This window comes from Variovorax paradoxus (assembly GCF_009498455.1).
Taxonomy (GTDB): domain Bacteria; phylum Pseudomonadota; class Gammaproteobacteria; order Burkholderiales; family Burkholderiaceae_C; genus Variovorax; species Variovorax paradoxus_H.
Window position 1 is genome coordinate 7076339 of the sequence record NZ_CP045644.1, and the last position, 110479, is coordinate 7186817.

The 110479-nt window shown below is 68.4% G+C and carries 111 protein-coding genes, 1 tRNA gene and 1 pseudogene (2 of these 113 cut by a window edge); 48 read left to right on the forward strand and 65 right to left on the reverse strand.

Annotated elements, in window-relative coordinates:
- From GFK26_RS32870 to GFK26_RS32880, 3 genes are all read right to left on the reverse strand, one after another.
- Window positions 1-243, reverse strand: partial view of a cyclophilin-like fold protein gene (locus GFK26_RS32870; RefSeq protein ID WP_153285662.1) — the 5' portion only. 99 nt of this gene lie to the left of the window's left edge; the window shows 243 of its 342 coding nt (coding positions 1-243); the start codon lies at window positions 241-243; its stop codon lies beyond the left edge, outside the window.
- A gap of 95 nt (window positions 244-338) precedes the next feature.
- A complete protein-coding gene (locus tag GFK26_RS32875; protein ID WP_153286189.1) occupies window positions 339-1469 on the reverse strand; it encodes an MFS transporter in 1131 nt (376 codons plus the stop codon).
- An 80-nt stretch (window positions 1470-1549) separates the two neighbouring features.
- Window positions 1550-2581, reverse strand: a complete 1032-nt coding sequence (locus GFK26_RS32880; protein ID WP_153286190.1) for an alpha/beta hydrolase — start codon at window positions 2579-2581, stop codon at window positions 1550-1552.
- A gap of 273 nt (window positions 2582-2854) precedes the next feature.
- On the opposite strand from GFK26_RS32880, the gene GFK26_RS32885 reads away from it, so the two are divergent.
- Window positions 2855-3763: a LysR family transcriptional regulator gene (locus tag GFK26_RS32885; RefSeq protein WP_153285663.1), complete on the forward strand. Its 909-nt coding sequence runs from the start codon at window positions 2855-2857 to the stop codon at window positions 3761-3763.
- On the opposite strand, the gene GFK26_RS34625 is transcribed toward GFK26_RS32885, so the two are convergent.
- From GFK26_RS34625 to flgB, 19 genes are all read right to left on the reverse strand, one after another.
- Entirely contained in the window at window positions 3760-4074 is a 315-nt protein-coding gene (locus GFK26_RS34625; RefSeq protein WP_322745824.1) for a hypothetical protein, read from the reverse strand. The two genes, GFK26_RS32885 and GFK26_RS34625, sit on opposite strands and share 4 nt — an antisense overlap.
- Before the next feature lie 121 nt (window positions 4075-4195).
- Window positions 4196-5407, reverse strand: coding sequence for a flagellar hook-associated protein FlgL (flgL, locus tag GFK26_RS32895; RefSeq protein ID WP_153285664.1), 1212 nt, complete (start codon window positions 5405-5407; stop codon window positions 4196-4198).
- 35 nt (window positions 5408-5442) lie between these two features.
- Window positions 5443-7395 (reverse strand): flagellar hook-associated protein FlgK, encoded by a 1953-nt coding sequence (gene flgK / locus GFK26_RS32900; protein ID WP_322745825.1) that lies wholly within the window; start codon window positions 7393-7395, stop codon window positions 5443-5445.
- A 125-nt stretch (window positions 7396-7520) separates the two neighbouring features.
- Window positions 7521-9239, reverse strand: a complete 1719-nt coding sequence (locus GFK26_RS32905) for a methyl-accepting chemotaxis protein (protein ID WP_153285666.1) — start codon at window positions 9237-9239, stop codon at window positions 7521-7523.
- A gap of 10 nt (window positions 9240-9249) precedes the next feature.
- Entirely contained in the window at window positions 9250-9756 is a 507-nt protein-coding gene (locus GFK26_RS32910) for a chemotaxis protein CheW (protein WP_153285667.1), read from the reverse strand.
- A 16-nt stretch (window positions 9757-9772) separates the two neighbouring features.
- Entirely contained in the window at window positions 9773-11395 is a 1623-nt protein-coding gene (locus tag GFK26_RS32915) for a methyl-accepting chemotaxis protein (protein ID WP_153285668.1), read from the reverse strand.
- A gap of 15 nt (window positions 11396-11410) precedes the next feature.
- Complete coding sequence (locus GFK26_RS32920) at window positions 11411-12994, reverse strand: methyl-accepting chemotaxis protein (protein ID WP_153285669.1); 1584 nt, start codon at window positions 12992-12994, stop codon at window positions 11411-11413.
- Between the two features lie 102 nt (window positions 12995-13096).
- On the reverse strand, window positions 13097-14800 hold the full coding sequence (locus GFK26_RS32925) for a methyl-accepting chemotaxis protein (RefSeq protein ID WP_153285670.1): 1704 nt from the start codon (window positions 14798-14800) through the stop codon (window positions 13097-13099).
- 7 nt (window positions 14801-14807) lie between these two features.
- Complete coding sequence (locus GFK26_RS32930; protein ID WP_153285671.1) at window positions 14808-15089, reverse strand: hypothetical protein; 282 nt, start codon at window positions 15087-15089, stop codon at window positions 14808-14810.
- 7 nt (window positions 15090-15096) lie between these two features.
- A complete protein-coding gene (locus tag GFK26_RS32935) occupies window positions 15097-16662 on the reverse strand; it encodes a methyl-accepting chemotaxis protein (RefSeq protein WP_153285672.1) in 1566 nt (521 codons plus the stop codon).
- Window positions 16663-16737: 75 nt separating this feature from the next.
- On the reverse strand, window positions 16738-17730 hold the full coding sequence (gene flgJ / locus GFK26_RS32940; RefSeq protein ID WP_153285673.1) for a flagellar assembly peptidoglycan hydrolase FlgJ: 993 nt from the start codon (window positions 17728-17730) through the stop codon (window positions 16738-16740).
- A gap of 10 nt (window positions 17731-17740) precedes the next feature.
- The gene (locus tag GFK26_RS32945; protein WP_153285674.1) at window positions 17741-18862 is read right to left on the reverse strand and encodes a flagellar basal body P-ring protein FlgI; all 1122 of its coding nucleotides are present in this window, start codon (window positions 18860-18862) and stop codon (window positions 17741-17743) included.
- Window positions 18862-19557: a flagellar basal body L-ring protein FlgH gene (locus GFK26_RS32950; protein WP_153285675.1), complete on the reverse strand. Its 696-nt coding sequence runs from the start codon at window positions 19555-19557 to the stop codon at window positions 18862-18864. Before GFK26_RS32950 ends, GFK26_RS32945 begins: the two co-directional genes overlap by 1 nt.
- Window positions 19557-20339 carry a flagellar basal-body rod protein FlgG gene (flgG, locus tag GFK26_RS32955; protein ID WP_153285676.1) on the reverse strand — a complete coding sequence of 261 codons (783 nt, stop codon included), beginning with the start codon at window positions 20337-20339 and terminating at the stop codon, window positions 19557-19559. The genes GFK26_RS32950 and flgG overlap by 1 nt, the downstream gene beginning before the upstream one ends.
- A gap of 22 nt (window positions 20340-20361) precedes the next feature.
- Window positions 20362-21108 carry a flagellar basal body rod protein FlgF gene (locus GFK26_RS32960; protein ID WP_153285677.1) on the reverse strand — a complete coding sequence of 249 codons (747 nt, stop codon included), beginning with the start codon at window positions 21106-21108 and terminating at the stop codon, window positions 20362-20364.
- 13 nt (window positions 21109-21121) lie between these two features.
- On the reverse strand, window positions 21122-22336 hold the full coding sequence (flgE, locus tag GFK26_RS32965) for a flagellar hook protein FlgE (RefSeq protein ID WP_153285678.1): 1215 nt from the start codon (window positions 22334-22336) through the stop codon (window positions 21122-21124).
- Window positions 22337-22421: 85 nt separating this feature from the next.
- Window positions 22422-23111 carry a flagellar hook assembly protein FlgD gene (locus GFK26_RS32970; protein WP_153285679.1) on the reverse strand — a complete coding sequence of 230 codons (690 nt, stop codon included), beginning with the start codon at window positions 23109-23111 and terminating at the stop codon, window positions 22422-22424.
- A gap of 44 nt (window positions 23112-23155) precedes the next feature.
- Window positions 23156-23551 (reverse strand): flagellar basal body rod protein FlgC, encoded by a 396-nt coding sequence (gene flgC, locus GFK26_RS32975; RefSeq protein ID WP_153285680.1) that lies wholly within the window; start codon window positions 23549-23551, stop codon window positions 23156-23158.
- Window positions 23548-23955, reverse strand: a complete 408-nt coding sequence (flgB, locus tag GFK26_RS32980; protein WP_101489165.1) for a flagellar basal body rod protein FlgB — start codon at window positions 23953-23955, stop codon at window positions 23548-23550. Before flgB ends, flgC begins: the two co-directional genes overlap by 4 nt.
- Before the next feature lie 220 nt (window positions 23956-24175).
- Between flgB and flgA the strand changes: the two genes are divergently transcribed.
- The 5 genes from flgA (at window position 24176) to GFK26_RS33005 (ending at window position 27107) form a co-directional block, all read left to right on the forward strand.
- A complete protein-coding gene (flgA, locus tag GFK26_RS32985) occupies window positions 24176-24874 on the forward strand; it encodes a flagellar basal body P-ring formation chaperone FlgA (protein WP_153285681.1) in 699 nt (232 codons plus the stop codon).
- Window positions 24875-24970: 96 nt separating this feature from the next.
- Window positions 24971-25252, forward strand: a complete 282-nt coding sequence (gene flgM, locus GFK26_RS32990) for a flagellar biosynthesis anti-sigma factor FlgM (RefSeq protein ID WP_153285682.1) — start codon at window positions 24971-24973, stop codon at window positions 25250-25252.
- Window positions 25249-25704 carry a flagella synthesis protein FlgN gene (locus tag GFK26_RS32995; RefSeq protein WP_228121841.1) on the forward strand — a complete coding sequence of 152 codons (456 nt, stop codon included), beginning with the start codon at window positions 25249-25251 and terminating at the stop codon, window positions 25702-25704. Before flgM ends, GFK26_RS32995 begins: the two co-directional genes overlap by 4 nt.
- Window positions 25705-25712: 8 nt before the next feature.
- A complete protein-coding gene (locus GFK26_RS33000) occupies window positions 25713-26144 on the forward strand; it encodes a YadA-like family protein (protein ID WP_153285683.1) in 432 nt (143 codons plus the stop codon).
- A gap of 117 nt (window positions 26145-26261) precedes the next feature.
- The gene (locus GFK26_RS33005) at window positions 26262-27107 is read left to right on the forward strand and encodes a response regulator transcription factor (RefSeq protein WP_153285684.1); all 846 of its coding nucleotides are present in this window, start codon (window positions 26262-26264) and stop codon (window positions 27105-27107) included.
- Between the two features lie 325 nt (window positions 27108-27432).
- On the opposite strand, the gene GFK26_RS33010 is transcribed toward GFK26_RS33005, so the two are convergent.
- Window positions 27433-28338: a LysR family transcriptional regulator gene (locus GFK26_RS33010; RefSeq protein ID WP_153285685.1), complete on the reverse strand. Its 906-nt coding sequence runs from the start codon at window positions 28336-28338 to the stop codon at window positions 27433-27435.
- Window positions 28339-28466: 128 nt separating this feature from the next.
- Between GFK26_RS33010 and GFK26_RS33015 the strand changes: the two genes are divergently transcribed.
- Complete coding sequence (locus GFK26_RS33015; RefSeq protein WP_228121842.1) at window positions 28467-29468, forward strand: Bug family tripartite tricarboxylate transporter substrate binding protein; 1002 nt, start codon at window positions 28467-28469, stop codon at window positions 29466-29468.
- 13 nt (window positions 29469-29481) lie between these two features.
- Here GFK26_RS33015 and GFK26_RS33020 read toward each other — a convergent pair whose 3' ends face one another.
- Window positions 29482-30384 carry a LysR family transcriptional regulator gene (locus GFK26_RS33020; protein ID WP_153285686.1) on the reverse strand — a complete coding sequence of 301 codons (903 nt, stop codon included), beginning with the start codon at window positions 30382-30384 and terminating at the stop codon, window positions 29482-29484.
- 106 nt (window positions 30385-30490) lie between these two features.
- Here GFK26_RS33020 and GFK26_RS33025 point away from each other — a divergent pair, with 106 nt between their 5' ends.
- Both GFK26_RS33025 and GFK26_RS33030 read left to right on the forward strand, forming a co-directional pair.
- Window positions 30491-31408, forward strand: coding sequence for a dihydrodipicolinate synthase family protein (locus GFK26_RS33025; RefSeq protein ID WP_153285687.1), 918 nt, complete (start codon window positions 30491-30493; stop codon window positions 31406-31408).
- A 68-nt stretch (window positions 31409-31476) separates the two neighbouring features.
- Window positions 31477-32436 carry a Bug family tripartite tricarboxylate transporter substrate binding protein gene (locus tag GFK26_RS33030; RefSeq protein ID WP_153285688.1) on the forward strand — a complete coding sequence of 320 codons (960 nt, stop codon included), beginning with the start codon at window positions 31477-31479 and terminating at the stop codon, window positions 32434-32436.
- Window positions 32437-32572: 136 nt separating this feature from the next.
- On the opposite strand, the gene GFK26_RS33035 is transcribed toward GFK26_RS33030, so the two are convergent.
- The 5 genes from GFK26_RS33035 to GFK26_RS33055 all read right to left on the reverse strand — a co-directional run bounded on the left by GFK26_RS33035 (window position 32573) and on the right by GFK26_RS33055 (window position 36485).
- Window positions 32573-32662, reverse strand: a tRNA-Ser gene (locus GFK26_RS33035).
- A 57-nt stretch (window positions 32663-32719) separates the two neighbouring features.
- Window positions 32720-34051 (reverse strand): serine--tRNA ligase, encoded by a 1332-nt coding sequence (serS, locus tag GFK26_RS33040; protein ID WP_153285689.1) that lies wholly within the window; start codon window positions 34049-34051, stop codon window positions 32720-32722.
- A gap of 63 nt (window positions 34052-34114) precedes the next feature.
- The gene (locus tag GFK26_RS33045; protein WP_416222528.1) at window positions 34115-35071 is read right to left on the reverse strand and encodes a threonine/serine dehydratase; all 957 of its coding nucleotides are present in this window, start codon (window positions 35069-35071) and stop codon (window positions 34115-34117) included.
- Between the two features lie 5 nt (window positions 35072-35076).
- Complete coding sequence (ispH, locus tag GFK26_RS33050) at window positions 35077-36045, reverse strand: 4-hydroxy-3-methylbut-2-enyl diphosphate reductase (protein ID WP_153285690.1); 969 nt, start codon at window positions 36043-36045, stop codon at window positions 35077-35079.
- Window positions 36042-36485 (reverse strand): FKBP-type peptidyl-prolyl cis-trans isomerase, encoded by a 444-nt coding sequence (locus GFK26_RS33055; protein WP_062469447.1) that lies wholly within the window; start codon window positions 36483-36485, stop codon window positions 36042-36044. Before GFK26_RS33055 ends, ispH begins: the two co-directional genes overlap by 4 nt.
- Before the next feature lie 107 nt (window positions 36486-36592).
- Here GFK26_RS33055 and radC point away from each other — a divergent pair, with 107 nt between their 5' ends.
- On the forward strand, window positions 36593-37270 hold the full coding sequence (gene radC, locus GFK26_RS33060; protein ID WP_153285691.1) for a RadC family protein: 678 nt from the start codon (window positions 36593-36595) through the stop codon (window positions 37268-37270).
- Window positions 37270-37932 (forward strand): Smr/MutS family protein, encoded by a 663-nt coding sequence (locus tag GFK26_RS33065; RefSeq protein ID WP_153285692.1) that lies wholly within the window; start codon window positions 37270-37272, stop codon window positions 37930-37932. The genes radC and GFK26_RS33065 overlap by 1 nt, the downstream gene beginning before the upstream one ends.
- Window positions 37933-38064: 132 nt before the next feature.
- On the opposite strand, the gene GFK26_RS33070 is transcribed toward GFK26_RS33065, so the two are convergent.
- From GFK26_RS33070 to fabV, 4 genes are all read right to left on the reverse strand, one after another.
- Complete coding sequence (locus GFK26_RS33070; protein ID WP_228121843.1) at window positions 38065-40170, reverse strand: bifunctional 2',3'-cyclic-nucleotide 2'-phosphodiesterase/3'-nucleotidase; 2106 nt, start codon at window positions 40168-40170, stop codon at window positions 38065-38067.
- Between the two features lie 110 nt (window positions 40171-40280).
- Window positions 40281-41504: an NAD(P)/FAD-dependent oxidoreductase gene (locus GFK26_RS33075; RefSeq protein WP_153285693.1), complete on the reverse strand. Its 1224-nt coding sequence runs from the start codon at window positions 41502-41504 to the stop codon at window positions 40281-40283.
- A gap of 31 nt (window positions 41505-41535) precedes the next feature.
- A complete protein-coding gene (locus GFK26_RS33080) occupies window positions 41536-41955 on the reverse strand; it encodes a group II truncated hemoglobin (RefSeq protein WP_153285694.1) in 420 nt (139 codons plus the stop codon).
- A gap of 27 nt (window positions 41956-41982) precedes the next feature.
- On the reverse strand, window positions 41983-43179 hold the full coding sequence (gene fabV, locus GFK26_RS33085; RefSeq protein WP_153285695.1) for an enoyl-ACP reductase FabV: 1197 nt from the start codon (window positions 43177-43179) through the stop codon (window positions 41983-41985).
- Between the two features lie 190 nt (window positions 43180-43369).
- Between fabV and GFK26_RS33090 the strand changes: the two genes are divergently transcribed.
- From GFK26_RS33090 to GFK26_RS33110, 5 genes are all read left to right on the forward strand, one after another.
- On the forward strand, window positions 43370-44197 hold the full coding sequence (locus GFK26_RS33090) for an ABC transporter substrate-binding protein (protein ID WP_099792087.1): 828 nt from the start codon (window positions 43370-43372) through the stop codon (window positions 44195-44197).
- A gap of 162 nt (window positions 44198-44359) precedes the next feature.
- Window positions 44360-45055 carry an amino acid ABC transporter permease gene (locus GFK26_RS33095; RefSeq protein ID WP_099792089.1) on the forward strand — a complete coding sequence of 232 codons (696 nt, stop codon included), beginning with the start codon at window positions 44360-44362 and terminating at the stop codon, window positions 45053-45055.
- A gap of 94 nt (window positions 45056-45149) precedes the next feature.
- Entirely contained in the window at window positions 45150-45860 is a 711-nt protein-coding gene (locus GFK26_RS33100; protein ID WP_056578437.1) for an amino acid ABC transporter permease, read from the forward strand.
- Window positions 45857-46600, forward strand: a complete 744-nt coding sequence (locus tag GFK26_RS33105; protein WP_099792091.1) for an amino acid ABC transporter ATP-binding protein — start codon at window positions 45857-45859, stop codon at window positions 46598-46600. The genes GFK26_RS33100 and GFK26_RS33105 overlap by 4 nt, the downstream gene beginning before the upstream one ends.
- Window positions 46597-47598, forward strand: coding sequence for an isopenicillin N synthase family dioxygenase (locus tag GFK26_RS33110; RefSeq protein ID WP_153285696.1), 1002 nt, complete (start codon window positions 46597-46599; stop codon window positions 47596-47598). Before GFK26_RS33105 ends, GFK26_RS33110 begins: the two co-directional genes overlap by 4 nt.
- A 23-nt stretch (window positions 47599-47621) precedes the next feature.
- Here the strand turns inward: GFK26_RS33110 and GFK26_RS33115 are convergent, their stop codons facing one another.
- Together GFK26_RS33115 and GFK26_RS33120 are read right to left on the reverse strand one after the other, a co-directional pair.
- A complete protein-coding gene (locus GFK26_RS33115; protein ID WP_153285697.1) occupies window positions 47622-48290 on the reverse strand; it encodes an HAD family hydrolase in 669 nt (222 codons plus the stop codon).
- Between the two features lie 83 nt (window positions 48291-48373).
- Window positions 48374-49714 carry an MFS transporter gene (locus GFK26_RS33120; RefSeq protein WP_153285698.1) on the reverse strand — a complete coding sequence of 447 codons (1341 nt, stop codon included), beginning with the start codon at window positions 49712-49714 and terminating at the stop codon, window positions 48374-48376.
- A 187-nt stretch (window positions 49715-49901) separates the two neighbouring features.
- Between GFK26_RS33120 and cyoA the strand changes: the two genes are divergently transcribed.
- The 8 genes from cyoA to trhA all read left to right on the forward strand — a co-directional run bounded on the left by cyoA (window position 49902) and on the right by trhA (window position 57541).
- On the forward strand, window positions 49902-50927 hold the full coding sequence (cyoA, locus tag GFK26_RS33125) for a ubiquinol oxidase subunit II (protein ID WP_153285699.1): 1026 nt from the start codon (window positions 49902-49904) through the stop codon (window positions 50925-50927).
- A gap of 4 nt (window positions 50928-50931) precedes the next feature.
- Window positions 50932-52938, forward strand: a complete 2007-nt coding sequence (gene cyoB, locus GFK26_RS33130) for a cytochrome o ubiquinol oxidase subunit I (RefSeq protein ID WP_153285700.1) — start codon at window positions 50932-50934, stop codon at window positions 52936-52938.
- Window positions 52931-53605, forward strand: a complete 675-nt coding sequence (cyoC, locus tag GFK26_RS33135; protein ID WP_101489072.1) for a cytochrome o ubiquinol oxidase subunit III — start codon at window positions 52931-52933, stop codon at window positions 53603-53605. Before cyoB ends, cyoC begins: the two co-directional genes overlap by 8 nt.
- On the forward strand, window positions 53602-54012 hold the full coding sequence (gene cyoD / locus GFK26_RS33140; RefSeq protein ID WP_099792119.1) for a cytochrome o ubiquinol oxidase subunit IV: 411 nt from the start codon (window positions 53602-53604) through the stop codon (window positions 54010-54012). The genes cyoC and cyoD overlap by 4 nt, the downstream gene beginning before the upstream one ends.
- Complete coding sequence (locus GFK26_RS33145) at window positions 54012-54836, forward strand: SURF1 family protein (protein WP_153285701.1); 825 nt, start codon at window positions 54012-54014, stop codon at window positions 54834-54836. The genes cyoD and GFK26_RS33145 overlap by 1 nt, the downstream gene beginning before the upstream one ends.
- Complete coding sequence (locus GFK26_RS33150) at window positions 54820-56250, forward strand: ATP-binding protein (protein ID WP_228121844.1); 1431 nt, start codon at window positions 54820-54822, stop codon at window positions 56248-56250. Before GFK26_RS33145 ends, GFK26_RS33150 begins: the two co-directional genes overlap by 17 nt.
- Entirely contained in the window at window positions 56244-56771 is a 528-nt protein-coding gene (locus GFK26_RS33155; protein WP_153286195.1) for a response regulator transcription factor, read from the forward strand. The genes GFK26_RS33150 and GFK26_RS33155 overlap by 7 nt, the downstream gene beginning before the upstream one ends.
- Before the next feature lie 62 nt (window positions 56772-56833).
- A complete protein-coding gene (trhA, locus tag GFK26_RS33160) occupies window positions 56834-57541 on the forward strand; it encodes a PAQR family membrane homeostasis protein TrhA (protein WP_153285702.1) in 708 nt (235 codons plus the stop codon).
- A 10-nt stretch (window positions 57542-57551) separates the two neighbouring features.
- Here trhA and GFK26_RS33165 read toward each other — a convergent pair whose 3' ends face one another.
- Complete coding sequence (locus tag GFK26_RS33165) at window positions 57552-57776, reverse strand: SlyX family protein (protein WP_062469081.1); 225 nt, start codon at window positions 57774-57776, stop codon at window positions 57552-57554.
- Window positions 57777-57872: 96 nt separating this feature from the next.
- Complete coding sequence (locus GFK26_RS33170) at window positions 57873-59393, reverse strand: MFS transporter (protein ID WP_153285703.1); 1521 nt, start codon at window positions 59391-59393, stop codon at window positions 57873-57875.
- A 127-nt stretch (window positions 59394-59520) separates the two neighbouring features.
- Between GFK26_RS33170 and GFK26_RS33175 the strand changes: the two genes are divergently transcribed.
- Both GFK26_RS33175 and GFK26_RS33180 read left to right on the forward strand, forming a co-directional pair.
- Entirely contained in the window at window positions 59521-60423 is a 903-nt protein-coding gene (locus tag GFK26_RS33175; RefSeq protein ID WP_153285704.1) for a LysR family transcriptional regulator, read from the forward strand.
- Between the two features lie 63 nt (window positions 60424-60486).
- On the forward strand, window positions 60487-60699 hold the full coding sequence (locus GFK26_RS33180; RefSeq protein ID WP_228121845.1) for a prevent-host-death protein: 213 nt from the start codon (window positions 60487-60489) through the stop codon (window positions 60697-60699).
- Between the two features lie 119 nt (window positions 60700-60818).
- Here GFK26_RS33180 and GFK26_RS33185 read toward each other — a convergent pair whose 3' ends face one another.
- The 3 genes from GFK26_RS33185 to selD all read right to left on the reverse strand — a co-directional run bounded on the left by GFK26_RS33185 (window position 60819) and on the right by selD (window position 66352).
- Window positions 60819-62300: an AAA family ATPase gene (locus GFK26_RS33185; RefSeq protein WP_153285706.1), complete on the reverse strand. Its 1482-nt coding sequence runs from the start codon at window positions 62298-62300 to the stop codon at window positions 60819-60821.
- Window positions 62301-62412: 112 nt separating this feature from the next.
- A complete protein-coding gene (locus GFK26_RS33190) occupies window positions 62413-64929 on the reverse strand; it encodes an ABC transporter permease (protein WP_153285707.1) in 2517 nt (838 codons plus the stop codon).
- 343 nt (window positions 64930-65272) lie between these two features.
- Complete coding sequence (gene selD, locus GFK26_RS33195) at window positions 65273-66352, reverse strand: selenide, water dikinase SelD (protein WP_153285708.1); 1080 nt, start codon at window positions 66350-66352, stop codon at window positions 65273-65275.
- 115 nt (window positions 66353-66467) lie between these two features.
- On the opposite strand from selD, the gene GFK26_RS33200 reads away from it, so the two are divergent.
- From GFK26_RS33200 to mnmH, 5 genes are all read left to right on the forward strand, one after another.
- On the forward strand, window positions 66468-67331 hold the full coding sequence (locus tag GFK26_RS33200; protein ID WP_099792163.1) for a putative selenate ABC transporter substrate-binding protein: 864 nt from the start codon (window positions 66468-66470) through the stop codon (window positions 67329-67331).
- Between the two features lie 142 nt (window positions 67332-67473).
- Window positions 67474-68298 (forward strand): phosphonate ABC transporter ATP-binding protein, encoded by an 825-nt coding sequence (locus tag GFK26_RS33205; RefSeq protein ID WP_153285709.1) that lies wholly within the window; start codon window positions 67474-67476, stop codon window positions 68296-68298.
- Complete coding sequence (locus GFK26_RS33210; protein ID WP_416222529.1) at window positions 68295-69137, forward strand: PhnE/PtxC family ABC transporter permease; 843 nt, start codon at window positions 68295-68297, stop codon at window positions 69135-69137. The genes GFK26_RS33205 and GFK26_RS33210 overlap by 4 nt, the downstream gene beginning before the upstream one ends.
- Entirely contained in the window at window positions 69134-69931 is a 798-nt protein-coding gene (gene phnE, locus GFK26_RS33215; protein ID WP_153285710.1) for a phosphonate ABC transporter, permease protein PhnE, read from the forward strand. The genes GFK26_RS33210 and phnE overlap by 4 nt, the downstream gene beginning before the upstream one ends.
- Window positions 69932-69970: 39 nt before the next feature.
- Window positions 69971-71050, forward strand: a complete 1080-nt coding sequence (gene mnmH, locus GFK26_RS33220) for a tRNA 2-selenouridine(34) synthase MnmH (RefSeq protein WP_153285711.1) — start codon at window positions 69971-69973, stop codon at window positions 71048-71050.
- On the opposite strand, the gene fdhD is transcribed toward mnmH, so the two are convergent.
- The 9 genes from fdhD to apbC form a co-directional block, all read right to left on the reverse strand.
- Window positions 70975-71892: a formate dehydrogenase accessory sulfurtransferase FdhD gene (fdhD, locus tag GFK26_RS33225; RefSeq protein ID WP_228121846.1), complete on the reverse strand. Its 918-nt coding sequence runs from the start codon at window positions 71890-71892 to the stop codon at window positions 70975-70977. The two genes, mnmH and fdhD, sit on opposite strands and share 76 nt — an antisense overlap.
- Before the next feature lie 19 nt (window positions 71893-71911).
- Complete coding sequence (locus GFK26_RS33230) at window positions 71912-72202, reverse strand: hypothetical protein (RefSeq protein ID WP_153285713.1); 291 nt, start codon at window positions 72200-72202, stop codon at window positions 71912-71914.
- Window positions 72199-74628: an FdhF/YdeP family oxidoreductase gene (locus GFK26_RS33235; protein WP_153285714.1), complete on the reverse strand. Its 2430-nt coding sequence runs from the start codon at window positions 74626-74628 to the stop codon at window positions 72199-72201. Before GFK26_RS33235 ends, GFK26_RS33230 begins: the two co-directional genes overlap by 4 nt.
- 92 nt (window positions 74629-74720) lie before the next feature.
- On the reverse strand, window positions 74721-75512 hold the full coding sequence (locus tag GFK26_RS33240) for an ABC transporter ATP-binding protein (protein WP_153285715.1): 792 nt from the start codon (window positions 75510-75512) through the stop codon (window positions 74721-74723).
- Complete coding sequence (gene modA, locus GFK26_RS33245) at window positions 75509-76258, reverse strand: molybdate ABC transporter substrate-binding protein (RefSeq protein WP_153285716.1); 750 nt, start codon at window positions 76256-76258, stop codon at window positions 75509-75511. Before modA ends, GFK26_RS33240 begins: the two co-directional genes overlap by 4 nt.
- Before the next feature lie 28 nt (window positions 76259-76286).
- Window positions 76287-76973 (reverse strand): molybdate ABC transporter permease subunit, encoded by a 687-nt coding sequence (gene modB, locus GFK26_RS33250; RefSeq protein ID WP_153285717.1) that lies wholly within the window; start codon window positions 76971-76973, stop codon window positions 76287-76289.
- Between the two features lie 214 nt (window positions 76974-77187).
- Window positions 77188-77535, reverse strand: coding sequence for a winged helix-turn-helix domain-containing protein (locus GFK26_RS33255; RefSeq protein WP_056578386.1), 348 nt, complete (start codon window positions 77533-77535; stop codon window positions 77188-77190).
- A 50-nt stretch (window positions 77536-77585) separates the two neighbouring features.
- On the reverse strand, window positions 77586-78536 hold the full coding sequence (locus GFK26_RS33260) for a LysR family transcriptional regulator (RefSeq protein WP_153285718.1): 951 nt from the start codon (window positions 78534-78536) through the stop codon (window positions 77586-77588).
- A gap of 294 nt (window positions 78537-78830) precedes the next feature.
- Entirely contained in the window at window positions 78831-79922 is a 1092-nt protein-coding gene (apbC, locus tag GFK26_RS33265; RefSeq protein ID WP_153285719.1) for an iron-sulfur cluster carrier protein ApbC, read from the reverse strand.
- Window positions 79923-80015: 93 nt separating this feature from the next.
- Here apbC and GFK26_RS33270 point away from each other — a divergent pair, with 93 nt between their 5' ends.
- A complete protein-coding gene (locus GFK26_RS33270; RefSeq protein WP_153285720.1) occupies window positions 80016-81221 on the forward strand; it encodes a patatin-like phospholipase family protein in 1206 nt (401 codons plus the stop codon).
- Between the two features lie 31 nt (window positions 81222-81252).
- Here the strand turns inward: GFK26_RS33270 and GFK26_RS34415 are convergent, their stop codons facing one another.
- The 3 genes and pseudogenes from GFK26_RS34415 to GFK26_RS33280 all read right to left on the reverse strand — a co-directional run bounded on the left by GFK26_RS34415 (window position 81253) and on the right by GFK26_RS33280 (window position 84907).
- Window positions 81253-82458 (reverse strand): M20 family metallo-hydrolase, encoded by a 1206-nt coding sequence (locus GFK26_RS34415; RefSeq protein ID WP_416222580.1) that lies wholly within the window; start codon window positions 82456-82458, stop codon window positions 81253-81255.
- Between the two features lie 42 nt (window positions 82459-82500).
- A pseudogene (locus tag GFK26_RS34420) lies at window positions 82501-83697 on the reverse strand (diaminopropionate ammonia-lyase); the annotation flags it as partial.
- A 28-nt stretch (window positions 83698-83725) separates the two neighbouring features.
- Window positions 83726-84907: a M20 aminoacylase family protein gene (locus GFK26_RS33280; RefSeq protein ID WP_153285722.1), complete on the reverse strand. Its 1182-nt coding sequence runs from the start codon at window positions 84905-84907 to the stop codon at window positions 83726-83728.
- A gap of 88 nt (window positions 84908-84995) precedes the next feature.
- On the opposite strand from GFK26_RS33280, the gene GFK26_RS33285 reads away from it, so the two are divergent.
- Complete coding sequence (locus GFK26_RS33285; RefSeq protein WP_101489038.1) at window positions 84996-85469, forward strand: Lrp/AsnC family transcriptional regulator; 474 nt, start codon at window positions 84996-84998, stop codon at window positions 85467-85469.
- A 10-nt stretch (window positions 85470-85479) separates the two neighbouring features.
- Here GFK26_RS33285 and GFK26_RS33290 read toward each other — a convergent pair whose 3' ends face one another.
- From GFK26_RS33290 to GFK26_RS33305, 4 genes are all read right to left on the reverse strand, one after another.
- Entirely contained in the window at window positions 85480-85644 is a 165-nt protein-coding gene (locus GFK26_RS33290) for a hypothetical protein (protein ID WP_153285723.1), read from the reverse strand.
- 377 nt (window positions 85645-86021) lie between these two features.
- Window positions 86022-86732 carry a YceH family protein gene (locus GFK26_RS33295; RefSeq protein WP_153285724.1) on the reverse strand — a complete coding sequence of 237 codons (711 nt, stop codon included), beginning with the start codon at window positions 86730-86732 and terminating at the stop codon, window positions 86022-86024.
- A 41-nt stretch (window positions 86733-86773) separates the two neighbouring features.
- Entirely contained in the window at window positions 86774-87496 is a 723-nt protein-coding gene (locus GFK26_RS33300) for a phosphodiester glycosidase family protein (RefSeq protein ID WP_153285725.1), read from the reverse strand.
- A 36-nt stretch (window positions 87497-87532) separates the two neighbouring features.
- A complete protein-coding gene (locus tag GFK26_RS33305) occupies window positions 87533-88564 on the reverse strand; it encodes an isocitrate/isopropylmalate dehydrogenase family protein (protein WP_153285726.1) in 1032 nt (343 codons plus the stop codon).
- Window positions 88565-88741: 177 nt separating this feature from the next.
- On the opposite strand from GFK26_RS33305, the gene metG reads away from it, so the two are divergent.
- Window positions 88742-90841 (forward strand): methionine--tRNA ligase, encoded by a 2100-nt coding sequence (metG, locus tag GFK26_RS33310; protein ID WP_153285727.1) that lies wholly within the window; start codon window positions 88742-88744, stop codon window positions 90839-90841.
- A gap of 22 nt (window positions 90842-90863) precedes the next feature.
- On the opposite strand, the gene GFK26_RS33315 is transcribed toward metG, so the two are convergent.
- Complete coding sequence (locus GFK26_RS33315) at window positions 90864-91535, reverse strand: GntR family transcriptional regulator (protein WP_153285728.1); 672 nt, start codon at window positions 91533-91535, stop codon at window positions 90864-90866.
- A gap of 58 nt (window positions 91536-91593) precedes the next feature.
- Between GFK26_RS33315 and GFK26_RS33320 the strand changes: the two genes are divergently transcribed.
- From GFK26_RS33320 to GFK26_RS33335, 4 genes are read left to right on the forward strand one after another with little or no spacing between them, the layout of a single operon-like run.
- Window positions 91594-92349, forward strand: a complete 756-nt coding sequence (locus GFK26_RS33320; protein ID WP_153285729.1) for an enoyl-CoA hydratase/isomerase family protein — start codon at window positions 91594-91596, stop codon at window positions 92347-92349.
- 42 nt (window positions 92350-92391) lie between these two features.
- Window positions 92392-93366 (forward strand): Bug family tripartite tricarboxylate transporter substrate binding protein, encoded by a 975-nt coding sequence (locus GFK26_RS33325; RefSeq protein WP_153285730.1) that lies wholly within the window; start codon window positions 92392-92394, stop codon window positions 93364-93366.
- Window positions 93363-94562 (forward strand): CaiB/BaiF CoA transferase family protein, encoded by a 1200-nt coding sequence (locus GFK26_RS33330; protein WP_153285731.1) that lies wholly within the window; start codon window positions 93363-93365, stop codon window positions 94560-94562. The genes GFK26_RS33325 and GFK26_RS33330 overlap by 4 nt, the downstream gene beginning before the upstream one ends.
- On the forward strand, window positions 94549-94773 hold the full coding sequence (locus tag GFK26_RS33335; RefSeq protein WP_153285732.1) for a hypothetical protein: 225 nt from the start codon (window positions 94549-94551) through the stop codon (window positions 94771-94773). Before GFK26_RS33330 ends, GFK26_RS33335 begins: the two co-directional genes overlap by 14 nt.
- A gap of 7 nt (window positions 94774-94780) precedes the next feature.
- Here GFK26_RS33335 and GFK26_RS33340 read toward each other — a convergent pair whose 3' ends face one another.
- The gene (locus tag GFK26_RS33340; RefSeq protein ID WP_153285733.1) at window positions 94781-96493 is read right to left on the reverse strand and encodes a hydrogenase maturation protein; all 1713 of its coding nucleotides are present in this window, start codon (window positions 96491-96493) and stop codon (window positions 94781-94783) included.
- Between the two features lie 135 nt (window positions 96494-96628).
- Between GFK26_RS33340 and GFK26_RS33345 the strand changes: the two genes are divergently transcribed.
- Window positions 96629-98308, forward strand: coding sequence for a SulP family inorganic anion transporter (locus tag GFK26_RS33345; protein ID WP_153285734.1), 1680 nt, complete (start codon window positions 96629-96631; stop codon window positions 98306-98308).
- An 8-nt stretch (window positions 98309-98316) separates the two neighbouring features.
- Here GFK26_RS33345 and GFK26_RS33350 read toward each other — a convergent pair whose 3' ends face one another.
- The gene (locus GFK26_RS33350) at window positions 98317-98820 is read right to left on the reverse strand and encodes an outer membrane protein assembly factor BamE (protein ID WP_153285735.1); all 504 of its coding nucleotides are present in this window, start codon (window positions 98818-98820) and stop codon (window positions 98317-98319) included.
- Window positions 98821-98859: 39 nt separating this feature from the next.
- Between GFK26_RS33350 and GFK26_RS33355 the strand changes: the two genes are divergently transcribed.
- The 7 genes from GFK26_RS33355 to GFK26_RS33385 all read left to right on the forward strand — a co-directional run bounded on the left by GFK26_RS33355 (window position 98860) and on the right by GFK26_RS33385 (window position 104469).
- Window positions 98860-99066: a DUF3460 family protein gene (locus GFK26_RS33355; RefSeq protein WP_056578352.1), complete on the forward strand. Its 207-nt coding sequence runs from the start codon at window positions 98860-98862 to the stop codon at window positions 99064-99066.
- Window positions 99067-99134: 68 nt separating this feature from the next.
- Entirely contained in the window at window positions 99135-99971 is an 837-nt protein-coding gene (locus GFK26_RS33360) for a segregation and condensation protein A (protein ID WP_056578351.1), read from the forward strand.
- A gap of 20 nt (window positions 99972-99991) precedes the next feature.
- Window positions 99992-101575, forward strand: coding sequence for an L-aspartate oxidase (nadB, locus tag GFK26_RS33365; RefSeq protein WP_153285736.1), 1584 nt, complete (start codon window positions 99992-99994; stop codon window positions 101573-101575).
- Between the two features lie 72 nt (window positions 101576-101647).
- Complete coding sequence (panB, locus tag GFK26_RS33370; RefSeq protein WP_153285737.1) at window positions 101648-102553, forward strand: 3-methyl-2-oxobutanoate hydroxymethyltransferase; 906 nt, start codon at window positions 101648-101650, stop codon at window positions 102551-102553.
- 19 nt (window positions 102554-102572) lie between these two features.
- Window positions 102573-103415: a pantoate--beta-alanine ligase gene (panC, locus tag GFK26_RS33375; protein WP_153285738.1), complete on the forward strand. Its 843-nt coding sequence runs from the start codon at window positions 102573-102575 to the stop codon at window positions 103413-103415.
- Window positions 103412-104050 (forward strand): 7-carboxy-7-deazaguanine synthase, encoded by a 639-nt coding sequence (queE, locus tag GFK26_RS33380; protein WP_101489022.1) that lies wholly within the window; start codon window positions 103412-103414, stop codon window positions 104048-104050. The genes panC and queE overlap by 4 nt, the downstream gene beginning before the upstream one ends.
- 56 nt (window positions 104051-104106) lie before the next feature.
- Window positions 104107-104469 (forward strand): 6-pyruvoyl trahydropterin synthase family protein, encoded by a 363-nt coding sequence (locus GFK26_RS33385; protein ID WP_153285739.1) that lies wholly within the window; start codon window positions 104107-104109, stop codon window positions 104467-104469.
- A gap of 126 nt (window positions 104470-104595) precedes the next feature.
- Here GFK26_RS33385 and nadA read toward each other — a convergent pair whose 3' ends face one another.
- From nadA to GFK26_RS33415, 6 genes are all read right to left on the reverse strand, one after another.
- Window positions 104596-105723, reverse strand: coding sequence for a quinolinate synthase NadA (gene nadA / locus GFK26_RS33390; protein ID WP_153285740.1), 1128 nt, complete (start codon window positions 105721-105723; stop codon window positions 104596-104598).
- A gap of 6 nt (window positions 105724-105729) precedes the next feature.
- Window positions 105730-106608: a carboxylating nicotinate-nucleotide diphosphorylase gene (nadC, locus tag GFK26_RS33395; protein WP_153285741.1), complete on the reverse strand. Its 879-nt coding sequence runs from the start codon at window positions 106606-106608 to the stop codon at window positions 105730-105732.
- 20 nt (window positions 106609-106628) lie between these two features.
- The gene (locus GFK26_RS33400) at window positions 106629-107666 is read right to left on the reverse strand and encodes an NAD(P)H-dependent glycerol-3-phosphate dehydrogenase (protein WP_153285742.1); all 1038 of its coding nucleotides are present in this window, start codon (window positions 107664-107666) and stop codon (window positions 106629-106631) included.
- 28 nt (window positions 107667-107694) lie between these two features.
- Window positions 107695-108159 carry a protein-export chaperone SecB gene (gene secB / locus GFK26_RS33405; RefSeq protein WP_056578332.1) on the reverse strand — a complete coding sequence of 155 codons (465 nt, stop codon included), beginning with the start codon at window positions 108157-108159 and terminating at the stop codon, window positions 107695-107697.
- Between the two features lie 128 nt (window positions 108160-108287).
- Entirely contained in the window at window positions 108288-108548 is a 261-nt protein-coding gene (gene grxC / locus GFK26_RS33410; RefSeq protein ID WP_153285743.1) for a glutaredoxin 3, read from the reverse strand.
- Between the two features lie 21 nt (window positions 108549-108569).
- Window positions 108570-108953, reverse strand: a complete 384-nt coding sequence (locus tag GFK26_RS33415; RefSeq protein ID WP_373696565.1) for a rhodanese-like domain-containing protein — start codon at window positions 108951-108953, stop codon at window positions 108570-108572.
- 105 nt (window positions 108954-109058) lie between these two features.
- On the opposite strand from GFK26_RS33415, the gene gpmA reads away from it, so the two are divergent.
- Complete coding sequence (gene gpmA / locus GFK26_RS33420) at window positions 109059-109802, forward strand: 2,3-diphosphoglycerate-dependent phosphoglycerate mutase (RefSeq protein ID WP_013543140.1); 744 nt, start codon at window positions 109059-109061, stop codon at window positions 109800-109802.
- A 123-nt stretch (window positions 109803-109925) separates the two neighbouring features.
- Window positions 109926-110479 carry the beginning of a S41 family peptidase gene (locus GFK26_RS33425; RefSeq protein ID WP_153286197.1) on the forward strand. The gene runs 889 nt beyond the window's last position, so 554 of the gene's 1443 nt are visible here — the first part of the coding sequence; its start codon is at window positions 109926-109928; its stop codon lies off the right edge, out of view.

Sequence of the window (110479 nt, forward strand, 5' to 3'; positions counted from 1 at the left end):
CGAGTCGAAGGTCTTGTAGAAGACGACCAGGGTTCGCGGCCCGTACAGCATCAGGTCGCCGCTTCTGATCGTGCCAGGACGGATCTCGCTCGTCGGCAGCGATCGCGGCAACGCCGCATGCTTCTCGTTGTTGTGGAGGTCCGGCATGTCGATCGAGAGCGGCAGCATCGCGGCGAAGGCGCGGGCTGCCTCGGTGTCGGCCAGGGTGATGGCGAAGCGGCGTTCGCCGACGGTCATCCACATGCGTGATTCCTCCGTTTGAACAGGGGCCGCGGGAGCGGCGTCGCACGCCCCGAGCACGAACAGGCCGCACCACAGGGCGATCCCATGCCATCGGCTCATGCCGGTTGCCGCGCTTGCGAACGCGCAGTCAGCCAGGCGAGGAAGGCCCCCAGCAGCAGCACGGCGGCGCTCGCGACGAAGGTGCTCCGGTAGCCTGTCGCATCGAACAGCAGACCTCCCACGGTCGACCCCATCGCGATGGCCAACTGGATCACCGCCACCATCAGCCCACCGCCGGCTTCGGCGTTGTGCGGCATGGCATCGGCGATCCAGCTCCACCAGCCGACTGGAGCGGCCGTCGCCAGCAGGCCCCACACGCCCAGCAGCGCCACGATGGCCGGGACCCGCGCGCCGAAGGCAATGAGCGTCACCGCGATCACCGCCATCAGGATCGGGATGGTGATCAGCGTCTTGTACAGGCCGCGCTTGAGCACGGCGCCGATCAGTGCCGTGCCGACAAACCCCGCCGCGCCGATCACGAGCAGGATGAGCGACAGCGTCGACACGTTCGCGTGCGTCACCGTTTCGAGGAACGGCCGCACGTAAGTGAACAACGCGAACTGGCCCATGAAGAAGGCGCCGCATGCCGCCATGCCCAAGGCGACGGAGCGGCGCTTCAGCACCTTGAACACATGGCCCGAACCCGGAGCGCCGCCCTGAACCCTCATGGCCGGCAGGCTGATCCACTGCCAGACCCCGGCGATCACCGCCACCGGAACCAGGCAGAAGAAGGCACCACGCCAGCCCATGACCGAACCGAGATAGCTGCCCAGTGGCGCGGCGATCACCGTGGCCAGCGCATTGCCGCCGTTGAAGATGGCCAGGGCGCGCGGCACCTCGCGGGGCGGCACCAGTCGCATCGCCGTGGCGGCCGACATGGACCAGAAGCCACCGATGACCACGCCAATGAGCGCACGCCCCCCCATGTAGACCGGATAGCTCGGCGCCCACGCGACCACCGCACCGGAGACAGCCATCAGGGCGGTCAATCCCAGCAGCAAGGTCTTGCGGTTCATGCCACCTGCGAGTGTCGATATCGAGAGACTGGTCAGCACTGCGAATGCACCGGAGATCGCGATGCCCTGCCCGGCCATGCCCTGGCTGACATGGAGATCGGCCGCGATCGGCGTCAGCAGGCTGACGGGCATGAACTCGGAGGCGATCAATGCGAACACGCACAGCGACATCGCGAACACGCCGCTCCAGTTCGCGACCGTCGCGCCCTTAGCGAGACTTTTCCCGTCCACGGCCTCGGACAGCTGTACGGTCACAACGCCACCGTCTGCGCCAGATGCCGGCCGAAGAACGCGGTCAGCTTGTCCCATGGAATGAGGTTCACGCGGTCGTAGAGATCGACGTGGCCGGCGCCCCGCACCCACACCAGCTCCTTCGGTTCGGCGGCGCGCCGGTAAGCGTCCTCGCTGAACTCCTTGGAATGCGCTTGGTCGCCGCTGATGAACAGCAGCGGACGCGGCGAAATCGTCTCGATGTCATTGAACGGATAGAAGTTCATGAACTTGACGTTGCTGGCGACCGTCGGCTTCGTGGTCCTTTGGGGCGATGCGCCAGCAGGCGTGAACTCGCCGCGCGGCGTGCGGTAGAAATCGTAGAACTCGCGCTGTATCGGATGCGTGTCTGCCGTCAGCGCCAGATCGGTGCCGCCCGCGACAGCGATTTCGCCGCCCTGGAACTCCACATAGCGCTGCTCGGCGGCCGCGGCGATGCCGGCCTTGCGCTGCGCCAGCGTCTGTGATTTCTGGAGCGCATGGCGGTTGACGGCGCCCATGTCGTACATGCTCACCGTGGCAATCGCCTTCATGCGCGGATCGATCTTGGCCGCACTGATCACGAAGCTGCCACTGCCGCAGATGCCGATCGCGCCGATGCGGTGCCGGTCCACGAAGGACTGTGTCCCCAAAAAATCGACCGCCGCGCTGAACGCTTCGGCATACATCTCCGGCGACACGAGGTTGCGAGGCCCGTCGCTCTCGCCCCAGCCCGGCAGATCGATGGCGAGCGTGACGAAGCCCTGTTCGGCCATCTTGGTCGCGTAGAGGTTCGCGCTTTGCTCCTTCACGGCCCCCATCGGATGGCTCACAACGAGCGCCGGGTGGGCCTTGCTGCGGTCGAAGGTCTTGGGAACGAAGAGGTTGCCCACCACGTTCATCTGGTACTGGTTCTTGAAGGTGACCTTCTGCAGCGTCACCTTGTCGCTCTTGTAGAAGTTGTCTGCGCCGTTGGACACACTGGGGCTCGCTTTCATGTTCGCCGCAAACGCGGCATGGCCGGTGACCGACATGAGGCCCAGCGCCGCGGCGCCAGTGCCCGCTTGCCTCAGGAATTCGCGCCGCTCGAACGCAGGGCTGCGCGTGGTTTCTGCGGCGTGTTCCGGGTTGAAGGCGTTGCTCATTGCTCGATCTGCTTTGGTGAGGGGGCGGAATCGGCGGCCAGGGAGGCCGCCGGCGGGATCTCTTGCCCTGAATGTTCGGCCCCGGCAGTCGATCTGACTAGCTAATGAATTCTTAAAAGCTATATAAGTCAGGCTAATCAATCCAGATGGGAGACTGCCCCCATGGTCAAACGCAATCTGAACGATCTCCTGTACTTCGTGACGGTGGCGCGCGAAGGCAGCTTCACGCGCGCCGCCTCGCTGCTGGGCGTCACGCAATCGGCCCTCAGCCAAGCCATCAGCGGCCTGGAGGCGCGGCTGGAGATCCGGCTGCTCACGCGCACTACGCGCAGCGTGTCGCCCACGGCCGCCGGAGAACGGCTGCTGAACGCCATCGGCCATCGCTTCGACGAGATCGACGCCGAACTGGACGAGCTGACGCAAATGCGCGACAAGCCGGCGGGCACGGTGCGCATCACGTGCGGCGAACACATCCTTCGCACCACGCTGCTTCCCAAGCTCACGCCCCTGTTGCGCGACTACCCCGACATCAAGGTCGAGTTCGACGTCAACTACGGATTCCGCGACATCGTGGCCGACCGCTTCGACGCGGGCGTGCGTCTGGGCGACACCATCGACAAGGACATGATCGCGGTGCCGATCGGGCCGCAATTGCGCATGGCGGTGGCGGCCTCCCCTGCCTACTTCAAGGCCCATGCGCCGCCGAAGACGCCACGCGATCTGCTCACGCACAACTGCATCAACATGCGCATGCAGACCGCGGGAGGACTGTGGGTCTGGGACTTCGAGCGACGCGGCAAACCGTTGAACGTGCGGGTCGATGGGCAGCTCACCTTCAACACCTCGCCCAGCATGGTGGATGCCGCGTTGGCCGGGCTGGGCATCGCCTTCCTGCCCGAAGAGGAGTTCGCACCGCACCTCGACAAGGGTCAACTGGTGCGCGTGCTGGAAGAGTGGTGCCCTCCATTCCCTGGCTACTACCTGTACTACCCGAGCCGGCGACAGCCCTCGCACGCGTTCTCGCTGGTGCTCAACGCGCTGCGCTTCTCGCCTCCACGCGCAGGCGGCTAGTCAACGGCAAGGGTGGGTGGAGAGGTTGACCTGGAGCGCCTGAACAAGACGCTGCGGCTCAGGCGGCCTTCTGCTTTTTCTGCGCAGGCCTGGGCGCCTCGCTGCGCGCCAGCCACAGTCCGCTCGCGATGATCAACGCGCCGCCGCCCAGCGTCCCCGCGCACGAAGAGCACGAGCATCGTCATGTTCAGCGCGGTGCGCAGCAGGTGCAAAGGCCAACGCAGCCGACGGTTGAAAACGCCGGCGGCCTCGATGTACAGGCACACCAACGGCAGCGCCGTGAGGCCGCGCAGGGTTCCGGTCGGGTGCATGGTGACGTTGTCTCGCGGCAGTGGCCGGCAGAGACGGGGCTTGTTCCTGACCGCCAAGCATAGGCCTTGCGAACGCCTGGTTCTGCAGGGGCCACCGTCACCACGGTCGCCCCTTCCACGCTCACAGGTAGTTGAACAACGAAATACTGTTCAACCGCGCAAACGTCATCTGCGTCGCCTGCAGCGACGTCTGCCGCTGATAGAAATCAGAAATCGCGGCGTACGGGTCGAGGTCCTCGATCGACGACAGGTAGCTCTCCTCCTGCAGTTTGTTCATCGCACCGGCGCTGTCGAGCGCCTCCAGTTCGACCTGGCGCGAGCCCACCGACGACAGCACGGTGAGCACGTTGTCGTGCGCGTTCGTGACCTTCACGTTGGCGGTGCTCAACGCGTTGCGCAGCTGCGCCTGGGCCGCGGCGCCGCCGCCGTTGAGCGGTGCGCGCAGCGCGGTCACCAGCTCGCCCAGGGCCGCGAAGATGTCGGTGCCGGCGTTCTGCGCGGTCGACACATCGAAGCTGTCGCCGTTGGCGGGCGTGCCGCTGATGGCGATCTGCACGCCGCCGAACGAGATCGGGGTTCCGGCGGTGAAGGTGCCGCTCGCGGCCACCACCGGCGGCGTGTCCTTGGTCATCACCGTGTAGTCGGTGCCGGTGAAGCGGATGGTGAAATCCTTGCCGTAGTTGGGTGCGGTGGCATCGGTGGTGCTCACCGCGCCGAACACGCCCGAGCCGGTGTTGCCGGGTGCGCCCGACGCCACGTAGCCCGCGCCGCCCTGCACCGTCTGGAAGATGCTGCGGCCGTCGTCCGAGGTCGACATCTGGCGCGCCACGTCGATCTGCATCAGCCGCTCGCCCTGGTCGCCCACGTACTGCACGCCGCCGCCGTCGGCCATCACGAAGGGCGGGCTGCCGCTCTTGAAGCCGGCGAACAGGTACTGCCCGCTGCCGTTGTCGCTGTTGGCCACGCCCACGAGCTGCTCCAGGCTGCTCTGGATGGCGGTGGCGAGCGAGCCGCGGTCGGCGTCCGACAGGCTGCCGCCGCCGGCCTGCACGACCAGCGTCTTCACGTGCTGCAGGATCGACGTCACCGAGTCGAGCGCGTTCTCTTCGGCCGACAGCGCCAGCGCCGCGCGCTGGCGGCTGGTGGTGAACTGGGCGCCCTCCGCCAGCGTCTGGCTCACGCCGAGCGCGCGCGCCGCGCCCACGGGATCGTCGCCGGCCGACAAAAACTTGGAATTCGTCGCCAGCTGCTGCTGGACCCTGAACAGCTTCTGCTGCTGCAGGCCCATCGACTGCAGGCTCTGTTCGAAGAAGGATTGGGTGCTGATGCGCATCGCGGGTCCTGAAATCTGTGCGTGGGGTGTGGAGCTCAGTTGCTGATGCCGAGGATGGCATCGAACATCGCCGAGGCGGTCTGGATCACCTTGGCGTTGGCCTGGTACATCTGCTGGAACATCAGCAGGTTGCCGGTTTCCTCGTCCTGGTTGACGCCGGAAATCGCGCGCTGGCTGGCCTTGATCTGGCCGGTCACGCTGTCCTGCGTGGTGGCGGCGACCTTGATCGACATGGCGCGGTTGCCGACGTCGCTCACCAGCTGCGAATAGGCGCCGTTGAAGGTCGCGGTGCCGTTCGACATGGTGGTCTTGCGCTGCAGCGCGCCCAGCAGCAGCGCGTTGCCGCCGTCGGAGACGCCGCCGGTGTTCTTGCCGATGGTGAAGGTGTCGCCCTGCGCGGGCGCGCCCGTCATGCCCACGGTGATGCCGTCGAAGCTCATCTTCGCGCCCGCCGTGTACGGCACGGGTGTGCCGGCCGGGTAGCTGGTGGCGGTGCCGTCGGCGCGCGTGACGGTCACGGCCGAGCCGGCCGGAAAGCCCGACAGCGTGCCGGTTCCCGCGTTGAAGCTCAGCGTGACGGTGCCGGCCAGCGGCGAGCCCGGGTACGCGGCATCGACCGTGGCCGCACCCAGTGCGCCGCTGCCCTTGTTGCCCGCGGTGTTGCCGGTGATCACGGGCGACGCGGCGGCCACCTTCGCCGGGTCGCGCACCTGCACGTCGAGGTCGCGCGCGCCGGTGCGCGTGGGCTGCACCAGGAACGAATCGCCGGCCTGCGCCGTGCCGCTCGCGGCCGTGAGGCTCACGCCGTCGAAGCTGATCGGGAAGGTCGTGAAGCTGCCCATCGGCGTCTTGTCCGACAGCCGCGTGACCGTGTAGGTGAGCGTGCCCGCCACGTCGGTGACGCTGACGTTGTAGTCGCTGGTCGTGAGCTTCGATGCATCGGTCAGCGTGGCGCCGAATTCGAGGTTGCCCGTGTTGCCGGCGTTGGCGATCGTGCCCGGCACGGCCTGCGAGAAGAAGTTCTGGCCCAGCACGCCGTTCAGGTCCACGCCCAGCTTGTGCTGCGCATTCACCGCGTCGGCCACCGACATGGCGAGCCGGCCGATGGCGTTCTGCGTGGGAATCAGCGTGTCCTTGCGAAAGGCCATGAGGCCGCCGAGCACGCCGCCGGTGAAGGCGCTGTCGTCGAGCTCGACGGTGTTGCCGGCAAAGCCCGACAGCGCCACCACCTGGCGCGTCGGGTCCGACGACGACGCCACCGCCGCCATCTTCGACGCATGGTCGCCCACCACCAGCGACTGGCCGGTGGCGATGAACACGTTGTACTTGCCGTTGTCCTGCTGCAGCACGCGCACGTCGACCACCTGGCTCAGCTCGCTCACGAGCTGATCGCGCTGGTCGAGCAGGTCGTTCGGCGCCTGGCCGCCGGCCACTGCGCTCATCTGGCTGATCTGCTGGTTCAGGCTGGCGATCTTGGCGGCGTAGGTGTTGATCTGGCTCACGCTGCCCACGATCTGCTCGTTGACCGAAGTGTTCAGGTCCGACAGGTACTGGTCGGTTGCGCGGAACTTGCTGGCCAGCGACTGCGCCGCGCTGATCATCTGCTGGCGCGCCGCCGGGTCGGCCGGCGTGTTGGCCACGCCCTGCACGCTGGTGAAGAAGCTCTGCATCAGCGGCGCAATGCCCGAGGTCTTGTCGGCCAGCAGCGTGTCGATGCGGTTGACCTGCACGCCGTTGGTGGCCAGCGCAGCCGACTGCGACTGCGCGGTGGCCAGTTGCGCCGTGAGGTAGCGGTCGTAGCTGCGCGCCACGGTCGTCACGTTGGCGCCCGAACCGATGAAGCCCGAGCCGCTGGCAATGCCGCCGGCCGTGGCGATCTGCGCGATCTGGCGGCTGTAGCCGGCCGTGTACACGTTGGCGGTGTTGTGGGCCGTGGTCATCAGCGCGGTGCGGGCGACCGCGAGGCCGCTCAGACCTGTGTAGAACATGCTTCCGGACATAAGGCTTTACCTGTCAAAGGGGTGTGGGGGAGCGGCATCGCGCGCGATGCCTCCCCGTAGTTATCGGCAGCGCGCGCCCGAAGTTGAGGGCGCACACATTCATGCCGTCTTTCTCAGAACTCCGACCAGTCGCCCTTGGCGTCGCCGGCCATCGCGAGCTGTGGTGTGCCAGTCGGTTCCCGGCGCGTGGGCAGCGCCTTGGCGCGCGGCTTGGGCGTCGGCTTCGGTGCTTTCGGAATCGGCGTGATGCGCGTGAAGCCGGCGCGCGTCGTCGCGACCGCGTTCGCATCGAGCTTGAAGACGCTCACGGCCTGCACGAGGCTGCCCGCCTGTTCCTGCAGCGACTGCGCCGCGGCCGAAGCCTCTTCGACCAGTGCCGCGTTCTGCTGCGTGACCTGGTCCATCTGCGTGATCGCCTGGTTGATCTGCTCGATGCCCGAGGTCTGCTCCTGGCTCGCTGCGGTGATCTCGCCCATGATGTCCGTCACGCGCTTCACGCTGCCCACGATCTCTTCCATCGTGCGGCCGGCTTCTGCGACCTGCTTGCTGCCCTCTTCGACTTTTTCCACCGAGTCGCCGATCAGGGTCTTGATTTCCTTGGCGGCTGCGGCGGAGCGTTGGGCCAAGCTGCGGACTTCGGACGCCACGACGGCAAAGCCGCGGCCTTGCTCACCCGCGCGAGCAGCTTCGACAGCCGCATTCAACGCAAGGATGTTGGTCTGGAACGCGATGCCATCGATCACGCCGATGATGTCGACGATCTTCTTGGACGACGCGTTGATCGAGCCCATCGTGTCCACGACTTGCGACACGACCGCGCCGCCCTTGACTGCCACTTCAGAAGCGGAGACAGCCAGCTGGTTCGCCTGCCGCGCGTTGTCCGCGTTCTGCTTCACCGTCGAGGTCAGCTCTTCCATCGACGCCGCCGTCTGCTCCAGCGAACTCGCTTGCTCTTCCGTGCGCGACGACAGATCCTGGTTGCCCGAAGCGATCTGCCCCGACGCCGTGGCGATCGTCTCCGTGCCCGTGCGCACCTCGCCCACCACCTTCGCCAGGTTGGCGTTCATGTCCTTCAGCGCCTGCATCAGCTGGCCCGTCTCGTCCCGGCTGTCCACGCGGATGTTCGCGCTCAGGTCGCCGGCGGCCACCGTCTCGGCCACACCGACCGCCTTCGCCAGCGGGCGCACGATGCTGCGCGAGATGAAGAAGGCGAACAGGCCGCCCAGCAGCACCGTGAGCGCCGTCAGCAGCAGCCGCAGGTTGAAGCTCTTCGCATTCGCCGCGTCGATGGCGTGGCTCATGTCGTCGATGGCGCGGCGCTCGATGGCCAGCAGTTCGAGCACGCGGTTTTCGTAGGCCTTGGCCGCCGGCTGGAACGACAGCTGGTAGGCGCGCACGGTCTCGACCGTGTTGCCGCTGGCCTTGGCGCGGGTCACGTCGTCCTTGGCGGCCTGGTACTTGGCGCGCAGCTCGACGATGGACTTGTAGGTCGCTTTTTCTTCGTCCGTGACCAGCAGCGCCTCGACCTTGGCCATGGTCTCGCTGCCCTTCTTCACGCTGTCGGTGATCACGTCGGCGAACAGCATCGGCAGCGCCTCGTCGGTGGTGCGCGCGATCATCGAGGTGCGCGCAATGGCCGCATAAGTCAGCACGTACCAGTCGGAAATGAGCCGCTCCTTGGCCAGCGGGCTCTGCATCATGATGCGCGTGGCTTCGGCGTTCTTGTGCGCGGACATCAGGCCCACGGCGCTGGAGATGATCGACAGCCCCAGCACGACAGCGAAGGCGAGCGTCAGGCGGGTGCCGATGCGAAGGTTCGAAAAGAAGGTCATGGGGTGGCCTTCAAACGGTGGCGGCCGCTTCGATGAGGCCCATCTCTTCGCTGGACATCAGCCGGTCGATGTCCACCAGGATCAGCATGCGTTCGTCCAGCGTGCCCAGGCCGATCAGGTAGTCGGTGTCGAGCACCGAGCCCATCTCGGGCGCCGGCTTGATCTGCTCGGCCGTGAGCGTGATCACGTCCGACACGCTATCGACCACCATGCCCACCACGCGGCCCGAGATGTTCAGCACGATCACCACCGTGAACTGGTCGTAGGTGGGTGCGCCCAGCTCGAACTTGATGCGCATGTCGATGATCGGCACGATGATGCCGCGCAGGTTGACCACGCCCTTGATGTAGTTCGGCGCGTTCGCGATGCGCGTCACGGCGTCGTAGCCGCGCAGCTCCTGCACCTTCTGGATGTCGATGCCGTATTCCTCGTCGCCGAGCTTGAAGGTCACGACCTCCAGGCGGTTGGCCACGGCGGACGCGGACGGCGATGTGTTGTCTCTGGTGTGGTTCAGCATGTGTTCTTCTCCTCGTTCAATACGCATTCCGGACGCCGGCACCCTCGCCCGCCCCGGTCCTGAATACCCCTGCGGCCTGGACCAGGCCCTGCGCCTGTTCCTGCAGCGACTGCGCCGTGGCCGTGGCCTCTTCGACCAGCGCGGCGTTCTGCTGTGTCACCTGGTCCATCTGCGCGATGGCCTGGTTGATCTGCTCGATGCCCGAGGTCTGCTCCTGGCTCGCCGTCGTGATCTCGCCCATGATGTCGGTCACGCGCTTCACGCTGCCGACGATCTCCTGCATGGTCCGGCCGGCCTCGGCGACCTGCTTGCTTCCGGCCTCGACCTTCTCGACCGAGTCGCCGATGAGGGTCTTGATTTCTTTCGCCGCAGCGGCCGAGCGCTGCGCGAGGCTGCGCACTTCCGACGCGACCACCGCGAAGCCCTTGCCCTGCTCGCCCGCACGCGCCGCTTCCACCGCCGCGTTCAGCGCGAGGATGTTGGTCTGGAACGCGATGCCGTCGATCACGCCGATGATGTCGACGATCTTCTTGGACGACGCATTGATCGAGCCCATCGTGTCGACCACCTGCGACACCACAGCGCCGCCCTTCACGGCGACCTCCGATGCGGAGACTGCCAACTGGTTCGCCAGCAGTGCGTTGTCCGCGTTCTGCTTCACGGTCGATGTCAGCTCGTCCATCGACGCCGCCGTCTGCTCCAGCGAGCTGGCCTGCTGCTCGGTGCGCGACGACAGGTCCTGGTTGCCTGAAGCGATCTGGCTCGACGCCGACATCACGCCCGCCACGTTCGCGCCCACGTCCGCGACGATCGCGAACAGGTTGGCGCTCATCTGGTTCAGCGCGCGCAGCAGCCCCGCGATCTCGTCGCCGGGCCGCACCGCGAAGCGCACGAGGTCGCCGCCCGCGATGGTTCGCGCGACCTCGATGGCCTCGTCGAGCGGACGGAAGATCGTGCGGCCGAGGAACGCACCGAGGCCCAGCCACGCCAGCGCAGCACCGAAGCTGCCCGCTGCCACGGCGTTGGGCAGCCAGCTGTGCGCGCCGGACGCTGCCGCGAGGCGGGACGCTTCCGTCCAGCCCATCGCCCCCAGGAGCGCCGACAACCCAGCCGCCGCGACGGTCACGCCGAACACGCGCCGCCGCACGGGGATGCGCCGCAGCCGCGCCAGCGGATGGGCCCAGCCGCTGCGCACCACTTCGCCCTGCAGCAGTTCGAGGCCCTTGGCCTCGCCCTCGCGCATGCGGCGGTAGAGCGCATCAGCTGCCGCCACGTCTTCGCGCGCAGGGCGGCTGCGCACGGACATGTAGCCCTCGACGCGGCCCTGGTGGCGGATCGGCGTGACATTGGCGAGCACCCAGTAGAAGTCGCCGTTCTTGCGCCGGTTCTTGATGAGGCCGGTCCAGGGCAGGCCTTGGTCGAGCGTTCGCCAGAGGTCGGCGAAGGCCTCGGGCGGCACGTCCGGATGGCGCACGATGTTGTGCGCCTTGCCCAGCAGTTCGGCGGCCGCGAAGCCGCTGGCCGCGACGAAGGCCGGGTTGACGTAGGTGATGCGGCCCTTGAGGTCGGTGCGGGACACCAGGGCCTCTTCCTTCGAGAGTTCGTATTCGATGTCGGTGACGGGCAGATTGACGCGCATGGCCGGTGCGTCGCCTCAAGCCAGCGCCAAGGCGTGGCTGCTGCCGTGGCCGCTGCCGCCAAGGCGGAACACGCCGACGACCTGCGACAGGCTGCCGGCCTGCTCTTGCAGCGATTGCGCCGCGGCCGAGGCTTCTTCGACCAGCGCCGCGTTCTGCTGCGTCACCTGGTCCATCTGCGTGATCGCCTGGTTGATCTGCTCGATGCCCGAGGTCTGCTCCTGGCTGGCAGCGGTGATCTCGCCCATGATGTCCGTCACGCGCTTCACGCTGCCCACGATCTCTTCCATCGTGCGGCCGGCTTCGGCGACCTGTTTGCTGCCTTCTTCGACCTTCTCCACCGAGTCACCGATCAGCGTCTTGATTTCCTTGGCAGCTGCGGCCGAACGCTGCGCGAGGCTGCGGACTTCGGAAGCGACCACTGCAAAACCCCGGCCTTGCTCGCCTGCTCGTGCAGCTTCAACAGCCGCGTTCAGCGCCAGGATGTTGGTCTGGAACGCAATGCCGTCGATCACGCCGATGATGTCGACGATCTTCTTGGACGACGCGTTGATCGAGCCCATCGTGTCCACCACCTGCGACACCACGGCGCCGCCCTTGACGGCCACTTCAGAAGCGGAGACAGCCAGCTGGTTCGCCTGTCGCGCGTTGTCCGCGTTCTGCTTGACCGTCGAGGTCAGCTCTTCCATCGACGCTGCCGTCTGCTCCAGCGAACTGGCCTGTTCTTCCGTGCGTGACGACAGGTCCTGATTCCCCGAGGCGATCTGCCCTGACGCCGTGGCGATCGTCTCCGTGCCCGTGCGCACCTCGCCCACCACCTTGGCGAGATTCGCGTTCATGTCCTTCAGCGCCTGCATCAACTGGCCCGTCTCGTCGCGGCTGTCCACGCGGATGTTCGCGCTCAGGTCGCCGGCCGCCACCGTCTCGGCCACTTCGAGCGCATGGCCCAGCGGGCGCACGATGCCCAGCGTGAGGCGCCAGGCGAACAGCGCGCCCAGCACCAGTGCGATGGCCGACAGCGCGAGCAGCGTGGTGCGGCCGTCGGTGTGGTCGGCCGCGATGCCCTTGGCGGCGGCGTCGATCTTCTCGCGCTGGTGGTTCGCCAGGCTTTCGACGGCATTGGCGTAGACGGAGAGCGCCGCGCTGAACTTGGTGTCGACCAGCACATTGGCTTCGTCGAGCTTCTTCTCGTCTTTCAGCTTGTTGAGCGTGCCCACGGTCTCGAGCACGACGACGCGCGCCGCGACCACGGCGGCATAGAGCGCCTTTTCTTCCGGGCTGGCGAGCATGGCCTCCAGCTGCTTCTGCGCCGGCGTGATGCGCGCCGACCCTGCGGCCTGGACCTTGGCGAAATACGCCGCAACCTCGGGATCGGTGGTCTTCACCATCGCGTAGTTGGCGACGGTGTTCGACCTGAGCAGGCTGAGCCATTCGTTCGCCAGCCGCTCCTTGACCAGCGCACCCTGCACCATCTCATCGGTCGCCTGGCCCACGTTCGTGAGGCGCAGCACGCCGGTGCCCGCAATGAACGCCATCAGCAGCAGCAACGCCGCGAAGCCGAGCCCGAGGCGGGTGCCGATTTTCAGATCCTTCAAACTCATTGCGCTTTTCTTCCTTCCATAACAGGGGCCATGTCGGAGTGGCTCGAGCCACCCCGTCTCCCTGTTATCGGCGGCGGCCCGCCAGACTTGAGTTCTTTTTTCTCAAAATTCGGTCCAGTCGTTCTTGCCGTCGGTGGCCATGGCAAGTTGGGGGGCGCCGCTGGCCTCGCGGCGGGCAGGCAGCGCCCCGGTGCGCGGCCTGGCGGTCGGCGCGACGCGCGTGAAGCCGCTGCGAAGGGCCTCCACCGAGTGGGGGTGGGCATCGAGCTTGAAGACGCTCACGGCCTGCACGAGGCTGCCGGCCTGCTCCTGCAGCGACTGCGCCGCCGCCGAGGCTTCTTCGACCAGCGCCGCGTTCTGCTGCGTCACCTGGTCCATCTGGACGATGGCCTGGTTGATCTGTTCGATGCCCGAGGTCTGCTCCTGGCTCGCCGCGGTGATCTCTCCCATGATGTCCGTCACGCGCTTCACGCTGCCCACGATCTCTTCCATCGTGCGGCCGGCTTCTGCGACCTGCTTGCTGCCTTCTTCGACCTTCTCTACCGAGTCGCCGATGAGGGTCTTGATTTCCTTGGCGGCTGCGGCGGAGCGTTGCGCCAAGCTGCGAACTTCGGAAGCAACCACCGCAAAGCCTCGGCCTTGCTCACCGGCACGCGCTGCTTCAACGGCCGCATTCAGCGCCAGGATGTTGGTCTGGAACGCAATGCCATCGATCACACCGATGATGTCCACGATCTTTTTCGACGACGCGTTGATCGAGCCCATCGTGTCGACCACCTGCGACACCACGGCACCGCCCTTCACCGCGACTTCCGACGCCGTCACCGCCAGCTGGTTCGCCTGCCGCGCGTTGTCCGCGTTCTGCTTCACCGTCGAGGTCAGTTCTTCCATCGACGCCGCCGTCTGCTCCAGCGAGCTGGCCTGCTCTTCCGTGCGCGACGACAGGTCCTGGTTGCCCGAGGCGATCTGCCCCGAGGCCGTGGCGATCGTCTGCGTGCCCGTGCGCACTTCGCCCACGATCTTCACCAGGCTTTCGTTCATCTCCTTGAGCGCATGCATCAGGCGGCCGGTCTCGTCCGTCGACCGCACCTCGATGCGCGAGCTGATGTCCCCCGCAGCGACCTTCTCGGCCACCTGCACGGCCTCGTCGAGCGGGCGCGTGATCGAACGCATGATGAGCCAGGCAATGGCGGCGCCCACCAGGATCGCCACCGCGCCCAGTGCCAGCATCAGGTTGCGTGCCCACAGGTAGCCGGCCATGGCCTGCGCGTTGGCCGACGCGGCCAGGACGCTTTCCTGGGCGCTCATGGCGTCGAGCTCCGTGATCACGCTGCGCACGGCCGGCTGGAACTTCGAGATGAAGAGCGTCGTCGCCTCTTCGTTGCGGTTCTGCAGCGCCAGTTCGGTCATCTGGTTGTTCAGCGGCACGACCACCGCCACCTTCTCGTCGGCTCTCGCAAGCAGCGCCTTGCCGTCGGCCGTGTCCACCAGCCCGGCGAGCACCTTGCGCGCCCCGGAAAATTGCTCGCGGGCCGCGGCGATGCGCCGGGCCTCCTCGCGCATGGTGTCCGCATCGGTCAGCAGGATCATGTTGCTGTCGAAGATCGCGATGTCGCGGATCGCATCCGCCATCTTGTTGACGGCTTCCAACCGCGCGTTGTTGCCGGTGACGATGCCGTCCAGGCGCGCCTGCACGTCGGCCATCGACCGCAGGCCAAGGCCGGCCACGCCGGCCAGCAGAAGGAGCACGGTGGCAAAGCCAAGGCCGAGGCGTGTGCCGATCTTGAGATTGGAGAATGAATTCATGGGGTTGTCAGGAGTCTTTTGCGTTGACATGTTGGAAGACCCGGTCCAGCCGCTGCGCGACCTTCGCGTCGTGGCGGCTCGCACGGGCCCGCGCATGCGCCGCGAGGCCAGCGAGGCCGAGGCCGGTCAGGCAGGCGGCGCCGGCCAGCGCCCACACGGCATGGAGCGCCCAGGCGCAGCCGGTGCCGACATGGAAGCCGAGAAAGAGCGCCACGGCCAGCAGCAGGAGCAAGGCGGCGAAGCCCATGCCGACGCGGTGCAGGGATTTGAGATCGACGTGCGTGGACATGGCGCGTTCAGGCCGCAACGGCTTCGTCGGCGTCGAGCTTGAAGGTGCTCACGGCCTGAACGAGGTTGTCGGCCTGCTCCTGCAGCGACTGCGCCGCAGCTGCCGCCTCTTCGACCAGCGCCGCGTTCTGCTGCGTGACCTGATCCATCTGCGTGATCGCCTGATTGATCTGTTCGATGCCCGAGGTCTGCTCCTGGCTCGCTGCGGTGATCTCGCCCATGATGTCGGTCACGCGCCTCACGCTGCCCACGATCTCTTCCATCGTGCGGCCGGCTTCGGCGACCTGCTTGCTGCCTTCTTCGACCTTCTCTACCGAGTCGCCGATCAGCGTCTTGATTTCCTTGGCGGCTGCGGCGGAGCGTTGAGCCAGGCTGCGGACTTCGGAGGCCACGACGGCAAAGCCGCGACCTTGTTCACCGGCACGTGCAGCTTCCACAGCGGCGTTCAGCGCCAGGATGTTCGTCTGGAACGCGATGCCATCGATCACGCCGATGATGTCGACGATCTTCTTGGACGATGCATTGATCGAGCCCATCGTGTCCACCACCTGCGACACGACCGCGCCACCCTTCACTGCGACTTCCGAAGCGGAGACAGCCAACTGATTGGCTTGCCGCGCGTTGTCCGCGTTCTGCTTCACCGTCGAGGTCAGCTCTTCCATCGACGCCGCCGTCTGCTCCAGCGAACTCGCTTGCTCTTCGGTGCGCGACGACAGGTCCTGGTTGCCCGCCGCAATCTGCCGCGACGCCACCGCGATCGAATCGGTCGACGCCTTGATGCGCGTCACCAGGTCGGTGAGCGTGTCTTCCATCTCGCCCATGCCGCGCAGCAGCCGGCCGAAGTCGCCGCCACGGTCGGTCTCGAACTCCTGGCTCAGGTCGCCCGCGGCCACGGTCTCGGCGATCAGCAGCGCCTCGGCGATCGGCTGGGCGATGCTGCGTGTGAGCAGCCATGCGAGCACCGCGCCCAGCGCGAGCGCGGCCGCGGCCAGCGCGACGATGTAGAGACGGCCCGCCCGGTACTGCGCGTCGATGGCGGCGGCCGTGCTGTCGATGTGCTTTTGCTGGTGCGTCACCATGGCGCGGATGCTCGCGTCGTAGCCGTCGAGCATCGGCAGCAGCTGCGTGTCGGTGCGCGTCGCGGCCTCGTCCTTCCGGCCGTCGGCCTTGAGCTGGAGGATCTGCTTGCGCAGCGCGATGTAGTCGGCGCGCCGTTTCTGGATGTCGGCGCTCAGTGCCAGCTCGGCTGGCGACACGAGCAGCGCCTCGAGCGCCGTCTGCGTCTCGGAGATGGTGGCGCTGGTGGCGGCGATCTGCTTTTGCAGGTGCGCCTGCACCTGCGCATCGTCGCTCTTGAGCAGCGAGAAGGTGCGCACGCTGTTGGTGGCGGTGCCCAGCTGCCAGGCCGTGGCCAGCCGCTCCTTCGACAGGGTGCGCGAGGCGAGGTCGTGCGTCGCCTCGCCCACGCCCTGCAGCCGCAGCACGCCGATGCCCGCCACGGCCACCAGCAGCGCCAGCACCAGCGCAAAGCCGGCGCCCAGGCGCATTCCCGTCGTCCAATTCTTGATCGTCATTCGCTTGTCTCCTCTCGGGGCCTCCGGTGTCGTTGTTCTCGGGTCCGGGCAGTCAAGTCAGGCTGTGCGGGCGGCTCAGCCGAACTTCTGCATGATGCGAACCAGCTTCTCGCCGTACTTCGGGTCGGTGGCGTAGCCCGCGCGCTGCAGCCCGTGCGCAGCCTGCGCCGGGTCGGCCGTGGTCAGCACGTTCGCGTAGCGCGGGTTGCGCGTGATGAAGCGCGCGTAGTCGGTGAAGGCTTCCTCGTACGAGGCGTAGGCCCGGAATTTCGCGCGCACCTTCTGCGGTTCGCCGTCGATGTACTCGGTGGTCGTGGTCTCGACGGTCGCGCCCTTCCAACTCTTGTCGGCCTTGATGCCGAAGAGGTTGAAGCTCTGCGTGCCGTCGTCGGCGCGAATTTCTCGCTTGCCCCAGCCGGATTCCAGCGCGGCCTGCGCCAGGATCAGCGGTGCGGGCACGCCGCTGGCGGCGCTGGCCGACTGTGCCGACGCGCCCATGCGGTCCACGAACGCATCGACCTGGCCTTGCAGCGAGGCGTTCGCGGCCGGGGCGGAGCCGCTCTTCATTTGATAGACGCCAAGGTCGGCCGCCGTCGACACGCGCGCACCAGGCGACGAGCCGATGGGAATGCCCGCGCGCGGGCCGTACGGCAGGCCGGCGGGCGGCTCCAGCGACAGGGGCCGTGTGCCGACGCCGTCGTCGGCCTCCGGCGCCGCCGAGGGCATCTGCCGCCGCAGCTGCGCCAGCATCGCCTCGGCCAGCCCCACGCCGCGCCCCGAGAGGTTCTGCGTGAGCTGCTGGTCGAACATCGACAAATAGACCTTCTGGTCCTGGCTGTCGAGCAGGCCGCTCGAAGGCGTCGCCTCGCGCATGCTCTTGAGCACCATGTTCATGAACAGCGCTTCGAACTGGCGCGAGACCTGCTGCAGGCCCTCTTCGGGCGAGGTGCGCACGGTGCGCCGCAGCGCATCGACGCCCTGCACGTCGAGCGCAAAACGCTGGTCGAGCGCGCCGCTGCGGCTGGCCGCGTCGGCGCCGGTCCACGCGGTGTGGGCGGAGATCGTCATGCCGTCGTCCTCAGATGATCTCGAGTTCGGCGCTCAACGCACCGGCCGACTTCATGGCCTGAAGAATCGACACCAGGTCCTGCGGGTTGGCGCCCAGGCTGTTCAGCCCCTTCACCACATCGGCCAGCGACGCACCGCCGCGCACCATCTGGATCGCGCCGCCGCCCTGGTTGACGGAAATCTGCGAGGTCTGGGCCACCACCGTACTGCCGCCCGAGAGCGCGCCCGGCTGGCTGATCACCGGCTCGGTGTTGATGACCACCGACAGGTTGCCGTGCGCCACGGCGCAGTCTTTCACGCGCACCGCCTGGTTCATCACGACCGAGCCCGTGCGCGCATTGACCACCACGCGCGCGCCCGCCTGCGTGGGCGTGACCTCGAGCTCCTGCAGCTGCGCGAGAAAGCCCACGCGCCGCTGCGGCTCGGGCGCCTGCACGCGGATCACGCGCGCGTCCATCGCCTCGGCGGTGCCGGCGCCGAACTGGCGGTTGATGGCGTCCATGGCGCGCTGCGCCGTGCCGAAGTCGGAGCGGTTCAGCTCAATGGTGAACGAGCCCTCCGCGCCCACCGGCGCCTCGACCGTGCGCTCCACCAGCGCGCCCGCGGGAATGCGTCCCGAGCTCAGCTGGTTGACCTGCACCCGGCTGCCGTTGGCCGACGCACCCGCGCCGCCCACCACCATGTTGCCCTGCGCCACGGCATACGTTGCGCCGTCCACGCCCTTCAGCGGCGTCATCAGCAGCGTGCCGCCGCGCAGGCTCTTGGCATTGCCCATCGACGACACCGTGACGTCGATGCTCTGGCCCGGCCGCGCGAACGACGGCAGCGTGGCCGTCACCATGACAGCCGCCACGTTCTTCAGCTGCATGTTCACGCCCTGCGGGATCGTGATGCCCAGCTGCTGCAGCATGTTGTTCAGGCTCTGCGTGGTGAACGGCGTCTGCATCGTCTGGTCGCCCGTGCCGTCCAGGCCGACCATGAGGCCGTAGCCGATGAGCGGGTTGTCGCGCACGCCCTGGATGCTGGCGAGTTCCTTCAGGCGCTCGGCGTGCGCGGGCGCGATGAACAGGAGCGCGCACAGCGCCGCGATGCGCCAGCGCGTCGAAAAAGATGAAGCCTGGAGGTGTGTCATCAGAACGGCATCACGTTCAGGAAAATTCTTTGCATCCAGCCCATGTGCTGGGCCTCATCGATGTAGCCCTTGGCCGCGTACTCGATGCGCGCGTCGGCCACCAGCGTCGAGGGCACGGTGTTGTTGCCCGACACGGTGCGCGGGTTCACCACGCCCGAGAAGCGGATGAATTCCGTGCCCTGGTTGATGCCCATCTGTTTCTCGCCGCTCACCAGCAGGTTGCCGTTGGCCATCACGTCGGTCACGGTGACGGTGATCACGCCGTTGAAGGTGTTGTTGGCGTTGGCGCCGCCCTTGGCATTGAGCGTGTTGGTGCCCGACAGCTTGGTCTCCTGCCCGTCGAGCAGGCCGCCGATGAGCTTCGGAATGGCAGCGAACACGCCGGTCGTGTTGCCCGTGCGGCTGGCATTGGCGCCCGAGTTCTTGGTCGCGTTGACCTTCTCGCTGATGACGATCGTGAGGATGTCGCCGACGTTGCGCGGGCGGCGGTCTTCGAACAGCGCGTTGGCACCGGGGCCGTCCTGGAAGATCGCGCCCGGAGCGCGCCGCGCCTGCACGGCCGCGTACTGGTCGGCGCGCGCCGTCATCGGCTGGTGCACCAGCGGCTCGCGCGGCACCTGCGCGCAGCCGGCGGCCAGCGTGGCCACGAGCAGCAGCGCCGACGCCCGGCGAAGAAGACGCTCCCCCGCACGCATCACAACTGGGCCAGGCGCTGCAGCATCTGGTCGGACGTCTGGACCGCCTTGCTGTTGATCTCGTACGAGCGCTGGGTGGCGATCATGTTGACCAGCTCTTCCACCACGTTGACGTTGGAGGCCTCGACATAGCCCTGGCTCAGCGTGCCCGCGCCGTCCACACCGGGGTTCATCTGGTTGGGCGCGCCCGAGGCGTCGGTCTCGGCATACAGGTTCTCGCCCTGGCTCTGCAGGCCCGTCGGGTTGACGAAGGTCGCGAGCTGCAGCTGGCCGATCTGCACGGTATTGGTGGCGCCCGCCTGCACCACCGACACGATGCCGTCGCGGCCCACGGTGATGCTGGTGGCGTTGGCCGGAATGGTGATGGCCGGCTGCACCGGGAAGCCGCTGGCCGTGACCAGCTGGCCGTCGCGGTCGGTCTGGAACGAGCCGTCGCGTGTGTACGAGGTGGTGCCGTCGGGCATCAGCACCTGGAAGAAGCCGCCGCCGCTGATGGCCACGTCGGTCGGCTTGTCGGTCTTGGTGAGGTTGCCCTGCGAGTGGATGCGCTCGGTGGCGACCACGTGCACGCCGGTGCCGACCTGCAGGCCCGAGGGCAGGCGCGTCTGGTCGGAGCTCTGGCCGCCGACCTGGCGCAGGTTCTGGTAGACCAGGTCTTCGAACACGGCGCGGCTGCGCTTGAAGCCGGTGGTGCCGACGTTGGCCAGGTTGTTCGACACGACGTCGAGTTGCGTCTGCTGCGCGTCCAGGCCGGTCTTGGCGATGTAGAGGGAGCGGATCATTTCGGAAGTTTTTGGGAAGGGGTTAGCCGTAGGCCAGCAGCTTGTTGGCGGTCTGCGCGTTGATGTCGGCGGTCTGCAGCGACTTCATCTGCATCTCGAAGCTGCGCGCGTTGGCGATCATTGCGACCATGGCATCGACGGGCTGCACGTTGCTGCCCTCGATGGCACCCGAGATCAGCGTGACCGCCTCGTCGGCTTCGGCCGGCGGCAGGTCGGCGCGCATGCGGAACAGGCCGTCGTCGCCGCGCACGAGGTCGGTCGTCGGCGGGTTGACCAGCTTGAGGCGGCCCACTTCGGCGATGCCGGTGAGCACGGTCGAGGCTGCGTCGCGCGAACCCACGAGGCCGTTCGACGCAATGCTCACGGCCGAACCCGGCGGCACGGTGAGTGCGCCGTTGTCGCCCACCACGGGGAGCCCGCCCATCGTCGTGAGCTGGCCGTCGGCGCCGATCTGCAGATTGCCGACGCGCGTGTAGGCCTCGCCGCCGTCGGCCGCCTGCACCACCAGCCAGCCCTCGCCGCCCACGGCCACGTCGAGCGCGCGACCGGTCTGCGTGAGCGGGCCGTGGGTGAAGTCGGCGCCGGGCGTGGTGGCGGCCACGAAGGCGCGCGTGGGCGCTTCTTGGCCGACCACGGGCACGGCGCGGAAGGTCGCGATCTGCGAGCGAAAGCCCGGCGTCGAGACGTTCGCCATGTTGTTGGCGACCACGGCCTGCTGCTCCATGGCCTGCTTGGCGCCGCTCATGGCGACATACAGCATTCGATCCACGCGATGCTCCCGGTCAGCGGATGTTCATGAGCGTCTGCATGACCTGGTCCTGCGTCTTCACGGTCTGCGCGTTGGCCTGGTAGTTGCGCTGCGCGACGATGAGGTTCACCAGCTCGGAGGTCAGGTCGACGTTGGACGACTCCAGCGCGCCCGAGGCCAGCGAGCCGGCCTTGGTGCCTTCGCCCGGCGTGCCGGTGAGCGCATTGCCCGAGGCTTGCGTTTCGGCCCACACGTTGTTGCCCTTGGGCTCCAGGCCGTTCGGGTTGGCGAACGACGACAGCACGACCTGGCCCAGCAGGCGCGTCTGCTCGTTGGAGAACTTGCCGGTGATGGTGCCGTCGGGGTTGATCGAGAACGCGGTGAGCTCGCCCGACTTGTAGCCGTCCTGGCCCAGCTTGCTCATGCCGTTGGCGCTGCCGAACTGCGTGGTGCCCGTGAGGTCGACCGAGGTGGTGAGCGGCGAGGCGCCGTTGGTGAAGGTGAGCGGCCCGATGTTGAACGCACCCGAGGCCGGTGCGGTCATGACGCCCTTGGCATCGAAGGTCACGTTGGACAGCGCGGCGCCGCCGTTCAGCGGTGCGCCGTCGGAGGTGCCGTACACGTTCCAGGTGTTGGCCGCCGTCTTCACGAAGTACACGGCCACGTCGTGCGGGTTGCCCAGCGAGTCGTAGATGGGGCCGATCGCGTTCGGGTAGTTGTAGGTGGTGGCGTCGGTGGGGCTGAACGGCGTGCGGGCGGGCACGGTGCTGCGCGCGTCGAGGTTGAACTGCGCGTTGATGTTGGCCGTGGGCTTGGGCGGCATCATGCCGCCCTGCACCTGGATCGGCCCCGGCGTGCCGCCGCTGATGCCGCCGCTGGCATTGGCGCCGTAGCCGGTGAGCTGCAGGCCCTGCGCGTTGACGATGTAGCCGTCCTTGTCGCGCGTGAACTGGCCGTTGCGCGAGTAGAAGACCTCACCGCTGGTGCTGGCCAGGCGGAAGAAGCCGTCGCCGTTGAGGATGGCCACGTCGAGCGGGCGCGTGCTCGACTGCGTCACGCCCTGCGTGAAGTTCTGCGTCACGCCCGACACCGAGGCGCCCAGGCCCACGCGCGAGCCGGCGTACACGTCCTGGAAAGTGGCGGCGGCCGATTTGTAGCCCACCGTGCCCGAGTTGGCGATGTTGTTGCCGATGACGTCGAGGTTTGCCGCGGCCACGCCGAGTCCGCTGATGCCTTGGGAAAAACTCATGAGAGGGTCCTTGTTCGATGCGAGGAAGAAGAGTGCGAAGGGCGCGAAGGGTGCGGCCCGCGCGGGCCACGCCGAAGACGAAGACTCAGAGGAACAGGCGCACGTCGCCCAGGCCGATGCTGGAGCCCGAGGCCAGCTCCAGCGTGACGCCGTCGGCGCCCTGCTTCACGGCGGCCACCTGCGAGAAGGTGAGCGCAGTGGCCTTCACCGCCGTGCCGTTGTTGCTGGCATCGACCGTGAAGCGGTAGGCGCCCGGCGGCACCGCCACACCCAGGTCGTCCTTGCCGTCCCAGGTGACGGCGTTGACGCCTTCCTTCATGGCACCCGCGTCGAGCGTGCGGATCACCTTGCCGGTGCTGTCGACGATCTTGATCTCGACGTCGGCGGCGGTGCCCGGCAGCTGCACGGCGAAGGCCTGCGTGGCGGGGTCCTTGCCGTCTTCGGGCTTCTTGGTGGTGAGCACGTCGCCGGGCGACAGCACGTTGTACCCAATGAGCGAGGTGGCCTGCAGCAGCTGGTTGGCGCCGCTCTGGTTGACGAGGCCGGAGAGCGTGGCGTTGAGCTTTTCGATGCCGCTCACGGTGCTCATCTGCGCGAGCTGCGAAGTGAGCTCTGCGTTCTGCATCGGGTTGAGCGGGTCCTGGTTGTTCAGCTGCGTGACGAGCAGCTTGAGAAAGCGCTGCTCGCTGTCGGCGCTGGACACGTTGTTGTTGTTGCTGTTCGCCGCCGTGGGCGCGTTCAGCCCGCTGATGGACGAGGTGTCGGAAAGGGCCATGGGGTCGGGGGTCTTCCTGCGGGAGGTGTGCGTGCGTGCGCGGGTTACTGGCCGATGGTCAGCGTCTTGACCATCAGCGTCTTGGCCGTGTTGAGCACCTCGACGTTGGCCTGGTAGCTGCGCGAGGCCGAGATCATGTTGGTCATCTCTTCGACCACGTTGACGTTGGGCATCGCCACGTAGCCCTGCGCATTGGCGTGCGGGCTCTTGGGGTCGAACACCAGCTTGGCGGGCGACGGGTCTTCAATGACGCCGGACACCCTGACGCCGCCGATGTCGCGCCGGCCCGAAGCCGCCACCTCGAACACCACCTGCTTGGCGCGGTAGGGCTGGCCGTCGGGGCCGGCCACGCTCTCGGCATTGGCGAGGTTGCTCGCGGTCACGTTCATGCGCTGCGATTGCGCGGTCATGGCGGAGCCCGCCACGTCGAAGATGTTCATGGCTGTACCGCCGACAGGAGCGACTTGATCTTGGCGTTGATGAGGGTCAGGTTCGATTCGTAGCGCAGCGCGTTGTCGGCGAAGGCGACGCGCTCGACGTCCATCTCGACCGTGTTGCCGTCGAGGCTCGACTGATGCGGCACGCGGTACTGCAGGTCGTGGCCGGCCGTGGCCTGCGCCTGGCCTGCGAGGTGGCGCGACGAGGTGGTGGCCATCGACACCGACGACGATGCACGGCCGCGCTCGACGGCTTCGCTCAGGCGCGCGCCGAAGTCGAAGTCGCGCGCCTTGTAGTTCGGCGTGTCGGCATGGGCGATGTTGGCCGCGAGCACCTCCTGGCGTTCTGCCCGGAGATGGAGCGCTTCGCGGTGGAAGCGAAACGCCGCATCCAGCTTGTCGATCATCTTTGTTCCATCTGTTGAGGCGTCGCCAGTGCACGGGGCGCAGCGACCGATGGAAAGCGAGTCTATGCATGCCGCGCGTTGGCAATCGCCCGAACAAAGGGGGGTTTCGCCTGCTGCTCGCACCTTCGCTCGCAGGGCAATTTCATAAGAATCCAGGGGCGCCGGTTGCGGCTTCCTTGCACCGGCGCCTTCGATTTTTCGCCCACTTCCTTCGCCTTCGATGACCCTCTCGCCGCTTCGCCGACACCTGCTGCGCACCGCCTGCGCGATGGGGCTGGCGTGCGCGGTGTCGACCGGTGCGTTTGCAAGCGACGCGGCAGCGACGGCCGTCGAAACCTACCTCCAGGTGCAGAGCGCCGGCCTGCCGGGCCAGGTGACGGTCAGCCTCGAAGGGCGTGGCATGTCGGTGCTGCCGCCGTGCGACGCGCCCGAGGTGTTCCTGCCGCCGGGCGTCACACCCTGGGGCCGCATCTCGGTGGGCGTGCGTTGCCATGCCGAGCGGCCGTGGACGCGCTTCGTGCAGGCGCGCGTCGCGGTGACGGGCCGCTACCTGGTGGCCGCGCACGCCATCGATGCGGGCCGCCCGCTGGGCGCCGGCGATGTGGTCGAGCGCACCGGCGACCTCACGCGGCTGCCGCGCTCGGTGGTCACCAGCGCGGCCGAGCTGGCCGGGAGGGTGAGCGCCAACCGCGTCGCGCCCGGCGCCCCGATCCGCAAGGAGCTGCTGCGCGGCGTCGCCGTGATCCAGCAGGGCCAGGCCGTGAAGGTGGTGGCGCAGGGCGCGGGCTTTGTCGTCAGCACCGAGGGCAAGGCCCTGAGCGGCGCCGCGGTGGGCGCGGTGGTGCAGGCCAAGACCCTGGACGGCCGGGTGATTCGCGGCGTGGCCGACGAGGAAGGACAGGTCCGGCTGGTGCAGTAGCGGCTGCCGCGTTTGCGCAGGCTTCACTTCATGCACGCCCTTCCTAAAGTTCTTGCACCGGCTGCCGATATACGGGTCAGCCCCTGAGGAATCACCTTGAAAATCGATCCCACCGCCCCCTCGGCCACGCCCCTGCACCGCACGGGTGCTCCGACGACGTCCGCCGAGGCCGTGCAGCGCCCGAAGGAAGCGCCCCTCGTTTCCGCGCTCGTCCATGCGATGCCCGCCGCCGTGGGCGGCCGCGATTTCGACGCGGCCCGCGTGGCCGCCATCCGCGAGGACATTCGCGCCGGCCGCTACGAGATCCGTCCCGAGCGCATCGCCGACGGCCTGCTGGCCAGCGTGCGCGAGCTGCTCGCACCGAAGGGCGAGGCATGACGACCTTGCTGGCACAGCTGCGTGCGGAAGCGGGCTGCATCGAGGAATTTCTCGCGGCGCTGGACGAGGAGGCGCAGGCCATGTCGGACAGCGCCTTCGACGCACTGAACGCCATCGCCGGCCGCAAGACCGCGCTGCTGGACCGCATGGCCGAACTCGACCAGCAGCGCGAATCGCTGCAGGCGGCGCTGGGCTTCGCGCCCGGCCGCGCGGGTGCGGACGCAGCCGCTGCAGCGGGCGGTGAACCCACGCGCCAGGCCTGGCGCGAGCTGCTGGCCCTGGCCGAAGACGCGCGCAACCGCAACCTGCACAACGGCACGCTGGTGTACGCGCACCTCGACTTCACGCAGCAGGCGCTGCACTTCCTGCAGGCGCGCGCCCAACCCTTCTACGGCCCCGACGGTGTGCGCAAGACGCAGGCCGGCGCGGGCACCCGGCTGGCGGCCGGCTGAGCAGCCTCGTGAACGCATCCGCACGTTTCGCCCCCGCACGCACCGCGATCCCGCTGGTGCTGCTGTGGCTCGCGTGCACCGGCGCTCATGCCTTCGAGCTCGCACCCGCCGTGCGGTCGGACGACGCCATCAACCTCGGCCAGCTGCACCCGGTGCGCACGGCCGTCGGCGACACGGCGCGCATCGCGTACTCGGGCGCGGCCATGGCCATCGCCATGTCGGCCGCCTACGTGCCGGCGTACCGCCCCGGCGAACAGGCCGTCGGCCTGGCCTTCGGCAACTACCGGGGCTACACGGCTGCGTCGCTGGGCTTCAAGCGCACGTCGGGCGACGGCGACTCGGCCTGGGGCATGGCGGTGTCGAGCACGGGCCGGGAGTGGGGCTTCAACGCGGGCATCGGCTGGAAGCTGCCGCGCAGCACCACCGCCGCCCGCCCCTGACGCCACGCCACCGCTCCGGGACGCCCTTCACCACCTTCGCATGGATGCCACCGACATGACTTCTCCCTCCACGCCAATGTCCCACCACGAGAAGGTCGCACGCCGGGGAGCCCGCGCATGATGGCCGCGCAGCAGGGCGCGCGCCGCATCGCGATGGTCGGTTGCGACGAAGCGCAAGAGGCCGGCTGGGGCAACCGCCTGCGCCTGATGGGCTGCGACCCCGTGTGCTTCGGCGACAGCACCGACTTTTTGCTGGCCATCACGCAGGGCCAGCAGTTCGGCCTGCTGCTGGTCGTGCTGAAGGACGAAGGCGCGTGGCCGATCCTTACAGCGATGTGCCGCGCGCTGCGCATTCCGATTTTTCTGGTGGCGCGCGCCTCGCAGCGCGATCTGCTGGTCGATGTGCTGTCGGCCGCGGGCGGCGAGACGCTGGGCGCGAGCATCGACTTCGCGGTGCTGCCCGTCGACGAGTTCGAGGTGGAACTGCGCGTGCGCGAATCGCTGCGGCGCAACCGGACCTTGCTCGAACCACAGGCCACGGCCGCGTGCTTCGGCGATTACCAGTTTCTCGGTACGCGCCGCGTGGTGGCCTACGGCGACACCGAGGTGCGCCTGAAGCCGCGCGAGTTCGAACTGGCGCTGCTGCTGTTCCGCAATGCCGGCCGCCTGCTGGAGCGCGACTGGCTGCTGGCTTCGCTGTGGGTGGACGCGCGCATCGAACGCACGAGCCGCACGCTCGACTGCTGCGTGGCCAGCATCCGCCGCAAGCTGTCGCTGCACAAGGGCGGCGAGTTCGTGCTGGTCTCGGTGTATGGGCGGGGCTATGAGCTGCGGCACATGGCGCCGGCGGCGCGGGGCGTATCGAGAGCCGGTGAAGGCGATGACGCCTCGTTGGTCGACACCGCCGACTTCCCCGACACATCGAACGAGCCGGTGTGGCTCGGTGAAAGTGCGCGGGCATGAGCACAAGCCCGCGCGAGAAAACTGTGACGACCTCCGGCCTCGAGGAACCACCGCAAAGGGCGGGTGCCGAAGCCTCCTCTACCAACGCCAGAAGACCGTCGACGCCAGTATCGGCGCCGAAGCTGAAGCCTGGCTGAAGCCCTGCACAAAACCCTTCTTGCTTCCGCACTCAGCCGCTGGTCAGCGAACTTCGGTTCAATGGCAAGGCCTCACCGTGAGGGGGAGATTCATTGCAAGACACCATGAAATTATTCGCACAGGCATCGCTGATCCTGGCCTTGGCCGTCGTCCTCGGCGGGTTCGTGCTCGGGCTGCTGGCCGGGCCTCAAGACCCTGACGAGTAAGGTTTGCCGTCCGGCGCCATGGCCGCGAGGAACTGCTGCGCCACGGCCGCGATGATTTCTGCCCGCGGCGCATTGCGCAGCTGCACCAAGGCCAGTTCGCGGCGCTCGGCCGCCTGCGGAATGGGCAGCAGCCGCAGCATCGGGTCGGCGCCCCAGTCACGCTCCGCCAGGTGCGGCAACACGGCGACGCCCAACCCGTCGCGCACCAGATCGACGATTGCCTCGATGGAATTCAGCTCCAGAAACTCCTGCGGCTTGGCGCGCAGCCGGCGCAGCGTGCGCTCCACCAGTTCGCCCGTGTGCTCGCCGCGATCGAAGCGGATGAACGGATAGCGCTCCACCATGGCGCGCGGGCTGGCCGGACGCGAAGCGGCCGGCGTGAGCAGCACCATCGGTTCGGCATACAGGGGCGTCCAGATGAGCGACGGCCGATGCACGGCCGGGTTGTGCACGACCACCGCGGCATCGAGGTCGCGGCTTTCGACCTGCGCGATGAGCGGGTTCGACTTGCCCGACACGACGTGCAGATCGACTGCGGGGTGACGGCGCTTGAGCTCCAGCGTAGCGCGCACCAACTGCCCCAGCCCCGACACGACGGCGCCGAACTGCACCGTGCCGGCCAGCGGCGCATCGGCCTGCGTGCCGTGCCGGGCCTGCTCGTACAGCGTGACGATCTGCGTGGCCACCGGCACCAGCGCACGCCCCTGCTCGTTGAGCGCGACCAGCTTGCCGCGCCGCGCGAAGAGCGGGCGCTTGAGGTCGCTTTCGAGGCTGCGCATCTGCAGGCCGACGGCCGCCTGCGTGAGCGCAACGCGCTGCGCGGCGGCCGTGAATGAGCCTTCGGCGGCCACGGCGAGGAAGGTGCGAAGCACGCGCAGGCTGGGCATGGTGGTGAGAAAGCTTTTCTTTCAAGTTGACGAAGAAATTATCGCTTTCGCAAAAGTTTTCCCATCATCAGAATCGATGCTTCCGCCCGCGCGCTCGCGGGCGCCCTTCCCTGTTTTCGGACTTCCCCTTGACCACGCACCCCACCCGCCGACTGTTCGCTGCCCGCACCACGCTCGCCTTGCTCGCGGGTGCCATGGGCCTGGCGAGCACTGCTGCCACCGCCGCCGAGGCTTGGCCCACGCAGCCGCTGAAGATGATCGTCGGCTTTGCGCCCGGCGGCGGCAACGACATCCTGGCGCGCATCCTCGCCAAGGAGCTGCAGCAGAGCCTCGGGCAGACCGTGGTGGTCGAAAACCGCGCGGGCGCCGGCGGCCTCATCGCCGGCGAGTTCGTCGCCAAGGCACCGAAGAACGGCCACACGCTGCTGCTGGGTTCCATCGGCGGCAACACCATTGCACCGGTGCTGGCCAAGAGCCTCGGCTTCGACCCGCGCAAGGACCTGGCGCCCATCTCGCTGGTGGCCGAATCGGGCAACGCGCTGCTGGTCAACGCGAAGCTGCCGTACAAGAACGTGAAGGCCTTCATCGAGGCCGCGCGCAAGGAGCCGGGGCTCATCAACTACGCGTCGTCGGGCACCGGCTCGACCTTGCACCTGGCGGGCGCGCTGTTCGCGCAGCAGGCCAACGTGAACATCGTGCACATCCCGTACAAGGGCAACAGCCAGGCCCTCACCGACGTGGCCGGCGGCCAGGTGCAGGCGATTTTCTCGGGCATTCCGCCTGCGATCGTGTCGGCCAAGACAGGCCAGACCCGCATCCTGGCCGTGACCAGCAAGCAGCGCGTGAAGTCCCTGCCCGACGTGCCCACCGTCGCCGAGGCCGGCCTGCCGGGCTACGCCTTCACCTCGTGGTATGGCCTCTTCACCACGGGCGGCACCGACCCGGCCATCGTCGAACGCCTGGCGCGCGAGGTGCACAAGATCATCCACAAGCCCGAAGTGCGGGCGCAGTTCGAGATGCAGGGCGTGGAGCCGGTCACCAGCGAGCCCAAGGCTTTTGCCGCGCAGATCGACCGCGAACTCACGCGCTGGGGCCGCGACGTGAAGGCGATGAACATCACGCTCGATTGAGCGTACATAAGCCCTAGGCCTTGGCCGGCACCGGGTACGCCTCTTGAATCAGGAGGCGCACCGCATCCACCACGCCCTGGCGGCCCCGGCGGCGCCAGGCCAGGTGGACCTCGACATCGAAGCTGTCGACCTCGTCCAACGGCCTGAAGCGCACGCCCGCGTAGCCCAGCTTCTGCGCCGAGCGCGGCACCAGCGCCACGCCCACGCCCGCATCCACGAGCGCCAGGATCGAATGCGTGTGGCTCAAGGTCTGCACCGTTTCCGGCGCGACACCTTGCGCGCGCAGCCTGCCCGCAATCAGCTCGTAGAGGTAGCGCGATTCGGACGGGCAGAACTGGATGAAGGCCTCGCCTTCCAGGTCCGACAGGCGCATGCACGCCTGTTCGGCCAGGCGGTGCTCGCTGGGCATCGCGAGCACAAAGGGTTCGCGAAAGATCGCGGCCGATTCGGCAAAGCTGCGCGGGGCAAACGGCCGCACGATGCCGAGTTCGATGCGGTCGGTGCCGATGGCCTCGAGCTGGTCGAGGGTCTGCATCTCGCGCAGCACGATCTGCACATCGGGCAGTTGCGCCTGCACTGAGGCCAGCAGCTGCGGCAGCAGCGTGAAGCTCGCCGCGGGAATGAAGCCCATCGTCACGCAGCCGGCATCGGCGCGCATCGCACGGCGCGCGGCCAGCGCGGCCGACTGGCTGCGGCGCAGGATGTCTTCGGCCTCGCGCAGGAACACGACACCCGCGGGCGTGAGCCGCACGTTGCCGCCCGAGCGCTCGAGCAGCAGCACGCCGAGTTCGTGCTCCAGCAGCTGGATCTGGCGTGTGAGGGGCGGCTGGGTCATGTTCAGCGAAACGGCCGCACGTCCGAAGTGAAGTTCAGTGGCCACGGCCACAAAGCATCGGAGTTGGGTCAGCTGGAACACGGCGATTCAATTCTTGGATTGCAGCATCCCGTGTATGGATTGGACGCTGCTTCAGGTGACTTCTAGAGTAGCCGTTTTCTCCGCCACTCCACTTCGGGACAACCAGATGAGTCACTTTCACGGCGCCGCGCTGCGCGCTGCGCTCCACGGCATTTCGGGCATCCTGGTCACGCCCTTCGATGCCGACGACACGCTCGCGCCTTCGCGCCTGAACGTCGTGGTCGACCGCGCGATCGATGCCGGCGTGCATGTGCTCGTGGCCAACGGCAACACGAGCGAGTTCTACGGCCTGCAGGCGCACGAGGCCGAGCAGATGGTGCATGCCGCCGCCGAATGCATCGGCGGGCGCGCGCCGCTTCTGGCCGGCGTGGGCCGCAGCGTGCGCGAAGCCTGCGCTTTGGCCCGCGCCTCGCGCAAGGCCGGCGCCGATGCCTTGATGGTTCACCAGCCGCCCGATCCGTTCGTGGCACCGCGCGGCGTGGTCGCCTACCTGCGCCAGATCGCCGACGCGGCCGACGGCCTGCCGCTCGTGCTCTACCTGCGCAACGAGGCCATCGGCCTGGCCGCGATCGAAGAACTCTGCCGCATCCCGCAGATCGTCGGCGTGAAGTGGGCATCGCCCACGCCGCTGGTGCTCGCCGAAGCCATGCGCCGCACGGCCGATCTCGGGCTGGCCTGGGTCGGCGGCCTGGCGGAAGTCTGGGCGCCGCCGCTGTACGCCGTGGGTGCGCGCGGCTTCACGTCGGGCCTCATCAACGTGCGGCCCGAACGCTCGGTCGCCATCTACCAGGCGCTGGAAGCGGCCGACTATCCGCAGGCCATGCGGCTCATCGAAGAGATGCTGCCCTTCGAAGAACTGCGCGCCCAGGAAAACAACGGCACCAACGTGACCGTGGTGAAGACCGCGCTGCAGATGATGGGCAACGACTGCGGCGCGGCACGTGCCCCGTCCGCGTGGCCCCTGTCGGACAGCCAGCAGCGGCAGCTGCATGCGCTGATGGCGGGCTGGAACCTGCTGCGCTGACCGATCCCCTCGCGGTGCCGACGCGGCGCCGCCGTTCGAAGCTTTCCCACAACTATCAAAGACAAACCATGAACCGCCGATCTCTGCTCGCCCTCGCCGCCCTCCTTTCGTTGAACGGTGGCGCGGCCATCGCCCAGGACTTTCCTGCACGCCCGCTCACCATCGTCGTGGGCTCGAGTGCCGGCAGCGCCACCGACGGCCTGGCACGCGCCGTGGCGCAGGAGGTGACGAAGGCGACCGGCCAGTCGGTGATCGTCGACAACCGGCCCGGCGCCTTCGGCGGCATTGCCGCGCAGTTCGCATCGCGCGCGCAGCCCGACGGCTACACCGTGTTCATGACGACCAACACCACCCAGGCCGCCAACTCGCACCTGCAGAAGAAGCTCTCGTACGACCCCATCAAGGACTTCGCGCCCGTCGCCTTGCTGGCCAAGGGCTATCAGTTGCTGGTGGTGAATCCGCAGGTCAAGGCGAACAGCGTGGCGGAACTGATTGCGCTGGCCAAGGCATCGCCGGGCAAGCTCAACTACGGCTCGGGCAGCTCGTCCGCGCAGGTCGCCACCGAGCTGTTCCAGCAGATGACGGGAACCAAGTTCAACTACGTGCCCTACAAGGCCAACCCACCGGCCGTGATCGATCTCGTGGCAGGCCAGACCGACCTGATGATTGCCGACCTCGCCACGACCTTGCCGCAGGTCAAGGCCGGCAAGCTGCGCGCCCTGGGCCTGACCAGCCCGAAGCGACTGTCGCTCGTGCCGGGCACGCCCACGGTCGCCGAGTCGATCAAGGGCTACGAGTTCGGTTACTGGAACGCGCTCTATGCACCCGCAGGCACGCCGGCACCCGTCGTGAGCCGCCTGAACGCGTTGATGCAGGCCGCGATGAAGGCGCCCGCCGTGCGCAACGCGGCCGAGCAGGCGGGCATGGAGGTGTCGCTGTCGAGCCCCGAGGAGCTGGGCAAGTTTCAGCAGGCCGAGCTGGAACGCTGGGGCCAGATCATCAAGACCGCGGGCATCGTGGCGGAGTGATTTCCTTCGGGCCGCTGCCGTTGGCGGCCCAGTCTTTTCGACGCAGACACGGGGCGAGATGGGCCGCAGCCTTCGCCCCGCGAGGCGTTGTTCCGTAACGAACAGGCAAAAAAATAGCCCCTTGCGGGGCCATTCTTGGAGGAGAGGGAGGGATTCGAACCCTCGGTACTATCGCTAGTACGCCTGATTTCGAGTCAGGTACATTCGACCACTCTGCCACCTCTCCGGTGCTGTCGAGCCTCAGATTATAGCCAGAAAAATCTGACTTTTGACGCTCGACGCTTCAACCGCGCAAAACTTCAAGGCCGCCGAGGTACGGACGCAACGCCGCCGGCACGTTGATCGAGCCATCTTCGTTCTGGTGGTTCTCCAGCACGGCGACCAGCGCGCGGCCCACGGCCAGGCCGGAGCCGTTGAGGGTATGCACCAGCTCGTTCTTGCCCTGGGCGTTCTTGAAACGGGCCTGCAGGCGGCGCGCCTGGAAGGCTTCGCAGTTCGACACCGAGCTGATCTCGCGGTAGGTGTTCTGCGCGGGCAGCCACACCTCGAGGTCGAAGGTCTTGGCGGCGGTGAAGCCCATGTCGCCGGTGCACAGCAGCACGACACGGTACGGCAGCTCCAGGGCCTGCAGCACGGCTTCGGCGTGGCCGGCCATCTGCTCGAGCGCGTCGTAGCTCTTTTCGGGATGCACGATCTGCACCATCTCGACCTTGTCGAACTGGTGCTGGCGGATCATGCCGCGCGTGTCGCGCCCGGCGCTGCCGGCTTCCGACCGGAAGCACGGCGTGTGGGCCGTGAGCTTGATCGGCAGTTGCGACTCGGGCACGACCTCGTCGCGCACGAAGTTGGTCAGGGGCACTTCGCTGGTCGGAATGAGGTACAGCGCCGAATGGTCGGGCGCGGGCTCGCCGTCCTGGCCACCCTTCTTCGCGGCGAACAGGTCGCCTTCGAACTTGGGCAGCTGGCCGGTGCCGCTGAGCGTGGCGGCGTTGACGATGTAGGGCACGTAGCACTCGGTGTAGCCGTGCTGTTCGGTCTGCAGGTCGACCATGAACTGGGCCAGCGCGCGGTGCAGGCGGGCGATCGGCCCTTTCATGACGGAGAAGCGCGAGCCCGAGAGCTTGGCGCCCATCTCGAAGTCGAGCCCCAGCGGTGCGCCGAGGTCGACATGGTCCTTGGGCGCGAAGGCCAGCGGCGTGGCATTGGCACCGGCCCCGCCTTGGGGCGCCCAGCGGCGCATCTCGACGTTGCCGGCCTCGTCTTCACCGAGCGGCACGCTGGCGTGCGGCAGGTTGGGCACGGCGAGCAGCAGTGCGTGCAGGTCGGGCTGGATTTCTTCGAGGCGCTTGGACTGCGATTCCTGCTCGGCCTTGAGCGCGTTGACCTCGGCCATGAGCGCGTCGACCGACTCGCCCTTGGCCTTGAGCGGGCCGATCTGCTTGTTCAGCGTGTTGCGGCGCGCCTGGATTTCCTCGGTGCGGGTCTGCAGCGTCTTGCGCTCGGCCTCGAGCGCGGTGAACGCCGAGACGTCGAGGTAGGGCTGGTTCTTCTTGCGTTTTTCGAGGCCGGCCACAGCGGAGGCCAGGTCTTTGCGGAGCAGGGTGATGTCGAGCATGGGGAGATTTTAGGTGGGCGCCCGGCCCGTGCCCGCCCTCCCCGCTCGCACGCCTGCGACGACTCAGGCGACCGTGGCCGGGTCGACGTTCGCCCCGCAGATGATCAGGCACACCTTCTCGCCCTCGCGCGGCACGTAGGCGCCGGTCTGCAGCGCGGCCAGCGGCAGCGCAGCGGCCGGTTCCACGGCGAGCTTCAGCTCTTTCCACAGCCACTGCTGGGCGGCGCGGATGGATTCGTCGGACAGCAGCAGCGCGTCGCGCACCTGCTGCTGCGTGATCTCCCAGGCGATGGCGCCGATGCGGCGCGCGCCGAGCGAATCGGCTGCCACGCCGCCAACGTCCACGTCGACGGGCTCGCCGGCCTCGCGGGCGCGGAACAGCGTCGGGGCCTTTTCAGGCTCGAGCGCGACCACGCGGGCGCGCTGCTCGAACCAGGCGGCGAGGCCGCCGATCAGGCCGCCGCCGCCCACGCTCACGAGCACGGCGTCGGGCAGGCCGGCCTGCGCCTCGATCTCGCGACCGAGCGTGCCGGCACCGGCCACCACTTCGGGCTGGTCGTAGGCGTGGGTGAGCAAGGCACCGGTTTCTTTCTGGCGCGTCAGGCAGGCGGCCAGTGCGTCGGGGTACAGCTCGCCGACCACGACCACTTCGGCGCCCAGCGCCCGCAGGCGTGCGCGCTTGGCTTCGGGCGACACGCCCGGCAGGAACACCTGGCAGGGCACGCCCAGCGCCTTGGCGGCCGCGGCGGTGGCAATGCCGGCGTTGCCGCCCGAGGCGACGATCACGCCCGCGGCGGGGATGTCGTTGGCAAGCAGCCGGTTCATCATGCCGCGGGCCTTGAAGCTGCCGCTGACCTGCATGTGCTCGAGCTTGAGCCAGACTTCGGCGCCGGGCGCGGTCACGCCGACGGCGGCGGCCGGCAGTTTCCACAGCGGCGTTTCACGCAGAAAGTGGCCGGCGCGCTCGCCCAGCCTGCGGGAGGCGCTCTCGATGTCGGAGCGCCAGTTGGTGTTTTTCATGGGATTCAGGAGATGTGCCCGGGGGGCGGAATGTCGTCGAGCTTGAGGCCCTTGGGAAGCGGGAACTTGATGGTTTCTTCGATGCCGTCCATCTTGCGCACCGACACGGCGCCGAACGCGCGCACGCGCTCGATCACCTCGTGCACCAGCACCTCGGGCGCCGACGCGCCGGCGGTGAGGCCCACGCGCGACTTGCCTTCGAACCATTCGGGCTTGAGCTCGTCGGCCGAATCGACCATGTAGCTTTCGGTGCCCAGGCGCTGCGCCAGCTCGCGCAGGCGGTTGCTGTTGGAGCTGGTGGGGCTGCCGACCACGATCACGAGGTCGACCTGCGGGCTCATGATCTTCACCGCGTCCTGGCGGTTCTGGGTGGCATAGCAGATGTCTTGCTGCTTGGGCTCGCGCACGTTCGGAAAGCGCGCGCGCACGGCGGCGGCGATCTCGGCGGCGTCGTCCACGCTGAGCGTGGTCTGGGTGACGACGGCGAGCTTCTCGGTCTGCAGCGGCGAGGCGTTGGCCACGTCGGCCACGTCTTCCACGAGGTGGATGCCGCTCGACAGCTGACCCATCGTGCCTTCGACCTCGGGGTGGCCCTTGTGGCCGATCATGATGAATTCGTAGCCCTCTTTCGCGAGCTTGGCCACCTCGACGTGCACCTTGGTCACGAGCGGGCAGGTGGCGTCGAAGATCGAGAAGCCGCGGTCGCGCGCCTCCTGCTCCACGGCCTTGCTCACGCCGTGCGCGCTGAACACCAGCGTGGAGCCGGGCGGCACGTCGGACAGCTCTTCGATGAAGATCGCGCCCTTGGCCTTGAGCTCGTTCACCACGTAGGTGTTGTGCACGATCTCGTGGCGCACGTAGATCGGCGCGCCGAACTTGGCGAGGGCGCGCTCGACGATCTCGATGGCGCGGTCCACGCCGGCGCAGAAACCGCGCGGCTCGGCCAGGAGGACTTCTTCGATGCTGGGGTTCATAGCACGCCGATCAGCTTCACTTCGAAGGTGACGGGCTGGCCTGCCAAGGGATGGTTGAAGTCGAAGCGCACGCCGGTCTCGTTCGACTCGACGACCGCGCCCGCGTAGCTGCCCGAGCCGTCGGGCGTGGGAAATTGCACCACGTCGCCGACGGCGTACTGCTCGTCGGGGTCGCCCATCTGGGCCAGCAGCTTGCGCGCCACCCATTGCTGCATGTCGGGATTGCGCTCGCCGAAGGCCTCGCCGGCGGGCAGCTCGAAGGTGGCGTGCGCGCCCTCTTCCATGCCCATCAGGCGCTGCTCCATGGCCGGCGAGAGCTCGCCGGTGCCGAGCGACAGCGTGGCAGGCTTGTCGGCGAAGGTGTTGATGATGTCGCCCGCCGGACCGGCCAGCCGGTAGTGCAGGGTCAGGAAGGAGCCGGAAGTCACAACTTGGGACATGGGTGCAGCAAAGGTGGGCAAAGAGGAGGGAGGTGTCCCGATAAACTGACCCTCATTTTAAGGATCGGGGCAACATCTCGCCCCGGCCAAGGTTTCAGCAGGGTTTCATGGCATTCAAGGATCTCCCTCTCGACGCCCGCCCGCGCGAAAAGCTCATGGCGCGGGGCGCCGCCGCGCTGGCCGATGCCGAGCTGCTGGCGCTGCTGCTGCGCACCGGCGTCGCGGGCAGCAATGTGCTCCAGCTGGCCCAGCAACTGCTCGAACGCTTCGGCGGCCTGTCGGGCTTGCTGCACACCGCGCCCGATGACCTCAAGGCGGTCAAGGGCATGGGCGGCAGCACCAAGCGCTCGGAACTCATGGCGGTGCTCGAGCTGGCGCGCCGCGCCATGGGCGAGCGCCTGAAGGAGCGCACGGTGTTCGATTCGCCCGAGGCGGTCAAGCAGTACCTGCAGCTGCACATCGGCTCGCGCCCGCACGAGGTGTTCGCGGTGCTGTTCCTCGACGTGCAGCACCGCCTGCTCACGCTCGAAGAACTGTTTCGCGGCACGCTCACGCAGACCAGCGTCTACCCGCGCGAAGTCGTCACCCGCGCCCTGCATCACAAGGCCGCGGCCGTGGTGCTGGCCCACAACCACCCGAGCGGCAGCATCGAGCCCTCGCGTGCCGACGAATCGCTCACGCAAACCCTTCGCGCCGCGCTGGCGCTGGTCGACGTGCGCGTGCTCGACCACGTCATCGTGAGCCCGGGCCAGAGCTTCTCGATGGCGGAACGGGGACTGATCTGATGGCTTCTTCTTCCCGTCCTCCCGCTCTGAAGACGCTCGCCGACCTCAAGCAGGTGCAGCGCGTGCTCGCCGAAACCCGCGAGCGCGAAGCCGCCGACGCCGCCGCGCGCGCCGCGGCCGAGCGCAAGCGCGCCGCCGAGAAAGACCTGTTCACGCGCGCCATCGGCGCCACCGAGCCGCTGCGCCGCAAGGCCTCGGTGCCGCTCGCGCCCGAGCCGCCCGCGCCCATTCCGTTTCAGCACCAACTCGACGAGCAGCGCGTGCTGCGCGAGTCGCTGTCCGACGAGTTCGACGTGACCACGCTGCTCGACGTCGACGACGCCATGAGCTTTCGCCGCCCCGGCATCGGCACCGAGATCACGGCGCGGCTGCGCAAGGGCGACTGGTCGATCCAGGCGCAGGTCGACCTGCACGGCCTGCGCAGCGACGAAGCGCGCGAGGCGCTCGGCGGCTTCATCCGCAACGCCCACAAGCAGGGGCTGCGCTGCGTGCGCGTGGTGCACGGCAAGGGCCTGGGCTCGCCGGGCAAGCAGCCGGTGCTCAAGACCAAGACGCAGCGCTGGCTGATCCAGAAGAACGAGGTGATCGCGTTCGTGCAGGCGAAGCCGGCGGAGGGTGGGGCCGGGGCGCTGGTGGTGTTGCTGGCGCCTGTGCGGCGCTGAATTGCGTGTCTTGCTCCTTCCCCTTCCGGGGGAAGGTTGGGATGGGGGCACGCGGCCTTCGAGGCTGCGCGGCGTTGGAGGCCGCGAGCCCCCACCCCTGCCCTCCCCCAGCGGGGGAGGGAGAAACTCAGGTCACTTGCTCAGATCGACCTTGTAGACCGAGCGCCCCTTGCCGCTGTTGTCATCCGCCGTCAGCAGCGAGATGTTCGTGAGCCCCGCATCCGTCGCAGCGCTCAGTTGCCCCTGCCCCGACGTGATCGTCACATTCCCCGCCGTCGTCACCTTGGTGAAGCGCCAGCTGCGCGCCGCGCCGTTGGCCGCGCGCGTGATGGTCTTCTTCGCCTTGATGTACGCGATCAGCACATCGCGGTTCGCATCGGGCGAGGCGTAGATCGTCGCGCGGCCGTCCAGCGCCGGGATGAAGCTCGCACCGCTGGTCGCGCGGTAGTTGTTCGTCGCAATGACGAACTCCTTCGCCGCGTCGATGGGCGCGCCCAGGTACATGAGGTTCTTGATGCGGCTGCCCACGGCCTGCGTCACGTCGATCTCGTACTGCATGTCGGGCGTGGTGAACATGTCGAAGTTGTAGCCCGGGAACGTGCTGATCAGCGGCTGGTCGGTCGTCAGCGCCGGGTCGATCGTGTTGAAGCGCTTGGCCGCGGCTTCGAGCCAGCCCTTGATCTCGGCGCCCGTCACCTTCACCGCGTACACCGTGTTCGGGTACAGGTACAGGTCGGCGGCGCTGAAGATCGCGAGGTTGCCCACGGCCACGTCGGTGTAGTCACGCCCGCCCTCGAAGCCCGACTTGAAGGGCGCGCTCACCGACAGCACCGGCAGGCTCGCGTACTGCGGCAGGTTGGCCTGGATATAGGTCTTCACGTAATCGGCCTGCGCCTGGTTCACGATCTGGATCGCGCCCGGGTCGCCCACGTCGGCGAAGAAGGTGTTCATGCGGAAGTCGGTGGTGCCGATGGGCGTCTTCACGTAGTCGATCGCGGCCTGATGCTGCGTGTCGACCAGCGGCGCCACGCTCGGGTCGGCGTCGACGTACACGGCCTTGCCCGCACCGTCCTTGCCGGTTTGCGTGGAGCGCGCCTCGACCAGCGTCTTGGTCTTGTCGACGCCCCAGGCCTTGCCGTCCCACACGAGCTCGAGCTTCACGAGCCCCAGCGCCTTGCCCCACGAGCTGGGCATCACGGCCGGCACGCCGTTGACGGTGCCGGCGGCGTTGTCGACACCCGCCTGCGTGTAGCCGGGCTTGGCGCCACGGTCGGGGAACAGGCCGTGCTGGTGGCCCATCATCAGCACGTCGATGCCGGGCACCTTCGACAGGTACAGGCCCGGGCTTTCCATCGTCGGCGAGTACGGCGAACCGTCGAGGCCGCCGTGCTGCAGCGCGACGACGATGTCGGCGCCCTTCTCGCGCAGCTCGGGCACGTAGCGCTGGGCGGCCTCGACCGCGCCTTCGGTGCGCAGCTTGCCTTCGAGAAAGCGCTTGTCCCAGTTCATGATGCCGGGCGTGGTGAAGCCGATCACGCCGACCTTCACCGGCACCGTCACGCTCTTGCCATCAGGTGCTGTCGCGGTGAACTGCTTCGTAACGATGGTGTACGGCGCGACGAGCGGCTTGCCGCTCTTGAGGCTGTGCACGTTGGCCACGACCATCGGGAAGCTCGGGCCCGCGCACTTCTTGCTGCCGTCCACGCCCTCGACATCGAGGCCGCCGCCGAGCACCTGGTTGAGGAAGTCCAGGCCGTAGTTGAACTCGTGGTTGCCCAGCGTGCCGGCGTCGTAGCCGGTGGCGTTCATCACCTTGTACATCGACAGCGGCTGCGTGCACGGGATGCGGTTGATCAGCGCCTCGTAGTCGGCCAGCGCGGTGCCCTGGATGGTGTCGCCGTTGTCGAACAGCATCGTGTTCGCGAACTCCTTGCGCGCGGCGTTGATGAGCGTCGCGGTGCGCTCGTAGCCGTACGACTTGTCTTCGGCGAGCTTGAAGTAGTCGTAGCTGCGCACGTTGAAGTGCAGGTCGGTCGTTTCGAGCAGCGCGACCGTGGTGCGCGTGCCTGCGGCCACGGGCGCCGGAGCGGGTGCCGGCGCAGGGGGCGGAACGATCGGCGGGAAGGTGGTGCCGCCCCCGTTGCCACCGCCACAGGCGGTGAGCACGGCGGCCAGAACGGCGGCACAGGTGGACATGGGGGCGAGGCGCGCAAGCGACGCGGCCACTGCGTTGTTCATCGAGAGGTCTCCCTACGGATATGAGGAAGGCCAGTCTCCGAAAGCAGGGTGACAGACCGGTGAATCCGGGCCCGCCGTGCAGCGCCGTTGCGACAGCCGTTACACCAGGTTCAGGCCAGGTGATTCTTTAGTGGTACCGCCGCGTCCGCCACCGCTTCCGGCGCGGGGCTGCGACCCGCTTCGAGCAGCTTGCGGCTCATCATGTGATCGACCGGCGCGTTCACCGATTCGACGCAGACAAGCTGGCCGTCGACGTAGTGGAACAGCGAGAACGCCTCGGGCTTCGGCCCCGCGCGGCGCACGCTCACCAGGCCCGGCGTGCCTTCGGCCGGCATGAGGCCCGCCATCTGCAAACGCAGGCCGCCCTGGTCGGACCAGAACCACGCGACCGCATCGTGATCGCGTGCGGCGCCGGTCAGCGTGGCCACGGCCGTGCGCGCCTGGTCGTTCGCGTTCTGCACCGATTCGAGCCGCAGCGCGCGGCCCGCGCGGCGGTCGGGGAAGCGCGTGCAATCGCCCACCGCGAGCACATCGGCCGCACTGGTCTGCATGTGCGCATCGACCACGATCCCGTCGGCGCACTCGAGGCCCGCGGCCTGTGCGAGCGCGGTCTCAGGCACGGCGCCGATGCCCAGCAGCAGCAGGTCGATCGGTTGCTTCGCGCCGTTGACTTCCACCGACACGAGCCGGTCGCCCACGACCTCGAAGGCGCCGGTCTGCGCGCCCAGCACGATGTCGATGCCGGCCGCGCGGTGCGTGGCCAGCACGTGCGCCGACAGCTCGGGCGACACGGCACGGCCCAGCAGGCGCGGCGCGCATTCGATCACCTGCACGCGCTTGCCCAGCGCCTGCGCGGTGGCCGCCACTTCGAGGCCGATGAAGCCGCCGCCCAGCACGGTGACCTGCTGCGCCTCCGCCAGCCGCGTGCGCAGGCGATGCGCCTCGTCGGCGGCGCGCAGGCTCGCGACGTTTTCAAGGCCTTGCGGCAGGCCGGGCATCAGGCGTGCGCGCGTGCCGGTGGCCAGCACCAGGCGCTCCCACGGCAGCACCGCGCCCGAACGCAGCGTGACGGTGTGCGCCTCGCGGTCGATGGCCACGGCGGCGTCGCCCAGGTGCAGCGTGATGCCCGCTTCGCGGTACCAGTCGGTGGCCTTGTGCGGCTGCGTGGTTTCTTCGGCGCTCTTGAGAAAAGCCTTCGACAGCGGCGGGCGGTGATAGGGCTCGCAGGCCTCTTCGCAGACCAGGTGCACGCGCGCGCCCTGCCCGGCTTCGGCCAGGCCCGCGCACAACTGGGCCGCGGCGTGGCCGCCGCCGATGATGACGATGGAATTCATGGAGAACAGTCTTTCGGGAATCGTTGTCTGGTCACTCACCGCGGTTGCGCATCCAGTCCGCGGTTTTGAAGAAGGAGTCGCACAGGCGTGCGCGCAGGTCTTCAGGCACGCCGGTCTCGCCCATCGCCTGGTCCATGCAGGCCAGCCACTGGTCGCGTTCCTTGATGCCGATGCTGTGGCCGCCGATGGCCTGCGGCATGTGCCGCGCGCGCAGCATCGGGTGGCCGAAGCGGTCGGTGTAGTGGGCGGGCCCGCCGAGCCAGCCGCACAGGAACCAGAAGAGGCGCTGACGCGCGTTGTCGAGGTCGGTGCCGTGCACGGCGCGCAGTTGCGCGTAGGCCGGCTCGAGGTCCATCAGGTCGTAGAAGCGCTCGACCAGCGCCTCCACCTTCGGCTCGCCGCCGATCCACTCGAAAGGCGTGCCGGCGGGCGGTTTGTCTTGAATCTGCATGAAAGCGAGTATCCCTGCGGGGGCACTCTAGAGTTGGATCAGATCGGGAATGCCCACATCCGTGCTCACGTCGGCCGTGTAGTCCACGCCGTCGACGGCAAAGCCGAACAGGCGCAGGAACTCGGTCTTGTAGCCCGCGAAGTCGGTCAACTCGTTGAGGTTCTCGCCAGTCACCTGCGGCCAGAGTTCCTGCACGCGCGCCTGCACCTGCGGCGCCAGTTCCTTGTAGTCGGCGCGCAGGCGGCCTTCGTCGTCCAGGTGCGGCGTGGCGCCGTACAGGCTGTCCGCGTACAGGCCGTGCACCTGCTCGATGCAGCCTTCGTGCGTGCCTTCGGCCTTCATCACCTTGAACAGCAGCGAGAGGTACAGCGGCATCATCGGAATGGCCGAGCTGGCCTGCGTGACCACCGCCTTCAGCACCGACACGCGCGCGTCGCCGCCCTTGGCGGCCAGCTGCGCGCGGATGTCCAGCACCTTCTCGTCGAGATCCTTCTTGGCGGCGCCGATGGAACCGTTCCAGTAGATGTCGTGGGTGATCTGCTCGCCCAGGTAGGTGAAGGCCGTGGTCTTGGCGCCGTCGGCCAGCACGCCGGCTTGTTGCAGCGCGTCGATCCACATCTGCCAGTCTTCGCCGCCCATGACGGCGACGGTGTTGTCGATTTCTTCCTGCGTGGCGGGCTCGAGCACCAACTCCTTCACGGCCCCGCTGTCGGTGTCCAGGCCGCGCAGCGTCACGGCCTTGCCGATGGGCTTGAGCACGGAGTTGAAGACCTGGCCCGTCTTCGGGTGCGTGCGGCGCGGCGCGGCCAGGCTGTAGACCACGAGGTCGACCTGGCCGAGGTCGGCGCGGATGGTGTCGATGGTCTGCTGCTTCACCGCATCGGAAAAGCCGTCGCCGTTGATGCTCTTGGCGTAGCGCCCTTCGGCCGTGGCGGCGCGGTGGAACGCGGCGGTGTTGTACCAGCCGGGCGAGCCGGGCTTGGTCGCGCTGCCTGCGCGTTCGAAGAACACGCCCAGCGTGTCGGCGCCGCAGCCGAAGGCCGCGGTGATGCGCGCGGCCAGGCCGTAGCCGGTAGAGGCGCCGATCACCAGCACACGCTTGGGGCCGCCCGCGATGGAGGGCTTGGCTTTGACGTAGTCGATCTGTTGCCGGACATTGGCTTCGCAGCCCACGGGATGGGTGGTGACGCAGATGAAGCCGCGCACGCGGGGTTGGATGATCATGAAAAGCTCGCTCGGTAGGACATGGGGGGGACGGCGGCGGGGCGCGTCGCGGCGCCGCGAATTTAACCCAGCCGGCAACAGGCCGATTCATCAGCCCCATATGCATATGTCGATTGACGATTTAATAATCTTGGGTTTTATTGATATGGTTCCGGCCTGAATTTCACTCTGGAGAGAGGACGATCCCACCATGCGCCACACCCTGCTTGCCGCGGCCCTTGCCGCTTCCGCCCTGCTGACCGGCGTTGCCGCCCATGCGGACCAGCTCGCCGACATCAAGAAAAAGGGCGAACTCGTGGTCGGCGTGCTCGGCACCGACGAGCCCGCCACCTTCATCGATCCGAAGACGCGCCAGATCGTCGGCTACGAAGTCGACCTGGTCAACGCCATCGCGAAAAAGATCGGCGTGAAGCCGGTGCTCAAGCAGATCGCCGTGGCCGCGCGCATTCCCGAACTGCAGCAGGGCCACGTGGACCTGGTGGCCGCCGGCCTCACGCACAACAAGGAGCGCGAGGCGCAGATCGACTTCTCGCTCACCACCTTCGTCACCGGCCAGAAGGCCGTCGTGAAGAAGACCAGCGGCATCACCGACGTGCCGCAGCTCGGCGGCAAGAAGGTGCTGACCATCCGCGGCGGCACGCAGGAACCCAACATCCGCAAGGCCGTGCCCACCGCCGAGGTCGTGACCTTCGACACCAGCCAGCAGGCCTTCCAGGCGCTGCAGCAGGGCAAGGGCGTGGGTTACGTGGACGACGAGGCCGCGCTGCTGCGCAGTTACGCCAAGCTGGGCCCGCAGAAGGCGCAGTACGTGGTGCTCAAGCAGAACCTGAGCACCGAGTCGCTGGCCATCGGCATCAAGAAGGGCGAGAGCGGCCTGAAGGCGGTGGTGGACGACACGCTGCGCGAACTCGAGAAGTCGGGCGAAGCGCAGAAGATCTTCATCAAGTGGTACGGCCCGAACACGGCGTCAGGCTTCCAGACGCGCGACTTCAAGCTCGAGACCGACAAGATCGACTGACCGGTCTTTTGACTTTCTCCTTCCCCTTCCGGGGGAAGACCGGGATGGGGGCTGACAGCCTTCGCACAGGCCGCGGCACATCAACCGCCGCCGTGCCCCCACCCCACCCTCCCCAGCGGGGAGGGAGAAGATTCCCTCGCGACGGTGATACTGTCGCCCCCCATGCCCCTGTTCGACTATTCGCTGCTGCTCACCGGCCAGTACCACGACATGCTGGTCGCGGGCCTGTGGCTGTCGCTGCAGCTGCTCGCGGTCTCGCTCGTTTTCGCGCTGCCGCTGGCGCTGGTGGTGGCGCTGCTGCGGCTCTCGCCGCTGGCGCCACTGCGCTGGCTCGGCTTTGCGTACGTGGAATCGATCCGCAACATCCCACTGCTGGCCCACATGCTCTTCTGGTATTTCGGCGCGCCCGAGCTGCTGCCCGAAGGCATCAAGACCTGGCTCTATGAAGGTCACATCGAGGCCTACAGCGCGATCGTCGCGCTGTCGCTGTACACAGCCGCCTTCATGGCCGAGGACATCCGCAGCGGCATCCGCTCGATCCCGGCCGTGCAGTTCGAGGCCGGTCGCGCGCTGGGCTTCAGCTTCCTGGCCACCATGCGCCGCGTGGTGCTGCCGCAGGCGCTGCGCGTGACCGTGCCGCCGCTCATCTCGCAGACGCTGAGCCTGTGGAAGAACACCTCGATCGCCACCGTGATCGGCGTGGCCGAGCTGATGTACCAGGCCGGGCAGGTCGAAAGCGCCACCTTCCGCAGCTTCGAGTCGTTCGCGTTCGCGAGCGCGGCGTACCTGACGGTGTCGCTCGCCATCACCGGGCTCGCGACCTGGTACCACCACCGCTTCCCGGTGCGGACCATATGAAGGCGGTCGAGCGCCGCCGGGCCGCCCCAAGGCGCGAGCGGCCCCCTCGGGGGGCAGCGAGGACACGCAGTGCCGAGCGTGGGGGCCATTTCCAATGCTAGAAATCATCAACGACTACTGGGTCTACTTCCTCATCGGCCAGTACCCGAACGGCCCGCTCGGCGGCCTGGTGCTCACGTTGCTGCTGGCCTCGTGCGGGCTGGTGCTCGCGCTGCCGCTGGGCATCGTGCTCGGCCTGGCGCGCGTGAGCCCGTGGCGCTGCGTGCGCTGGCCCGTCACGGCGCTGGTGTTCGTGGTGCGCGGCCTGCCGCTCTTGATGGTGATCTTCTGGGCCTACTTCTTCCTGCCCAGCGTCACGGGCGTGAAGACCGACCAGTTCACCACCATGCTGATCGCGCTCGTGATCTTCGATGCCGCCTACCTCGCCGAGATCGTGCGCGCCGGCATCCAGGGCCTGCCGCGCGGGCAGATGGAAACCGCGCGCGCGCTCGGCCTGAGCTACTTCGGCGCCATGCGCCTCGTGGTGCTGCCGCAGGCGCTGCGCAGCATGCTGCCCTCGCTGGTGAACCAGTTCGTCTCGACCATCAAGGAGACCTCGCTGGGCTACATCATCGGGCTGGCCGAGGTGTCGTTCATTGCCACGCAGATCAACACGCAGGTGTTCACCAAGCCGGCGCAGATCTACCTGATCCTGGGCCTGACCTACTTCATCCTGTGCTTCGGCCTCTCGCGCTTCGCCTACTGGCTGGAGCGCCGGCTCGCGCGCCGCGGCCTTCCCGCCGCGACCCTCAAGGTGCCCGCATGATCGAACTCGAAAAAGTCAACAAGTGGTACGGCAGCTACCACGCACTGGTCGACGTGACCGAAACCATCCACAAGGGCGAGGTGGTCGTGGTGTGCGGACCCTCGGGTTCGGGCAAATCGACGCTGATCCGCACCTTCAACCGGCTGGAGCCGATCCAGTCGGGCCGCATCACGCTCGACGGGCAGGACATCCACGCGCCCGGCCTGGACGTGAACGCGTTTCGCTCGCGCATCGGCTTCGTCTTTCAGCAGTTCAACCTGTTCCCGCACCTCAGCGTGCTGCAGAACTGCACCATGGCGCCGATGCAGCTGCACGGCCTCTCGCGCAAGGAGGCCGACGCGCGCGCGATGGCGCTGCTGGAGCGCGTGGGCCTCGCGAACAAGGCCAACGCGTGGCCCGGTGAGCTGTCGGGCGGCCAGCAGCAGCGCGTGGCCATTGCGCGCGCGCTCGCCATGAAGCCGCCGCTGATGCTGTTCGACGAGCCCACCAGCGCGCTCGACCCCGAGATGGTCGGCGAGGTGCTGCTGGTGATGCGCGACCTCACGCGCGACGGCATGACCATGGTGTGCGTCACGCACGAGATGGGCTTTGCGCGCGAGGTGGCCGACCGCGTGCTCTTCATGGACCAGGGCCAGGTGCTCGAACGCGCCACGCCCGACGACTTTTTCAACCGCCCGCAGCACCCGCGCGCGCAGCAGTTTCTGTCCGACATCCGTTCGCCTTTTTCGAGAGACGCATGACCGACCAATCTCTTCCCCTCATCGACGTCGCGCCGCTCGTGGCCGGCGCGCCCGACCGCGAACGCGTGGCCGCGCAGATCGGCGACGCCTGCCGCGCGCACGGCTTCTTCTACGTGACCGGCCATGGTGTCGACCCAGCGCTGATCCAGCGGCTCGAAGACCTGAGCCACCAGTTCTTCGACCTGCCCGAGGAAACCAAGATGCAATGGCGCATGGCCCTCGGCGGCCGTGCCTGGCGCGGTTATTTCCCGCGCGGCGGCGAGCTGACCTCGGGCCGCCCCGACTGGAAGGAAGGCCTCTACCTGGGCACCGAGCTGCCCGCCGACCACCCGCTGGTGCAGGCGAAGACGCCGGTGCACGGGCCGAACCTCTTTCCCGACGTGCCGGGTTTCCGCGAGACCATCCTCGCGTACATGGATGCGGTGACGCAGCTGGGCCATCGGCTCATGGAAGGCATCGCGCTGGGCCTCGGCCTGCCCGCGGGCTACTTTGCGCAGCGCTACACGGCCGACCCGCTGATCCTGTTCCGTCTCTTCAACTACCCGACGCAGGCCGTGCCCGAGGGCCTGGACGTGCAATGGGGCGTGGGCGAGCACACCGACTACGGCCTGCTCACGATCCTGCACCAGGACACCGTGGGCGGCCTCGCGGTGCACACGCCGGGCGGCTGGATCGACGCGCCGCCGGTGCCCGGCGCCTTCGTCTGCAACATCGGCGACATGCTCGACCGCATGACCGGCGGGCTCTACAAGTCGACGCCGCACCGCGTGAAGCGCAACACCTCGGGCCGCGACCGGCTGTCGTTCCCGCTGTTCTTCGACCCGAACTTCGAAGCGCGCGTGCAGCGCATCGAAGGCCTCGCCGGTGCCGATGCGCTCGACGACAGCGCCGAGCGCTGGGACCGCGCCAACGTGCACGCGTTCAGCGGGCGCTATGGCGATTACCTGCTGGCCAAAGTGTCGAAGGTGTTTCCGCAGCTGCGGGACGAGGTGCTCTGAACTGAACGCGCGCCCTGGCCTCGTCAGGGAAACCAGCGCGTCACATGCGGCACTGCATCGTGCAGCGAATCAAGCACATGAAAGGCCTGCGCAACGATCGCCTCGGGCGGGTGCTTGAGGTCGGGCACCACCACCACGCGCATCCCGGCGGCCAGTGCGGCCTTGGCGCCGTTCTCGCTGTCTTCGAAGGCGACGCAATCGACAGGGTCCACGCCCAAGCGCTCGGCCGCGAGGCGGTACAGCGCCGGGTCGGGCTTGGCGCGCGCCACCTCGTCACCGCCCGCGAAGGCCTCGAAGTGATGGAGCACGTCGAGACTGCCCAGGCAGGCCGCGATCTGGCCGCGTGTGGACGACGACGCGACCGCGCAGCGCGTGCCACGTCCGCGCAAGGCGGTGAGCAGCTCGGCCGCGCCGGGCTTGATGGGAAAGAGCGGCCGCACGTCGCCTGCCAGACGTTCCAGCTGCAGCGCGGCAGTCACTTGCGCCGCCGCATGCTGGTAGGCAGCGACGCCGCCGAGCAGCCCCGCAAGGATCTGCTTCGACTCGCCCATGGCCAGCCCCACGCATTGCAGGTACTGGGCGTGCGAAAGCTCGATATCGAGCGTGCGGGCCGCGGCGATCCAGGCGGCCATGATGGGGCGCTCGGAATCGATCAGCAGTCCGTCCATGTCAAAAATGGCGGCGGTGAACATCGAGGCGAATCCTAAGCGAGCCGCGCAGCGGCCATGAAAAAAGGGGCCATCGGCCCCTTCGTTCGAGAAACGCCAGCTGCCGGTCAGTCCCGCGCCAACGCCCGGTTCAGCCCCAGCGCCGCCAGCGTGCCGAGCGCGCCCGACAGCAGGTAGATGCTCACGAAGGCCAGGCCGAAGTGGGCCGACAGGCCCAGAGCGACCAGCGGGGCAAAGGCCGCGCCGATGAGCCAGGCCAGGTCGGCCGTGAGGGCCGCGCCGGTGTAGCGGTACTTGGCTTCGAAGTTCGAGGTGACGGCGCCGGCCGCCTGGCCATACGACAGGCCCAGCAGCGCAAAGCCCAGCACGATGAAGATGTCCTGGCCGATGCGTCCGCCGTCGAGCAGCGTGGGCGCGAAGCCGCTGAACACGGCGATCATGGCGGCCAGGCCGCCGAGCGTGAAGCGACGGCCGATGCGGTCGGCGATGAGGCCCGAGGCCACGATGCCGATGGCGCCGAACACCGCGCCGACCATCTGCACGATCAGGAACTCGGTGATCGACTGGTCGGAGTACAGCGAGATCCACGACAGCGGGAACACCGTGATCAGGTGGAACAGCGCGTAGCTGGCCAGCGCGGCGAACGCGCCGATCAGCAGGTTGGCGCCCTGCGAGCGGGTCAGCTCGACCACGCTGGTGGGCTGCAGCTCACGCTCTTCGAGCAGGCGCGAATATTCGTCGGTGGCCACGAGGCGCAGGCGCGCGAACAGCGCCACCACGTTGATGGCGAAAGCCACGTAGAAGGTGTAGCGCCAGCCCCAGTCGAGGAAGTCGGCCAGCGGCAGGCTGGAGTACAGGTATGCGAACAGCGCGCTGGCCACGAAGAAGCCCAGCGGTGCGCCCAGCTGGCCCAGCATGGCGTACCAGCCGCGCTTGTTGGGCGGTGCGTTCAGCGCCAGCAGCGACGGCAGGCCGTCCCACGAGCCGCCCAGCGCCAGGCCCTGGGCAAAGCGGAACACCGACAGCAGCACGATGGCCGTGAAGCCGATGCTCGCGTAGCCCGGCAGGAAGGCGATGCCGGCGGTCGAGGTGCCCAGCAGGAACAGCGCAATCGTGAGCTTGGTCTCGCGCCCGAAGCGCCGCTGGATCGCCATCGAGATCACGGTGCCGAAGGGGCGCGCGATGAAGGCGAACGAGAAGATCACGAAGGCCCAGAGCACGCCTTCCAGGCGCTGCTCGAACGGGAAGAACACCGCCGGGAACACCAGCACCGAGGCGATGCCGTAGACGAAGAAGTCGAAATACTCGGAAGCGCGACCGATGATCACGCCGACCGCGATCTCGCCCGGGGCAATGTGCGAATGGTCGGCGTCTGCGGCGCGGGCGCCGCCTTCGGGCGTGTGCGACACAGGCTGGGCGCCTTGTGGACTGATGCTGGACGTCGTCATCTTGCTGGCTGGCTGTAATTCAGGCGTCACGCCGGAGCGCGACACAGGGGGGAATTCTGGACACCCTGTAGCGTCTCACCGATTTGCGTTTACCGCCATAGGACAAAACGTCCAATAGGCGAAATCCCTCGGGCGGCGTAGATTGCAGGGTCATTTTTGCGCGGCCTTCGCACTCTCCTCTCCCGGCATGCACATCCTCAAGACCCTTCGCCGAGCGCTCCTGCTGCTCTCCGCCATTTTCCTGGCGGGCTGCAACACAGTGCTGTTGAACCCCTCCGGCGACATCGCCAACCAGCAGGGGCGTCTCATCATCGTCTCGACGGTGCTGATGCTGATCATCATCATCCCGGTGATCGCGCTGACCATCTTCTTTGCCTGGCGCTATCGCCAGTCGAACAAGGAGGCCACCTACAGCCCCGACTGGGACCACTCCACGCAGCTCGAGCTGGCGATCTGGGCCGCGCCGCTCCTGATCATCATCGCGCTGGGCGCGATCACCTGGATCAGCACGCATACGCTGGACCCGTACCGCCCGCTGAGCCGCCTGGACGCGCAGCGCCCGATTCCCGCCGAAACCAAGCCCCTGGTGGTCGAGGTGGTGGCGCTGGACTGGAAGTGGCTCTTCATCTACCCCGAGCAGGGCATTGCCACGGTGAACGAACTGGCGGCTCCGGTGGACCGCCCGATCAGCTTCAAGATCACGGCCTCGTCGGTCATGAACTCCTTCTTCATCCCCGCGCTGGCCGGCCAGATCTATGCCATGCCGGGCATGGAGACCAAGCTGCACGCGGTGATCAACAAGCCGGGCGAGTTCGAAGGCTTCTCCGCCAACTACAGCGGCGCGGGCTTCTCGGGCATGCGCTTCAAGTTCCACGGCCTGAGCCACGACGGCTTCGACCAGTGGGTGGCCAAGGTCAAGGCCGGCAAGGACGGCGAACTCACGCGCGAGCAATACAAGAAGCTCGAAGTGCCGAGCGAGCGCGAGCCCGTGCGCCACTACGCCGCGGTCGACCCGGCCCTGTACGACGCCATCCTGAACCTGTGCGTCGATCGCAACAAGATGTGCATGAAGGAAATGATGGCCATCGACGCCGACGGCGGCATGGGCAAGCCCGGCGCCTTCAACATCGCCACCAAGCAGGCCTGGCAGGCCGACTCCCTCGACACGCCCAAGCGCAAGTACGTCACCGCGATGTGCACCACCGAAGACTAAGAAGATGCTGCAGAACCTAGACCTGACGAAGCTCGTCTTCGGCCGCCTCTCCTGGGAGGCGATTCCCCTTCACGAGCCGATTTTGCTCGTGACCTTCGCGGCCGTGATCCTGGGCGGCCTGGCGCTGCTGGGCGCCGTGACCTACTTCAAGCTGTGGGGCACCTTGTGGAATGACTGGATCACCAGCATCGACCACAAGAAGATCGGCATCATGTACATCATCCTGGGCCTGGTGATGCTGCTGCGCGGCTTCGCCGACGCGCTGATGATGCGGGCCCAGCAGGCCGTCGCCTTCGGCGACAACGCGGGCTTCCTGCCGCCGCACCACTACGACCAGATCTTCACCGCCCACGGCGTGATCATGATCTTCTTCGTGGCGATGCCGCTGGTCACGGGCCTCATGAACTTCGTGGTGCCGCTGCAGATCGGCGCGCGCGACGTGGCCTTTCCGTTCCTGAACAACTTCAGCTTCTGGATGACCACCTTCGGCGCCGGCCTCGTGATGGCGTCGCTGTTCGTGGGCGAGTTCGCCAAGACCGGATGGCTGGCGTACCCGCCGCTGTCGGGCATCCTGTTCAGTCCTGACGTGGGGGTCGATTACTACATCTGGTCCTTGCAGATCGCGGGGGTGGGCACATTGCTCTCGGGCGTGAACCTGCTGGCCACCATCGTGAAGATGCGCGCGCCCGGCATGACCATGATGAAGATGCCCGTCTTCACCTGGACGGCCCTGTGCACCAACGTGCTGATCGTGGCTGCCTTCCCGGTGCTCACGGCCGTGCTGGCCCTGCTGTCGCTCGACCGTTATGTCGGCACCAACTTCTTCACGAACGACCTCGGCGGCAACGCCATGATGTACGTGAACCTGATCTGGATCTGGGGCCACCCCGAGGTGTACATCCTGATCCTGCCGGCCTTCGGCATCTTCTCGGAAGTGGTCTCCACCTTCTCGGGCAAGCGCCTGTTCGGCTACGCCTCGATGGTGTACGCCACGGTCGTGATCACGATCCTGTCGTACCTCGTGTGGCTGCACCACTTCTTCACCATGGGCTCCGGCGCCAGCGTGAACTCGTTCTTCGGCATCACGACGATGATCATCTCGATCCCCACGGGCGCGAAGATCTTCAACTGGCTCTTCACCATGTACCGCGGCCGCATCCGTTTCGAGTTGCCCATGATGTGGACCATCGGCTTCATGATCACCTTCGTGATCGGCGGCATGACCGGCGTGCTGCTGGCCGTGCCCCCGGCCGACTTCGTGCTGCACAACAGCCTGTTCCTCATTGCCCACTTCCACAACGTGATCATCGGCGGCGTGCTGTTCGGCATGCTGGCGGGCATCACCTACTGGTTCCCGAAGGCCTTCGGCTACAAGCTCGATCCGTTCTGGGGCAAGTGCTCGTTCTGGTTCTGGATCGTCGGCTTCTGGATGGCCTTCATGCCGCTGTACATCCTGGGCCTGATGGGCGTCACGCGCCGCATGAGCCACTTCCAGGACATGTCGCTGCAGATCTGGTTCCAGGTCGCCGCCGTCGGTGCCGTGCTCATCGCACTGGGCATCGCCTCGTTCCTGATCCAGCTGGTGGTGAGCTTCATCCGCCGCGAGTCGCTGCGCGACACCACGGGCGACCCGTGGAACGGCCGCACGCTGGAGTGGTCGACCTCGTCGCCGCCGCCGGCCTACAACTTCGCGTTCACGCCGCGCGTGCACGACAACGACGCCTGGACCGACATGAAGGCCCGCGGCTACCAGCGTCCGCTGGAAGGCTTCAGCCCCGTGCACATGCCCAAGAACACGGCCGCCGGCTTCATCATCGCGGCGCTGAGCGCGGTGTGCGGCTTTGCGCTGATCTGGCAGATGTGGCTCCTGGCCGGCATCGGCTTCGTGGCCATGCTGGTCGCGATCATCGTCCACACCTTCAACTACAAGCGCGACTACTACATCCCCGCGGAAGAAGTCGTGCGCACCGAAGCCGAACGCACCCGCCTGATGGCTGCCGCCCATGTCTGATACCACCGCTCTCTCCACTCCCCCGGGCGTGCACGTGCACGCCCACAGCGACCTGACGGGCAAGCCGCCGGTGTTCGAGCTGTTCCACGTCCGCAACGAGGACCACCACCCCGAGAACGGCACGCTGCTGGGCTTCTGGCTCTACCTGATGAGCGACTGCCTCATCTTTGCCTGCCTGTTCGCGGTATACGGCGTGCTGGGCCGCAGCTACGCGGCCGGCCCCTCGGGCGCCGACCTGTTCGACCTGCCGCTGGTGGCGATGAACACGTCGCTGCTGCTGCTGTCGTCGATCACCTACGGCTTCGCGATGCTCGAGATGCAGCGCAAGCGCATGGGCGGCGTGCTGCTGTGGCTGGGCATCACCGGCCTGCTGGGCCTGGGCTTCATCGGCCTGGAGCTGTACGAGTTCGCGCACCTGCTGCACGAAGGCGCCGGCCCGCAGCGCAGCGCGTTCCTGTCGTCGTTCTTCGCGCTGGTGGGCACGCACGGCCTGCACGTGAGCTTCGGCATCATCTGGCTCGTCGTGCTGATGTTCCAGCTGCCCAAGCACGGCTTCACCCCCGCCAACCGCCGCCGCCTGATGTGCCTGTCGATGTTCTGGCACTTCCTGGACGTCGTGTGGATCGGCGTCTTCACCTTTGTGTATCTGATGGGATCGATGGCATGAGCGCCCACACCGACACCGCCGCGCACGGCCATGGCGCACACGATGGGCACGACGCCCATCACGACGACGGCCCCGTGAGCCACAGCACCTTCAAGGGCTACATGACCGGCTTCGTGCTGGCCGTGATCCTGACCGCGATCCCGTTCTGGCTCGTGATGGGCAAGGTGATCGCCAACCCGAGCACTACCGCGCTAGTCATCCTCGGCTTCGCCGTCGTGCAGATCGTGGTCCACATGGTGTACTTCCTGCACATGGACGCGAAGTCGGAAGGCGGCTGGAACATGCTGGCGCTGATCTTCACGCTGGTGCTCGTGGTCATCACGCTGGCCGGGTCGTTGTGGGTCATGTATCACATGAACACCAACATGATGCCGGCCATGGTCCACGACATGAAGAACATGCCCTGATGGCCTCGGCCGCCCGCCCGCGCTCGGTTGTCACGCGTGCGGCGCTGGCGGTCTGCGCCGTCCTCGCCTTTGCCGGCTTTCTTGCGCTCGGCACCTGGCAGGTCGAGCGCCGGGCCTGGAAGCTCGACCTCATCGCCCGCGTCGACCAGCGCGTGCACGCCCCGGCCACCGACGCGCCGGCGCGCTCCGAATGGCCCACGGTCAACGCGGCCAACGACGAATACAGACACGTGCGCCTTCGCGGCACGTTCCTCCATGACAAGGAAGCGCTGGTGCAGGCCAGCACCCGGCTCGGCGCCGGCTTCTGGGTGCTGACGCCGCTGCGCACCGCCGACGGCAGCGTCGTGCTCGTCAACCGCGGCTTCGTGCCGCCCGAAGCGCGCGAGCGCGCGGCCCGCACCGCCCCCGAGCCCCAAGGCGACACCACCGTGGCCGGCCTGCTGCGCCTCACCGAACCGAAGGGCGGCTTCCTGCGCACGAACGACCCCACGGCCGACCGCTGGTTCTCGCGCGATGTGCAGGCCATTGCCGCCGCGCGCGGCCTGGCAGAGGTGGCGCCCTACTTCGTCGATGCCGAAGCCGGCCCTGCAACCGCACAAGCCGCCCCCGCATGGCCGGCAGGCGGCCTGACCGTCATCGCCTTCCCCAACAGCCACCTCGTCTACGCCCTCACCTGGTACGGGCTGGCGCTGATGGTGCTGGGCGCCGCCTGGTTCGCGTGGCGCGACGACAGGCGCCGGCAGGCGGCCCCCGGCGGCAGCGGCGAAAATGCGCGGCATGCCGACACCGCAAGCGCCGATCCCGCCAATGTCCGCCGCGACTGACAAGCTCGCCGCGGTGGCCGGCGAGCTGCACGCCCCGCGCGCGGGCGTCGCGAGCCTGGACAACGTCATCGGCCACCAGAACATGCAGCAGCTGATCCAGCTGCGCTGGTTCGCCGTGGTCGGGCAGGTCGCCACCATCCTCGTGGTGCACTACGGCTTCGGCATCCGGCTGCCGCTGAACCACATGCTGCAGGTGCTCACCTGCCTGGCGCTGTTCAACATGGTGAGCCTGCTGCGCCTGCGCATCCACGGCCGCGTGACCAACGGCGAGCTGTTCGTCGCGCTGCTGGTCGACGTGGCCACGCTCACGGCCCAGCTGTACCTCAGCGGCGGCGCCACCAACCCCTTCGTCTTCCTGTACCTGCTGCAGGTGATCCTCGGCGCGGTGCTGCTCAAGGCCTGGTCGACCTGGACCATCGTGGTCATCACCGGACTGTGCTTCGCGGGCCTGGCGCTGTTCTCGCGCCCGCTGCCGCTGCCGCTGGACCACGACCGCGGCCTGTGGAGCCCCTACGTGCAGGGCATGCTGGTGTGCTTTGCGCTCAACGCCGCGCTGCTGGTGGTCTTCATCACCCGCATCAGCCGCAACCTGCGCGTGCGCGATGCGCGGCTGGCCGACCTGCGCCAGCGCGCGTCGGAAGAAGAACACATCGTGCGCATGGGCCTCCTGGCTTCGGGCGCAGCGCACGAGCTGGGCACGCCGCTGGCCACGCTGGCCGTGATCCTCGGCGACTGGCGCCGGCTGCCGCACTTCAGCTCCGACCCCGAACTGCTGCAGGAAGTGGCCGAGATGGAAGTGCAGATCCAGCGCTGCAAGAGCATCGTGAGCGGCATCCTGCTGTCGGCCGGCGAGACGCGCGGCGAGTCGTCCGAAGAGACCACCGTGCGCACCTTCCTGGACGACCTCGTCGAAGAATGGCGCACCACGCGCCCGGTCGAGGAGTTCGACTACGAGAACCTGTTCGGCCAAGACCTGCCCATGGTGTCCGACTCGGCGATCAAGCAGATGGTGTGCAACGTGCTCGACAACGCGCTCGAGGCCTCGCCGCACTGGCTGCGCCTGGAAGCCACGCACGACGCCGACGCGCTCACCATCACCGTCACCGACGCGGGCCCCGGCTTCATGCCGGCCATCCTCGCGGAGTTCGGCAAGCCCTACCAGTCGAGCAAGGGCCGGCCCGGCGGCGGGCTGGGCCTGTTCCTGGTCGTGAACGTGGCGCGCACGCTGGGCGGGCGCGTCTCCGTGCGCAACCGCCCCGAGGGCGGCGCCATCGTGACCATCACGCTGCCGCTGGCGGCCATCGTGCTCGAAGAGGACGAGGAAGCCCCAGCCATCGCGGACAACGCCGCCCCCAGCCCCGAGCAGCCCATGACCCCACACCCGACCCCACCGCCGAGGTCCGCCAGCTGCTGATCGTCGAGGACGACGAGGCCTTCGCGCGCACGCTCGCACGCTCATTCGAGCGGCGCGGCTACGTCGTGGTGCATGCGCGCAACCTCGAGGAGGTGGAAGCGGTGCTCGAGGAAGGCGACGGCCCCTCGCCCGGCTATGCGGTGGTCGACCTCAAGCTCAACGGCGAGGCCTCGGGCCTGGCCTGCGTGCAGATCCTGCACCGGCACGACGCCGAGATGCTGATCGTGGTGCTCACCGGTTTCGCGAGCATTGCCACCGCCGTCGAGGCTATCAAGCTCGGCGCCTGCCACTACCTGGCCAAGCCCTCGAACACCGACGACATCGAGGCCGCCTTCGGCCGCGCCGCCGGCACCACCGAGGTCGAACTGACCAACCGCTCGACCTCCATCAAGACGCTGGAGTGGGAGCGCATCCACGAGATGCTGGCCGAAACCGGCTTCAACATCTCGGAAACCGCGCGCCGGCTCGGCATGCATCGGCGCACATTGGCGCGCAAACTCGGCAAACAGCAGGTCAAGTAACATGATCTGCAGGTTTCGCGCATTTTTCGGAACCAAACCCGACCCCGAAGGCTCTGTTCCCGATGACGAATAGCCCGCCGCTGCAACTGCAGCCCGCCCTTTCCGCCGCCGCGAAGAAAAAGCCGGCGTCCGCCGCGCGCGACCAGACCGCGATGGAAGAACTCTTCAACGCCCTGAGCCACGGCCTGGGCCTGTTGCTGGCGATTGCCTCGCTGCCCATCCTGGTCTACAGCGCTGCCCAGAAGGGCCAGGCCGCGGCCGTGGTGGGCGCGTCGCTGTTCGCGGGCACGGCCATCGTGCTGTACCTGATCTCCACGCTGTACCACGCGCTGCCGATCGGCCGTGCCAAGGCCTGGTTCAACCGGCTCGACCACGCGGCCATCTATTTGTTCATTGCGGGCAGCTACATGCCCTTCTTGTTCGGCGTGCTGCGCGGGCCCTGGGGCTGGACGCTGTTCGGCGCCATCACCGCCGCCGCCGTGCTCGGCGTGAGCGCCAAGCTGTTCAACCGCCTGCAGCACCCGCTGTGGTCCACCGGCCTGTACGTGGCGATGGGCTGGATGGCGCTGATGGCGGCGGTGCCGCTGTACGAGCGCATGTCATCGGCCGGGCTGGCCTGGCTCGTGGCCGGCGGGCTGTTCTACACGGCCGGGGCTGTGGTGTTCCTGTTCGACAACAGGGTGCGCTACGCGCATTCGGTGTGGCACCTGTTTGTGCTGGCCGGCAGCACCTGCCACTTCTTCGCCGTGCTCTGGCACGCGCACGGCTGAGCAATCTTCCTCAGTAGTGGGGCGGGAGTTCGTCGCGCAGGTTGCGCGCGCCCCCGTCCTGCCCTGCGTTCTGGCTCTGCAGCCGCAGCTGCGCGACCTGCAGGATCAGGCTGTCGATCTGCTGCTGTTGCCGGTAGATCGTCATGTTCAGCTGCTCGAGCAGGTCTTCGGCATAGCTCGACTTGATCTCGAGGTCGTTCAGACGCTCTGTCACGTCGTTCGGTGAATGTTCCATGGGGCTATTGGACAGGAAAGCGGCGCAGCGTCTTGCGAAGGCCGCGAGCCCCCATCCCGGCCTTCCCCCGGAAGGGGAAGGAGCAAGGCAGTCCCCTCAACAGGCCGGCGACTCCAACGCCGCGGCGCCAGCGTCGGCATGCGTCTCACCGCGCAGGAACACAAACACCACCACCGCCGTCAACACTGTCACCCCCGCCAGCACGCACAACAGCGCTCCGAACGCCGCGCCATACGCCTGCAGCAGCCCCGCGCGTTCCATGCCCGGCAACAAGGCCAGCGCCTGCGCCAGGTCGCCCGTCGCCACGCGCTGTGCCGCCTGCGACACCGCCACGGACGAAGACGACGCCGACCCCAGCTGCAGCGCCACCAGCGCCGTGAGCCCCGCCCCACCAGCGCCAACGCAATCCCTCCCCGCGACCCGCACGGTGTTGAAGATGCCCGACGCCATGCCCGCCCGTTCGCGCGGCACCACGCTCACGGCCAGGCCGTCCATCAGCCCCCAGGGCAGGCCGATGCCCGCACCGATCAACAGCAGCGGGCCCACGAGGCCGTGCAAGGGCGTGCCCGGCGCGCAGCGGCTCAGCCACACGAGCCCCACCGCGCACACCAGCAGCCCCACGGCCGAGATCACGCCCGTCGAGAACCGGTGTGCAAGCCATGCCGCGAGCGTCGGCACGATGAGGATCGGCCCCGACAGCGCGAACATGAAACCGCCCGCCTCCAGCGCGCTGCGCCCTTCGAGCCCGATGAAGCGGATCGGCAACAACACCAGCAGCACGACAAAGCCATAGGCCGGCGCCGCGGCCAGCAGTTGCACGCCGACGAAGCGCGGAAAGCGGAACAGCGACAGGTCGAGCATCGGGTGCGCCACGCGCCGTTCGATGGAGATGAAGGCCGCGCCCATCGCCAGCGCGCCGGCCAGCGCCGCGAGCACCCACGGGCTGCCCCAGCCGCTGTCGGGCGCCTGCAGCACGCCCAGCGTGAGCAGGCTCAGCGCGGCCGTGAAGCTGAGCGTGCCCGGCACGTCCAGCCCCATCGCCCGCGGATTGCGCGACTCGCGCATGCGCGGCGCCGCCAGGCACAACGCGACGAGGTTCACGGCGCCGGGGCTCAGCATCACGGCGTGCCAGCCGACGGTGTCGGCCAGCCAGCCCGACAGGATCGACCCGCACGACAGCCCCACGCCGAACGAGGTGCCGATGAGGCTGAACGCCCGCAGGCGCGCGGGCCCGTCGAACAGCTGCGCCAACGCCGCCGTGCCCGCCGCGAAGGCCGCCGCCGAGCCCAGCCCCTGCACGGCGCGCGCGAGGTCGAAGGCGACGATGCCCGGCGCCAGCGTGAGCAGCGCACTGCTCAGCGCCACCACCGCCAAGCCCAGCAAGAAGACGCGCTTGCGCCCGTACGCATCAGCCAGTGCACCGGCCGCCATCAGCGTGGCGCCGAAGCTCAGCATGAAGGCGTTGGTCACCCAGTTGAGCTGCACCGGCGTGCCGCCCAGCGTGTCGCGGATCGCGGGCAGCACCACGGCCGGGCCGGTGAAGCTCAGTGGCATGCCGAGCGCGGCGAGGCAGACGGCAGCGAGCAGCCAGGCTTTGTGGGAATCGGGGGAAGACATCGGGAGGGCTTTCACGCGGAGGAAGACAAAAGGGGAAATGCGTGAAGTGACGATAAAAAGGATTCAATGAAACGAAAATAGGCCCTCTGATCCTCACACTGCCAACCCAAGGTTGCCAATCAAGCCCATGGACAGCTTCAGCGGACTCGAATCCTTCGTGCGGGCGGCCGACCTGCAGAGCTTTGCGCGGGCGGGCCGCGACCTGGGCATCTCGGCCTCGGCCGTGGGCAAGAACGTCGCGCGGCTCGAGGCGCAGATGGGTGTGCGCCTGTTTCACCGCACCACGCGGCAGGTGCGGCTCACGGCCGAGGGCGCGATGTTCCACGAGCGCTGCCGCCGCATCCTCGACGAGCTCGGCGATGCGCGCGCCATGCTGCAGGACGCCGTCGCCACGCCACGCGGCCGCCTGCGCGTGAGCCTGCCGACCATCGGCTACCGCTTTCTGCTGCCGATCCTGCCGGCGTTCAAGGCGCGCTATCCCGAGATCGAACTCGATCTCGACTTCAACGACCGGCTGGTCGACGTGGTGGCCGAAGGCGTCGACGTGGCGATCCGCAGCGGCGAGCTGGTCGACTCACAACTCGTGGCGCGCCGCCTCGGCCCGTTCAGCTTCGTGCTCGCGGCCTCGCCGGCCTACCTGGCACAGCACGGCGTGCCGCAGGTGCCGGCCGACCTCGCCCGCCACCGCTGCCTGCGCTACAAGTTCGTGACCGGCGGAAAGATCGAAGACTGGGACCTGCCCGGCCTGCCATCCCAGTTGCCGCCGGGCCTGGTCTGCAACAACATGGAAGCCATGCTGGGCGCCGCGGTTGCGGGCCTGGGCATTGCGTACATGCCCGACTTTCTGGCGCGTGATGCGTTGCGCCGCGGTGAGCTGCAGAGCGTGCTGGCGCCGCACCTCGTGCGGCGAGGGCAGTTCTCGGCACTGTGGCCATCGAGCCGGCAGTTGTCGCCGAAGGTGCGGGCGTTTGTCGACTTTGCGGGTGAGCACATGTTCAGGGGCGACGGCGCAGACGCACAAACGACCTGAACCCGATTCAGACCACAATCCGGCTGATTCACGGCACCCACGGGACGCGCAATGAGCTCTTCCATGCAGATCAAATCCATCGACGATCCCGAGCGTCATGCCACAGAGGTCGTGAAGCCGCTGTTGGTCGGCTCCGACAAAGCACACGAAGAAGCGCCCGTGCTGCTGAAAGTCCTGGTGCTCGGCAGTCACGAAATCGAGCAGAACCAATTCAGGTCTTCGGATGAGGTGTTCGCTGAACTGGACCAAGAAGACACGAGCAGTACTTCCGCATGAAGCGCTCAACGGACCGGCGCGACATCATGTTCGCGCCCATCCTCTCGCCCCGCGACATCGACACGATGTAGCGGGAATTCCTGCAAGGCACCACGCATTGACGCGGGTGCCGGACCGGATCAAGCGACAGCTTCAGCGACGACTCTTGGCTCGGCGGACACCACCTCGACCTGCGGGGCGCTGTCCTTGGGCGGCGCCTTTACAGGTTCGCTTCCCATCCGGCTCAACGCCAGCGCCACCTGCAGCGGATACAGCGTGCGCGGATCGCCCTCGGCCTTGTTGCTCACCGTCGTGCCATCGGCCTCGCTCATGCGGGCCGTGCGCACCGCGTCGAGGCGGTGGGTCGGCACCATGAACGGCGAGTGCGTCGTATAGAGGGTCTGGTTGCTGAAGTCATGCTCCAGGTGCGCCAGCAGATCGGCCTGTGAATGCGCGTGCAGGTGCAGACCGGGCTCGTCCAGCAGCAGGATCGCATCGCTCGCGCCCTTCGTGTCCGCGAAGAAGGCGATGTAAAACGAGAAGAACCACTGGAAGCCGCGGCTGCGTTCGTCCAGGTTCACTTCCACCTCGTAGGCAGCGTTGGGGTCGGACACCAGCGTCTCCAGGTGCTGCCCGTCGAGGTTGAAGCGGACCTTGAGTTCGCGGTCTTTCCAGACGCGGCGGATTTCCGACGTGACGACCGAGCCCGCACGGTTCACCAACTGGTTGCGCGTCGCCAGATCGTTCTTCGCCAACAGGTCCTGCAGCTGCTGCGGGTCGAGCCCCGCCACCTGGCACAGCTTCTCGAAATTGCGCTCGCCGGCCGTGCGCTCGCCCCAGCCCTTGCGCGTGAGGTACTCGGCGATGTTCTGGCGGCCGGGCAGCGAGGCGTAGTCCTCGACGTAGATGAAGCGCGGCAACTTCTCCAGCACCCAGGCGCGGGCGCGGGCCAGCGCGGGCTGGTCGTTGTCGATCGTGCGTGCCAGCTCTTCGAGCTCGGTCAGCATCTGCGCCTGCTTGTCGGCGATTTCCGCGCCGGCCGTGGCCAGCGCCTGGCGCAGGGCCTGCAATGCCAGCAGTGCGCCGGCCGACCACTTCACGAAGTCGGGGCTCGGGATCATCGCGGCGTCGAAGGCGTCGCCCTCCTGTTCGAGCGGCGCCTTCAGTTCGTCGGCGACCTTCTCGGCCGCGGCTTTCACGGCGGGCACGATCTTGCGGACCTTGGCCTTGATGTCGCTCACGTCGATCGACAGCGGGCCCATGCCCTCGAAGCCGGTCGTGCGCGTGGCGCCGTAGCCGCGGCCAGCCGTGACCTGGCGCACGCCGGCGGCGCGCGGCAGGATGGAGGCGAGCGCCAGCTGCTCGGAGGCGTCGAGGTCCCAGCGCGTGTGCACGACGGGGGTGTCGTCGGTGCATTCGTCGAGGCGGCGGTGCCGCGGAAAGTCCTTGATGGGGCTGAGTGCCGTGAGCCCGTCGGTCGGATTCAGGCTGTGCAACGCGCGCAGCAGGTTCGATTTGCCGCTGTCATTTCGGCCGAGGATCGCGGTGATCTGGGAGGAATCGATGGAGCCGCTGTCGTGGATCGAGCGATAGTTGGTGATCTGGAATGACGCCAAGCGCATGCAGGAATTTCTCTTCTGAATTGGATACGGGGCCGGGGAATGTATTGCATCCCCGGCCCCGTCCTGCCGATCGCGGAAGAAAAAAACTGTACGAGCCTGTCGCGGTGCGGCCCTACTCGGCCGCGCGGCGCAGCGTGTCGACCACCGGCCGGCGCAGCACATCGCGCAAGCCCCACCACCCCGCCGCCAGCGCAAGCACCGCACCGGCCAGCGCGCCCGCGACCGGCACGAGCGGCGACGCGGTCCAGGTGAACTCGAACACGTAGCGCGCCAGCCCCCAGCCGATCACCGAAGCGACGATGCTCGCGAGAAAGCCCGCCAGCAGGCCGACGCCGATCAGCTCGGCGCGCTGCACCTGCCGCAGCAGGCTGGCGCGCGCGCCCACGGCGCGCATCACGGCGAATTCGCGCGCACGCTCTTCACGCGTGGCCGTGACGGCCGCGAACAGCACCACCAGCCCGGCCGCGAGCGTGAAGCCGAACAGGAACTCGACCGCGCGGATCACCTGGTCGAGCACGCGCTGCACCTGGTTGATGGTGGCACTCATGTCGACGTTGGTCACGTTGGGGAAGCTGCGCACCAGCGCGTTGTCGAAGCCGCGCGTCTCGGGCGCGCGGAAGGCGCCCATGTAGGTCACGGGCACATCGGCCAGCGAGGCCACGGTGTACATCACGAAGAAGTTGGCGTGCAGCGAGCCCCAGTCGACCTTGCGCAGCGAGGTGATGCGCGCATCGTTCTGCATGCCGCCGATGTCGAAGCGCAGGGTGTCGCCGAGCTTCAGGCCCAGCGTCTCGGCCAGGCCTTCTTCCACGCTCACCTCGTTCTTCGCCTCGGGCGTCCAGGTGCCGGCGGTGACGGCGTTGTGCGCGGGCGCGGCGGTGCTGTTGCTCAGGTTGAACTCACGGTCCACGAGGCGCTTGGCGCGGTCCTCGGTGTAGTCGTCGGGCGTCACGGGCTTGTCGTTGATCGCAACCAGCCGGCCGCGGATCATCGGGTACCAGTCGAACTTGGCGACGCCCGCGTCGCGCAGCGTCTTCTGGAACGCGTCGCTCTGCTCGGGCATCACGTTGATGACGAAGCGGTTGGGCGCATCGGGCGGCGTGGCCTTGCGCCAGCTCGCGACGAGGTCGGTGCGCAGCAGCACGAGCAGCACCAGCGCCAGCAGGCCCACGGCGAGCGCGCTGACCTGCACCACGGCGTACGCCGGCCGCGCCGAGATCTGCCGCGTGGCCAGCACCAGCCAGCGCGGCGCAGTCGTTTCGTTGACGCTGCGGCGCAGCACCTTCACCGCCAGCCAACTCAGGAGCGCGAACACGGCCACGGCACCGGCAAAGCCGCCGACCGCGATGAGGCCCAGCTTGATGTCGCTGCTGGCCGCCATCAGCAGCGCCGCAAAGCCCGCCACGCCGATGCCCAACACGGCGAGCGATGCAGGCTTGAGCCCGCCCACGTCGCGGCGGATCACGCGCAGCGGCGGCACGCGCGCCAGCTGCAGCACCGGCGGCAGGCCGAAGGCGAACAGCAGCGTGAGCCCCATGCCCAGGCCGAAGGCCACGGGCCACAGCGTGGCAGCGGGCAAGGCGGTTTCGACCAGCCCGGCCAGCAGCAGCACGAACACATAGTGGACGGCGAAGCCGATGGCCACGCCGATGGCGCTGGCCACGGTGCCGATCATGGCGAACTCGAAGGCATAGGCCGCGGCGATGGTGCGCTGGCTCTGGCCGAGCACACGCAGCATCGCGCAGTCGTCGAGGTGGCTGGCCGCGAAGCCACGCGCAGCGAGCGCCACGGCCACGGCCGACAGCAGCGCCGCGAGCAGCGCGACGAGGCTCAGGAATTTCTCGGCGCGGTCGAGCGTCTGGCGCATCTCGGGCCGGCCGCCCTCGAAGGAGTCGAGCCGCACGCCGCGCAGTTCGCCCTTCTTGATGGTCGCCTCGGCCCAGTCGCTGAAGCGCTTCACGGCGGCATCGTCGCCCGCCACGGCGTAGCGGTAGCCCACGCGGCTGGCCGGCTGCACGAGGCCGGTGCGTGCCACGTCGGCCTGGTTGAGCATCACGCGCGGAGAAAAACTCATGAAGCCCGCGCCCCGGTCGGGCTCGAGCGTGATCACGCGGCCCACGCGCAGCCCGGTGTCGCCCAGCAGCAGCGTGTCGCCGACCTTCAGGCCCAGCGAGTCGAGCAGCGAGGCATCGACCCACACTTCGCCCGAGGCCGGCACGTCGCGCGTCACCGTGCCCGCGCCTTCGGCCGTGGTGGCCGTCTGCAGGTTGCCGCGCAGCGGATAGCCCGGCGTCACGGCCTTCAGGGCCACGAGCTTGCTGGCGCCGCCCTGCGCCTCTTCGGCCCGCGCCATGGTGGGAAAGCCGAAGGTGCCGGTGCCCGCAAGGCCGAGCGATTGGGCCTGCGTGATGAATGCTTCGGGCGTCGGGTTGTCGCTCACGATCACCGCGTCGCCGCCCAGCAGCTGGCGCGCGTCGCGCTGCAATCCGCCCTGCAGCCGGTCGGCAAAGAAGCCGACCGCCGTGAGCGCGGCCACGGCCAGCACCACGGCCACGATCAAGAGGCGCAGCTCGCCGGCGCGCAGGTCGCGCCAGAGCGTGCGCCAGCCAAGGCGAAGGGAAGCATTCATAGGCGCGAACGATAGCCGACGCCTACCGGCACTGGCGGACTCAAGGGTTATTTGTGCCGCGCTGGAACTCTGCCCTTGTCTTGCTCCTTCCCCTCCCGGGGGAAGGTTGGGATGGGGGCACGCGGCGCTCGCACGAGGGCTGTGCCTCATCGAATGCCGCTGGCCCCCACCCCTGCCCTCCCCAGAGGGGAGGGAAATACAGGGCGCCCCGGACCCTTGTCTTGCTCCTTCCTCCCGGGAAGGTTGGGATGGGGCACGCGGCGCTCGCACGAGGGCCGTGCCGGATCGAACGCCGCTTGCCCCACCCCTGCCCTCCCCAGCGGGGAGGGAGAAACACGGGGCCCTACGGCAGCACGACGAGGCCCGGCGCGCCGGCCTCGACGCGCCCGATCACCGCCGCCTGCCCGAAGCCCTCCTTCCGGAAGATCTCCAGCACCGCCTCGGCCACTTCAGGCGCGCAACTCACAAGCAAGCCCCCCGACGTCTGCGGATCGGTCATCAGCGCCTGCGCCGTCGCCGGCAAGCCTTCGTGCAACTGCACGTCGCCGCCGTAGCCCGCCCAGTTGCGCCCCGACGCCCCCGTGACCAGCCCACCGGCCGCCATCGCGATCACGTTGTCGAGCAGCGGCACGCGCGACCATTCGACCACTGCGGTGAGCCCCGCGCCGCGTGCGAGTTCGAGCGTGTGGCCGGCCAGGCCGAAGCCGGTGACGTCGGTCAGCGCATGCACGCCGTCGAGCGCCGACAGCGCGATGCCGGGCGTGTTGAGCTTGGTCGTGTTCTCGATCAGCTGGCGGTAGCCGGCCTCGGACAGCTGCTGTTTCTTGAGCGCCGCCGACAACACGCCCACGCCCAGCGGCTTGCCGAGCACCAGCACGTCGCCCGCCCGCGCGTCGGCGTTGCGCCGCACACGCTTCGGGTGCACCAGCCCCATCGCGACCAGCCCGTAGATCGGCTCGACCGAATCGATGGTGTGGCCGCCCGCAATGGGAATGCCGGCCGCGCGGCACACGTCCTGCCCGCCGCGCACGATCTCGGCGATGACCTCCACCGGCAGTTCGTTGATCGGCATGGCGACCAGCGCCAGCGCCATGATCGGGCGCCCGCCCATCGCGTAGACGTCGCTGATCGCGTTGGTCGCGGCGATGCGGCCGAACTCGTAGGGGTCGTCCACGATGGGCATGAAGAAGTCGGTGGTGGCGATCAGCGCCTGCTCGTCGTTGAGCCGGTAGACTGCCGCGTCGTCGGCGGTCTCGATGCCGACCATGAGTTCGGGCGGAATCAGCCCGCCCCCATGGTGGCGCAGGATCTGCGACAGCACGCCCGGCGCGATCTTGCAGCCGCAGCCGCCCCCATGCGAGAAGCTGGTGAGCCGCAGCGGCGCCAACGGATTCAGGAGCTTGGAAGGTGCGGCTTCGATCATGGCGGCGGGTCGGTCGAATGGAACAAGCCGCAATTATCGAAGCCCGCGCCACCGTCTGCCTGCGCACCCGAACACACCCTTTTCTTTCTTCTCCACTGAACGCTTCACCCACACCATGCAAACGAAACAAACCGTGTCCCGGCTGGCGATTGCCCTCGCCCTGTCCCTCACCGCCGTGGGCGCCTTCGCCCAGGGCGTGCTGCGCGTGTCGGCCATTCCCGACGAGGCGCCCACCGAGCTGCAGCGCAAGTTCACGCCGCTGGGCGACTACCTGAAGAAGGAAACCGGCATGGACGTGCAGTTCACGCCCGTGACCGACTACGCCGCCGTGGTCGAAGGCCTGGCGACGAACAAGATCGACATGGCCTGGCTCGGCGGCTTCACCTTCGTGCAGGCGCGCATCCGCACCAACGGCGGCGCGGTGCCGATCGTGCAGCGCGCGGAAGACGAGGTGTTCACCAGCAAGTTCATCGTGCCGATCGACAGCCCCGCCAAGACCCTGGCCGACCTGAAGGGCAAGACCTTCGCCTTCGGCGCGCCCTCGTCCACCTCGGGCAGCCTGATGCCGCGCTACTTCCTGCTGCAGGCCGGCATCAACCCCGAGAAGGACTTCAAGACCGTCGCGTTCTCGGGCGCGCACGACGCCACCGTGGCCTTCGTGGCCGCCTCGCGCGCCGAAGCGGGTGTGCTCAACGCCTCGGTGTGGGACAAGCTGGTCGAGTCGAAGAACCCCAACGCCGCCAAGGTGCGCGTGCTCGCGACCACGCCGACCTACTACGACTACAACTGGACCGTGCGCCCGGGCATGGACGCGGCGCTGCAGAAGAAGCTGACGGATGCGTTCCTGAAGCTCGACCCGGCCAACCCGGCGCACAAGGAGATCATGGCGCTGCAGCGTGCGAGCAAGTTCATCCCGACGAAGTCGTCGAACTACGACGGCATCGAGACGGCGGGCAAGTCGGCGGGACTGATCAAGTGACTTTGAGCGTGGGGGCTTCACCCTCACCCCAACCCTCTCCCGCCAGCGGGAGAGGGGGCCCACAGCCGGGCCCCGCTTTGCTCCCTCTCCCGCTGGCGGGAGAGGGCTGGGGTGAGGGAACGGCGCAAGAAAGACCTGCAGCGTGAGCTTCTCCCTCGAGGCCATCAGCGTCGTCCACCCCAACGGCCAGCGCGCGCTGGCCGGCGTGACGCTGGCCGCGAACAACGGCGAGCGCATCGCCGTCATCGGGCCCTCGGGCGCGGGCAAGACCACGCTGCTGCGTGTGCTGGGCGCGGCGCTGCGGCCCGGCGAGGGCGAGGTGCAGGCGCTGGGCCAGCACCCGTGGCGGCTGCCGGCCCGCGCGCTCAAGCAGCTGCGCGCGCGCATTGGCACCGTGCACCAGGCGCCGCCGATCGCGCCGCGCCTGCGCGTGGTCACGGCCGTGCTCGCGGGCCGGCTCGGCCAGTGGTCGGTGCCACGCGCGCTGGGCTCGCTTTTCTATCCGTCCGACATCGCGGGCGCGCACGAGGCGCTGGCCCGGCTCGCGCTCGAAGACCGGCTGTTCGACCGCTGCGACCGCCTCTCGGGCGGTCAGCTGCAGCGCGTGGGCATCGCGCGCGTGCTGTACCAGCGCCCCGCGCTGCTGCTGGCGGACGAGCCGGTGTCGGCGCTCGACCCCACGCTGTCGCATGCGGCCGTGGGCCAGCTGGTCGCGCAGAGTGAATCGACCGGCGCCACGCTGGTCGCGTCGCTGCATGCGGTCGACCTGGCGCTGCGCTGGTTTCCGCGCATCGTGGGCATGCGCGACGGGCAGGTCGCCTTCGACCTGCCGGCCGCCGAAGTGACGCCGGCGCTGCTCGAGGCGCTCTATGCGAGCGAAGGCGGCGTGGCGACGCAGGGGCCGCTGCCGCTTGCGCAGCCGGTCGGCACCGCCGAGCCGGCCTTCCATCGGCCGGACTGCCCGTGACGGCCACGACCACGTTGTCGTCTCCCGCCCTGCGCGATCCGCAGGCAGGCCGCCGGCTGGCCGGCTGGCTCGCGGCGCTGGTCATCGCGTGGCCGATGCTGGCGCTCTCCGAATTCAAGCCGTGGGCGCTGTTCGGCAGCGGGCAGCTCGCCGTCATCGGCGGCTTTCTCGCGGGCTTCTTTCCGCCCGACGGCTCGCCGGCTTTTCTCGCACTGCTCGCCAAGGCCACGCTCGAGACGCTCGCCATGGCCACGGCCGGCACGGCCATGGCGCTGCTGATCGGCGCGCCGCTGGGCTTCGTGACCACGCGGGCGCTCTCCATCTCTCGCATCGGACCCGGCCCCGGCCGGCTGCAGGCCGGCATCGTCCGCCAGGCGGCGCGCTGGCTGCTGATGGTGCTGCGCGCCATTCCCGAAATCGTGTGGGCGCTGCTGTTCGTGCGCGCGCTCGGGCTCGGACCCGCGGCCGGCGTGCTGGCGCTGGCCATCACCTACGGCGGCATGCTGGGCAAGGTCTACGCCGAGATCCTCGAATCGACCGACACGCGCCCCGCGCGCGCCCTGCTCGAAAGCGGCAGCGGCCGGCTCGCGGCGCTGTGCTATGGCCTGCTGCCGCACACGGCGCAGGAGCTGGCCTCGTACACCGTGTACCGCTGGGAATGCGCGGTGCGCGCCTCGGTGGTGATGGGTTTCGTGGGCGCGGGTGGCCTCGGGCAGCTGATGGACCAGTCGATGAAGATGCTCAACGGCGGCGAGGCCAGCAGCATCCTGCTCGTGTTTCTCGCGCTCGTGCTGCTGGCCGACATGCTGAGCAACGCATTGCGAAAGCTGCTGGCATGACGACGCTGCCACCACGCCCCCCTCTGTGCCTGCGCTGCTGGCTCGCCGTGGCGCTGATCGCCGCCGCGGTGGTCGCGAGTTTTGTCTACCTGGGCATCGACTACGGCGCGCTGGGCTCGGCCGAATCGCTCCGGCTGATGGCCAAGTTCATCGCCGAGTTCTTCCCACCCGACGTGTCCTCCGAGTTTCTCGCCAAGGTCGGCCACGGCGCGCTGCAGACGCTGGCCGTGTCGGCGCTGGGCACCGTGCTGGCCGCCGTGGCGGGCGCCGTGCTCGCGCTGCCGGCCTCGGGCCGCACCGGCGGGCCGCTGCGTCATGGCGCGCGCTTCGTGCTCAACTTTTTGCGCAGCGTGCCCGAACTGGTGTGGGCCGCGCTCATGGTGCTGGCCGCCGGCATCGGCCCCTTCGCGGGCGCGCTGGCATTGGCGCTGCACACCACGGGCGTGCTCGGCCGCCTCTTTGCCGAGGCACTGGAGAACGCACCACGCGAGCCCGAGCAGGCGCTGACGCTCTCGGGCGCCGGCCCGGTCGCCGCCTTCAGCTACGCCAGCCTGCCGATCGTGCTGCCGCAGTGGGTGGCCTACACGCTCTACCGCTGGGAAATGAACATCCGCATGGCGGCCGTGCTGGGCTTCGTCGGCGGCGGCGGGCTGGGGCAGCTGCTGTACTTTCACCTGTCGATCTTCCAGCAGCAGCAGGCGATGACGGTGCTGATCGCGATGTTCGTGCTGGTCACCTTTGTCGACTTGGCGAGCGCTCGCTTGCGCAAGGGCCTTGGCCCCGCCTACGCCTGAGACCTGCGGCGACAATCGGGGCATGAGGTCCCTACTGCCATGAGTCATCGCCAGCCCGTGCGGATCGGCGACCGCCACGCCTTCGACACGCTGATCGACGCCCGCTCGCCGGCCGAGTTCGCGCTCGACCACATCCCCGACGCCATCAACTGCCCGGTGCTCAACGACGAGGAGCGCCACATCGTCGGCACGGTCTACGTGCAGACCGGCGCCTTCGAGGCGCGCCGCATCGGCGGCGCGATGGTCGCGGCCAACATCGCGACGCATCTGCGCGACACGTTGGCCGACCGGCCCGAGAAGTGGAAGCCGCTGGTCTATTGCTGGCGCGGCGGCATGCGCAGCGGCTCGATGGTCACGTGGCTGCGGCTCGTGGGCTGGGACGCGCAGCAACTCGCCGGCGGCTACAAGAGCTTTCGCCGCCATGTGATCTCGCAGATCGATGCGCTGACGCCGCAGCTCGACCTGCGCGTGGTCTGCGGCGCCACCGGCAGCGCCAAGACGCGCGTGCTGCACGCGCTGGCCGAACGCGGCGCGCAGGTGCTCGACCTCGAAGACTTCGCCAACCACAAGGGCTCGCTGCTCGGCGCGCTGCCGGGCGTGGCGCAGCCTTCGCAAAAACACTTCGAGACGCGCATCGCGACCGTGCTCGAAGCCATCGACCTTTCGCGTCCGCTGTATGTCGAGGGCGAGAGCGTGCGCATCGGGCGGCTGTCGCTGCCGCTGTCACTCGTCGCGCAGATGCGCGCCGCGCCGTGCATCGAGGTGGCGGCCACGCCCGATGCGCGGCTGGCCTACCTGCTGCGCGACTACGCCTACCTGGGCGACGACCGCGCGGCGCTCGCCGAAAAGATGGGCGTGCTGAAGGAAATGCAGGGCAAGGAAACGGTGACGCGCTGGCAGCAGTGGGCACACGACGCCGACCTGCCGCACCTGTTCGCCGAACTCATGTCGCTGCACTACGACCCGCACTACGAGAAGTCGCAGGAAACGCACTTTCGCGCGTGGGCGAAGCGCCAAAGCGTGGCGGCGTCCGACCTGTCGGATCAGGGCATCGAGGCTGTGGCCGACGCGGTGCTGGCGCTCGGCGATCCACCCGTCGCACCGAGCCCGTCGGCGTAAAGCACACCGCGCGGCGCGCGGCACAGCCCCCAGAAACGCAGGCCGCTGAGCTCGGCCATGCGCACGCCCATCGCGGTCGGCGCCGAGATGGTCGCCATCGCCGCAATGCCCAGGCGCGCGCACTTGCGCACCAGCTCGTGGCTACCGCGGCTGGACATCAGCACGAAGCCAGGTTCATCGAGCCGATTCGCACGCGCGAGCTTGCCGAGCAGCTTGTCGAGCGCGTTGTGGCGGCCGACGTCTTCCATCAGGTCGGTCAGTTCGCCGTCGACCGTGGCCCAGGCCGCCGCATGGATCGCGCCGGCTTCGGCATTGAGCACCTGGCGCGGCGACATGGCGGCGAAGGCGCGCAGCACGGTGGCGAGGTCGATGCGTTCGATCCAGTCGCGCGGCGGCACGCGCTGCGGCGACAGGTCGAGCCCCGCGAAACTTTCGACGCCGCACACGCCGCAGCCGGTGCGGCCCGCGAGGCTGCGGCGCCGGTCCTTCAGGCGTTCGAAGCTGCGCGTGGCAATGTCGAGCTGCACCTCGATGCCGGGCATGCCTTCGGGCAGGCCGGCGTCGGAGGCATCGACCACCTGCACGTCGATGCCGCGGCAATCGGCGGCGCTGTCGAGGATGCCTTCGCTCAGCGCAAAGCCCAGCGCGAAGGCCTCGAGGTCTTGCGGCGTGGCCATCATCACCGCGTGCGAGACGCCGTTGAACACCAGCGCCACCGGCACCTCGGCGGCGAGCGTGTCGTCGCGCACCACGCCCTCGGGCGCGAGGCCGCGCTCGCCGAAGACATGCACGGCATGCCGCGCGAGCGGCGGCAGGGAGTCGGGTTCGGGGGTGTTTGTCATGGCCGCGGCCATTGTCGGCTCAGCTACGGTTTTCGTCAGCCGGCAGACTGTCGACCATCGCGCGCCCCGCGTCGGTGAGGTGCGCGACCCAGCGGTCGTCCAACTGCATCACGCGCACCCAACCAGGCCCGCGCACGCCGCCCAGCGCGGCATCGCCCATCAGCGTGAGCTGGCGCATGACCACGCTCGCGCCCTGCCCCAGCCGCTTGCCCAGGCGCGGCAGCGACATGCCGCCCTCGCCCGGTGCTTCGGCGAGCGTACGCAGGATCGCGATGGAAAAAGCGTCGGCGTCGAACCCCGAATCGCTCATGCCGCCACGGCGTCGACTTCCACCACGACCGGCGCCACATGCAGCGACAGCACCACGGGAATCGACTTGGACGTCGGCGTGCCCGCGTTCTCGGCCACCGACGACAGCGGCACCAGCGGGTTCGTCTCGGGGTAGTAGGCCGCGAGGTTGCCACGCGGGATGTCGTAGGCCACCAGCTTGAAGCGATCCGCACGGCGCTGAATGACGGCCCCCTCACTCGGCACTTCGTGTCCTCGCTGCCCCCCAAGGGGGGCCTCGCTTGCTTGGGGCGGCCCGGCGCGGCGCTCGGGCCCGTCGCTCCACACGGTCTGGATGTCGACCCAGTCGCCGTCCTTCATGCCAAGCTGGCGAATGTCGTCGGCGTGGATGAACACCACGCGGCGCTGGCCGAACACGCCGCGGTAGCGGTCGTCCATGCCGTAGATGGTGGTGTTGTACTGGTCGTGCGAGCGCGTGGTGAGCAGCGTGAACACCAGCGTGTCGCGCTGCGACGCAAAGCGCGCGCGGGCCCGGTGCGCGTGCGTGTCCAGCGGCACGGCGTGCGTGAAGAACACGGCCTTCTGCGACGCGGTGGCCCACACGCGCTCGCTCGCCGTGTTGCGCAGGCGAAAGCCGCCGGGGTGCGCCACGCGCGCGTTGAAGTCCTTGAAGTCGTCGAACACGGCTTCGATCTTGTCGCGGATGCGCGCGTAGTCTTCCACCAGCCAGAGCCACGGCGTCTTGCTGCGCGCGCCGATGGTCGCCGCGGCCAGGCGCGCCACGATGGCCGGCTCCGACAGCAGGTGCTCCGACGCGGGCGGGTTGATGCCCATCGAGAGGTGCACCATGCTCATCGAGTCTTCGACCGTCACGCCCTGCGGGCCGTTCGCCTGCATGTCGATCTCGGTGCGGCCCAGGCACGGCAGGATGAGCGCCTCGCGCCCGTGCACGATGTGGCTGCGGTTGAGCTTGGTGGTCACGTGCACCGTGAGGTCGCACTGCTGCAGCCCCTTCCAGGTCTGGTAGGTGTCGGGCGTGGCCGCCGCGAAGTTGCCGCCCAGCGCAAAGAACACCTTGCCCTTGCCGTCGAGCATGAGCTGGATCGCCTCGACCGTGTCCACGCCGTTCTCGCGCGGCGGCTCGAAGCCGAACACCTGCTGCAGCCGGTCGAGCAGCGCGGCCGGCGGCTTCTCCCAGATGCCCATGGTGCGGTCGCCCTGCACGTTGCTGTGGCCGCGCACCGGGCAGGCGCCCGCGCCTTCGCGCCCCATGTGGCCGCACAGCATGAGCCAGTTGCCGATCATCTGGATCGTGGCCACCGAATGGCGGTGCTGCGTGATGCCCATGCCCCAGCAGGCGATGACGCGCTTGGCGCCCAGGTACACGTCGGCCGCCGCGCGGATCTGCGCTTCGCTCAGGCCCGACTCCTGCACCAGCAGCGGCCACGATTCGGCGCGCAGGTCGTCGGCCATCGCGTCGAAGCCCAGCGTGTGGGTGGCGATGAAGTCATGGTCGAGCACCGAGGGCTCGCCGCGCGCCACCGCCGCGTCTTCGCGCTCGATGACGTGCTTCATCATTCCTTTCACGGCCGCGAAGTCGCCGCCCACGCGCAGCTGGAAGTAATGCGTGCTGATCGGCGTGGAGCCCAGCGTGGCCATCTCGAGCTTGTCCTGCGGATCGGCAAAGCGCTCCAGCCCGCGCTCGCGCAGCGGGTTGAAGCTCACGATGCGCGCGCCGCGCTTGGAGGCCGCGCGCAGCTCGCCGAGCATGCGCGGGTGGTTGGTGCCCGGGTTCTGGCCGAAGATGAAGATCGCGTCGGCCTTCTCGAAGTCTTCGAGCGTGACCGTGCCCTTGCCCACACCGATCTGCGGGCGCATGCCGCTGCCGCTGGGCTCGTGGCACATGTTCGAGCAATCGGGAAAGTTGTTGGTGCCGTACTCGCGCACGAACAGCTGGTACAGAAAAGCCGCCTCGTTGCTCGCGCGGCCCGAGGTATAGAAGATCGCCTGGTTCGGATCGGGCAACGCGTTCAGGTGGCGCGCGATCAATGCGAAGGCGTCGTCCCAGTCGATAGGCACGTACTTGTCGCTCGCCGCGTCATAGGCCATGGGGTGCGTGAGCCGGCCCTGGTCTTCGAGCCAGAAATCGCTCTGCTGCGCCAGCTCGGCCACCGTGTGCTTCGCAAACAGCGCCGGGCCCGCACGGCGCGCGGTGGCCTCGGCGGCCACGGCCTTCACGCCGTTCTCGCAGAACTCGAAGGTCGAGGCGTGGTTGCGGTCGGGCCAGGCGCAGCCCGGGCAGTCGAAACCATCGGGCTGGTTGGCCGAGAGCAGCGTCTTCGCGCCCTTGACCGGAATGTCCTGCCGCAGCAATGCATTCGTCACGCTGCGCAACGCGCCCCAGCCACCGGCCGGGCCCTTGTAGAACTCGATCTTCTGCTCGCTCATGGCGGCAGTGTTGGTGTGCGGGGGCGCGGCGTCAAATTGAATCGGGACATGCGGCGATTCAAAATGGAAATGAAGGGGAAGAAAAAAGGCGCTCAGGCCTCGCGCGCGCCACCCATCAGCAAACCCCGCAGCTTGCTGCGCAGCGGCGTCTCCTCGACCTCCTGCACACCCGCAATCTCGCGCAGCGCGAAGTCGCGGCTCTCGGCGTTGTGCAGGTCGATCTCCCGCACCACCTGGCCGTCCTTGTAGACGAAGGCCACATCGGCCAGGGCGAGCACGTCCTCGATGTCGTGCGTGATCATCAACACCGGAATTCCCCACTGCTTGCGCACCTGGGCCAGTTCGTTGCGCAATTCGCTGCGCAGCATGGGGTTGAGGGCCGCAAAGGGCTCGTCGAGCAGCAGCACCTGCGGTTCGCAGGCCAGCGCGCGCGCCAGCGCCACGCGCTGCTGCTGCCCACCCGACAGCTTTTGCGGACGGCTGTCGGCCAGCGCGGCGAGGCCGAAGCTGTCGAGCAGCGCCTGCACGCGCTCGGCGTCGCGCGGCGGCAGCGTGCGGCGGTGCCACGCCGTGAGCCCGAAGGCCACGTTCTCGCGCACGGTGAGGTGCGGGAACAGCGCGTAGTTCTGGAACAGGTAGCCGATGCGGCGCGCCGGCGCGGGCACGTCGATGCGCTGGGCCGCGTCGTACAGCGTGCGGCCATCGAGCCGCACGTGGCCCGCCGATGGATGCAGCAGGCCGGCGATGGCCTGCAGGGTCAGCGACTTGCCGGCCCCCGAGGGGCCATAGAGCGCGGCAAATGGAACGTCGGTCTGGAAGCGCACGGCGAGGTCGAAGCGCCGGGCCCCGTCCTTCACCGTGAGCTGCAGATCGACGTCGATCATGGCTTGCCGAATCCGTAGCGCGTGAGCACTTCCTGGGCGGCGGGCGTCGACAGGAACGCAATGAAATCGCCGGCCAGCGCCTTCTGCCGGCTCTCGGCCACCACGGCGATCGGGTACGTCACGGGCGTGTGGCCCGTGGGCGTGAAGGCGACCTTGACCTTGTCGCCGGCCACGGCCGCGTCGGTGCGGTACACAAACCCGGCCTCGACCTCGCCGCGGCTCACGTAGTCGAGCACCTGGCGCACGCTGTCGGCCCGCACGAACTTGGGTTCGAGCACGGTCCAGAGCTTGGCGTTGTCCAGCACCTGTCGGGTGTAGCGGCCGACCGGCACGGTGGCGGTCTTGCCGACGGCGATCCGCTTCACGCGGGCGCCGCTCAGCTCTTGCAGCGACTTCAGGCCGACGGCGCCCTGCGCGGGCTCGACCAGCACGAGGCTGTTGGTGACGAAGTCCTTGCGGGTGGCGGTGTCGATGAGCTTCTGGTCGGCGCCGCGATTCATCGTCTCCTGGTCGGCGCTGGCGAACACGTCGACCGGCGCGCCCTGCGCGATCTGCTGCAGCAGAACGCCCGACGCGGCGAAGTTGAAGCGCACGGTGCGGCCCGCCTTGGCGGCTTCGAACTTGGGACCGATCTCCTTGAACGCGTCGGTCAGGCTTGCGGCGGCGGACACGGTGATCTGCTGCGCGGCGGCCGCGAGCGGCAGCGCAAGGGCGAGGGCAACAGTCAAGAGGCGCAACGGACGCATGGACACAGTCTCCAGGAAAAAGTGGAAATCAACGAAGCGAAAAGAAGCGGTTCGACACGACCAGCACCGCGATCGACAGCACTGACGTGACGACCACCAGCAGCAGCGCCAGGTCGTCGTGCCCGGACTGCACGGCGTCGTAGATGGCCATCGACAGGGTCTGGGTCTGCTTGGGAATCGAGCCAGCCACCATCAGCGAGGCGCCGAACTCGCCCATGGCGCGCGCGAACGCGAGCAGCGTGCCGGCCAGGATGCCGGGCCAGGCCAGCGGCAGCGTGACGCGCAAAAACACCGAGAACGGCGACTGGCGCAAGGTGCTGGCGGCGGCTTCGAGCGAGCGGTCGACGTTCGAGAACGCCGCGCTCGCCGACTTGAGCACCAGCGGCAGCGCGACCACGGCCGAGGCCACCACGGCGCCGTGCCAGCTGAAGATGATGGTGTAGTCGAAGTGCTCGCGCAGCCACGCGCCGAGCGGGCTGCGGCGCCCCGCCGCCACCAGGATGGCGTAGCCGATCACCGTCGGCGGCAGCACCAGCGGCAGCATGAACACGGCCTCGAGCACGCCCGATCCGACGAACTGCTTGCGCGCGAACACCCAGCCCAGCGCCACGCCCACGACCAGCGCCAACAAGGTCGCGACCGCCGCGACCTGCAGCGACAGGACCAGCGGAGACCAGTCGGTGGTGGCGATGAGCGAAGCGGTCGTCGTGTTCATTTGGATACGGCGCGATTGTTACACGCACCGCCATTTTTTCGCTTGCAGAGATGCGTGAAAGCGCCCGTCTTCATATCCTGGCGAATACAGCGAATTCTGGACGCCGGCGGCTTTCATCCCGTCGAGCATCGCGCCGCGCGACGAGAGCCAGTCGTTCCTGATGGCGCTGCGCGATGCGCTCGGCACGAGCCGTCGACCGATGCGTTGCTGCGGCTTAGGGGGCCAGCAGCCGCGTGAGCGCGCGAACATCGGCGGCCGTCGCCAGGCGCGCGGCGTTCTCGATCGCGCGGTAGCGCTTCACGATGTCCTCGCCCACGGGCGTGAGCGCCGTGCCGCCGCCGCGCGAGCCGCCCGCGGCCGTGTTCACCGCGGGCGAAGCCAGCGTCTGGTTCATCTCGTCGATCAGCATCCAGGCGCGTCGGTACGACATGCCGAGCAGGCGCGCCGCCGCCGAGATCGAACCGGTTTCGGCCACGGCTTCGAGCACGGCGATCTTGCCGGGGCCGATGGCGATGGCGTCGTCCCGGTAGATGCGCAGGCGGAACTGGGCTTTGGATTTCATGGTGGCGCGAAGGGTAAACCATCCAGTGCCATCGGCACTCGGTTGTGGGGCTACGGGGCGTCGAGCGCGCCGCTGTTTTCGCGCGCCTGTGCCTGCCATTCGGGCGTCTGCAGAAAGGCCAGCGCCGCGTCGAGCGCACGCGCGGGCCGCACGCCCTCCTGCGTCATGAAGCCGATGGGCGTGCGCACTTCGGGCGATACCAGCGGCAGTGCCTCCAGTTCGCGATGACTGCGCACGGCCGCCACCATGGCGCCGGGCAGCACGCTGCTGACGGTGCCCACGCTCACGGCCAGCGCGAGCGTGAGCACGGAATTGGTTTCGATGGCGGGCGCCACCGCGGCCACGGCAGCGTCGCGCAGGGCCTGGTCGATGATGGCGCGGTTGTGCATGTCGGGCGTGAGCAGGCACAGCGGCAGCTTGCCGGCTTCGGCCCACGCGATGGGGCGGCCGATGCGCAACCGGTCCGCCGAGGGCTTCTTCGCGCGCCGCAGCAGGAAGTAATGCTCGATGCTCTGCGGCCAGGCCTTGAGCTTGACGCCCGGCAGGTGCATGCGCTCGGTATAGCCCAGCGCGAGATCGACCGAAAGATTCTCCAGGCCCGTCTCCAGCTCCTGCGAACTCATCGAGAGCACGGCCGGCACGATGCCCGGATGCCGCTGCTGCAGCATCGCGGCAAAGCGCGACAGCATCGGGATCGCAGTCGGCACGGCGGCCATGCGCAGGCGCCCGCGCGGGTCGTCGGCCCCGCTGCGCAGCTCCTGCAGCAGCACCTCGTTGTCGCGCAGCATGCGCTGTGCCGTGGCCAGCACGCGCTCGCCTTCGTGCGTGAGGCCCACGTACACGCGCGAGCGCTTGACGATGACGACGCCGAACTCGCCTTCCAGCGCGCGCAGTGCGTTCGAAAGGGCCGGCTGCGTGATGTGGCAGGCTTGCGCGGCGCGGCCGAAATGCTTGTGCTCGCTGAGTGCGACGAGGTAGCGCATGGAGGCGAGCAGGTTCATTTCTTCTTGTCCTTTGTGTGCGCTCGTTCGGGGCGCGTGCACAGGCCACCGGGTACTTCCCTCCGCGAATGTCCCCCGGGCTTCGCCCTCCTCCTTGATTTCGCTGCGGGAAGCACCCAGTGCCCTGCGCACAGGACGCGCTGTGGGTGCTCACCGATCAACGACCGCTGCGCATGACGCTCACGTCGACGGGGTGCCTTGCGCAGCGAAATCAAGGAGGAGCCCGAAGGGCGGGGGACATTCGCGGAGCAAGGCTCCCCGTCGGCGGGAGCGTCGCCCTGAAACGCCCCTATCTCACGTGTTCTTGCTGATCGAAATCGTCGGAAACTTCGCAGAGAAGTCCTTCGCCTTCTCCGCAATCCCCACCGCCACGCGGCGCGCCACGGCCTTGTAGAGCGCAGCCACTTCGCCGTCGGGGTCGGACACCACGGTCGGCGCCCCGCTGTCCGCCTGCAGCCGGATGTTGATGTCCAGCGGCAGCGCGCCCAGGTATTCCATCTGGTATTCGGCCGCCATCTTCTTGCCGCCGTCCGCGCCGAAGATGTGCTCCGTGTGGCCGCAGTTCGAGCAGATGTGCACCGCCATGTTCTCCACGATGCCCAGGATCGGCACGCCGACCTTCTCGAACATCTTGATGCCCTTGCGCGCGTCGAGCAGCGCGATGTCCTGCGGCGTGGTGACGATCACCGCGCCCGTCATCGGCACGCGCTGGCTCAGCGTGAGCTGGATGTCGCCGGTGCCCGGCGGCATGTCGACGATCAGGTAGTCGAGGTCTTTCCAGTTGGTCTGGCGCAGCAGCTGCTCGAGCGCCTGCGTGGCCATGGGGCCGCGCCAGATCATGGCCTGGTCGGCGTCGACCAGGAAACCGATCGACATCACCTGCACGCCATGGCGCTCCTTGGGCTCCATGTTCTTGCCGTCGATGCTCTCGGGGCGGCCGTCCAGGCCCATCATCATGGGCTGGCTCGGGCCGTAGATGTCGGCGTCGAGCAGGCCCACGGTGGCGCCCTCGGCGGCCAGCGCCAGCGCCAGGTTGGCGGCCGTGGTGCTCTTGCCCACGCCGCCCTTGCCCGAGGCCACGGCCACGATGTTGCGCACGTTGGGCATCAGCTGCACGCCGCGCTGCACCGCATGGCTGATGACCCTGGTGACGATGTTGACCGACACGTTCTCCACGCCCGGCACCGTCTTGGCCGCGGCCACGAGCGACTTGCGGATGGCCGCGTGCTGGCTCTTGGCCGGGTAGCCCAGTTCGAGCTCGAACGAGACGTCGCCCTCGGCGATCTGGAGGTTTTTGAGCGAGCGCGTCGCTGCGAATTCTTTGCCGGTGTTAGGGTCCGTGACGCTCTTGAGCGCGTCCATGAGCCCGTCGGGGGTGAGTGCCATTGATCAAACTCCTGAATGGCGGGTAGTCTATTCCGCCTGCCAAGCCCGTACCGGGCCGCGTTCAATACCCGAAAACCCAGACGCAAAAAAAGAATGCCCGAGACACGCCCCGCCACCGGCCTGCTGCTGACAGGCGGCGGCGCCCGCGCCGCCTACCAGGTCGGCGTGCTCGAAGCCATCGCCGAGATCCGGCGCGACGCCCTGGCCGCCGGCGCGGCCATCGGCAGCGGCAATCCGTTCCAGGTCATCACCGGCACCTCGGCCGGCGCCATCAACGCCGCCGCGCTGGCCTGCGGTTCCGACGACTTCGACCGCGTGGTCGCGCACATCGCGCAGGTGTGGGGCAACTTTCGCGCCGAGCAGGTCTACCGCGCCGACTCGCTCTCGGTGCTCGGCAGCGGCGCGCGCTGGCGCATGCTGCTCGGCCTGGGGCGCTTCGCGGCCAACTGGATGCGCATCAAGCCGAAGTCGCTGCTCGACAACGCACCGCTGGCCGACCTGCTGGCGCGCCTGGTGCCGCTGAACCGGCTGCCGCAGCTCATGCAGCAGGGCCACGTGCAGGCGCTGGCCGTCACGGCGTCGAGCTACAGCTCGGGCGAGCACGTCACCTTCTTCGAGGCGGCCGTGCCGATGGAACCGTGGGTGCGTTCGCAGCGCCTGTCGGTGCGCGACCGCATCACGCATGCGCACCTGATGGCCTCGTCGGCCATTCCGTTCGTGTTCCCGGCCACCGCGCTGCCCATGCCGCCGGGCCACACCGAGTACTTCGGCGACGGCTCGATGCGGCAGTCGGCGCCCATCGCGGCAGCGATCCACTTGGGTGCGCAACGCATCGTGGTGATCGGCGCCGGCCGCATGCACGAGCCGCGCGACGAAGCCGGGCCGAACACGCACAGCGGCTATCCGACCATGGCGCAGATCGCGGGTCATGCGCTGTCGAGCATCTTTCTGGATGCGCTCGCGGTCGACATCGAACGGCTGCGCCGCATCAACCACACGCTGGGCCTGATCCCCGAAGAAGCGCGCACCGCGAGCACGCTGCGCCCACTCGACCTGCTGGTGATCTCGCCCTCGGAGCGCATCGACATGATCGCGGCGCGCCACGTCGATGCCCTGCCGGGCGCTGTGCGGCATCTGCTGGGCGGCTCGAAGGTCGCGGCCGACGTGAAGGGCGGCGCGTTGGCGAGCTACCTGCTGTTCGAGTCGGCCTACACGCGCGAGCTGATGGCACTCGGGCGCGCGGATGCGATGCGCCAGCGCGATGAAGTGGTGCGGTTCTTTGGGTGGGCGTTGAAGTGAGGGCGCCAGCGGTCGACTGACATCCCGCCGCTCACCCCGCCTCGTCCAACAGCCCCAGCACCACGTCCAGCAGCACATTCGCGCCCTGCGCGAGGTCGGCGCTCGCCGTGTGCTCCTTGGGGTTGTGGCTGATGCCGCGCACGCTTGGCACGAAGACCATCGCGGCGGGGCAGATGCGCGCCATCATCTGCGCGTCGTGGCCGGCACCTGAGGTCATGCGGCGGTGGCGAAGGCCGCGTGCATGCGCGCTGGCTTCGATGATGCGTACCAATCGCTCGTCGAACTGCACCGGCTCGAAACGCGCCAGCGTGCGGGCCGCGATGGTCACGCCTTCGGTCGCTTCGAGTTGCCGCAGGTAGCTCGCGAGCTCGCCTTCGGCCGCCTGCAGCGTCGCCTCGTCGGTGTTGCGCAGATCCACCGTGAGCGTGGCGCGCGCCGCGATCACGTTGATGAGGTTGGGATGCAGGTCGATCGCACCGACCGTCGCGACCTGGCTGCCGCCGTAGCGGCGCGCCAGCTCGCGCACGAACACCGCGATGGCGGCGGCGCAGTAGCCCGCGTCGTGGCGCAGGCGCATCGGCGTGGTGCCGGCGTGGTTCGACTGGCCGGTGACGACGATCTCTTGCCACGAGATGCCCTGCAGGTCGGCCACCGCACCGATGGTGACGCCTTCGGCCTCCAGCACCGGGCCCTGCTCGATGTGCAGCTCGACGAACGCATGCGGCACCAGCGTGCCGCAAGGCATGTCGCCCGCGTAGCCGATGCGCGCGAGTTCGTCGCCCAGCCGTGCGCCGTCGGTGGCGACGGTGTCGAGCGCCGCATCGAGCGCCAGGCCGCCCGCGTGCACCAGCGAGCCCAGCATGTCGGGCATGAAGCGCACGCCCTCCTCGTTGGTGAAGGCAGCGACCACAAAGGGGCGCAGCGTCTGGCGCTGGCGTTCGTTGAGCCAGCGCACCACCTCGAGGCCGGCCATCACGCCGTAGTTGCCGTCGTAGCGACCGCCCGTGGCGACGGTGTCGATGTGCGAGCCGGTCATCACGGGTTGGGCATGGGGCAGCTGGCCGGGTCGGATGCCGAAGATGTTGCCGATGCGGTCGATGCGCACCGTGAGGCCCAGCTCTCGCATCCACTGCACGAGCCGGTCGCGGCCCGCGCGGTCGGCGTCGGTGAGCGCAATGCGGCAGACGCCGCCTTGTGCGGTCGCGCCGATGGCGGCGTGGTCGTCGATGCGCGCCATCAGCGCGGCTTCGGCGATGCCTTCGTGTTGCAGCCATTGCGTCTGCGCCGCCACGACTTCTTCGCCCGAGCGGCCGGTCAGCGCGCGGTACACGCCGGGTGCGGTCGCGCCCTCGGTGCTGAACAGCAGCACGCGCGAGCTGGCGTCGAGGCCGGCTTTGCGCGCCAGTTCGGGGTCGGCCGCGAGCACCTGCAGCGCGGCAAGGCCGGCCGCGCCGGACTCGCCGACCAGCACGGGCACGTCGCCCGCCTCGCCGGTGGCGAAGGTGCGCATGGCGTGCTCGGCGTCGGCATCGGTCACGGTCATGAAGAGGTCGACGGAGGGCTGCAGAAAGCGCCACGCGAGCGGCGAGGTTTCGCCGCAGGCCAGCCCGGCCATCACGGAATCGACGCTGCCGGTGGCGCGGTCAGGCCGACCGCTGCGCGCGCTCTGCAGCAGGCAGTCGGCCTGCTCGGGTTCGACCACGATCAGCGCCGGCCGCGCGGCGCCGTAGCGCTCCCACAAATGGCTGGCCACGCCGGCTGCGAGCCCGCCGACGCCGCCTTGCACGATGACGTGCGTGAAAGGGCACGGCGCGCCGGGCGCGGTGGTCTCGAGCAACTCGTCGACGAGGATGCCGTAGCCCTGCATCACGTCGCGCGGAATCTCTTCGTAGCCTTCGTAGGAGGTGTCGGAAACCACCTGCCAGCCGTTTGCCTGGGCCAAACGCGCGGCCTCCTCGACCGAGGCGTCGTAGTTGCCGGCGATGCGCACGATCTCGGCGCCGAGCGCGGCGATGGGCGCCTCGCGCTCCTCGCTGACCTGCGCGTGCAGCACGATCACGCAGCGGCAGCCCATGCTCTGCGCGGCCGCGGCCAGTGCACGGCCGTGGTTGCCGTCGGTCGCGCTGATGACGACGAAATCGCGCAGCGCTGCCGCATGCCGGCCCGCGAACAGGTCGGCCGGCGCCCAGCCCCGCTCGGGCCAGCGGCGCAGCACCAGGCGCAGCAAGGCCACGGGCGCACCGAGCACCTTGAAGCTGCCGAGCGCGGAGCGGCGCGATTCGTCTTTCACGACGATCTGCGCGATGCCCAGTTGTGCCGCGAGCCGGGGCAGCGGCCACGCGGGTGTGGGCTGCGGTGAGAGCCGGTCCCAGGTGGACAGCCACTGGCGGCTCTCGCGGCCGCGTGCGATGTTCATGACGGCCTGCAGGGCCGCGTCGTAGCCGCGCCGTTGCGCGTGAGGGTTGGCGAAGAGCATGGGAAGAAAACTGGAAAAGAAAAATGGATCAGGCGGCGGTGCGCGCGGGAAGTCGCAGCCGCACGATCTCCGCGAAGTAGCGCGCGCCCGTGGTCAGCACCGCATCGTTGAAGTCGTAGCGGCCGTTGTGCAGTGGCGTGCCGCCAGGCTCGCCCTCGGCGCCGTTGCCCAGGAAGACGAAAGCGCCCGGCACGGCGCGCAGGAAGGCGCCGAAGTCTTCCGAGATCATCATCGGCGCGACATTGGCATCGACCTTCTCGGCGCCCACCACGGCCGTGGCGGCGGCCACCGCGGTCGGCACGCACTCGGCCCAGTTCACGGTGGGCGCGAACTCGTGCGTGTAGCTGAACGAGCATTGCGCGCCGTGCATGCGGCAGATGCCTTCGCTGATCTCGCGCATGCGCGTTTCGAGCATGCGCTGCACGGCGGGGTCGTAGCTGCGCGTGTCGCCCTTGATGACGACGTTCGACGGAATGGCGTTGCGGATGCCGTCGGTGATGAACTCGGTGCACGACACCACGGCCTGCGCGCCCGGGTCGAGCGTGCGCGAGACGATGGTCTGCAGCGCCAGCACGATCTGCGCGCCGATCACGATCGGGTCGATGCCCATGTGCGGCCGCGCCGCGTGCGTGCCCCGGCCATGGATGTGGATCACGAAGTTGTCTTCGCTCGCCATCAGGCCGCCCGCGCGCGTGGCGAAGGTGCCGGCGGGCAGGCCGGGCATGTTGTGCAGGCCGTAGATCTCGTCGACCGGGAAGCGCGTGAACAGGCCGTCGTCCATCATGGCGCGAGCGCCGCGCCCGTGCTCTTCGGCGGGCTGGAAGATGAAGCGCACGGTGCCGTCGAAATCGCGCCGCTCGCGCAGCAGTTGCGCGGCGCCGAGCACCATCGCCATGTGGCCGTCGTGGCCGCAGGCGTGCATGCGCCCGGGCGTGCCGGAGGTGTACGGCCGCTCGGTCGCCAGCTCGGTGATGGCCAGCGCGTCCATCTCGGCGCGCAGGCCGATCACGCCCGTCCCGCTGCCCACCGTGAGGCTGGCGACCAGCCCGGTGCCGCCGATGCCGCTGTGCACCTCGAGCCCCAGCGCCTGCAGCGCGTTGGCAATGAAGGCCGAGGTCTTGGCTTCCTCGAAGCCGGTCTCGGGCATCGCATGCAGCTGGTGCCGCCAGCCGGCCAGCTGGTCGCGCAGGGGGTGGTCTGGAAACTTCATGGCGAGATGCTATTGACAACGCGACGGGACAGGTGCGCAAAATGAGCTGTTCCTACGCAACGTTTTTGCGCGAATACCCCCTCTTTCCATGACGCCCCTCGACGCCCTCGATCTGCACCTGCTCGAACTGATCCAGGCCGACAGCCGCCTCTCGCAGGGCGAACTGGGCGAGCGCATCCACCTGTCGACGGCGGCGGTGAACCGCCGGCTCAAGCGCCTGCGCGACGAAGGCGTGATCCAGCGCCACGGCGCCGTGCTGTCGCCGGCCGCGCTCGGGCATCCGCTCACCATCGTGGTCGAGGTCGAGGCCGAGAGCGAGCAGATCGAACGGCTCGACGCCATGAAACAGAGCTTTCGCGACTGCCCGCAGGTGCAGCAGTGCTACTACGTGACGGGCGAGTGGGACTTCATCCTTGTGTGCGTGGTGCGCGACATGGCGCAGTACACCGCGCTCACCCGCCAGCTGTTTTTCCAGAGCAACAACGTCAAGCGCTTTCGCACGCTGGTGACGATGGACCCGGTGAAGGTGAGCCTGGATGTGCCGGTGTCGGCGGGGGGCTGAGGGCGCGGGCTCAGCGCACCGGCAGCATCGACCGCAACATCAGCAGCACCGCGCCGACGATCGGGGCCATCGCCAGCAGCCGACCGGGTTCGAAGGCCAGCCCTGCGATGGCGCCGACGAAACACCCGGCCTTGATCCACGTCGGCACCGCGCCCCAACCGCGCCGATGGGTCACCGCGAAGGCGACCAGCGCGATCCAGCCGACCGCACCGCCGAGGACCGACAGCGTCCAGCTCAGCAGGTAGAACGCCGAGTCCGCGTCGCGGAACGCGAGGGCCGTGCCCAGGCCGCGCCAGGTGTGCCACCAGCCGTCGAACAGCAGGAAGCCGGTGGCCGAGGCGGCCCACCAGAAGAAGGCGTAGAGGCTGGCAATGCCGGCGAGGGCCGCCAGTCCACCCAGCAGGCGGCGGGTGATGTCGTCGAAGGGCGTGTGGTCGCGCCAGGCGGCTGTCTGTCCGTGGTCTATGGTCGGAGCTCCATTGGGTTCGCAATGGGTCCGACGGTAGGCAGCGAATGTGCGGGCTGGATGAAGCCTGTGTGAACGCGGGGGGATCAGGCCTCGGGTGCTTCTGGCGTGGCTGGCGCGTCAGGGGAAATGCCCAGCTCCGAGCACACACGTCCCAGCAGCGCCTTCAGCGACGCCACCTCGGTTTCGAGCCGCGCCACGTTGGCCTTGAGCGCCGCGACTTCGCCGAGCGAATCGCCGTGCGTGGAAAACGCGCCGTCGCCCGATGCGCCCGGCCCCGCCACCTCTTCCGTGGGCGGCCCGCTCAGCAGGTGCGCCCAGCGGCTCTCGCGCGCGCCCGGCAGCCGCGCCAGCTTCACCACCAGCGCACCGGCCGGCCGTTCGGCCAACTCGTTGAGGAAGCCCTCGACCGACGAGATGTCGGCAAAGTTGTGCATGCGGTCGCAGGCGATGCGCAGTTCGCCGGCGGTCTGCGGGCCGCGCAGCATCAGCACGGTGAGCAGGATGACCGACTGCGACGGAATGCGCAGCACGCGGTCGGCGTTGTGTTCGTAGCGGAAGGCGCGCCCGCCGCTGGTTTCGGCCACGAGGCTGTAGCCCTTCAGGCTCTCGATGGCGGCCTGCACCTGCGACTCGCTGAGTTCGAGCACCGGGTTGCGACTGGTCTTCTGGTTGCAGCCCGACACCAGCGAGTTGAGCGTGAGCGGGTAGCTGTCGGGCACGGTGCGCTGCTTTTCGGCCAGCACCCCGAGCACGCGGGTTTCAAGGAGGGACAGGACGGGCAGCGGTGTGGACATGGCGCAGGGAGAAAAAACAGAAGTGGAAAGGCAACGGCGACTCAGGGCGCCACCACGGCCAGCATCGGCCCGAGGTCGCGCACGAAGTCGTTGCGCTGCAGTGTCTTCGAATAGATCGCCGACACGGTGCCGTCGAGGTACAGCGCGTCGCGGCAATGCAGCACATCGCGGAAGTAGAGCGCGAAATCGTAGAAATTCACCGGCGTTTCGGCAAAGACGAAGACCGCCGTCGAGCCCGACACGCACACGCCGTTGCGGGTCTTGCGCGAATCCGAATTCGGAATGAGCGCCGGATGCACCGCGCCGTGGCGCAGCAGCAGCGGGCCCGACTGGGTCGCCAACTGCACGCCGCCCTTCGCAGCCAACGCCGGGTACTCCGACGCCTCGACGATGCGCGGCCCGTCGGCCGTCACCAGGAACACGCCGTTGGGCTTGCGAAAGAAATTGCCGACACCGTCGGCCAGATTCAAAGGCGCTTCCTCGCGGCCTTCGCGCACCAGCAGGCCGACCGGTGCAAAGTCGGCGTGGTACATGCCGGCGTTCACCGCGAACAGCAGTTGCTTGTGGCGCGCCTTCAACCAGGCATCGAGCCGGTCGAAGCGCTTGAAGGCGGTGCCCGTGTCGTCGTTGAGGAACAGCGCGAGCCGTTCGGTGCGAAGGTCGACCTTCACGACGGTGTAGCGCGGCGGGTCGGCGGCCCCGGCGGCGGACCACGCCAGGCCGGCGAGCAGAAAGACCAGCGCAGGCAGCAGCAGTTTTTTCATGCGACGACCTGCGCTGCCTTTTTCTTGCTTGCTTGCTCAGCCGCCGTTGATGCGCGCGACCAGCGCCTTGGTGAAAGCGGCGGTGTTCGCCGAGCCGCCCAGGTCGCCGGTGCGCACGTTGTCGATGTTCAAAGTTTGGTCGATGGCCGTGCGCAGGCGCGTGGCCAGCTCGGGCATCTTCGTGTGGTCGAGCATCATCGCGGCGGCCAGCAGCAGTGCGGTGGGGTTGGCGATGCCCTTGCCGGCGATGTCGGGCGCCGAGCCGTGCACGGCCTCGAAGATGGCGGCATCGGTGCCGATGTTGGCGCCCGGTGCCATGCCCAGGCCGCCGACGAGGCCGGCCACGAGGTCCGACAGGATGTCGCCGAACAGGTTGGTCGTCACCAGCATGTCGAACTGCCAGGGGTTGAGCACCAGCTTCATGGCGCAGGCGTCCACGATGATCGAATCGAGTTCGAACTTGCCCTTGTACTTTTCGGCGTAGAGCTGCTCGCCGGTTTCCAGGAACAAGCCGGTCAGCACCTTCATGATGTTGGCCTTGTGCACCAGCGTGACCTTCTTGCGGCCGGTGGCGATCGCCGTGTCGAACGCGTACTCGAGCACCCGGCGGCAGCCCTGGCGCGTGTTGATGCCGGTGGCCATGCCCACGGCATGCGGGTCGCCGTCGATGCGCACATAGTGCTCGTGGCCGATGTAGAGGCCCTCGAGGTTCTCGCGCACGATCATCAAATCGATCTTGTCGAAGCGCCCGCCCGGGATGATGGTGCGCGCGGGGCGCAGGTTGGCGTACAGCTGGAACTCCTCGCGCAGCCGCACGTTCGACGAGCGATAACCGCCGCCCGAGGGGGTTTCGAGCGGGCCCTTGAGGGCCAGGCGGGTGCTGCGGATGCTGTCCAGCGTGGCCTTGGGCAGCGGATCGCCCGAAGCCTTCACGCCGCCGAGGCCGGCGATCTGGGTGTCCCACACGAAAGGCGCCTTCAGCGCATCGAGCGCGGCCAGCGTGGCGTCGACGATTTCGGGGCCGATGCCATCGCCGGGAATGAGGGTTGCGGGAATGGAGGTGGTCATCGGCTGCGGCTCGCTTTCTGGCGTTCTGTATCGGAGATCGAAGCATACGTCGCGCGCGAGACACCCCGCGCGTTTGTGGGTCACTCGCACCCTCAAACACGGGGGCGGGCGCAGGGCGGACGCCGCCACCTAAAATGCCCGGTTCCGTCCGTACCACTCTCGAAAGCGCCCTCCCCGATGTCCGCCCCGCGCAAGCTCTTCGTTACCACCGCCCTGCCGTATGCCAACGGCAAGTTCCACATCGGCCACATGATGGAATATATCCAGGCCGACATCTGGGTGCGGAACCAGCGAATGAATGGCGCCGAGGTCAACTTCGTGTGCGCCGACGACGCGCACGGCGCGGCCATCACCATCGCGGCCGACAAGGCCGGCGTGACGCCGCAGGCCTTCGTGGCCGAGATCGCCGCGGGCCGCAAGCCCTACCTGGACGGCTACCACATCGCCTTCGACAACTGGCACTCGACCGACGCGCCCGAGAACCACCAGCTCGCACAAGACATCTACCGCGACCTGCGCGCCAACGGCCTCATCGAGACCAAGAGCGTCGAGCAGTTCTATGACCCGGCCAAGGGCATGTTCCTGGCCGACCGCTTCATCAAGGGCGAGTGCCCCAACTGCCACGCGAAGGACCAGTACGGCGACAACTGCGAGGTGTGCGGCGCCGTGTATGCGCCCACCGAGCTGATCAACCCGTACTCGGCGCTGTCGGGCGCCAAGCCCGAGCTGCGCAGCTCGGAGCACTTCTTCTTCAAGCTCTCGGACCCGCGCTGCGAGGCCTACCTGAAGGAATGGACCGCCGCCCCCGGCCATGTGCAGTCCGAGGTGCAGAACAAGATCCGCGAGTGGCTCTACAAGGACGACGAAGGCAAGGGCGGCCTGGGCGACTGGGACATCAGCCGCGACGCGCCCTACTTCGGCATCGAGATCCCCGATGCGCCGGGCAAGTACTTCTACGTCTGGCTCGACGCGCCCGTGGGCTACCTGGCCTCGCTGAAGAACCTGCTCGACAAGCGCTGCATCGAGCTGGGCGGCGACGGCATCTCGTACACCGAGTACATGGCCGACCCCGAGCTGGAGCAGGTGCACTTCATCGGCAAGGACATCATCACCTTCCACACGCTGTTCTGGCCCGCGATGCTGCATTTCAGCGGCCGCAAGGCGCCCAACGCCGTGTACGTGCACGGCCACCTGACGGTGAGCGGCGAAAAAATGAGCAAGAGCCGCGGCACCGGCATCGACCCGCTCAAGTACCTGTCGATCGGGCTCGACCCCGAATGGCTGCGCTACTACATCGCCGCCAAGCTCAACGGCCGCAACGAGGACATCGACTTCAACCCCGACGACTTCGTGGCGCGCGTCAACAGCGACCTCGTGGGCAAGTACATCAACATCGCCAGCCGCGCGGCCGGCTTCATCGGCAAGCGCTTCGGCGGCCAGCTGGGCGCGGTGTCGGCCGACGGCGAAACGCTGCTGTCGACGCTGCGCGCTGCAGCCACGCAGGTGCAGTCGCTGTACGACGGCCGCGACTACGCCCGCGCCCTGCGCGAGGTGATGGCGCTGGCCGACAAGGTGAACGAGTACGTCGACCAGAACAAGCCCTGGGAACTGGCCAAGAAGGAAGGCGCCGAGGCGCGCCTGCACGACGTGTGCACGGTCTGCATCGAGGCTTTCCGCCTGCTCACGCTGTACCTGAAGCCGGTGCTGCCGGCGCTGGCCGTGAACGTCGAGGCCTTCCTGAAGATCGCGCCACTCACCTGGGCCGACGCCGCACAGGCCCTGCCGGCCGGCCACGCCATCGGCGACTACAAGCACCTGATGCAGCGTGCCGATGCCAAGGTGGTCGACAAGCTGTTCGACGTGCCCGAAGCCGCAGCAGCAGCCGCGCCTGTCGCCGCGGAAGCACAAGACCTGCCGGGCGGCGAAGCCATCGCGCCGACCATCACGATCGACGACTTCGTGAAGATCGACCTGCGCCTCGCGAAGATCGTGGCCTGCGAGAAGGTCGAGGGCTCGACCAAGCTGCTGCGCCTGACGCTCGACGCGGGCGAAGGCAAGACGCGCAACGTGTTCAGCGGCATCGCCTCGGCCTATCAGCCCGAGCAGCTCGTGGGCAAGCTCACGGTGCTGGTCGCCAACCTGGCGCCGCGCAAGATGAAGTTCGGCATCAGCGAAGGCATGGTGCTGGCCGCCAGCCACGGCGACGAAAAGGCCCACCCGGGCATCCACGTGCTCGAGCCCTGGGCAGGCGCGACGCCGGGCATGCGCGTGCGCTGATCAGTTCAGAAGACGAGAAGAACTAGCCGAACTTGTTGTTCAACACGAGGTCGGCAAACACCTTGCCGCCCACCGAGATGTGGTCGCGCATCGCCTCCGCGGCGTTGTCCGCGTGGCCTTTCAGAATCCACTCGACCACCCGTTCGTGCTCCCGCTGTGAAGCGGCGAGCCGGCCGGGCTTCTCAAACATCCGCCCGCGGTAGGCCGAAATGCGCAGCCGCACGGTCTGCGCCTGTTCCACGATGAAGGGGTTGCCGCTGGCGCGGTAGATCACGTCGTGCAGCGCGGCGTTGGCCTGCTGGTAGGCCTCGGCGTCGTCCGCCTGGGCTTGCGCGGCGGTGCCGGCCAGGGCCTGCAGCAGTTCGTCGCGCAGCACCGGGCCGATGCGCAGCGCCGCCAGCCGCGCCAGCACGCCTTCGAGCTCGCCCAGCGCTTCCATCATCGCCACCAGTTCGTTCGCCCGCAGCTGGCGCACGTAGATGCCAGTGCGCGGAACGATGTCGACCAGCCCGCGCGCACTGAGCAGCAGCAGCGCCTCGCGCACCGGCGTGCGCGAGGTGTTGAAGCTCAGCGCCAGCGCCTTTTCGTCGATGGGCATGCCGGGCGACAGCACGCCGCCCAGGATGTCTTGTTCGAGCCGGGCGCGGATGCGGTCCTGCAGGCTGTGGGTGTCGAGGGTTTTCGCGGGTTGCATGGCGATCTGGATATTAGCTAACCTTACAGATATATCAATTCATCTGTTTGGTACATCAATGTCTCCCACCCTCGCGATCGACGGCCACGTGGCCTACCTGACGCTGCACCGTCCTCAAGCCGCCAACAAGCTCACGCCGGACGACCTGCCCGTGCTGATCCAGCATGTGGACATGGTGAACCGCACGCCCGAGGTGCTGGTGCTGGTCCTGCGCGCCGAGGGCAAGTACTTTTGCAGCGGGTTTGATATATCAGAAGTGGCCAGCCAGAGCCAGACCGAGGGCCGCAGCTTCGGCGAGATGGTCGATGTGGTCGAAAACTGCCGCGCGGTCACCATCGCGGCGGTGCACGGCGGTGTGTACGGCGGCGCGACCGACCTCGTGCTGGCCTGCGACTTCCGCGTGGGTGCCCGCGCCGCCGAGATGTTCATGCCGGCCGCCCGGCTCGGCCTGCACTACTACCAGAGCGGCATGGAGCGCTACGTGTCGCGGCTGGGGCTGGACACGGCCAAGCGCCTGTTCCTCACCGCCGAGAAGCTCGACGGCGCCGCGATGCGCGACTGCGGCTTTCTCACGCAGCTGGTCGACGACGCGGCAGCGCTCGACACCGAGGTGCAGCGCCTGCGCACCGTGCTCGCGGGCATGGCGCCGCTGGCGCTGCTGGGCATGAAGAAGCACCTGAACCAGATCGCGCGCGGCACCGCCGATGCCGCCGCGATCTCGCGCGAGGTGCAGCGCACCGTCGCGTCCGAAGACCTCGCCGAGGGCGGCCGGGCCTGGCGCGAGAAGCGCACACCGGTGTTCCAGGGCCGCTGAACGCGCCCGCCCTCCCCCCACACAAGACTCAGGAGACAACCCATGAAGCAAGAACTGCGAGCCCTCTCGTTCGCGGCCGCCGCGCTGCTGGCCTCGGCCGGCGCGCTGGCCGACACCTACCCGTCACGGCCCATCACGCTGGTGGTGGGCTTCCCCGCCGGCGGCGGCGCCGACACCGTGGCGCGCATCGTGAGCGACAAGATGGCCAAGCTGCTCGGCCAGCCGATCGTCATCGACAACAAGCCGGGCGCCGGTACCACCATCGCGTCGGACCAGGTCGCGCGCGCCGCGCCCGACGGCTACACGCTGCTGCTGGGCAGCGCCAACCTCTACGGCAGCGACAAGCTGCTCTACAAGAGCGTGAAGTACGACGGCGCCAAGAGCTTCGTGCCGATCTCGCGCTGGAGTTCCGCGCCGATGCTGCTCGCGGTCAACAAGGACGTGAGCGCGAAGACCGTGCAGGCGCTGATCGCCGAGGCGCGGCAGAACCCCGGCAAGCTGGCGTACTCGTCGTCGGGCGCCGGCGTGGTCACGCACCTGGCCGGCCTGTCGTTCGAGAAGGCGGCCGGCGTGCAGATGCTGCACGTGCCGTACAAGGGCGGCGCCCCGTCGATCCAGGCCGTGGCCGCGGGCGACGTGCAGCTCACCTTCGGCACGCCGCCCTCGGTGCTGCCGATGGCGCAGGGCCAGAAGCTGCGCGTGCTGGCCGTCACTTCGGGCCAGCGCTCGCCGCTCTTTCCCGATGTGCCCAGCGTGGCCGAAGCCGGCGTGAAGGGCTACGACTACACCTTCTGGTTCGGCCTCTTCGCACCCGCGGGCCTGCCACCGGAGGTGACGCAGAAGCTGTTCGACGCCAGCGTGGCGGCGCTCAACGACCCCGAGGTCAAGGCGCGGCTGGAGAAGTCGGGCAACGAGTCGGCGCCCTCGAAGTCGCTGGCCGAATTCCGCGACTGGGCCCTGGCCGAAGGCGTGAAGTCGAAGGAACTCACTGCGCGCTCCGGCGCGAGCATCGAATGACGCAAGACGCAGCAAAAGCAGGCCCGCTGCAGGGCTTCACCGTCATCGACCTGACCCGCGTGCTCGCGGGCCCGTACTGCACGATGCTGCTCGCCGACCTGGGCGCGCGCGTCATCAAGGTGGAGCAGCCCGGCCTGGGCGACGACGCACGGCAGATCGGCCCCTTCGTCGAGGGCGACTCGGCCTACTTCATGTCGGTCAACCGCAACAAGGAATCGATCGCGCTCGACCTGAAGGCGCCGGCCGACCGCGCGGTCTTCGAACAGTTGCTGGCCACGGCCGACGTGCTGGTCGAGAACTTCCGGCCCGGCACGATGGAAAAGCTGGGCTACGACTGGCCGACGCTGCATGCGCGGTTTCCGAAACTGGTGTTCACCTCGGTCTCCGGCTTCGGCCAGACCGGGCCGTACAGCAAACGCCCCGCCTACGACATGGTGGTGCAGGCGATGGGCGGCATCATGAGCCTCACGGGCCACCCGGGCGCACCGCCGACGCGCGTGGGCGTGTCGATCGGCGACCTCGGCGCCGGGCTGTACGCGGCCATCGGCACGCAGGCTGCGCTGCTGCAGCGCAGTCGCACGGGCCTGGGCGACAGGGTTGATGTGGCGATGCTCGACTGCCAGGTCGCGCTGCTCGAGAACGCGATCTCGCGCATGGAGGCTGAGGGCCGCGCGCCGGGGCCGATCGGTTCGCGGCACCCGTCGATCACGCCCTTCGACGTGTTCCGCGCGGCCGACGGCTGGTTCGTGATCGCGGCGGGCAACGATGCGCTGTTCCAGCGCCTGTGCACCGCGCTCGACCTGCCCGCGCTCGCCGAGGACGCGCGCTTTGCCACCAACGCGGCACGCTGCCAGCACCACGAGGCGCTGAAGCAGTTGCTCGAAGAGCGCCTGTCGACCGCGCCCTGCGCGCACTGGCAGGCGCTGCTGATGCAGCACAACATTCCCACGGGCGACTACAACGACGTGGCGGCGGTGGTGAAAGACCCGCAGGTGCAGGCGCGCGAGATGCTGGTGCAGGTGCGCACGCAGGGCGGCCAGTCGCTCACGGTGGCGGGCAACCCGGTGCATGTCGGCGGGCTGCGCACGCAGGTGCGGCGGCAACCGCCGCGGCTGGACCAGGACCGCGAGGCCATCCTGGCGTCACTGGCCCGATCAAGCGCTGCGGGTGCAGAATCCGCCCATGCAACGCAGTGACCGCCTCCGCCCCCTCGTCCTTTCCGCACTCGGCCTTGCGAGCGCGCTGCTGCTGAGCGGCTGCGCGGTGGTCAGCGTCGCGAGCACCGCCGTGAGCGTGGGCGCCGGCGCGGTCGGCCTCGCCGCCGATGCCGCCATCGGTACCGCGCGCATCACCGGCAAGGTGGTGGGCGCCGCTGCCGACGCGGTGATTCCCGACAGCGAAGACTGACAGCCGTTCAGCGCGGCAGGCCCAGCGCCGCGAGGTGCGCGGGCGTGTGCTGCGCTTTTTCCTTGCGCACGAAGGCCGAACGCAGCGCCGCGTGCGGCTCGGCGGGATCAAAGAAATTGCGCCGCATGTGCGCCAGCTCCTCATCGCGATACGCCTGCAGCGGCTTGATCGCCTCGTCGCGGGCGCGCGCCGCCTGCTTGTCCGCAATGCGCACAGCCAGGTCCGGCGATACCGCCAGTTGCGCGGCCAGCCGGCCGACCTCGTCACCCAGTTCTTCCGGCGCGGCCTGCAGGACGCGCTGCGCCAGGCCCAGCGCCACCGCGCGTCTCGCGCTCACCGGCAGCGCCGACTGCGTGAGCCGCGCGGCCTCGTCGGTGCCCACGCGGCGCGGCAGGCTGTAGGTCCAGTATTCGGAGCCGTGCAGGCCCATCAACGTGTAGTGCGGGTTGAGCACCACGCCGTCGCGGCACCACACCTCGTCCGCCGCGAGCGCGAGCATCACGCCGCCCGCCGCGGCATTGCCGCCCAGCGCGGCCACCGTGAGGCGGTCGGTGGTGGTGAGCACGGCCTCGACCAGGTCGTTCATCGCGTGGATGTTGGCCCACGATTCTTCGGCCGGATCGGCCGCCGCCTCGATCACGTTGAGGTGGATGCCGTTGGAGAAGAAGTCGCGCAGCCCGCCGAGCACCAGCACCGACGTCGGCCGCGTGCAGGCGAAGCGGTAGGCAGTGAGCAGACGCCGGCATTGCGCGGTGCTCATGGCCCCGCCCGCGAACGAGAAGTTCAGCACGCCGACGGGGCCGTGTTCGCTGTAGCGCATGTCTGTCCAGGTGCGACGACTGGCCGGCAGCTCGAGGGGCGCGGGCACCTCGGGCAAGCCCGCCGGCAGCCGCGCACCCAGCGCCTCGACGGCCGGCAGCTTGTAGCTCGGCAGGTCGGAGCCCGGTTCGCGCCACGGCCGCAGCTGGGTGAGCCAGACCGCGCCGTCCACGGTGGCGCGGCAGACGGCGCCGGTGCGGGTGGCGATCAGTTCGCCGGGCGTGCCGCGCAGTTCGTCCTCGGCATGGCCGCCGTGCAGGTACCACGATGCGCCCAGCAGCTCGTCAAGCGCGCCGGGCTGCGAATCGGCCGCGCGCAGGTGCTGCAGCACCGATTCGGTGGTCTGCGTGGCCCAGTCGATGCGGCGCTCGGCCTGCTTCATGAAGGGCCGCCAGCCGGCGGCGAGGTCGGCCGCCTTCTGCCGCTTCGGCTTGTAGGTGCCCGAGGCGAAACGTTCGACAGCGAGCAGCACCGCATCGACGGCGGCATCGGCCACCTCGCCGCGGTACAGGTCGCTCTTGCCGGCCTGCGGCGGCACCTTCAGCGGCGACCAGGCCCAGACATCGCCCGCGTCCATCTCGGCCACGGCTTCGAGCACGGTGACGCCCCAGCTGTCGACGCCGCCCTGCAGCGTCCGGTCGAGCGACGACGGGCCCCGGTCGCCGGGCGGGCCCGGGTGCACGATCAGGCAGGTGTGGGCGCGCCAGACATCCTCGGGAATTGCGGTGGTCAGCATCGGCGCAATGAGCAGCGCGGGCGCGTGCTGGCGCACCGCGTCACGCAGCGCCTCGTCATCGCCGAGCGCCAGCACGATGCCTGCGGTGTGGCCCCGGTCCTGGAGTTCGGCCAGCACGCGCTGCGTGAGGCTGTTGAAGGCGCTCGCGACGAGCAGGATGTGCATTGGGCAACCTTATTGACGTTTGTTTCTAAACGTCAAAAATGTATCTTTCAGCCTCGCCGCCGATAAGCTGACTGAAAGTACTCACCCCCGGGAAATCGCCGGCCCGCCGCGACGGCCGGGCCACAATGACCGCACATGTCATCGCCGCTGAACCTCACCCGCTTTCGCCCCCGCCTGATGGACACGATGGCGGGCTACGACCGGGGGCGGTTCCTGAGGGACCTCGGCGCGGGCGCCACGGTGGGCATCGTGGCGCTGCCGCTGGCCATGGCGTTTGCCATCGCCTCGGGGCTCAAGCCCGAAGCCGGCATCTGGACGGCGATCATCGCGGGCTTCCTGATCTCATTCCTGGGCGGCTCGGCCGTACAGATCGGCGGACCGGCGGGCGCGTTCATCGTGATCGTCTACGGCATCGTCGAGCGCTACGGCGTGGCCAACCTGCTGATCGCCACCGCCTGCGCGGGCGTGCTGCTGTTCATGGCGGGGCTGTTCGGGCTCGGGCGGCTGGTGCGCTTCGTGCCGCTGTCGATCGTGGTGGGCTTCACCAACGGCATCGCGGTGCTGATCCTGCTGTCGCAGCTCAAGGATTTGCTCGGCCTCACGGTGGAGCGCATGCCGGCCGACGTGTTCTCGCAGCTGCACGCGATGGCACTGCGGCTGGACACCTTCAACCCGCACGCCTTCGCGCTCGGGCTGACCTGCGTGCTCGGCCTGCTGGCGTGGTCGCGGCTGTTTCGTGGTGACTCGGCGCTGGCGCGCGCGGTGCAGCGCGTGGGCGGGCGGTGGGTGCAGACGCGCCCGGTGCAGATCGTCGGGCGCATCCCGGGGCCGATCGTCGCGCTGGTGTCGCTCACGCTGGTGTCGTGGGGCTTCGCGCTGCCGGTGGAGACCATCGGCACACGCTTCGGCGGCATTCCCGAGGGCGTACCGGCCTTCGCGCTGCCCGATTTCTCGTGGGAGACGGTCAAGCAGCTGGTGACGCCGACGCTGACCATCGCGCTGCTCGGCGCCATCGAGTCGCTGCTGTGCGCGCGCGTGGCCGACCAGGTCAGCGGCCAGCCGCGCCACGACCCCAACCAGGAGCTGATGGCGCAGGGCATCGCCAACATCGTCACGCCCTTTTTCGGCGGCATGCCGGCCACGGGCACCATCGCGCGCACCGTGACCAACATCCGCTCGGGCGGCAGCTCGCCCATTGCGGGCATCGTGCATGCGGTCACGCTGCTGCTCGTGGTGCTGCTGGCGGCGCCGCTGGCGCGCCACGTGCCGCTCGCGGTGCTGGCGGGCATCCTGGTGTTCGTCGGGCTGAACATGGGCGAATGGCGCGAGTTCACGCCCGGCCAGCTGCGCCACTTCAGCCGCCATTACCGGCTGCTGATGCTCGGCACCTTCTTCCTCACGGTGGTGTTCGACCTCACGGTGGCGGTGCAAGTGGGCATCGTGCTGGCGTGCGCGCTTTTCATCCGGCGCATGAGCGGGCTGTTCAGCGTCGAACTCGTGACCTTGCAGCCGCCGGTGCTCACCTACCGGCTGTACGGCGCCATGTTCTTCGGCGCGGCGGCCAAGCTCGACGAAGCAGTGAACGCCGCGGAGCGCGCACCGCGCGGCATGACGGTGGTGCTCGACGCCACGCACCTGATCTACATCGATGCCACCGGCGTCGACGCGCTGCGGCAGCTGCACCGGGCGGTACTGGCGCGCGACGGGCTGCTCCGCATCGAGTCGCTGCAGCCGCAGCCGCTCGAGGTGCTGGAGCGTTCAGGCTTTGCCGAGGAATTGACGACGGGCCAGCCCGGCGCGTCGCACGGCGCCTGACCGCTGCGTTACGGCGCTTCGGTGCCCCGGTCGGGCGACGAGCCGCTGCGCACCACGCGCTGGTCGTCGTTCAGCGTGGCAGTGAAGACCATCGCCGAGCTGGGCGGCTGCACCCAGCGCCATTCCCATTCGGTCTCGCGCTTGAGCGCATAGGGCGTGACCTTGGCGGGCTTGCCGAGCAGCTTGCGCAGGTCTTCCATCATCATGCCGGGCTGCACCTTGGCGAAGTTCTCGGGCGTGAGCACCTGGCGCAGCGCGCTCATCTTGCCGTCGGCGCCGATGGTGATCATGTAATTCTTCTGACCCTGCGGCTGGCGGTTGAACTCCAGGACGCGGCCGTTGGGCACGTCCCAGACGTTCTCGGGTTCGCCGAAGCGCGCGCGCACGTCGGCTTCGGTCGAGACGCCTTCTTCGAGCTCGCTGATGCGCTGCGGATCGCAGCCCGCGAGCCCGATGAGTACTGCCAGCAGTCCTGTCATGAGGCCGATCCGGGCCTTCTGGAATCGTTGCATGCGGTCCCCGGTAAAATTCGAGCGATAAAGGTCCAGTCTATGTCTATCTTCCGTCGCCCCCACTACACCTCCGAGATCACGAACTTCATCGAGGAGATGAAGGAAAAGAAGCCGACGCTGGAAGCCGAACAGCGCGCCGGCCGCGCCCTGCTCTGGGACAAGCACCTCGACCGCAGCCTGCTCGAGGAGTACAGCGAAGCCCGCGTGCCGATGCAGCCGTACGTCTACCAGACCCAACCCAAGTGAATGGTGCCCACCCGGCATCCCGCCGCCCCGCGTGCGCGCACAGCTATTAAGTTAATAGCAACCGCCTCATGAGCGCAGACGAGGACAACGGCACGATCGTGGCCAGCATGCCCGAGGTCGTCGACCAGGTCGCCCTGGCCCGGCTCTACGGCGAGCCGCTGTTCGCGATGCCGAAAGACCTGTACATCCCGCCCGAGGCGCTGCAGGTTTTTCTGGAGGCCTTCGAGGGCCCGCTCGACCTGTTGCTGTACCTGATCCGCAAGCAGAACTTCAACATCCTCGACATCCCGATGGCGGGACTCACGCGGCAGTACCTGAGCTACGTCGACGAGATCCGCCAGACCAACCTCGAACTCGCGGCCGAATATTTGTTGATGGCCGCGATGCTGATCGAGATCAAGTCGCGCATGCTGCTGCCGCCCAAGAAGGTGGCCGACGGCGAAGAGGCTGAAGACCCGCGCGCCGAGCTGGTTCGCCGGCTCATGGAGTACGAGCAGACCAAGCTGCAGGCCGCCGCCATCAGCGCGCTGCCGACCTACGGGCGCGACTTCTGGAAGGCGCAGGTCTACATCGAGCAGTCGATCAAGCCGCGCTTTCCCGACGTCGACGTGGTCGAACTGCGCGATGCGTGGGCCGACATCATGAAGCGCGCCAAGCTCGTGCAGCACCACAAGATCTCGCGCGAAGAGCTCAACGTGCGCGAGCACATGAGCATCGTGCTGCGCCACCTGCAGGGCCAGCGTTTCGTCGAGTTCGAAAAGCTCTTCGACGTCTCGCGCGGCGTGCCCGTGCTGATCGTCACCTTCATCGCGATGCTCGAGCTCGCGAAAGAGACGCTGATCGACATCACGCAGGCCGAGGCCTTCGCCCCTATTTACGTCCGACTGGCCTATTCGCCCGCCTGACCCAACCGGTTTCCACGCCTGTGACTTCTGCCGTACGTGACTTCGACGTCCTCATCGTCGGCAGCGGCCTCGCCGGCCTCTCCGCCGCGCTGCACCTGGCCCCCACGCACCGCGTGGCCGTGCTCACCAAGCGCGCGCTGAACGACGGCTCCAGCGCCTGGGCGCAGGGCGGCATCGCGGCTGTGCTGGCGGCGGGCGACAGCTTCGACGCCCACGTGGAAGACACGCTGGTCGCCGGCGCCGGCCTGTGCGACCCCGAAGCCACGCGCTTCGTGGTCGAGGGCGCGCCGCAGGCCATCGGCTGGCTGCGCGAACTGGGCGTGCCCTTTTCGGAAGAAGGCGGCGACCTGCACCTCACGCGCGAAGGCGGCCACAGCCAGCGCCGCATCGTGCACGTGACCGACGCCACCGGCGCAGCCGTGCAGCAGGTGCTGATCGAGCGGGTACGCCGCACACCCAACATCACGCTGTTCGAGCACCACACGCTGGTCGACCTGGTCACCGGCCCCAAGCTCGGCCTGGCCGATCCGTCGTGCCAGGGCCTGTACGCGCTGGACGACGAGACCGACGAGGTGCTGGCCTTCCGCGCGCCGCACACCATCCTGGCGACCGGCGGCGCGGGCAAGGTGTACCTGTACACCACCAACCCCGACACCGCCACCGGCGACGGCATTGCCGCCGCTTGGCGCGCGGGCTGCCGGGTGTCGAACCTGGAGTTCATCCAGTTCCACCCGACCTGCCTGTACCACCCGCACGCCAAGTCGTTCCTGATCAGCGAGGCGGTGCGCGGCGAAGGCGGCCTGCTGAAATTGCCCGACGGCACGCGCTTCATGCCAACGCATGACGAACGCGCCGAACTCGCACCGCGCGACGTGGTGGCCCGCGCCATCGACTTCGAGATGAAGAAGCACGGGCTCGACTGCGTCTACCTCGACATCTCGCACCAGCCGCCCGCGTTCCTGAAAGAACACTTCCCCAACATCCTGGCGCGCTGCCTCGAATTGGGCATCGACATCACGCGCGAGCCGATTCCCGTCGTGCCCGCCGCGCACTACACCTGCGGCGGCGTGCTCAGCGACCTGGCCGGCCGCACCGACATCCCGGGCCTGTACGCCATCGGCGAAACCGCCTGCACCGGCCTGCATGGCGCCAACCGGCTGGCCAGCAACTCGCTGGTCGAGTGCATGGTGTTCGCGCGCGCCGCGGCCGACGCCATTGCGCAGGCGCCGTCGCGCGAACGCGCCGCGCTGCCCGCCTGGGACGAAAGCCGCGTCACCGACGCCGACGAAGCCGTGGTCATCTCTCATAACTGGGACGAGCTGCGCCGCTTCATGTGGGACTACGTCGGCATCGTGCGCACCAACAAGCGCCTGGAGCGCGCGAGCCACCGCATCGCGCTGCTCCAAGCCGAGATCCAGGAGTTCTACGCGAACTTCCACGTCACGCGCGACCTGCTCGAACTGCGCAACCTGGTGCAGGTGGCCGAGCTGATCGTGCGTTCCGCGCAGGCCCGCCACGAGAGCCGTGGCCTGCATTTCAGTCGCGATTACCCTTCGCTGGCCGAGCCCACCGCACCCACCGTGCTGGTGCCGCCGGTCGACTGAGCCCACCCTTCGTCACCTTTCGATCACCCTCAGGATGCCCGGCCACCGACGCCCGCAGGGAGAAAGCCAACCATGTCGAACACACCTTCCACACCCACCCCACCGTCTGAAGCCCCGGCCGGCACGCCCTACGGCACGCTGCCGCCCGCCTCGCCGCTGGCGCAGCGCAAGCCCGTGAGCCTGCCGCGGCTGGCCGACATGCATGCGCGCGGCGAAAAGATCGCCATGCTCACCGCCTATGACGCCACCTTCGCGGCCATGGCCGACGCCGCCGGCATCGACTGCCTGCTGGTCGGCGACTCGCTGGGCATGGTCTGCCAGGGCCTGAACAGCACCGTGGGCGTGAGCCTGGAAGCCATGCGCTATCACACCGACAGCGTCTCGCGTGGCCTGCGCCGCGTGCAGGGCACGACCTGGCTCATCGCCGACCTGCCCTTCGGTAGCTACCAGGAATCGCGCGAGCAGGCCCTGCGCAGCGCCACCGTGCTGATGCAGGCCGGCGCGCACATGGTCAAGCTCGAAGGCGGCGGCTGGACCACCGAGACCGTGCGCTTCCTGGTCGAACGCGGCATTCCCGTGTGCGCCCACCTCGGTCTGACGCCGCAGACCGTGCATGCGCTCGGCGGCTACCGCGTGCAGGGCAAGGGCGACACCGCCGGCGCGCTGCTCAAGCAGCAGGCCCACGCGCTGCAGGACGCGGGCGCCGCCATGCTGGTGCTCGAGATGGTGCCGGCCGCGCTGGCAGCCGAACTCACGGCCGAGCTGAAACACTGCGCCACCATCGGCATCGGCGCCGGCAAGGCCACCGCCGGCCAGGTGCTCGTGCTGCACGACATGCTGGGCATCAACCTCGGGAAGATGCCGAAGTTCGTGCGCAACTTCATGGCCGACGCGCCGGGCGTGCTGCCCGCGCTGCAGGCCTACGTGCAGGCCGTGAAGAACGGCAGCTTCCCCGACGACCGCCTCCACGCCTGGTAAGCCCAGAAAGACACCGACCATGTACATCGCCAAGACCATCGACGAACTGCGCCAGCACCTGTCTTCCAGCCAGCGCCCGGCCTTCGTGCCCACCATGGGCAACCTGCACGAGGGCCACCTCGCGCTCGTGCGCCAGGCCAAGCCGCTGGGCGACGCCACCGTGGCGAGCATCTTCGTGAACCGCCTGCAGTTTTTGCCGCACGAAGACTTCGACACCTACCCGCGCACCTGGGACAGCGACTGCGAGAAGCTGCGCGCCGCCGGCTGCGACGTGCTGTTCGCGCCCGACGAGAAGGCGCTCTACCCCGAGCCCCAGACCTGCAAGGTGCACCCCGACCCGGCGCTGGCCGACCTGCTCGAAGGGCACTTTCGCCCCGGCTTCTTCATCGGCGTGTGCACGGTGGTGATGAAGCTGTTCCAGTGCGTGCAGCCGCGCGTGGCCGTGTTCGGCAAGAAGGACTACCAGCAGCTCATGATGATCCGCCACATGGTGCGGCAGTTCGCGATGCCGATCGAGATCGTCGGCGGCGAGACCTTCCGCGCCGACGACGGCCTGGCGCTTTCGTCGCGCAACGGCTACCTGAGCGCGACGGAACGCGCCGAGGCCGTGCAGCTGTCGAAGGCGCTGCGAGACATCGCCGAGGCCGTGCGCGCCGGCGAGCGCGACGTGGCCGCCCTCGAGGCGCGCGCCATGCAGTTGCTCGCGCAGCGCGGCTGGCAGCCCGACTACCTCGTGCTGCGCCGCCGCGCCGACCTGCAGGCACCGCAGGCCGGCGATGCGCTCGTGGCCCTGGCTGCCGCGCGGCTGGGCAGCACGCGGCTCATCGACAACCTCGAAATCGACACCCCGCTCGCTTCATGACCTACAGCGTCAAGGAAATCTTCTACACCTTGCAGGGCGAAGGCGGCCAAGCCGGCATGCCGGCCGTGTTCTGCCGCTTCGCCGGCTGCAACCTCTGGACCGGCCGCGAGGAAGACCGCGATACCGCCGTCTGCCGTTTCTGCGACACCGATTTCGTCGGCACCGACGGCACGCTGGGCGGCAAGTTCAAGAGCGCCGACCAACTCGCCGACACCATCGCCGCGCAATGGCCCGCCGGCGACACCGCGCACCGGCTGGTCGTGCTCACCGGTGGCGAGCCGCTGCTGCAGGTCGATGCGGCGCTGGTCGACGCATTGCACGCGCGGCACTTCCGCATCGCGGTCGAGAGCAACGGCACGGTCGCCGCGCCCGCCGGCATCGACTGGCTGTGCATCAGCCCCAAGGCCGGCGCGCCGTGGGTGCAGCAGCGCGGTCAGGAGCTCAAGCTCGTGTGGCCACAGGCCGGTTTCGACCTCGACACGATGGCGCGCACGGGCGAGTTCACGCACCGCTTTCTGCAGCCGATGGACGGGCCCGACCGCCTCGCCAACACCGAACGCTGCATCGACGAATGCATGAAGCAGCCGGTGTGGCGCCTCAGCGTGCAGACCCACAAGATCACGGGCATCCGCTGACGCGGCGGCCTCTTTTCTTTTTTTCTCCGTTTCCGAGTTTCTTTTTTCTTCCGACGATGCGCTTCACCATCAGCCAACGCTTCTTCTTCGACGCCGCCCACACGCTCAAACGCGAGATCGAAGTCGAAGGCAGCCGCCGCATTCACGGCCACACCTACCACGCAGAGGTATGGCTTGCGGGCGAACTCGACCCGGTGACGGGCATGGTGATCGACCTGGGCCTGCTGCGCCGCCGGCTCGAGGATGTGCGCGAGCAGCTTGACCACCATCTGCTGGACGAGGTGCCGGGGCTGCATCCGCCGACGCTGGAGAACCTGTGCGTGTTCATTGCGGAGGCGCTGCCGGATTTGCGGGCGTCGCTGGCGCGCGTGCGTGTGTGGCGCGAGGCGCTGGGCGATTCCTGCACGGTGGAGTTCTAGGTTTTTCTCCCTCCCCGCTGGGGAGGGTTGGGGTGGGGCAAGCGGCGCATCCATTGCCGTCGGCCCATTCAGCGCCGCGAGCCCCCATCCCAACCTTCCCCCAGCGGGGGAAGGAGCAAGACAGGATCAGGCCGCGCCGATGCCGGCGACCAGACTGCCTGGCGCCTGCCCGTTCTTCAGCCCGGCGGTAAACGCCAGCATCCGATCGATCGGCACCCGCGCCCGCACGCCCAGCGCCGGATCGACGTGGATTTCGCCCGCGCCGGTCTCCAACGCATTCGCCAGTTCAACCAGCCCGTTCATCGCCATCCACGGGCAATGCGCGCAGCTCTTGCACGTGCCGCCGTTGCCCGCCGTAGGCGCCTCGATGAAGGTCTTGCCGGGATTCAGCGTGCGCAGCTTGTGCAGCATGCCGGTGTCGGTCGCGACGATGAACTCGGTCGCGTCGAAGCGCTGCGCCGCGTTCAGGATGGCCGAGGTGGAACCCACCGCATGCGCCAGCGCGATCACGTCCGACGGCGACTCGGGGTGCACCAGCACCTTGGCCTTCGGGTGTTCCTTCATCAGCAGCTCGAGTTCGAGCGACTTGAATTCGTCGTGCACGATGCAGGCGCCGTTCCAGCTGACCATGTCGGCGCCGGTCTGGCGGCGGATGTAGTCGCCCAGGTGGCGGTCGGGGCCCCAGAGGATCTTCTGGCCGGCCGCGTGCAGTGCGTTCACCACATCGAGCGCGCAGCTGGAGGTGACGAGCCAGTCGGCGCGCGCCTTCACGGCCGCGCTGGTGTTGGCGTAGACCACCACGGTGCGGTCGGGATGCGCATCGCAGAAGGCGCTGAATTCGTCGACCGGGCAGCCCAGGTCGAGCGAGCAGTTCGCGTCGAGGTCGGGCATCAGCACGCGCTTTTCGGGCGAGAGGATCTTCGAGGTCTCGCCCATGAAGCGCACGCCCGACACCACCAGCGTGGTGGCGGCGTGGTCGCGGCCGAAGCGCGCCATCTCGAGCGAATCGCTCACGATGCCGCCGGTTTCCTCGGCCAGGTCTTGCAGGTCGGGGTGCACGTAGAAGTGCGAGACCATCACCGCCCCTCTTCCCCCGTCATGCTCGCGCAGCAGGCGGCGAATGCGCTCCTTCAGCGCGATGCGCTCATCGGGCGAAGGCTCGGGGGGCACGCGGGCCCAGGCGTGGCGCGTGTCGCAGACCGAGCCTTGCGCGGGCTGTTCGTAGTCGACATCGATGACGGAAGCGGTCGTCATGGCGGTTCAGTGGTTCAGGAAGCGCATCGAGTAGTCGATGGCTTTCACGTCCTTGGTCAACGCGCCGATCGAGATCCGGTCGACACCGGTCTCGGCCAGGGCGCGCAGGCCGTCGAGCGTGACGCCGCCCGAAATCTCGAGCACGGCCTTGCGGTCGTCGCCCACGGCGTCGTTCAGGCGCACGGCCTCGCGCAGCGTGGGCAGGTCCATGTTGTCGAGCAGCACCATGCGGGCGCCGGCGTCCAGCGCTTCCTTCAACTGGGCCAGCGTCTCGACCTCGACCTCGACGAACGCGGCCTGCGCGGCCACGGGCGCCACCGCGCGCAGGGCGGCGGCCACGCCACCGGCCGCGGCGATGTGGTTTTCCTTGATGAGCACCGCGTCGTACAGGCCGATGCGGTGGTTCAGCCCGCCGCCGGTGCGCACGGCGTACTTCTGCGCCAGACGCAGGCCCGGCAGGGTCTTGCGGGTGTCGACGATGCGGGCGCGCGTGCCTTTCACGGCGTCGGCGTACAGCGCGGTCTTGGTGGCGACGGCGCTCAGCAGCTGCAGGAAGTTGAGCGCGGTGCGCTCGGCCGTCAGCAGCGCGCGAGCGCCACCCCGGATTTCGAGCACGGGCTGGTCGGCGGCGCAGCGTTCGCCCTCGCCGCACAGCCAGGTGATGCGCGCCTGCGGATCGAGCCGCCGCACGGTGGCCTCGACCCAGGGCGCGCCGCACACCACGGCGGCTTCGCGCGCGAGCACGCGGGCATGGGCCGTGCGGGAGGCGTCGACCAGCGAGGCGGTCAGGTCGCCGTCGGCGACGTCTTCTTGCAGGGCGCGGGCGACGTCGGACTCGGCCAGCGCGGCGACGGCCGACGCCGAGAAATCAAAGCGAAGGCTCATGTCTCTGGAATCTCTGATTTTCAGGAGGAGTGGCGGGGCACCGAACCGGCTTGCACCGATTCCGGCACCGGGTCGCGCCCGGTCAGCGCCGCCACGGCGTCGCGCGGGCTCACCTGGCCGTCGAGCAGCGCGACCACGCCTTCGGCGATGGGCATCTCGATGCCCAGGCCGCGCGCGCGCTGCACCACGGTGCGGGCGCAGTACACGCCCTCGGCCACGTGGCCCAGCGAATCGACAGCCTGCGCGAGCGTGCGGCCCTGGGCCAGCAGCAGCCCGACCTTGCGGTTGCGCGACAGGTCGCCGGTGGAAGTCAGCACGAGGTCGCCCAGGCCCGACAGGCCCATGAAGGTGTCGGCGCGGGCGCCGAGCGCCAGGCCGAAGCGGGTCATTTCGGCCAGGCCGCGCGTGATCAGCGCCGCGCGGGCGTTGAGCCCGAGCGCGAGGCCGTCGCACAGCCCGGTGGCGATGGCGAGCACGTTCTTCACGGCGCCACCGACTTCGACGCCGACGATGTCGTCGTTGGCGTACACGCGCAGGGCCGGGCCGTGGAAGGCGTCGACCAGCGCATCGCGCACGCCGGCGTGCGGGCTGGCAGCCACCAGCGCGGTCGGACGCCCTTCGGCGACCTCTTGCGCAAAGCTGGGGCCGCTGAGCACGCCCGCCTTCAACTCAGGCGCAACCTGCGCCCAGATTTCGTGGGCGAGCAGGCCAAAGGCGGTGGGAGAGGTGCTGTCGAGCGCGGGCTCGACGCCCTTGCACAGCCACGCCACCGGCACGGTGGTGCCGCGCAGGGCGATCAGCTGTTCGCGCAGCGCGGCCATGGGCGTGGCGACGATGACGAGGTCGGCCCCGGCCTGCGCCTGGGCGATGTCGCCCGCGCGCACGGCCAGCGAGGCCGGCAGGGCCAGTCCGGGAAGGTAGCGGGTGTTTTCACGCGCGGCCGACATGGCGTCGGCCTGGGCGGCGTCGCGCGCCCACAGCGTGACCTCGTGGCGGGCCGCCGCGTTGACTGCGACGGCCGTGCCCCAGGCACCGGCGCCATGAACGCAGATCTTCATCGTGCGCTGGCGGCGTCGTGCGGCCGGTTTACTGGGCCAGGGTGGGTGCAGCCTGGCCGGCGGCCTGGGCTTGCTGCTGCTCGTACATGGCCTGGAAGTTGATTTCAGCCAGGTGCACGGGCGGGAAGCCGCCGCGCTGGATCACGTCGGCCACGTTGCCGCGCAGGTACGGGTAGACGATCTGCGGGCAGGCGATGCCCAGGATCGGACCCATCTGGTCTTCCGGCAGGTTGCGGATCTCGAAGATGCCGGCTTGCTTGGCTTCGACCAGGAACACGGTGCGGTCTTCGATCTTGGTCTGCACGGTGGCCGACACGGTGATCTCGAAGATGCCGTCGGCCACGGGCTGGGCGTCCACGCCGAGCTGGATGTCGACGGTGGGCTGCGTCTGCTCCAGCAGGATCGCGGGCGAGTTGGGTTGTTCGAGCGACAGGTCCTTGAGGTAGACGCGCTGGATCTGGAACACGGGATCTTGGGCTTGCTGGTCGGCCATGGCTGAACTTTCGAGGATCAAAACAATGCCCGCCGGGGAGAGGGTCCCGCAGCGGGCTGCAGATGAGGGAACAAACGATTATCGCCCGACGGCCCGCGCACTTTCGTGACGCCGGACCGCAGCGGGCTTCAGGCGCCTTGCAGCAACGGAACGAGGCCGCCGCGGCTGTCGAGCGCCTGCAGGTCGTCGCAGCCGCCCACGTGGGTGTCGCCGATGAAAATCTGCGGCACCGTGCGGCGCTGGGTGATTTCCATCATGGTGTTGCGGGCTTGCGGGTCGGTGTCGATGCGAATCTCTTCGATCTCTTCGACGCCCTTGGCCTTGAGGATCTGCTTGGCACGCGTGCAGTACGGGCAGAACGCGGTGGTGTACATCTTGACGGCTTGCATGCGCTTTACCTTGGGGAAGAGTTAAGCCTTTTCAACCGGCAGATTAGCCTCTTTCCAGGCCTTGAGCCCGCCAGCCACCGCTTGGGCCTGCTCGTAACCGAGCTTCTTGGCCGTGGCCACGGCGCGCTGGGCACGGGCGCCGGTGGCGCACACCAGCAGCAGCGGCACGTTCTTGTTCTTGACCGTGCCAGCCAGCTTTTCCTCGAGCAGGTTCAGCGGGACGTTCTTGGCGCCGATCATGTGGCCGCCGGCAAACTCTTCGGGTTCGCGCACGTCGACCAGCACCGCGCGCTCGCGGTTGATGAGCTGCACGGCACCCTGGGCCGTGAGCGTGCCACCGCCCGCACCGCGGATCATCGGCCAGGCCAGCATGCCGCCCGAAGTGAGCGCCATCAGGATCAGCATCCAGTTCGCGGTGACGAATTCGATCAATTTCACGGGGGTTCCTTGGATGGCAAACCCGGGATTTTAGAATGCTGGTTTTCCCACGCGCTGCCAAAGGCCTCCGACATGCACAAACTGGTACTGATCCGCCATGGCGAATCGACCTGGAATCTCGAAAACCGTTTCACCGGCTGGACCGACGTCGACCTGACCGAGACCGGCGTCGAGCAGGCCAAGCAGGCCGGCCGGCTGCTCAAGGCCGAGGGCTACGACTTCGACGTGGCCTACACCAGCGTGCTCAAGCGCGCCACCCGCACCCTCTGGCACACGCTCGACGAACTCGACCGCACCTGGCTGCCCGTGGTGCACTCCTGGCGCCTCAACGAACGCCATTACGGCGGCCTGCAGGGCCTGAACAAGGCCGAAACCGCCAAGAAGTACGGCGACGAGCAGGTGCTGGTCTGGCGCCGCAGCTACAGCACCCCGCCGCCGCCGCTGGAAGCCGACGACCCGCGCAGCGAGCGCTCCGACGTGCGCTACGCCAAGCTGTCGCCCGAGCAGATTCCGCTGACCGAGTGCCTGAAGGACACGGTGGCGCGCGTGCTGCCGTTCTGGAACGAGTCGATGGCGCCGGCCATCCGCACCGGCCGCCGGCTGGTGGTGGCCGCCCACGGCAATTCGATCCGCGCGCTGGTGAAGTACCTGGACGGTATTTCGGACGACGCCATCGTCGGCCTGAACATCCCGAACGGCATTCCGCTGGTCTACGAGCTCGACGACGACCTCAAGCCCCTGCGCCACTACTACCTGGGCGATGCCGCCGCCGCCGAAAAGGCCGCCGCCGCGGTGGCGTCGCAAGGCAAGGGCTGAAGACGTAAGCAAAAGAAGAAAACCCGGCCTGCCGGTCCCTCCGTGGAACCCCGGCAGGCAATTTGCTTCCAAGCTGTGTATATTGGTTCGACAGCCGTCGACATACAGGACATTTCACTCATGATGGGCCAGAAACTGAAGATCACCGGCTGGGTCGCCGCCGGCGCCGTTGCTGGCGTCCTGACCACCGTCTCGCTGCAGACGGTCGCGCGAGGTTCGCTCGCGCCGCTCCCCCTCGAGGAACTGCAGCAACTCGCGGCCGTCTTCGGGATGGTCAAGAGCGACTATGTCGAGGCGGTCGATGAGAAGAAACTCATCTCCGACGCCATCTCGGGCATGGTCGCCGGGCTCGATCCGCACTCGCAGTACTTCGACAAGAAGTCCTTCAAGGAATTCCGAGAGGGCACCACGGGCCGCTTCGTCGGCGTGGGCATCGAAATCTCGCAGGAAGACGGCCTCATCAAGGTCGTCTCCCCCATCGAAGGCTCGCCCGCCTTCCGCGCCGGCTTGAAGCCGAACGACCTGATCACCAAGATCGACGACACGGCCGTGCGCGGCCTGTCGCTGAACGAAGCCGTCAAGCGCATGCGCGGCGAGGCCAACACCAAGGTGTTGCTGACCATCTTCCGCAAGGACGAGAGCCGCACCTTCCCGGTCACGATCACGCGCGAGGAAAT

Coding starts and splice junctions, on each gene's coding strand:
- secB (WP_056578332.1), bottom strand. CDS start 108,159: ATGGCCGACCAGCAAGCCCAAGATCCCGTGTTCCAGATCCAGCGCGTC.
- GFK26_RS32930 (WP_153285671.1), bottom strand. CDS start 15,089: ATGTCCACGCACGTCGATCTCAAATCCCTGCACCGCGTCGGCATGGGC.
- cyoA (WP_153285699.1), top strand. CDS start 49,902: ATGCACATCCTCAAGACCCTTCGCCGAGCGCTCCTGCTGCTCTCCGCC.
- flgA (WP_153285681.1), top strand. CDS start 24,176: ATGACCCTCTCGCCGCTTCGCCGACACCTGCTGCGCACCGCCTGCGCG.
- GFK26_RS33045 (WP_416222528.1), bottom strand. CDS start 35,071: ATGAAAAACACCAACTGGCGCTCCGACATCGAGAGCGCCTCCCGCAGG.
- fabV (WP_153285695.1), bottom strand. CDS start 43,179: ATGATCATCCAACCCCGCGTGCGCGGCTTCATCTGCGTCACCACCCAT.
- GFK26_RS33115 (WP_153285697.1), bottom strand. CDS start 48,290: ATGTTCACCGCCGCCATTTTTGACATGGACGGACTGCTGATCGATTCC.
- modA (WP_153285716.1), bottom strand. CDS start 76,258: ATGCGTCCGTTGCGCCTCTTGACTGTTGCCCTCGCCCTTGCGCTGCCG.
- apbC (WP_153285719.1), bottom strand. CDS start 79,922: ATGGCACTCACCCCCGACGGGCTCATGGACGCGCTCAAGAGCGTCACG.
- GFK26_RS33280 (WP_153285722.1), bottom strand. CDS start 84,907: ATGAAGTTTCCAGACCACCCCCTGCGCGACCAGCTGGCCGGCTGGCGG.
- panC (WP_153285738.1), top strand. CDS start 102,573: ATGTACATCGCCAAGACCATCGACGAACTGCGCCAGCACCTGTCTTCC.
- GFK26_RS33295 (WP_153285724.1), bottom strand. CDS start 86,732: ATGTCCACACCGCTGCCCGTCCTGTCCCTCCTTGAAACCCGCGTGCTC.
- GFK26_RS33355 (WP_056578352.1), top strand. CDS start 98,860: ATGTCTATCTTCCGTCGCCCCCACTACACCTCCGAGATCACGAACTTC.
- GFK26_RS33400 (WP_153285742.1), bottom strand. CDS start 107,666: ATGAAGATCTGCGTTCATGGCGCCGGTGCCTGGGGCACGGCCGTCGCA.
- GFK26_RS33070 (WP_228121843.1), bottom strand. CDS start 40,170: ATGAACAACGCAGTGGCCGCGTCGCTTGCGCGCCTCGCCCCCATGTCC.
- GFK26_RS33270 (WP_153285720.1), top strand. CDS start 80,016: ATGCCCGAGACACGCCCCGCCACCGGCCTGCTGCTGACAGGCGGCGGC.
- GFK26_RS33415 (WP_373696565.1), bottom strand. CDS start 108,953: ATGCTGATCCTGATGGCGCTCACTTCGGGCGGCATGCTGGCCTGGCCG.
- flgE (WP_153285678.1), bottom strand. CDS start 22,336: ATGAGTTTTTCCCAAGGCATCAGCGGACTCGGCGTGGCCGCGGCAAAC.
- GFK26_RS33145 (WP_153285701.1), top strand. CDS start 54,012: ATGGCCTCGGCCGCCCGCCCGCGCTCGGTTGTCACGCGTGCGGCGCTG.
- flgB (WP_101489165.1), bottom strand. CDS start 23,955: ATGATCGACAAGCTGGATGCGGCGTTTCGCTTCCACCGCGAAGCGCTC.
- GFK26_RS33335 (WP_153285732.1), top strand. CDS start 94,549: ATGCAACGCAGTGACCGCCTCCGCCCCCTCGTCCTTTCCGCACTCGGC.
- GFK26_RS33185 (WP_153285706.1), bottom strand. CDS start 62,300: ATGCGCTTGGCGTCATTCCAGATCACCAACTATCGCTCGATCCACGAC.
- gpmA (WP_013543140.1), top strand. CDS start 109,059: ATGCACAAACTGGTACTGATCCGCCATGGCGAATCGACCTGGAATCTC.
- radC (WP_153285691.1), top strand. CDS start 36,593: ATGGCATTCAAGGATCTCCCTCTCGACGCCCGCCCGCGCGAAAAGCTC.
- GFK26_RS32935 (WP_153285672.1), bottom strand. CDS start 16,662: ATGACGATCAAGAATTGGACGACGGGAATGCGCCTGGGCGCCGGCTTT.
- GFK26_RS32995 (WP_228121841.1), top strand. CDS start 25,249: ATGACGACCTTGCTGGCACAGCTGCGTGCGGAAGCGGGCTGCATCGAG.
- GFK26_RS33230 (WP_153285713.1), bottom strand. CDS start 72,202: ATGAGCGATTCGGGGTTCGACGCCGACGCTTTTTCCATCGCGATCCTG.
- flgC (WP_153285680.1), bottom strand. CDS start 23,551: ATGAACATCTTCGACGTGGCGGGCTCCGCCATGACCGCGCAATCGCAG.
- GFK26_RS32925 (WP_153285670.1), bottom strand. CDS start 14,800: ATGAATTCATTCTCCAATCTCAAGATCGGCACACGCCTCGGCCTTGGC.
- GFK26_RS33010 (WP_153285685.1), bottom strand. CDS start 28,338: ATGCCCAGCCTGCGCGTGCTTCGCACCTTCCTCGCCGTGGCCGCCGAA.
- modB (WP_153285717.1), bottom strand. CDS start 76,973: ATGAACACGACGACCGCTTCGCTCATCGCCACCACCGACTGGTCTCCG.
- GFK26_RS33285 (WP_101489038.1), top strand. CDS start 84,996: ATGACGCCCCTCGACGCCCTCGATCTGCACCTGCTCGAACTGATCCAG.
- serS (WP_153285689.1), bottom strand. CDS start 34,051: ATGCTCGACATCACCCTGCTCCGCAAAGACCTGGCCTCCGCTGTGGCC.
- fdhD (WP_228121846.1), bottom strand. CDS start 71,892: ATGACAAACACCCCCGAACCCGACTCCCTGCCGCCGCTCGCGCGGCAT.
- GFK26_RS33100 (WP_056578437.1), top strand. CDS start 45,150: ATGCTAGAAATCATCAACGACTACTGGGTCTACTTCCTCATCGGCCAG.
- GFK26_RS33340 (WP_153285733.1), bottom strand. CDS start 96,493: ATGCACATCCTGCTCGTCGCGAGCGCCTTCAACAGCCTCACGCAGCGC.
- GFK26_RS33120 (WP_153285698.1), bottom strand. CDS start 49,714: ATGACGACGTCCAGCATCAGTCCACAAGGCGCCCAGCCTGTGTCGCAC.
- GFK26_RS33080 (WP_153285694.1), bottom strand. CDS start 41,955: ATGCAGATTCAAGACAAACCGCCCGCCGGCACGCCTTTCGAGTGGATC.
- GFK26_RS33240 (WP_153285715.1), bottom strand. CDS start 75,512: ATGATCGACGTCGATCTGCAGCTCACGGTGAAGGACGGGGCCCGGCGC.
- GFK26_RS33095 (WP_099792089.1), top strand. CDS start 44,360: ATGCCCCTGTTCGACTATTCGCTGCTGCTCACCGGCCAGTACCACGAC.
- GFK26_RS33350 (WP_153285735.1), bottom strand. CDS start 98,820: ATGCAACGATTCCAGAAGGCCCGGATCGGCCTCATGACAGGACTGCTG.
- trhA (WP_153285702.1), top strand. CDS start 56,834: ATGACGAATAGCCCGCCGCTGCAACTGCAGCCCGCCCTTTCCGCCGCC.
- cyoD (WP_099792119.1), top strand. CDS start 53,602: ATGAGCGCCCACACCGACACCGCCGCGCACGGCCATGGCGCACACGAT.
- mnmH (WP_153285711.1), top strand. CDS start 69,971: ATGAGTCATCGCCAGCCCGTGCGGATCGGCGACCGCCACGCCTTCGAC.
- GFK26_RS33190 (WP_153285707.1), bottom strand. CDS start 64,929: ATGAATGCTTCCCTTCGCCTTGGCTGGCGCACGCTCTGGCGCGACCTG.
- GFK26_RS33175 (WP_153285704.1), top strand. CDS start 59,521: ATGGACAGCTTCAGCGGACTCGAATCCTTCGTGCGGGCGGCCGACCTG.
- GFK26_RS32945 (WP_153285674.1), bottom strand. CDS start 18,862: ATGACACACCTCCAGGCTTCATCTTTTTCGACGCGCTGGCGCATCGCG.
- GFK26_RS33200 (WP_099792163.1), top strand. CDS start 66,468: ATGCAAACGAAACAAACCGTGTCCCGGCTGGCGATTGCCCTCGCCCTG.
- GFK26_RS33300 (WP_153285725.1), bottom strand. CDS start 87,496: ATGAAAAAACTGCTGCTGCCTGCGCTGGTCTTTCTGCTCGCCGGCCTG.
- GFK26_RS33385 (WP_153285739.1), top strand. CDS start 104,107: ATGCGCTTCACCATCAGCCAACGCTTCTTCTTCGACGCCGCCCACACG.
- GFK26_RS33030 (WP_153285688.1), top strand. CDS start 31,477: ATGAACCGCCGATCTCTGCTCGCCCTCGCCGCCCTCCTTTCGTTGAAC.
- GFK26_RS33330 (WP_153285731.1), top strand. CDS start 93,363: ATGACGCAAGACGCAGCAAAAGCAGGCCCGCTGCAGGGCTTCACCGTC.
- GFK26_RS32920 (WP_153285669.1), bottom strand. CDS start 12,994: ATGAGTTTGAAGGATCTGAAAATCGGCACCCGCCTCGGGCTCGGCTTC.
- GFK26_RS33055 (WP_062469447.1), bottom strand. CDS start 36,485: ATGTCCCAAGTTGTGACTTCCGGCTCCTTCCTGACCCTGCACTACCGG.
- GFK26_RS32880 (WP_153286190.1), bottom strand. CDS start 2,581: ATGTCGGTCACCGGCCATGCCGCGTTTGCGGCGAACATGAAAGCGAGC.
- GFK26_RS32905 (WP_153285666.1), bottom strand. CDS start 9,239: ATGACCTTCTTTTCGAACCTTCGCATCGGCACCCGCCTGACGCTCGCC.
- cyoC (WP_101489072.1), top strand. CDS start 52,931: ATGTCTGATACCACCGCTCTCTCCACTCCCCCGGGCGTGCACGTGCAC.
- GFK26_RS33075 (WP_153285693.1), bottom strand. CDS start 41,504: ATGAATTCCATCGTCATCATCGGCGGCGGCCACGCCGCGGCCCAGTTG.
- flgG (WP_153285676.1), bottom strand. CDS start 20,339: ATGATCCGCTCCCTCTACATCGCCAAGACCGGCCTGGACGCGCAGCAG.
- GFK26_RS33150 (WP_228121844.1), top strand. CDS start 54,820: ATGTCCGCCGCGACTGACAAGCTCGCCGCGGTGGCCGGCGAGCTGCAC.
- GFK26_RS33005 (WP_153285684.1), top strand. CDS start 26,262: ATGATGGCCGCGCAGCAGGGCGCGCGCCGCATCGCGATGGTCGGTTGC.
- GFK26_RS32915 (WP_153285668.1), bottom strand. CDS start 11,395: ATGCGCGTCAATCTGCCCGTCACCGACATCGAATACGAACTCTCGAAG.
- GFK26_RS33110 (WP_153285696.1), top strand. CDS start 46,597: ATGACCGACCAATCTCTTCCCCTCATCGACGTCGCGCCGCTCGTGGCC.
- GFK26_RS33315 (WP_153285728.1), bottom strand. CDS start 91,535: ATGCAACCCGCGAAAACCCTCGACACCCACAGCCTGCAGGACCGCATC.
- metG (WP_153285727.1), top strand. CDS start 88,742: ATGTCCGCCCCGCGCAAGCTCTTCGTTACCACCGCCCTGCCGTATGCC.
- nadC (WP_153285741.1), bottom strand. CDS start 106,608: ATGAGCCTTCGCTTTGATTTCTCGGCGTCGGCCGTCGCCGCGCTGGCC.
- GFK26_RS33090 (WP_099792087.1), top strand. CDS start 43,370: ATGCGCCACACCCTGCTTGCCGCGGCCCTTGCCGCTTCCGCCCTGCTG.
- GFK26_RS33320 (WP_153285729.1), top strand. CDS start 91,594: ATGTCTCCCACCCTCGCGATCGACGGCCACGTGGCCTACCTGACGCTG.
- GFK26_RS33105 (WP_099792091.1), top strand. CDS start 45,857: ATGATCGAACTCGAAAAAGTCAACAAGTGGTACGGCAGCTACCACGCA.
- flgL (WP_153285664.1), bottom strand. CDS start 5,407: ATGCGCATCAGCACCCAATCCTTCTTCGAACAGAGCCTGCAGTCGATG.
- selD (WP_153285708.1), bottom strand. CDS start 66,352: ATGATCGAAGCCGCACCTTCCAAGCTCCTGAATCCGTTGGCGCCGCTG.
- panB (WP_153285737.1), top strand. CDS start 101,648: ATGTCGAACACACCTTCCACACCCACCCCACCGTCTGAAGCCCCGGCC.
- GFK26_RS32950 (WP_153285675.1), bottom strand. CDS start 19,557: ATGCGTGCGGGGGAGCGTCTTCTTCGCCGGGCGTCGGCGCTGCTGCTC.
- ispH (WP_153285690.1), bottom strand. CDS start 36,045: ATGAACCCCAGCATCGAAGAAGTCCTCCTGGCCGAGCCGCGCGGTTTC.
- GFK26_RS33360 (WP_056578351.1), top strand. CDS start 99,135: ATGAGCGCAGACGAGGACAACGGCACGATCGTGGCCAGCATGCCCGAG.
- GFK26_RS33260 (WP_153285718.1), bottom strand. CDS start 78,536: ATGAACCTGCTCGCCTCCATGCGCTACCTCGTCGCACTCAGCGAGCAC.
- GFK26_RS33305 (WP_153285726.1), bottom strand. CDS start 88,564: ATGACCACCTCCATTCCCGCAACCCTCATTCCCGGCGATGGCATCGGC.
- flgK (WP_322745825.1), bottom strand. CDS start 7,395: ATGTTCTACACAGGTCTGAGCGGCCTCGCGGTCGCCCGCACCGCGCTG.
- GFK26_RS34415 (WP_416222580.1), bottom strand. CDS start 82,458: ATGGCGCGCATCGACGACCACGCCGCCATCGGCGCGACCGCACAAGGC.
- GFK26_RS33345 (WP_153285734.1), top strand. CDS start 96,629: ATGTCATCGCCGCTGAACCTCACCCGCTTTCGCCCCCGCCTGATGGAC.
- queE (WP_101489022.1), top strand. CDS start 103,412: ATGACCTACAGCGTCAAGGAAATCTTCTACACCTTGCAGGGCGAAGGC.
- GFK26_RS33235 (WP_153285714.1), bottom strand. CDS start 74,628: ATGAGCGAGCAGAAGATCGAGTTCTACAAGGGCCCGGCCGGTGGCTGG.
- phnE (WP_153285710.1), top strand. CDS start 69,134: ATGACGACGCTGCCACCACGCCCCCCTCTGTGCCTGCGCTGCTGGCTC.
- GFK26_RS32970 (WP_153285679.1), bottom strand. CDS start 23,111: ATGGCCCTTTCCGACACCTCGTCCATCAGCGGGCTGAACGCGCCCACG.
- cyoB (WP_153285700.1), top strand. CDS start 50,932: ATGCTGCAGAACCTAGACCTGACGAAGCTCGTCTTCGGCCGCCTCTCC.
- GFK26_RS33170 (WP_153285703.1), bottom strand. CDS start 59,393: ATGTCTTCCCCCGATTCCCACAAAGCCTGGCTGCTCGCTGCCGTCTGC.
- grxC (WP_153285743.1), bottom strand. CDS start 108,548: ATGCAAGCCGTCAAGATGTACACCACCGCGTTCTGCCCGTACTGCACG.
- GFK26_RS33325 (WP_153285730.1), top strand. CDS start 92,392: ATGAAGCAAGAACTGCGAGCCCTCTCGTTCGCGGCCGCCGCGCTGCTG.
- GFK26_RS33065 (WP_153285692.1), top strand. CDS start 37,270: ATGGCTTCTTCTTCCCGTCCTCCCGCTCTGAAGACGCTCGCCGACCTC.
- GFK26_RS33255 (WP_056578386.1), bottom strand. CDS start 77,535: ATGAAATCCAAAGCCCAGTTCCGCCTGCGCATCTACCGGGACGACGCC.
- GFK26_RS32910 (WP_153285667.1), bottom strand. CDS start 9,756: ATGCTGAACCACACCAGAGACAACACATCGCCGTCCGCGTCCGCCGTG.
- GFK26_RS33025 (WP_153285687.1), top strand. CDS start 30,491: ATGAGTCACTTTCACGGCGCCGCGCTGCGCGCTGCGCTCCACGGCATT.
- flgJ (WP_153285673.1), bottom strand. CDS start 17,730: ATGACGATCTCCGCCCACACCGCGTGGACCGGCGCCGACGCGGCCAGC.
- GFK26_RS32875 (WP_153286189.1), bottom strand. CDS start 1,469: ATGTCGCTGTGCGTGTTCGCATTGATCGCCTCCGAGTTCATGCCCGTC.
- GFK26_RS34625 (WP_322745824.1), bottom strand. CDS start 4,074: ATGCACCCGACCGGAACCCTGCGCGGCCTCACGGCGCTGCCGTTGGTG.
- GFK26_RS33180 (WP_228121845.1), top strand. CDS start 60,487: ATGCAGATCAAATCCATCGACGATCCCGAGCGTCATGCCACAGAGGTC.
- GFK26_RS32885 (WP_153285663.1), top strand. CDS start 2,855: ATGGTCAAACGCAATCTGAACGATCTCCTGTACTTCGTGACGGTGGCG.
- GFK26_RS33165 (WP_062469081.1), bottom strand. CDS start 57,776: ATGGAACATTCACCGAACGACGTGACAGAGCGTCTGAACGACCTCGAG.
- nadA (WP_153285740.1), bottom strand. CDS start 105,723: ATGACGACCGCTTCCGTCATCGATGTCGACTACGAACAGCCCGCGCAA.